Source organism: Limnothrix sp. FACHB-881 (genome assembly GCF_014698135.1).
Lineage (GTDB): Bacteria > Cyanobacteriota > Cyanobacteriia > CACIAM-69d > CACIAM-69d > CACIAM-69d.
Genome location: NZ_JACJSN010000005.1, coordinates 113,853 through 229,195 on the forward strand (window position 1 = coordinate 113,853; position 115,343 = coordinate 229,195).

General features: G+C 55.0%; 81 protein-coding genes, 1 tRNA gene and 1 pseudogene (2 of these 83 cut by a window edge). 33 read left to right on the forward strand and 50 right to left on the reverse strand.

Features of this window, described 5'->3' with window-relative positions:
* Nucleotides 1-491, reverse strand: partial view of a hypothetical protein gene (locus H6G52_RS06895; protein WP_099535121.1) — the 5' portion only. Its footprint begins 172 nt before the window's first position; the window shows 491 of its 663 coding nt (coding positions 1-491); it begins with the start codon at nt 489-491; its stop codon lies off the left edge, out of view.
* A 343-nt stretch (nt 492-834) separates the two neighbouring features.
* On the opposite strand from H6G52_RS06895, the gene H6G52_RS06900 reads away from it, so the two are divergent.
* Nucleotides 835-2,133, forward strand: a complete 1,299-nt coding sequence (locus H6G52_RS06900; RefSeq protein ID WP_190527309.1) for an FAD-dependent oxidoreductase — start codon at nt 835-837, stop codon at nt 2,131-2,133.
* An 18-nt stretch (nt 2,134-2,151) separates the two neighbouring features.
* Here the strand turns inward: H6G52_RS06900 and gcvH are convergent, their stop codons facing one another.
* Together gcvH and H6G52_RS06910 are read right to left on the reverse strand one after the other, a co-directional pair.
* Nucleotides 2,152-2,544 carry a glycine cleavage system protein GcvH gene (gcvH, locus tag H6G52_RS06905; RefSeq protein ID WP_190527310.1) on the reverse strand — a complete coding sequence of 131 codons (393 nt, stop codon included), beginning with the start codon at nt 2,542-2,544 and terminating at the stop codon, nt 2,152-2,154.
* Between the two features lie 148 nt (nt 2,545-2,692).
* Entirely contained in the window at nt 2,693-3,136 is a 444-nt protein-coding gene (locus H6G52_RS06910) for a thioesterase family protein (protein ID WP_099535620.1), read from the reverse strand.
* 679 nt (nt 3,137-3,815) lie between these two features.
* On the opposite strand from H6G52_RS06910, the gene H6G52_RS06915 reads away from it, so the two are divergent.
* Entirely contained in the window at nt 3,816-4,658 is an 843-nt protein-coding gene (locus H6G52_RS06915; RefSeq protein WP_190527312.1) for a universal stress protein, read from the forward strand.
* A gap of 87 nt (nt 4,659-4,745) precedes the next feature.
* Here H6G52_RS06915 and H6G52_RS06920 read toward each other — a convergent pair whose 3' ends face one another.
* The 3 genes from H6G52_RS06920 to H6G52_RS06930 all read right to left on the reverse strand — a co-directional run bounded on the left by H6G52_RS06920 (nt 4,746) and on the right by H6G52_RS06930 (nt 8,227).
* On the reverse strand, nt 4,746-5,216 hold the full coding sequence (locus H6G52_RS06920; RefSeq protein WP_190527314.1) for an NADAR family protein: 471 nt from the start codon (nt 5,214-5,216) through the stop codon (nt 4,746-4,748).
* Between the two features lie 176 nt (nt 5,217-5,392).
* Nucleotides 5,393-6,244: a glutamate racemase gene (murI, locus tag H6G52_RS06925; protein ID WP_190527452.1), complete on the reverse strand. Its 852-nt coding sequence runs from the start codon at nt 6,242-6,244 to the stop codon at nt 5,393-5,395.
* A gap of 399 nt (nt 6,245-6,643) precedes the next feature.
* Nucleotides 6,644-8,227 carry an adenylate/guanylate cyclase domain-containing protein gene (locus H6G52_RS06930; protein ID WP_190527316.1) on the reverse strand — a complete coding sequence of 528 codons (1,584 nt, stop codon included), beginning with the start codon at nt 8,225-8,227 and terminating at the stop codon, nt 6,644-6,646.
* 616 nt (nt 8,228-8,843) lie between these two features.
* On the opposite strand from H6G52_RS06930, the gene H6G52_RS06935 reads away from it, so the two are divergent.
* Nucleotides 8,844-9,506, forward strand: a complete 663-nt coding sequence (locus H6G52_RS06935; RefSeq protein WP_190527318.1) for a hypothetical protein — start codon at nt 8,844-8,846, stop codon at nt 9,504-9,506.
* Between the two features lie 75 nt (nt 9,507-9,581).
* On the opposite strand, the gene H6G52_RS06940 is transcribed toward H6G52_RS06935, so the two are convergent.
* Together H6G52_RS06940 and H6G52_RS06945 are read right to left on the reverse strand one after the other, a co-directional pair.
* Complete coding sequence (locus tag H6G52_RS06940) at nt 9,582-11,108, reverse strand: anthranilate synthase component I family protein (protein WP_190355357.1); 1,527 nt, start codon at nt 11,106-11,108, stop codon at nt 9,582-9,584.
* Nucleotides 11,109-11,518: 410 nt separating this feature from the next.
* Nucleotides 11,519-11,968, reverse strand: a complete 450-nt coding sequence (locus H6G52_RS06945) for a photosystem I reaction center subunit II PsaD (protein ID WP_099535524.1) — start codon at nt 11,966-11,968, stop codon at nt 11,519-11,521.
* Nucleotides 11,969-12,379: 411 nt separating this feature from the next.
* Between H6G52_RS06945 and H6G52_RS06950 the strand changes: the two genes are divergently transcribed.
* On the forward strand, nt 12,380-13,105 hold the full coding sequence (locus H6G52_RS06950) for a response regulator transcription factor (RefSeq protein ID WP_099535626.1): 726 nt from the start codon (nt 12,380-12,382) through the stop codon (nt 13,103-13,105).
* 375 nt (nt 13,106-13,480) lie between these two features.
* Here the strand turns inward: H6G52_RS06950 and H6G52_RS06955 are convergent.
* Nucleotides 13,481-13,554, reverse strand: a tRNA-Asp gene (locus tag H6G52_RS06955).
* Between the two features lie 330 nt (nt 13,555-13,884).
* Here H6G52_RS06955 and carB point away from each other — a divergent pair.
* Nucleotides 13,885-17,184 (forward strand): carbamoyl-phosphate synthase large subunit, encoded by a 3,300-nt coding sequence (gene carB, locus H6G52_RS06960; protein WP_190527320.1) that lies wholly within the window; start codon nt 13,885-13,887, stop codon nt 17,182-17,184.
* Between the two features lie 158 nt (nt 17,185-17,342).
* Here the strand turns inward: carB and H6G52_RS06965 are convergent, their stop codons facing one another.
* From H6G52_RS06965 to H6G52_RS06975, 3 genes are all read right to left on the reverse strand, one after another.
* Nucleotides 17,343-18,440, reverse strand: a complete 1,098-nt coding sequence (locus H6G52_RS06965) for an alkene reductase (RefSeq protein ID WP_190527322.1) — start codon at nt 18,438-18,440, stop codon at nt 17,343-17,345.
* A 299-nt stretch (nt 18,441-18,739) separates the two neighbouring features.
* Nucleotides 18,740-20,155, reverse strand: a complete 1,416-nt coding sequence (locus tag H6G52_RS06970) for a mechanosensitive ion channel domain-containing protein (protein WP_190527324.1) — start codon at nt 20,153-20,155, stop codon at nt 18,740-18,742.
* 125 nt (nt 20,156-20,280) lie between these two features.
* On the reverse strand, nt 20,281-22,023 hold the full coding sequence (locus H6G52_RS06975) for an ABC transporter ATP-binding protein (protein ID WP_190527325.1): 1,743 nt from the start codon (nt 22,021-22,023) through the stop codon (nt 20,281-20,283).
* A 437-nt stretch (nt 22,024-22,460) separates the two neighbouring features.
* Between H6G52_RS06975 and H6G52_RS06980 the strand changes: the two genes are divergently transcribed.
* From H6G52_RS06980 to H6G52_RS06990, 3 genes are all read left to right on the forward strand, one after another.
* Nucleotides 22,461-24,494 (forward strand): serine/threonine-protein kinase, encoded by a 2,034-nt coding sequence (locus H6G52_RS06980; protein WP_190527327.1) that lies wholly within the window; start codon nt 22,461-22,463, stop codon nt 24,492-24,494.
* Nucleotides 24,495-24,788: 294 nt separating this feature from the next.
* On the forward strand, nt 24,789-26,825 hold the full coding sequence (locus H6G52_RS06985; protein WP_190527329.1) for a serine/threonine-protein kinase: 2,037 nt from the start codon (nt 24,789-24,791) through the stop codon (nt 26,823-26,825).
* A gap of 40 nt (nt 26,826-26,865) precedes the next feature.
* Nucleotides 26,866-27,525: a DUF3124 domain-containing protein gene (locus H6G52_RS06990; RefSeq protein ID WP_199312230.1), complete on the forward strand. Its 660-nt coding sequence runs from the start codon at nt 26,866-26,868 to the stop codon at nt 27,523-27,525.
* Between the two features lie 97 nt (nt 27,526-27,622).
* Here H6G52_RS06990 and H6G52_RS06995 read toward each other — a convergent pair whose 3' ends face one another.
* From H6G52_RS06995 to H6G52_RS07010, 4 genes and pseudogenes are all read right to left on the reverse strand, one after another.
* Nucleotides 27,623-28,669 (reverse strand): hypothetical protein, encoded by a 1,047-nt coding sequence (locus H6G52_RS06995; RefSeq protein WP_190527331.1) that lies wholly within the window; start codon nt 28,667-28,669, stop codon nt 27,623-27,625.
* A 140-nt stretch (nt 28,670-28,809) separates the two neighbouring features.
* A pseudogene (locus H6G52_RS07000) lies at nt 28,810-29,205 on the reverse strand (IS1 family transposase); the annotation flags it as partial.
* A 361-nt stretch (nt 29,206-29,566) separates the two neighbouring features.
* Complete coding sequence (locus H6G52_RS07005; RefSeq protein WP_099533614.1) at nt 29,567-31,249, reverse strand: NAD(P)H-quinone oxidoreductase subunit 4; 1,683 nt, start codon at nt 31,247-31,249, stop codon at nt 29,567-29,569.
* A gap of 467 nt (nt 31,250-31,716) precedes the next feature.
* Nucleotides 31,717-34,689 carry a cation-translocating P-type ATPase gene (locus H6G52_RS07010; protein WP_190527333.1) on the reverse strand — a complete coding sequence of 991 codons (2,973 nt, stop codon included), beginning with the start codon at nt 34,687-34,689 and terminating at the stop codon, nt 31,717-31,719.
* A 233-nt stretch (nt 34,690-34,922) separates the two neighbouring features.
* Here H6G52_RS07010 and H6G52_RS07015 point away from each other — a divergent pair, with 233 nt between their 5' ends.
* The 4 genes from H6G52_RS07015 (at nt 34,923) to H6G52_RS07030 (ending at nt 41,146) form a co-directional block, all read left to right on the forward strand.
* Nucleotides 34,923-36,062 carry an ATP-binding protein gene (locus H6G52_RS07015; RefSeq protein WP_190527457.1) on the forward strand — a complete coding sequence of 380 codons (1,140 nt, stop codon included), beginning with the start codon at nt 34,923-34,925 and terminating at the stop codon, nt 36,060-36,062.
* A gap of 144 nt (nt 36,063-36,206) precedes the next feature.
* Nucleotides 36,207-37,313 (forward strand): CIA30 family protein, encoded by a 1,107-nt coding sequence (locus tag H6G52_RS18500; RefSeq protein WP_190527335.1) that lies wholly within the window; start codon nt 36,207-36,209, stop codon nt 37,311-37,313.
* A gap of 79 nt (nt 37,314-37,392) precedes the next feature.
* A complete protein-coding gene (locus H6G52_RS07025) occupies nt 37,393-40,395 on the forward strand; it encodes an ATP-dependent Clp protease ATP-binding subunit (RefSeq protein WP_190527337.1) in 3,003 nt (1,000 codons plus the stop codon).
* Between the two features lie 142 nt (nt 40,396-40,537).
* Entirely contained in the window at nt 40,538-41,146 is a 609-nt protein-coding gene (locus H6G52_RS07030; RefSeq protein ID WP_190527339.1) for a Sua5/YciO/YrdC/YwlC family protein, read from the forward strand.
* 90 nt (nt 41,147-41,236) lie between these two features.
* Here the strand turns inward: H6G52_RS07030 and H6G52_RS07035 are convergent, their stop codons facing one another.
* The 3 genes from H6G52_RS07035 to H6G52_RS07045 form a co-directional block, all read right to left on the reverse strand.
* Nucleotides 41,237-46,672: an ATP-binding sensor histidine kinase gene (locus H6G52_RS07035; RefSeq protein ID WP_190527341.1), complete on the reverse strand. Its 5,436-nt coding sequence runs from the start codon at nt 46,670-46,672 to the stop codon at nt 41,237-41,239.
* A gap of 674 nt (nt 46,673-47,346) precedes the next feature.
* Complete coding sequence (locus H6G52_RS07040) at nt 47,347-47,487, reverse strand: hypothetical protein (protein WP_190527343.1); 141 nt, start codon at nt 47,485-47,487, stop codon at nt 47,347-47,349.
* Between the two features lie 7 nt (nt 47,488-47,494).
* Nucleotides 47,495-48,592: a Fe(3+) ABC transporter substrate-binding protein gene (locus H6G52_RS07045; RefSeq protein ID WP_190527345.1), complete on the reverse strand. Its 1,098-nt coding sequence runs from the start codon at nt 48,590-48,592 to the stop codon at nt 47,495-47,497.
* 361 nt (nt 48,593-48,953) lie between these two features.
* On the opposite strand from H6G52_RS07045, the gene H6G52_RS07050 reads away from it, so the two are divergent.
* Nucleotides 48,954-50,042: an LD-carboxypeptidase gene (locus H6G52_RS07050; protein ID WP_190527347.1), complete on the forward strand. Its 1,089-nt coding sequence runs from the start codon at nt 48,954-48,956 to the stop codon at nt 50,040-50,042.
* Nucleotides 50,043-50,053: 11 nt separating this feature from the next.
* Here H6G52_RS07050 and H6G52_RS07055 read toward each other — a convergent pair whose 3' ends face one another.
* Complete coding sequence (locus H6G52_RS07055) at nt 50,054-51,019, reverse strand: sensor histidine kinase KdpD (protein WP_190527349.1); 966 nt, start codon at nt 51,017-51,019, stop codon at nt 50,054-50,056.
* 456 nt (nt 51,020-51,475) lie between these two features.
* Nucleotides 51,476-51,796 (reverse strand): STAS domain-containing protein, encoded by a 321-nt coding sequence (locus H6G52_RS07060; RefSeq protein WP_099535598.1) that lies wholly within the window; start codon nt 51,794-51,796, stop codon nt 51,476-51,478.
* A 537-nt stretch (nt 51,797-52,333) separates the two neighbouring features.
* On the opposite strand from H6G52_RS07060, the gene H6G52_RS07065 reads away from it, so the two are divergent.
* Nucleotides 52,334-54,970: a U32 family peptidase gene (locus H6G52_RS07065; RefSeq protein ID WP_190527351.1), complete on the forward strand. Its 2,637-nt coding sequence runs from the start codon at nt 52,334-52,336 to the stop codon at nt 54,968-54,970.
* A gap of 68 nt (nt 54,971-55,038) precedes the next feature.
* On the forward strand, nt 55,039-55,629 hold the full coding sequence (locus H6G52_RS07070) for a hypothetical protein (protein ID WP_190527353.1): 591 nt from the start codon (nt 55,039-55,041) through the stop codon (nt 55,627-55,629).
* Nucleotides 55,630-55,825: 196 nt separating this feature from the next.
* Here the strand turns inward: H6G52_RS07070 and H6G52_RS07075 are convergent, their stop codons facing one another.
* Both H6G52_RS07075 and H6G52_RS07080 read right to left on the reverse strand, forming a co-directional pair.
* The gene (locus H6G52_RS07075; RefSeq protein WP_190527458.1) at nt 55,826-56,584 is read right to left on the reverse strand and encodes a WecB/TagA/CpsF family glycosyltransferase; all 759 of its coding nucleotides are present in this window, start codon (nt 56,582-56,584) and stop codon (nt 55,826-55,828) included.
* Between the two features lie 306 nt (nt 56,585-56,890).
* The gene (locus tag H6G52_RS07080) at nt 56,891-57,166 is read right to left on the reverse strand and encodes an HU family DNA-binding protein (protein WP_099535592.1); all 276 of its coding nucleotides are present in this window, start codon (nt 57,164-57,166) and stop codon (nt 56,891-56,893) included.
* Nucleotides 57,167-57,913: 747 nt separating this feature from the next.
* On the opposite strand from H6G52_RS07080, the gene H6G52_RS07085 reads away from it, so the two are divergent.
* The 3 genes from H6G52_RS07085 (at nt 57,914) to H6G52_RS07095 (ending at nt 60,769) form a co-directional block, all read left to right on the forward strand.
* Nucleotides 57,914-58,708 (forward strand): pentapeptide repeat-containing protein, encoded by a 795-nt coding sequence (locus H6G52_RS07085; RefSeq protein WP_190527355.1) that lies wholly within the window; start codon nt 57,914-57,916, stop codon nt 58,706-58,708.
* Nucleotides 58,709-58,798: 90 nt separating this feature from the next.
* Nucleotides 58,799-59,620 (forward strand): SirB1 family protein, encoded by an 822-nt coding sequence (locus tag H6G52_RS07090; RefSeq protein WP_190527356.1) that lies wholly within the window; start codon nt 58,799-58,801, stop codon nt 59,618-59,620.
* Between the two features lie 204 nt (nt 59,621-59,824).
* On the forward strand, nt 59,825-60,769 hold the full coding sequence (locus H6G52_RS07095; protein ID WP_190527358.1) for a TIGR04168 family protein: 945 nt from the start codon (nt 59,825-59,827) through the stop codon (nt 60,767-60,769).
* A gap of 51 nt (nt 60,770-60,820) precedes the next feature.
* Here H6G52_RS07095 and H6G52_RS07100 read toward each other — a convergent pair whose 3' ends face one another.
* From H6G52_RS07100 to H6G52_RS07145, 10 genes are all read right to left on the reverse strand, one after another.
* Nucleotides 60,821-61,384, reverse strand: coding sequence for a glyoxalase-like domain protein (locus H6G52_RS07100; RefSeq protein ID WP_199291570.1), 564 nt, complete (start codon nt 61,382-61,384; stop codon nt 60,821-60,823).
* Nucleotides 61,385-61,552: 168 nt separating this feature from the next.
* Nucleotides 61,553-61,876: a Grx4 family monothiol glutaredoxin gene (grxD, locus tag H6G52_RS07105; RefSeq protein ID WP_099535584.1), complete on the reverse strand. Its 324-nt coding sequence runs from the start codon at nt 61,874-61,876 to the stop codon at nt 61,553-61,555.
* 245 nt (nt 61,877-62,121) lie between these two features.
* Entirely contained in the window at nt 62,122-62,373 is a 252-nt protein-coding gene (locus H6G52_RS07110) for a BolA family protein (RefSeq protein ID WP_099535582.1), read from the reverse strand.
* Between the two features lie 162 nt (nt 62,374-62,535).
* Nucleotides 62,536-63,789, reverse strand: a complete 1,254-nt coding sequence (locus H6G52_RS07115) for a class I SAM-dependent methyltransferase (protein WP_242026243.1) — start codon at nt 63,787-63,789, stop codon at nt 62,536-62,538.
* Nucleotides 63,783-64,490, reverse strand: coding sequence for a Crp/Fnr family transcriptional regulator (locus tag H6G52_RS07120; protein ID WP_099535580.1), 708 nt, complete (start codon nt 64,488-64,490; stop codon nt 63,783-63,785). Before H6G52_RS07120 ends, H6G52_RS07115 begins: the two co-directional genes overlap by 7 nt.
* Before the next feature lie 331 nt (nt 64,491-64,821).
* On the reverse strand, nt 64,822-67,374 hold the full coding sequence (locus H6G52_RS07125; RefSeq protein ID WP_190355339.1) for a mannose-1-phosphate guanyltransferase: 2,553 nt from the start codon (nt 67,372-67,374) through the stop codon (nt 64,822-64,824).
* Nucleotides 67,375-67,707: 333 nt separating this feature from the next.
* On the reverse strand, nt 67,708-68,910 hold the full coding sequence (gene corA, locus H6G52_RS07130) for a magnesium/cobalt transporter CorA (protein ID WP_190527360.1): 1,203 nt from the start codon (nt 68,908-68,910) through the stop codon (nt 67,708-67,710).
* Between the two features lie 230 nt (nt 68,911-69,140).
* Nucleotides 69,141-71,918: an S-layer homology domain-containing protein gene (locus H6G52_RS07135; protein ID WP_190527362.1), complete on the reverse strand. Its 2,778-nt coding sequence runs from the start codon at nt 71,916-71,918 to the stop codon at nt 69,141-69,143.
* Nucleotides 71,919-72,149: 231 nt separating this feature from the next.
* The gene (locus H6G52_RS07140; RefSeq protein WP_190527364.1) at nt 72,150-74,279 is read right to left on the reverse strand and encodes an S-layer homology domain-containing protein; all 2,130 of its coding nucleotides are present in this window, start codon (nt 74,277-74,279) and stop codon (nt 72,150-72,152) included.
* A gap of 274 nt (nt 74,280-74,553) precedes the next feature.
* The gene (locus tag H6G52_RS07145) at nt 74,554-75,021 is read right to left on the reverse strand and encodes a DUF4079 domain-containing protein (protein WP_190355342.1); all 468 of its coding nucleotides are present in this window, start codon (nt 75,019-75,021) and stop codon (nt 74,554-74,556) included.
* Nucleotides 75,022-75,221: 200 nt separating this feature from the next.
* Here H6G52_RS07145 and H6G52_RS07150 point away from each other — a divergent pair, with 200 nt between their 5' ends.
* Nucleotides 75,222-75,833, forward strand: a complete 612-nt coding sequence (locus tag H6G52_RS07150; RefSeq protein ID WP_190527366.1) for a nitroreductase family protein — start codon at nt 75,222-75,224, stop codon at nt 75,831-75,833.
* A gap of 125 nt (nt 75,834-75,958) precedes the next feature.
* Here the strand turns inward: H6G52_RS07150 and H6G52_RS07155 are convergent, their stop codons facing one another.
* The 5 genes from H6G52_RS07155 to aroB form a co-directional block, all read right to left on the reverse strand.
* Nucleotides 75,959-76,696, reverse strand: coding sequence for a proteasome-type protease (locus H6G52_RS07155; RefSeq protein WP_099535562.1), 738 nt, complete (start codon nt 76,694-76,696; stop codon nt 75,959-75,961).
* 305 nt (nt 76,697-77,001) lie between these two features.
* Nucleotides 77,002-78,372: a cation:proton antiporter gene (locus tag H6G52_RS07160; RefSeq protein WP_199312248.1), complete on the reverse strand. Its 1,371-nt coding sequence runs from the start codon at nt 78,370-78,372 to the stop codon at nt 77,002-77,004.
* 669 nt (nt 78,373-79,041) lie between these two features.
* The gene (locus H6G52_RS07165; RefSeq protein ID WP_190527370.1) at nt 79,042-79,791 is read right to left on the reverse strand and encodes a GUN4 domain-containing protein; all 750 of its coding nucleotides are present in this window, start codon (nt 79,789-79,791) and stop codon (nt 79,042-79,044) included.
* A 10-nt stretch (nt 79,792-79,801) separates the two neighbouring features.
* A complete protein-coding gene (locus tag H6G52_RS07170) occupies nt 79,802-80,851 on the reverse strand; it encodes an MraY family glycosyltransferase (protein WP_099535556.1) in 1,050 nt (349 codons plus the stop codon).
* Between the two features lie 129 nt (nt 80,852-80,980).
* A complete protein-coding gene (aroB, locus tag H6G52_RS07175) occupies nt 80,981-82,081 on the reverse strand; it encodes a 3-dehydroquinate synthase (protein ID WP_099535554.1) in 1,101 nt (366 codons plus the stop codon).
* Nucleotides 82,082-82,212: 131 nt separating this feature from the next.
* Here aroB and H6G52_RS07180 point away from each other — a divergent pair, with 131 nt between their 5' ends.
* The gene (locus H6G52_RS07180) at nt 82,213-82,308 is read left to right on the forward strand and encodes a cytochrome b6-f complex subunit PetL (protein ID WP_099535552.1); all 96 of its coding nucleotides are present in this window, start codon (nt 82,213-82,215) and stop codon (nt 82,306-82,308) included.
* 317 nt (nt 82,309-82,625) lie between these two features.
* Here the strand turns inward: H6G52_RS07180 and H6G52_RS07185 are convergent, their stop codons facing one another.
* The 3 genes from H6G52_RS07185 to sufR all read right to left on the reverse strand — a co-directional run bounded on the left by H6G52_RS07185 (nt 82,626) and on the right by sufR (nt 84,453).
* Nucleotides 82,626-83,063, reverse strand: a complete 438-nt coding sequence (locus H6G52_RS07185) for a hypothetical protein (protein WP_199291569.1) — start codon at nt 83,061-83,063, stop codon at nt 82,626-82,628.
* A 175-nt stretch (nt 83,064-83,238) separates the two neighbouring features.
* A complete protein-coding gene (locus H6G52_RS07190) occupies nt 83,239-83,511 on the reverse strand; it encodes a hypothetical protein (RefSeq protein WP_242026244.1) in 273 nt (90 codons plus the stop codon).
* 261 nt (nt 83,512-83,772) lie between these two features.
* Entirely contained in the window at nt 83,773-84,453 is a 681-nt protein-coding gene (sufR, locus tag H6G52_RS07195) for an iron-sulfur cluster biosynthesis transcriptional regulator SufR (RefSeq protein WP_099535550.1), read from the reverse strand.
* A gap of 18 nt (nt 84,454-84,471) precedes the next feature.
* Between sufR and H6G52_RS07200 the strand changes: the two genes are divergently transcribed.
* The 6 genes from H6G52_RS07200 to H6G52_RS07225 all read left to right on the forward strand — a co-directional run bounded on the left by H6G52_RS07200 (nt 84,472) and on the right by H6G52_RS07225 (nt 90,496).
* Nucleotides 84,472-84,651 (forward strand): hypothetical protein, encoded by a 180-nt coding sequence (locus H6G52_RS07200; RefSeq protein ID WP_099535548.1) that lies wholly within the window; start codon nt 84,472-84,474, stop codon nt 84,649-84,651.
* Nucleotides 84,652-84,703: 52 nt separating this feature from the next.
* Nucleotides 84,704-85,051: a ferredoxin-thioredoxin reductase catalytic domain-containing protein gene (locus tag H6G52_RS07205; RefSeq protein WP_099535546.1), complete on the forward strand. Its 348-nt coding sequence runs from the start codon at nt 84,704-84,706 to the stop codon at nt 85,049-85,051.
* 135 nt (nt 85,052-85,186) lie between these two features.
* Complete coding sequence (gene sufB, locus H6G52_RS07210; protein WP_099535630.1) at nt 85,187-86,623, forward strand: Fe-S cluster assembly protein SufB; 1,437 nt, start codon at nt 85,187-85,189, stop codon at nt 86,621-86,623.
* Nucleotides 86,624-86,943: 320 nt separating this feature from the next.
* The gene (sufC, locus tag H6G52_RS07215; RefSeq protein WP_099535544.1) at nt 86,944-87,726 is read left to right on the forward strand and encodes a Fe-S cluster assembly ATPase SufC; all 783 of its coding nucleotides are present in this window, start codon (nt 86,944-86,946) and stop codon (nt 87,724-87,726) included.
* 2 nt (nt 87,727-87,728) lie between these two features.
* Nucleotides 87,729-89,126, forward strand: a complete 1,398-nt coding sequence (gene sufD, locus H6G52_RS07220; protein WP_190527372.1) for a Fe-S cluster assembly protein SufD — start codon at nt 87,729-87,731, stop codon at nt 89,124-89,126.
* A 110-nt stretch (nt 89,127-89,236) separates the two neighbouring features.
* Entirely contained in the window at nt 89,237-90,496 is a 1,260-nt protein-coding gene (locus tag H6G52_RS07225) for a SufS family cysteine desulfurase (RefSeq protein ID WP_099535540.1), read from the forward strand.
* A gap of 207 nt (nt 90,497-90,703) precedes the next feature.
* On the opposite strand, the gene H6G52_RS07230 is transcribed toward H6G52_RS07225, so the two are convergent.
* The 3 genes from H6G52_RS07230 to H6G52_RS07240 all read right to left on the reverse strand — a co-directional run bounded on the left by H6G52_RS07230 (nt 90,704) and on the right by H6G52_RS07240 (nt 96,198).
* Nucleotides 90,704-92,962: an ATP-binding protein gene (locus tag H6G52_RS07230; RefSeq protein ID WP_190527373.1), complete on the reverse strand. Its 2,259-nt coding sequence runs from the start codon at nt 92,960-92,962 to the stop codon at nt 90,704-90,706.
* Between the two features lie 611 nt (nt 92,963-93,573).
* Nucleotides 93,574-94,578, reverse strand: coding sequence for a BMP family ABC transporter substrate-binding protein (locus H6G52_RS07235; protein WP_190527375.1), 1,005 nt, complete (start codon nt 94,576-94,578; stop codon nt 93,574-93,576).
* A 126-nt stretch (nt 94,579-94,704) separates the two neighbouring features.
* Nucleotides 94,705-96,198 carry an FAD-containing oxidoreductase gene (locus H6G52_RS07240; RefSeq protein ID WP_190527377.1) on the reverse strand — a complete coding sequence of 498 codons (1,494 nt, stop codon included), beginning with the start codon at nt 96,196-96,198 and terminating at the stop codon, nt 94,705-94,707.
* 153 nt (nt 96,199-96,351) lie between these two features.
* Between H6G52_RS07240 and H6G52_RS07245 the strand changes: the two genes are divergently transcribed.
* From H6G52_RS07245 to H6G52_RS07255, 3 genes are all read left to right on the forward strand, one after another.
* Nucleotides 96,352-96,969 (forward strand): methyltransferase domain-containing protein, encoded by a 618-nt coding sequence (locus H6G52_RS07245; protein ID WP_190527379.1) that lies wholly within the window; start codon nt 96,352-96,354, stop codon nt 96,967-96,969.
* Between the two features lie 88 nt (nt 96,970-97,057).
* Nucleotides 97,058-97,765 (forward strand): HEAT repeat domain-containing protein, encoded by a 708-nt coding sequence (locus H6G52_RS07250; RefSeq protein WP_190527381.1) that lies wholly within the window; start codon nt 97,058-97,060, stop codon nt 97,763-97,765.
* Between the two features lie 188 nt (nt 97,766-97,953).
* Nucleotides 97,954-98,481, forward strand: a complete 528-nt coding sequence (locus H6G52_RS07255; RefSeq protein WP_190527383.1) for a phycobiliprotein lyase — start codon at nt 97,954-97,956, stop codon at nt 98,479-98,481.
* On the opposite strand, the gene H6G52_RS07260 is transcribed toward H6G52_RS07255, so the two are convergent.
* On the reverse strand, nt 98,478-99,959 hold the full coding sequence (locus H6G52_RS07260; protein ID WP_190527386.1) for an adenylate/guanylate cyclase domain-containing protein: 1,482 nt from the start codon (nt 99,957-99,959) through the stop codon (nt 98,478-98,480). The genes H6G52_RS07255 and H6G52_RS07260 overlap by 4 nt on opposite strands.
* Nucleotides 99,960-100,049: 90 nt before the next feature.
* Between H6G52_RS07260 and H6G52_RS07265 the strand changes: the two genes are divergently transcribed.
* A complete protein-coding gene (locus H6G52_RS07265; RefSeq protein WP_190527388.1) occupies nt 100,050-100,190 on the forward strand; it encodes a hypothetical protein in 141 nt (46 codons plus the stop codon).
* A 636-nt stretch (nt 100,191-100,826) separates the two neighbouring features.
* Nucleotides 100,827-104,636 carry a PAS domain S-box protein gene (locus H6G52_RS07270; RefSeq protein WP_190527389.1) on the forward strand — a complete coding sequence of 1,270 codons (3,810 nt, stop codon included), beginning with the start codon at nt 100,827-100,829 and terminating at the stop codon, nt 104,634-104,636.
* A 133-nt stretch (nt 104,637-104,769) separates the two neighbouring features.
* Here H6G52_RS07270 and H6G52_RS07275 read toward each other — a convergent pair whose 3' ends face one another.
* Nucleotides 104,770-105,135, reverse strand: coding sequence for a phage holin family protein (locus H6G52_RS07275; RefSeq protein WP_190354988.1), 366 nt, complete (start codon nt 105,133-105,135; stop codon nt 104,770-104,772).
* A gap of 205 nt (nt 105,136-105,340) precedes the next feature.
* A complete protein-coding gene (gene rimO / locus H6G52_RS07280; protein ID WP_190527391.1) occupies nt 105,341-106,663 on the reverse strand; it encodes a 30S ribosomal protein S12 methylthiotransferase RimO in 1,323 nt (440 codons plus the stop codon).
* Between the two features lie 743 nt (nt 106,664-107,406).
* On the opposite strand from rimO, the gene H6G52_RS07285 reads away from it, so the two are divergent.
* Nucleotides 107,407-107,823 carry a hypothetical protein gene (locus H6G52_RS07285; RefSeq protein WP_143473013.1) on the forward strand — a complete coding sequence of 139 codons (417 nt, stop codon included), beginning with the start codon at nt 107,407-107,409 and terminating at the stop codon, nt 107,821-107,823.
* A 239-nt stretch (nt 107,824-108,062) separates the two neighbouring features.
* On the opposite strand, the gene H6G52_RS07290 is transcribed toward H6G52_RS07285, so the two are convergent.
* Together H6G52_RS07290 and bchH are read right to left on the reverse strand one after the other, a co-directional pair.
* Nucleotides 108,063-108,788: a calcium-binding protein gene (locus H6G52_RS07290; RefSeq protein WP_190527392.1), complete on the reverse strand. Its 726-nt coding sequence runs from the start codon at nt 108,786-108,788 to the stop codon at nt 108,063-108,065.
* A 438-nt stretch (nt 108,789-109,226) separates the two neighbouring features.
* Nucleotides 109,227-113,114 carry a magnesium chelatase subunit H gene (gene bchH, locus H6G52_RS07295; protein ID WP_190527394.1) on the reverse strand — a complete coding sequence of 1,296 codons (3,888 nt, stop codon included), beginning with the start codon at nt 113,112-113,114 and terminating at the stop codon, nt 109,227-109,229.
* Between the two features lie 438 nt (nt 113,115-113,552).
* On the opposite strand from bchH, the gene H6G52_RS07300 reads away from it, so the two are divergent.
* Nucleotides 113,553-114,527: a hypothetical protein gene (locus tag H6G52_RS07300; protein WP_190354981.1), complete on the forward strand. Its 975-nt coding sequence runs from the start codon at nt 113,553-113,555 to the stop codon at nt 114,525-114,527.
* Nucleotides 114,528-114,577: 50 nt separating this feature from the next.
* Here the strand turns inward: H6G52_RS07300 and H6G52_RS07305 are convergent, their stop codons facing one another.
* Nucleotides 114,578-115,343: the 3' portion of a response regulator gene (locus H6G52_RS07305; RefSeq protein WP_190527396.1), read on the reverse strand. The gene runs 551 nt beyond the window's last position; only the last 766 of its 1,317 coding nucleotides appear in the window; the start codon falls outside the window, past its right edge — the gene reads right to left on this strand; it ends in the stop codon at nt 114,578-114,580.

Consider the following 115,343-nt stretch of genomic DNA (forward strand, 5'->3'; position numbering starts at 1 on the left):
GCCGCCAATTCTGAACAGAAGAACCGTGAAAAATCTTCCGCATTACGGGTTAATTTCCCAGGAATCGGTAAATTGCTGGGCAAATCAAAGGCGGAGCGAATTGCCTGGGCAATGTCATAGGAACGGTGCTCATGATGGAGCAGAAAATTATAAAAAGCTCGCAAATCCATTCGATCGCGCACGTCCTGTCTGAGGGGCAACCACCACATATCTCCTGGATAAAACTTCACCCGATCGCTCAACCGATTGGCAATTACTCCGGCCCTCGTGCCGCTGGCCACGGTGGACTCCATCACCTGATTAAAGAATCCCTCTTGGGCCTCTCCATAGATAAAGAGTTTGGTTTGAAAAACAATGCCAATGTGGGTGATGTTCGATCGCGTGGCCATCTTAATCAGCGATGAAAATCCCACATTGCTCGAAAACGCAACAATATCGCCGGGATTCATGGCTTTCCGAACGGATTCATAGGGGGCAGATTTCCAGGGCATGAAACCTCTCCAAAGTCTTTGCTGAGATTGAATGGAAATAGGTAGATGGGAAAATTAGACAGTCGGGAGCCGCCAAAAAAAGGCTAAGGATGTGTTCTCATATAGCCTATGATGCGCATCCCATTGTTGGCGAATCCCTGAGCAAATCATCGGTAGCTTAGTCAGTCGCTCAATTGGTAGCGTAGTCAGTAGCCCGAATAAAAGCCCAGACAAAAGCCCAGATAAAAGCCCAGACAAAAGCTCAAACAAGTTTTGAATGCATCATCCTGGGCGATCGCATCCTTTTGCATCCTTGACATCATCATCGGCCCACGTCCTTGGCACAGTCGTTCCTTAACCCCCTATGGCAGCCTGCTACGAACAACACGATTGGATCATTTTGGGCGGAACCGCGGCCGGACGGCTGGCGGCCCAACAGGCGACCCGATCGGGGTTGCGGGTGGCGCTGATTGAGCCGTTGGAGCCGGAAACGCGCCCTTGGGCTGAGTTGCTGGTGAGTCAAGGGGCGGCCCTGGCGGCCGGGACGATCGATTGGCGATCGCTGCAACGCCAGGCCCAATGGCACGATCGCCTCTGGGGCGATCAACGGGCTGCCTTGGCGGCGGGTGGGGTGGACTGCCTGGTGGGCGATGGGTTGCTGATGCGACACCGGAACCAGTGGCGGGTGCAATTGGGCGATCGCCTGTTGGCGGGGCGGCGTTGTCTGTTGGCGTTGCCGGGCCGATCGACCGTGCCCCTGTGGACAGAGCAGGCCCCCGTGACGGCCTACACTCCGGACACGATCGCCCAATTGGCCCATCGGGGGGTGCGGCCCGGCGAGCGCTGGTTGGTCACCGCCGACAGTCCCATGGCGATCGAACTGGCCCAGGTGCTCCGGGGATTGGGGGCCCAAGTGACCTTGGCGGCGGCGGGCGATCGGGTCTTGGGAGGGTTACCGGCGGCCGCGGCCGAATGGTTGCAAGCGGAACTGGAAGCCCAGGCGATCGAGGTGATTTTGCGGGCTGCTCCCCAACAGTGCAAAGTGTTGGAGGGACAAACCTGGATTCAAGTTGGCGATCGGGCCCGGGAAGTGGATTGCTTGCTCACGGACGGTAACTATCAAGCTCTCTTGCCCAAGGGGTTTGAGCAGCTTTGTCCCCGGGCGATCGGGATTGGCGATTGGCCCGCCAATGACCGGTTGCAATTGCCCCTCGCGCCAGAACTATATGGCTGCGGGGCCCTGCTGGGAGGCCACCCGATCGGGGCGATCGCCGCCACCGAAGCCCAACTGATCATCCGCAACAGCCTGCAAACCCCAATCCAACGCCCCCATTGCATCCGCTATGAACAGCAGCCTTGGGCCGTGCGGGGGCCGCTGCCCTTGGCGGTGGTGGGCGGTGGCGAAAGGCCAGAACTACGCAGCGCGGCCTTGGCCCTAGCGGCCGGTCGTTGCCAAATCCAGCACGATCGCCAGGGCCAATTGCAAGGGGCGCTGTTACTCGCGGCGGGGGCGATCGAAGCGATCAGCACCGTCGCCGCCCTGATTGCCCGATCGGGAACCATTGCCGACCTGGCCCACCTGCCCGCCACCGAGTCCTCGGCGATCGACCTGCTGCGGCGCACCGCTCAACAGGCCCTGATCGCCGCTCGCTCCCGCCAGTAACGAGTCCTCGTACAGGCCCTACTCTTGCCCAGATACCAATCTGGAGTAGGTATCCGCCGTCATTGCTCGATCCAGTTCCTGCGGATTGCTCATCCGAATTTTCACCAGCCATCCATCCCCATAGGGATCCTCATTCACCAACTCTGGAGAACTATCCATCTCGTTATTGGTTGCCACCACTTGCCCGGACACCATGGCATATAGCTCGCTGACGGCCTTCACGGACTCGATCGACCCCACCGAGTCACCGGCCTCGACCCTTTGTCCTACGGATGGCAGTTCCACAAACACCACATCGCCCAGTTGGTCGGCTGCAAAATCCGTGATCCCCATCGTGGCCTCGTCGCCTTCAACCCGAACATACTCATGGGAGTCGCTATATCTCAAATCATGGGGAAAGTGGTTAGCCATTGCTCTGCCATTCCTTGGGATTGTTGGAACTAAAAACTAAAAACTGTGAATTGCGACCTTGATGGGCCATGCATGAGCCACCGGTTACGAACTGAGTGATGAATGACTGAATCGAGTCGCGCGTGAATGATCGTGAATCGCCCTTGGCCTACTGCACGGGCCCGGCGATCGACTGCAACACAGACACCAACTCCGGTGGCCAGCGGCGCATCACTCGCCCCGTTGCTCGATCGACCGGTACTAGGGTGACACAGGCCGTGGCATAACATTCCCCCGTCGCCGCCGATTCCACTTGGTAGTCAAACATCAGGCGTACTCCCTCGATCGGCTCCAGGGCCACCTTCACCACCACCTCTTCGCCCATCCGCGCTGGGCGGTGATATTGGATCCCCAGGTCAACCACGGGCAACTCACAGCCCATCTCCACCAGTTGCTCATAGGCCAACCCGCGCGATCGTAAATATTCCACCCGCGCCGACTCCATCCAAGAAAGATAAGTGCCATGCCACACCACCCCGGCATAGTCCGTGTGGTGGGGCTGAACCCGCGCCGGGTAAGCAAAACCCTGAAAATCCGTTGAATCTTGAGCCATCGGAGCTGAGGAGGCAGTTACAGAGGCATTCATAGCGCACATTGCAAAGCACATTGCAAAAATTGCAGAAGGATTTAATCGGCCAAGGTTCAGGCCGGGCCAATCCCCTTTGGTCGAGCCAGCGATCGCATGGGGCGATCGAACCGGCGATCGCATTGATTAAACCAGGATGAAACCGGCGATCATCAGGCGATCATCATGGGGGCCCGAGGTCATTCAGAACACAATCCTCTTGTTAGCAAATGAAGCAGACAGCCTTCGGGCCCACCATCCCCATTTAACACCTCCAGACCCGATTCCGTTGTAATTCTTTAAGGTTTTAATTTTTCCAGCAATTCTTGAAAAATGTAACTATTACAAGGGGTTCTGGCGGCAACTCAGGAATTCGGTGGTAGGCTTTAAATGAACTGTTGAAGCCTGTGGAATCAACTCGTCGATGGTCAGCAAGTGGTGTGCCTACTGGGTTTGTGTCACCCCTGACCCGGTTGATTCACACAGCAAAGAGACATCCTTAAATAACACCAACTCTCAGCAATACCCATTTCAGGATATTTACTTGATATCCAGTTGGTTAGTCTTAGGTTGGCGTTAGCGTTTTATTGATTTTCTCTGGATCAAATTTCAACATTGTTCTTGAGTAGTTCTTGATCGGTCTAGCAACGCGACTCCTTCAGAAGCCATGATTAAAAAAATCTTGTTCGCTGACTCGGGCACGGGACAGTCAGAAGAAATGCTGAAATTTCTGATGGAGATCCCCGCGATCAAAGATGCCCATGTCACCATTTTGCACGTGGTTCCTGGTCGGATTGGGTCTGACCAGATGACCGAAAAGCTGGAAGCAGGCGGCAAGATGCTGGCCAAGGCGATCGAGTTTTTGGGCCTGCCGCCGGAGCAAGTGTCGCCCATGTTGCAGCAGGGTGAACCCAAAGATTTGGTGCTGCGGGTGGCGGACAGTGTGGACGCGGACTTGATCGTGATGGGATCGCGGGGTCTGAAGCGGCTGCAATCAATTTTGGAAAACTCGGTGAGTCAGTATGTTTTCCAACTGTCGGGGCGGCCGATGTTGTTGGTGAAGGATGATATCTACGTCAAGCGGATTAACCGCGTGATGGTGGCGATCGATAAGTCCGAGGCATCCCAGCAAGCGCTGCAATTGGGACTGTTTTTGACGCGGGATATCAAGGGCAGCCAATTGATTTTGACCCACGTAGATGCCAAGCGGAAGCCGGATGAGGTGATCAGCGGCGAGAGCGATGAGGTGCTGGCTGGGGCGATCGCGGAGGCGAAAAAGTTTGGGGTTGGTTACAAGGCCATTTCTGCCGGGGGGCGGGCTGGGGAAACCATCTGTCGCTTGGCGGATGATAACAATGCGGATCTGTTGCTGTTGGGGTCACCCGATCGCCGGCCGTCGGTGGCGAAGGGACTGCCGGATCTCGATCGCCTGCTGGGATCGTCTCTGTCAGACTATGTGCGGGTTTATGCCAACTGTCCGGTGTTGTTGACGCGGATTCCGAGTGCGTAAGGTTTTCAGCTTGGGCGTTTGAGCTTAGGGCTTTGAGCGCTAACCAAGTTTTCGGGGGCAAGGGGTTTAAACCCCTTGTCTGTTTGTCTAGAGAAAACTGCGACTCAAGGCTAGGTTTTCCCGCAGTCGATCGCGCGTTTCCATGAGCACCTTGCCTAGTTCGTTTTTTCCGGTGCGATCGGCTCCACATCCCCAGTAATAATCTGTGGGTGAATCTTCAATGAGTTCTTCGCTGCCCGTGCTGAGCAACACTTGCGCCAATTCAGGATGGCTAGAAAACTTGACCCACACCCCTTGGGCCATGATCGATCGCTTCACCCGATTCCAGTCCGATCGCAACTGATGGGCCGGGTTGCGCCCCAAGGCGGCCGCTTCTGATGCAGTCAGCGCCGATCGAATTTGATCGATCATGACCGTCGATTCCGTGCCCACAAACTTCTGTGCCTGATAGAAATGTTCCACCGTTGGCCAGTCAACGCCATCAACAACAATCCAATGGGGTGAGAAGTTGGAAAAACACCCATAGGGTTCGCCAACTTTGTAGAAGTAAATGGTCATGGGAAATCGATCGGGCAACGGCGGACAGCCCATCACACCCGGCGAGCATTCCAGCCTGGGATCAATGGGCAGAGATGGATGAGGCGATCGCTGTGTTCTCAAGATTTTTGGGAGCGCGCCTATTGCTGATCATCGCATGGCAATGATCCCTGAGAGCAATTTCCCGATCGCCCGGCCTAAGCTGACAACGGCGACTCGATCGGCAAGTAATCGCCTAGGGTTTCCGCCTCCAGCAGTTGCACCTGCTCCACCAACGGCGCACAGCCTAACCAGCGGGTTGCCAAACTGGCAAAGCGATCGGCCTCGCCCGTGACACAAAAGCGAGTGGGTTGCGGTTGATCCAAATGCTTCAGGTTAAGCAACTCCAGCTCTTGGGTTGCGGCGGCCACCACATGGGCGGCCGGGTCGATCGTGACCACTCCCGGCGGCAGCAGCGGTTCAATCACCCCTGCCAGGTGTGGATAGTGGGTGCAACCATAAACCAACGTGTCGATCGACTGTTCCAGCAGCGGTTCCAGGTACTGTTGCGCGATCGCTCGGGTATCGGGTTCGTGCAACCGCCCTTGCTCCACGATCGGCACAAATTCCGGACAGCCCACTTGCCAAACCTGCACCGTGGGATCAATCTCCACCATGGCCCGGCGATAGGCATCGCTGGCGGCCGTGATTGGCGTGGCAATCACCCCCACCCGGGATCCGCGATCGACCGCCACCCGAGCCGCCGGCAAAATCAAGCCCACAATGGGCAAATCAAACTCTGCTCGCACCACATCCAGCGCTAACGCCGAAGAGGTATTGCAGGCCATCACAACCATCTTCACGCCCTGGCGCTCCATCCAGGAGAGGATTTCGCGTGAAAATTGGACAATTTCGGCGGGCGATCGCATCCCGTAGGGCAAACGGGCCGTATCCGCCAAATACAGCAGCGACTCGTTGGGCAGTTGGCGATATAACTCCCGCAAAACCGTTAGGCCACCCACGCCACTGTCAAACACACCGATCGGCCGTCTGCGGGCATCCCTCGCGATCGCTCCTGAAATTAGCCCCTTCAAACTCCAGACCTCCAATCCTCAAGGACAAGCAACTGCCTCACCAATCACAACCGCACCATTGAACCGCGCCATTGAGCCGCGCCATTTTGCAACTCCACATCTGGAACGGCATCCGAGATCCTGTTCAGGAAACCCTAGCTTCGGGAAATCCTAGCCTTCAGGAAACTCCGGCGATCTCGCATTCATCGCAGTACCGACGGCAATGGATGGCGGGGAATGGATGAAGGCTGCAACAGCGATCGGGGCAAGTTCCCATCAATTACGCTACAGCTTGGCGGGGATGTCAACTCTGGAGCTGATCGGGAGTCAATGGTGGGTCAAGTGCCGGTTCCGGTGAGGGCCCGCAGGCTTTGGCTCAAGACATCAGCACGATCATCAGCGCGATCGGGCCCGTCGCCGTCCTCGGTAGCGTTTGCGCTTATGAATCACCTTGCCCTTAATTAATTGCCAGGTATGTTCAGAAGGTGGAAAACCCGCCAAAACCGATCGCTGCAAATAGATATGAGTTGCGCGATCGGTCGGATTCATGCTGAGGCATTCCTCAAACAAAGAAGCGGCTTCCCGATATTGCCGACGATGGAATCGCAGGACTCCTTCCTCAAATAAACTACTGGATGCACGCTTGAGGGTTTGCAATTCAATCGGATCGGCATTCAGGACTTCATAAACCGCCACAGGTTGAGTTCTGCCACGCACATACAGCCGATCGATAAACCGAATGCTGTATTTAGAGGGGTTATGCAGCGCTGCCAATAGACGATGGGAAACCAAAATCGAAACACTATATTGCTTCGTTAATTCCTCTAGGCGAGAAGCCAAATTCACCGCATCCCCGATCGCGGTGGTTTCCATGCGGTGAACGCCCCCGATTGTGCCCAAAATCAGCGGCCCCGTATCCAAGCCAATGCCAATGCGAATGGCCGATCGCCCTGCCTGCAAGCGCTCCTGGTTATATTCACTCAGCGCCTTGAGCATCGAAATGGCCGCATCAACTGCCAGGTCAGCATCCCCTTCAAACAGGGCCATAATGGCATCGCCAATGTACTTGTCGATGAACCCATTATGTTGGGCGATCGCTCGCTCCATTCGACCCAAATAGGCATTCAAAAAACGCAAATTTTCTTGAGGGGACATGGTTTCCGAAAGGGTCGTAAAACCCCGAATATCGGCAAACATGACCGCCATGGTTCGTTCCGTATAGTCTCCCAGGCTCACTTCCGCCAAGGTTGACCGCTGCAACAATTGCAGAAATTGGGTGGGCACAAATCGCCCATCTAAACCATCCCAATCGGCCGAATCTTCCGGAATTTCTGCCAAATCTGTAATGTCAATCTCTGCCAAATCCGTTGCTTCAGGATTGGCCTCGTCATTCATTTCCTCAACTTCTTGATCATCAGTTTCTTGATCATCAGCTTCTTGATCATTTTGATCATTCACTTGCCCATGAACCAGTTCGTTAACCGGTTCATTCAACCCTTGATGACGGTTACTGGGGCTATCTTCTCCTTGATGATCATTAACAAATGCAGAACCATCAGCTTCAAATTCAGAACTAATCTTGAAATTGGAATGAGGATGTTGATTGATATCGAAAGAATAATGAAAATGAGAATGAGAATGACGATCGAAACGATTGACCAACAGCAAACGGGAATGGGAATCAGAATCCTGAGGAGAACAAGAATGGGCGATCGCCTGGGCGCAGGTTTGGCGGGCAATCCAAAACCCAATCACACTGGCTGCTGAGGTACTCAAAAAAGCCACCATTGCCACAGTGCTGACTGGGGGAACCATCTGGCTCAGCTCTGGGGCGGTCTCCGAAAAAATCAGAAGTTGCCACCGCCAGGTGATGGCTCCACTGATGAGGGCCGCCAGGGCCGGCAAGGCAATGAGTAACCATTCCCACGACCAATTGCGAAGTCGCCCACTCAGGGCTTGATAGAACTGAAGTGTTGACATGACTCCCTGAGTGACGGCTTTGGCTCAGATGCTATTTGCATGATGCACACCTTAAAGGAAAAAAATCGGGAAGATGCAGGTAAAAAATGTAGACGCTGGGCGCAAATAGCGCCGTGTTTACCGTAGCCTGATTCGATGCCCTCTGTCAGGAATAGTTGTGGATTGTTAGGCGATAGCAACTTATCCAGGAGCTCGCCTCACAAGGTTGGTGAATGGCAGACGGGGAATCATGTGATTCGAGAGGGCTGAATTGCAAATCGGGTTGTAATTCCTGATTGCAAATCTTTACTTAACTGCTGCTTTGAATTCTGATCAATTTCTATCCCGTCTGTTGATGATTAGTGGTGGAAATAGCAATGGGGTGGTGGACTGGGGGAGGCAAAACCGAGCAGGTTCAACTCTCAGCTCCGCCGATCGCTTAGCCCTACTGGCCCCTGACCTCTACTGATTTATACCGATAGTTGTCCTGATTTGCTGTTTTTAAGCTACCGAATTGCCAAATTACTGAAGGGATGAGCGGTTCAGCAAGGGAGCAACTAAATGCCTGAACGTCTGCTGGACTTCTGCTGAATTGCTGTTGAACTTCGCGAATGCTGAATTGCTGGGAGACAAAATCGTGATGCGTGCAGTCTTGACCTTGCTTTTGTTGGGTGCTTGTTCAATGGGAGGGCCCGTGACCGGAGCCGATCGCCCGCCGGTTGTGCCGATCGCTCCCCAATCAATCGCGCCGGTTGCCCAAGCCACGCCCACACCGCCCGCCCGCATCACCGAAACGATCATGGTTGAAGGGGAGCCGGAGTCGATCGAGCTGGAGCGGTTTGCGCCCGATCGATTTCCAGTGGTGACCTATTTGGCTCGGGAAGATTTTGCCCCGATCCTGAATCGCCAAGGGGGCCGCGCAATCGCCCGGTTTGTGGCTCAGGGGGGAGCAGTCCGCAACGAAGCAGCCTATGTCAGTGTGATTGTTCCGGAAACGCCCACCACGCCGGAACAGTTGTGGCAAGGCTATACGGGCCCCAATGGCTGGTTGGCCACGAATCGGGCCAGCATTGTTCGATCGAGCGACGACCCCAAATTCAAGCGGTTTGGTTGGGTGAAACGGGCGATCGCCTTCATGCGCACCGACAAAGGCGAGCCGATCGCCGGAGAGCTTTATCTAGGGGAAATGGCGGGTCGCCCCTTTGTGGTGCTCGTGCATTTGCCCATGGAATACCTGGAAGGCTATGGCCCTCGGGTGAGCTTGCTGCTGAAACATTTGGCAGTGCAGCCAGCGCCCTAATTCCAGTTTGCATCAAGGCGCTCAGGCGTTTTGAGTGGCGGTTCTTCCAAGTTGCTAGGGTCAACCCTTGCTGAATTAACCTTGCAAGCAACGCAAGGCCTCCAGCACGCCGCGCGCCTTATTTAAGGTTTCCTGGTATTCCTTTTCGGGATCCGAGTCCGCCACCAGGCCCGCGCCCGCTTGCACCGACACTTCGTGAGTGCCATCAGCGCGGTTGCGCACCAAGGCCGTGCGCAGGGTGATAGCGGTGTTGAGTTGCCCCTCAAAGTCGTAGTAGCCATAGGCTCCGGAATAGGGGCCGCGCCGACAGCCTTCCAGGGCGTGAATGATCTCCATGGCACGAATTTTGGGCGCACCGCTGACGGTTCCGGCGGGGAAGGTGGCAGCCAACACATCCCAAGCCGTGCGATCGCCCGCCACTTGCCCGATCGCGTTGCTCACGATGTGCATCACGTGGCTGTAGCGCTCGATCGTCATGAGTTGATTGACCGTGACCGTGCCGCTGTTGCAAACGCGCCCCAAATCATTGCGGCCTAAGTCCACCAACATCACGTGTTCGGCCACTTCTTTGGGATCTGCCAACAGATCCGCCGCCAGGGCTTCATCTTCGGCGTGGTTGGCTCCTCGGGGGCGTGTACCGGCGATCGGGCGAACGGTGGCTTGAATGGTTCCATCAACTTGGCGATCGGTCTTGACCATGATTTCCGGGCTGGAACCAATTAATTGCCAATCACCGAATTGGAAATAGGCCATGTAGGGCGAAGGGTTCACCAACCGGAGCGATCGATAGATATCGAAAGGATCCCCTTCAAAATCCGTGCTCAACCGTTGGGAAATCACCACCTGAAAAATATCGCCGGCCTTGATGTGTTCCTTGGCCTTGAGCACGTTGGCATGGAAGGCTTCGCGAGTGGTGTTGCTGCGAGGGTTCAAGGGCGGGCGATCGCTCTGGGTGGCCGGAGTCCAACGCAGCAGTGATTCTTGGCGATCGATACTGCCTTGGAGGCGATCGATCAATTCATCCACCCGCCCACAGGCCACCTCATAGGCCTGGCGCAGCTCCACCGCCGGATCCCGCAAATCCGCATAGGCAATCACAAACACCTTGCGCTTCACCTGATCAAAAATCATCAGGCGATCGACCTGCATCCACAGCCCATCGGGCAAATCCGCCTCCGTGGGCCCATAGGCCGGCACACGCGGCTCAATCCATTGGATCAGCTCATAGCCCCAAAAGCCAAACAGCCCGCCAATTCCCGGGGGCAACTGTGGCAGCTTCACCGGCCGCACCGACTCCAAACAACTGCTCAGAATTTCAAACGGATTACCCCGGTGCTCCACCACCGTCCCATCCCGGAACGTTTGCACCGCCAAATCTCCACGCGCTTCCAGCACCCACAGGGGGTCATAACCCAAAAGGCTATAGCGGCCAATGTTTTCGCCCCCTTCCACCGACTCCAGCAAGAAGCTGTAGCGTTGGCCCTGGCAAGTGCGCAACCAGGCCGAAACCGGCGTGTCCAAATCCGCAACCCACTCGCGATAAACCGGGACGAAGTTTCCTTGGCGGGCGAGTTCCGAAAATTGGCTAAAGTCGGGCAACATGGGTCAGCAGCAGATGAGCAAGTCTCAAAATACTAGCAACCGTCTGGATTCCTTGCACCAAAACTTCTCCGATCGGGCGATCGCCCCATGGTGTCGATGTCCCAGCGTAGGAATGCAATGGCACAGCACCGGTAATCAGCCAGCCCAAAACAGGCAAGCCCAAAACAGACAAGCCCAAAACAAAAACGAGCCGCCCCAAAGCAGGGAAGCGGCCCGTTTATTGAGTCGATTTGGCAGTCTTGGAATCGGGGAAAATTCCCCAGCCCATGGACAAACACAGGGATCAAGCGGAGCGGTCAAGCAGAATTCTGAGCAAATTAGCGGTTTAAGTGCAGGAGTCAAAAACCGCCTTGCAATTCAAGCTCAACCCCTCGCCCATCCAAGCGCCCACCATGGGCAACCCCAAAAACCTACACTTCGTAGGTTTGCTTGCCGCTGAACTTGACCGTTGCGGGCTGAGGGTTTTCGCCAATGCGGCGATCCTTCTTACCGTTGAAGTCGCGACCAGCATTCACCTTTTCGGGGAAGGTGCCATCGGCGGGGTGGATGAACTCCTGTTCGCCGTTGGGATAAATACGATAGACCTTATAGTCTTCGATTTTGGGCTTGAACTTGGTGCGCAGTTGCTTACCAAGGGCGATGCACTGCTCCTTGCGGGCCAAGAACAGCAGGTTTTCGCCTGCGTTCATGACGGCAGCGCCACCGGTGGGCATTTCAAAAACTTGTTCTTTGGTACTGGTCCAGGTAATGGCGTATTTCTCTTCGACGTTAGCCTTCGAGAGCAAGCCACCCGTGCTACCGCCAAATTTCGGCGTTTGGCCCGTGAGGCCGCTGGTTTCAGGTGTAGGATTTTCGGACATCGCTTTTTGTCTCGCTAGTCTCTAAAAAGTCTTGCGAATTTACGGGAAATCCTAGCACTGGCTTTGTGTTGAGCCATACCCCCCCGGCCAGAACTGTTACAGTTCTTTATTTGAGCCGATCGAGCTGAGAATGGCTGCTGCAAAGGATCTGCGGCGCGATCGCCCCAGTTTCCGAGCGCTATGCTGAGGACGAAAGACCCGCTTCACCCTGGAGCTAACCCGATCGCCCATCAGCACCCAGAAAGGGAAAGTGCGATCGGCCCATGGCCGGGATGGGGGTGTGATCCTGGGACAGGATGGGCTGAAGATTGGCTCAAAATGCTCAAAGCTTCGGTGTGATTTCGACCTGTTTTTCGACCTGTTTTTTGATGTGTTTGGTGTGATCGCGACACGGATGAGGCCCTGCAAATCATGCAAATTCTGATTGTGGAAGATGACACGGAGATTGCGGAGTTGTTGCGCGGCACGCTCGATCGCGAAGGGTTCACCTGTGGGGTTTGTCACGATGGCCAAGCGGCGATCGAGCAGTTTTATCGATCGCAGCCCGATTTAGTCATTTTGGATTGGATGATTCCGGGCATTGATGGCCTCGAAGTCTGTGCCCGCATCCGCCAAAAACCCGGCGACAAGGATCCTTATATTTTGATGTTGACGGCGCGGGGCGAAGAGTTCGATCGCGTTGTGGGCCTGTCAACCGGTGCGGATGACTACTTAGTTAAGCCTTTTAGCCCCCGCGAGATGGTGGCTCGGGTGCGGGCGCTGTTGCGTCGCAGTTTGCGCCAGGCCGGAACCGGGGGCGATCGGGACTTGACCCCCACCTACGCCACCCACCACTTCAGCCTCGACAGCGATCGGCGCGTGGCCCGTCGCCACCTGCCCGATCACGATTCCGAAGATCTTGACCTCACCACCTTGGAGTTCAATCTGTTGGCCACCTTCCTCAGCTATCCGGGCCGGGTCTGGAGCCGCAGCCAACTGATCGACAAACTTTGGGGCGATGACTTTTTTGGCGATGAGCGAGTGGTGGACACCCATGTGGCCCGCCTGCGCAAGAAAATTGAACCGGATCCCGGAAATCCCCAATTTCTGAAAACGGTGATTGGGGCCGGCTATAAGTTTGAAGACCCCGGAAACTAATCTCGAACTCGCCTGATTTTCCATGCCCCAATCGTTATAACAAGGGGCTTAGGGCCTGTCGTCAAATTGCCTGAAATCCTGATGGCCTCGTTCTTTAAACCAATCAGTCGTAGGGGCGGGGTTTCCCCGCCCAGTTCCCGTGATCCTTGGGTATTCCCAGGGGTGGACAGGGTTGTGGCGATCGCCCGGGTTAGGGTTGGGAGACCCAACCCCTACGGCGATGGAAATGACGACAGGCCCTAAGGATCGATCGCACAGGATCGACCTGCCTGGTTGAGACTGAAGCAATAGAAGCAACATCAGTGACGATGTAGGTTCAATTCGGGTTCGGAGCTGACGCTCTTCGCTCTTTAGTCTTGAACTTTACCTTTTGAACGGGTCTGACGGGGCTCGAACCCGCAACTTCCGCCGTGACAGGGCGGTGCTCTAACCAATTGAACTACAGACCCAAATTGCTTTTTGGCTTTTGGAGCGCTTTCGTTTCGCGTCCCGCGCCTTCAGCGATATACATATTTGCGGATAAACCCGAATTTGTCAAACGTTTTTCTGAAATTTTCTAAAAAAATTTTCTGGGCGGTCTTCCAGAAGATTTTCTAAAAAACTTTTTCGCCCCTTTGGCCGCCGATCGCGGGCCTGGGGTAGGAACCCAAAGCGAAACCGGGCCGGAGAACAGTGCGCCCTAAACATTGACGGGACGATCGCACCTCGTACAATAGGCAGGATCTCGGGCCGGGCGGCCCGTGGTCGATCGAAATCGCTAGTCCCCTGGGATTGCCCTTATGCCCCGCCGCGACGACATTCGCAAGATTCTGCTCCTTGGTTCCGGCCCGATCGTGATTGGTCAGGCCTGCGAATTTGACTACTCCGGTACTCAGGCTTGTAAAGCGCTCCGGGCCGAAGGGTACGAGGTCGTGCTGGTGAACTCCAACCCAGCCACGATCATGACCGACCCAGAAATGGCCGATCGCACCTACATTGAGCCGCTCACCCCGGAAGTGGTTGAGAAAATCATCATTAAAGAGCGGCCCGATGCCTTGCTGCCCACCATGGGCGGCCAAACGGCCCTGAACATTGCCGTGGCCTTGGCCAAGAGCGGCGTGCTGGCTCGCTATGGTGTGGAGCTGATTGGGGCCAAGCTGGCGGCGATCGAAATGGCCGAAGACCGCAAGCTCTTTAAGGAAGCCATGGAGCGAATTGGCGTGGGCGTTTGCCCCTCGGGGTTGGCCAACTCCCTGGAAGAAGCCCGTGATGTGGCACGCCAAATTGGTTCCTACCCGCTGATTATTCGCCCGGCCTTCACCATGGGCGGCTCCGGCGGCGGCATTGCCTACAACCAAGAGGAATTTGAAGAAATTGCCCAGTCGGGTTTGGATGCCAGCCCCGTTTCACAAATTCTGATTGAGCAATCCTTGTTGGGTTGGAAGGAATACGAGCTGGAGGTGATGCGCGATCTGGCCGATAACGTGGTGATTATCTGCTCGATCGAGAACTTTGACCCGATGGGGGTGCATACGGGCGATTCGATCACCGTGGCTCCGGCCCAAACCCTCACCGATAAGGAATATCAGCGGCTGCGGGATGCTTCGATCAAGATCATCCGGGAAATTGGGGTGGAAACCGGCGGCTCCAATATTCAGTTTTCGGTAAACCCGGAAAACGGCGATGTGATCGTCATTGAAATGAATCCTCGGGTGTCGCGCAGCTCGGCTTTGGCTTCCAAGGCCACGGGCTTCCCGATCGCCAAGTTCGCCGCCAAGCTGGCCGTGGGCTACACCCTGGATGAAATTTCCAACGACATCACCCAAAAAACCCCGGCTTCCTTTGAACCGACGATCGATTACGTCGTCACCAAAATTCCCCGGTTTGCCTTCGAGAAATTCCCCGGCACTCCGGCCGTGCTGACCACCCAAATGAAATCCGTGGGTGAGGCAATGGCGATCGGGCGGACGTTCCAGGAATCCTTCCAAAAGGCCCTGCGATCGCTCGAAACGGGTCGGGCCGGTTGGGGCTGCGATCGGGATGAAAAAATTCCCAGCCTGGAACAGGTTCGATCGAGCCTGCGCACCCCCAGCCCGGAGCGCGTCTTTACCCTGCGCTATGCCATGCAGCTAGGCATGAGCGTGGAGGACATTTACGAACTGACCGGCGTTGATCCTTGGTTCCTGGATAAGCTGCAAGAAATTCTGGAAACCGAAAAGCTGCTGAAGCGCACGCCCTTAAAGGACATGAGCGCTGCAATTCTGCTGGCGGCCAAGCAACAGGGCTTCAGCGATCGACAAATTGCCTACGCCACCAAAACCAGCGAAGACGAAGTGCGGGCCTATCGCAAAGGCTTGGGCATTGTGCCGGTTTACAAAACCGTGGACACCTGCGCCGCCGAATTTGAAGCCTATACGCCCTACTACTACTCCGCCTATGAAACCAGCAGCCTGGTGTTGACCGGTGACGAAGCGGAAACCGTGGCGGCGGAAACGGAAACCCTGCCGAGCGATCGACAAAAGGTGATGATCCTGGGTGGCGGCCCCAACCGAATTGGCCAGGGGATTGAGTTTGACTATTGCTGTTGCCATGCTTCCTTTGCGCTGCAAGCGGATGGCTACGAAACAATCATGGTTAACTCCAACCCGGAAACGGTTTCCACGGACTACGACACCAGCGATCGGCTCTACTTTGAACCGCTGACCAAGGAAGATGTGCTGAACATCATCGAAGCGGAACGGCCCAAGGGTGTGATTGTGCAGTTTGGTGGTCAAACACCCCTGAAACTGTCGGTTCCGTTGTTGACGGCTTTGCAAAGCAACCCCGACCTGCCAACGGAAATTTGGGGAACTTCGCCCGACTCGATCGACATGGCCGAAGACCGGGAACGGTTTGAGCATGTGTTGCGGGAACTGAACATCATGCAGCCCCCCAACGGCATTGCTCGCAGCTATGGTGAAGCCCTGGATATTGCCCGGCGGATTGGCTATCCGGTGGTGGTGCGGCCCAGCTATGTGTTGGGCGGTCGAGCCATGGAGATTGTCTATTCCGATGCGGATCTGGAACGCTACATGACCGTGGCGGTGCAGGTGGAACCGGATCACCCAATCTTGATTGATAAGTATCTGGAAAACGCGATCGAGGTGGATGTGGATGCGATCGCCGACCACGGCGGCAACGTGACGATCGGCGGGATCATGGAACACATCGAGCAGGCCGGGATTCACTCCGGTGACTCCGCCTGCGCCATTCCCAGTTTCTCGCTGCCGGCCAGCGCCCTGGACACCATCCGTGGCTGGACGATCGACCTAGCCAAGTCCCTGAAGGTGGTGGGGCTGATGAATATTCAGTTCGCGGTGGTCACGGGCGACAATGGCCAACCCCAGGTGTATATCCTGGAAGCGAATCCCCGGGCCTCGCGGACGGTTCCCTTTGTCTCCAAGGCGATCGGGGTGCCCTTGGCCAAAATGGCCGTGCGGGTAATGTCTGGCAAAACCTTGGCCGAGCTGGACTTTGAACAGGAAGTGATCCCCGATCGCTTTGCCCTCAAGGAAGCGGTGTTGCCCTTTGAAAAATTCCCGGGCACCGATACGATTCTGGGGCCGGAAATGCGATCGACCGGGGAAGTGATGGGCGTGGATCCAGACTTTGGCACGGCCTTCGCCAAGGCAGCCCTGGGGGCGGGTCAACGGTTGCCCCTAGCCGGCACGGTGTTTGTGTCGGTCAACAGTCGCGACAAGGCGGCGATCGTGCCGGTGGTGAAGGAACTGCTGGACTTGGGTTTTGAAGTGCTGGCCACCGAAGGCACGCGCAAAGTGCTCCATGAGCATGGCCTCAAAGCCGTGCAATTGACCCTGAAGATCCATGAGGGCCGGCCCAACATTCGCGATGCGATCGTCAACGGTCAGGTGCAGTTGGTGATTAACACGCCCGCCGGGGAGCAAGCCCAGTTCGACGATCGAGCCATTCGGCGCACGGCCCTGGTCTACAAAGTGCCCATCATCACCACGATCGCCGGGGCCAAGGCCACAGCCGCCGCCATTCGATCGCTCCAATCCCAACCCCTAACCGTGAAATCCCTCCAGGAATATTTGGTTTAGGTCAAGTAAAGGCGGGGAGGATATCCAGCATTAAGAGGATATCGAGCATCAAACAGACAAGGGGCTTAAGCCCCTTGTTTTTTAGCGGAATTCCTTGATTTCCTCAGCTTTTTCAAGGAATTCCTAGCCTATTTCAGCGCTATGCAAGTCGAAGCGGCCTACGATGCTTGATAGGCGGGAAAATCCGCGTAGCCCTTTTCGTCAAAAGCGTACCAAACCTCCAACGGAGCTTCCGGAGCCAGGGGCCAATCATGGGCAAACCGCTCAACCAAGTCCGGGTTGCTGATGAAAGGTCGCCCAAAAGCAATCAAGTCTGCATTCCCCGACGCGATCGCCGCTTCTGCCGTTTCTTGGGTGTAGCCACAATTGCCCATCAAGGGGCCTGAAAATACCGATCGAAACTCGCTCAGGGTCATCGGTTCACCCAAGTTATGGAACCCAATTGCTAGGCCATCCATAACGTGCAAATAGCCCAAATTCAGTGCATTGAGCTGTTGCGCCGCGTAGGTAAAGGTTTCCCGATAATCCGGCGAACCCATATCGTTATAAATCCCATTGGGCGCAAGCCGAACCCCCACCCGATCGGACGGGAAAACTGTGATTACGGCTGCCACAATTTCGCTCAGAAACCGATAGCGATTTTCCAGGCTGCCACCGTAGCGATCGGTGCGTTGATTGGTTTTGGATTGCAGGAATTGATCAATCAAATAGCCATTGGCCGCGTGAATTTCCACCCCATCAAAACCCGCCGCCTTGGCTCGTTCGGCGGCCCGGCGATAGTCTTCCACCACTGCCGCCACCTCGTCGGTTTCCAGGGCGCGCGGGGTTTCGTAGGGGTGTTTGCCCGTGGGGGTGTGGATGTGGTCGTTGCTGATGGCGATCGCGGAGGCCGAAACCGGCAGCGACTCATCGGCGCGGAAACTGCTGTGGGAAGCGCGGCCACAGTGCCACAGTTGCAGGAAAATTTTGCTGTCCCGATCGTGTACTGCTTGGGTGACCTGTTTCCAGGCTTCCGTTTGAGCATCGTTGTAAATGCCGGGAGAGTTTTGCCAACCAATGCCCTGCTCAGAAACGACGGCGGCTTCGCTAATCAAAAGGCCAGCACTCGATCGCTGGGCATAATATTCCGCCATCAAGGCATTGGGCAGGCGCTCCACCCCTGCACGGGCGCGGGTTAGGGGAGCCAAAACCACGCGATTTTTGAGGGTTAAGTCACCAAACGTGAAAGGACTTAGAAGCTGAGGAGATGAACTCACAGAACGATTCCCAATGAATGGCAGAGTTAATAGTCGTGACTTTCAATCTAGCAAATTCATTAGGACTTGGGACTCCACTGGCAGATTAAATTGCGTTTAAGTATTTGGGTCTGAGCAAGGGCCCCTACGAACTCTTTGACCATAATTTAGCCCAAGAGACATTACTCACTGATCACATGAGCGTGAAAAACAATTTAAGATGCTTCCGTTGAAATCAAGACGGGAATTTAGTGAAAGATTTCGGTCAAAAATTTCAGTCAAAAATTTAAAAATATTCTGGATCAAATTTCAGGAAGCAATTAAGCAGACCAATGACTAACCCATTGGCGAAGTTGGTTTTGAAATCTAGCCATTAGGCTTTTCGGTTCGGAATCTTCCAAGAGGCCCGCTGTTTCTAGATGGTGGCGATAGCTTTCCAACACATCTTGACGATCGCCCATGGCCTGCGAAATCACCTCCAGCAAATGGGGATGGTTATTCAGAAGTAGTTGAAACCCATCACGGTGAATCAAAAAAAGTTCGGTCGGTTCCGCCGCTCGCATGGTGGTGGGATAAGGCACATTCAACATCAGCGGCAATTCACCAAAAAATTCACCCTCTGTGAAGGAAAACAACCGGCGGCTAATGCGTTGATTTTCAAAAATGGCTTCGATCGCCCCTTTCAAAACAATGCAAAATTCATGGGCCCCATCCCCTTGCTGATAAAGAATCTCGGCCGTTGTTAATTGCCGCCGGTAGCCTAATTGGATCAGAAACTCAATTTCCAGGGGGGTGAAACTTTGAAAGTAGTCGATCGATTGCAGTAGGTCTTTGAGGGGTTCGTTGGGAACAGTTGCCGGAGCGATCGCCCCGGCCTCGGCCGCTGAGGGTTCCGACTCGGCCGCAACCCAATGAGGAAGGGTTGGTGCAAGCTGAATCTGATGTTGTCGCAAACCATGGGCGATCGCAAAGTGGAGAGCACTGCGAATGCCAGCACGTTGATCAACGCGATCGACCCAGGCCCAAAGTTCCAAACTGATGCTGCCTTCTTGAAAGCCTTGAAACATCACCTTGGGTGGGGGCGATCGCAAAATCTGTGAGTGAGTAAAAGCCGCCGCCAGCAAAATTTCTGTCACGACTGAAAGATCGCTAGTCGGAACCACTTTTAAGGGAATTTCAATCCGGCTTCGGCAATCTTGATAACTCCAATTTTCAACCATTCGATTTGTTAATTCGCTGTTGGGCACAATTAATTCCGATCCACGAAACGTGCGAATCACAGTTGAACGAATCGAAATATCTTGGATATAGCCCAGCTTATTATTAAATTCAATCAAGTCCCCGACTTTGAGTTTTCGCTCACCCAACAGGGTCAAACCACTGGCCCAGTTTTTGGTTAATTCCTTCAGTCCCAAACCAATGCCAACACCTAGACCACTGACCACCAAAGCAAAGGACTCCAATTGTAATCCCATGGCTTGGAGTACCAGCACATAACCCAGAGCGCCCATGCTCCAGCTAAACAAAATAGCGACCGCTCCACGGGTTCCTTCGCTCATGCCCAAGCGTTTCAGGATGATGTTTTTCAGCAGTTGGCGCAGGCCTTTGGTGAATAGACTCACCAGCATCAGCAGCAACGCCACTTGAATCATCCACCCGATCGTGATCGGGGTGGTTCCCAACCTGAAAAGGGGAGCTTGTGTAATTTGCGACCAAGCAACTTGTAAAGCAGCCATGAAGACGTTCCCGATCGGGATTGGGTTGGGAAAGTGGCCAAATTCAGTATTCAGGAAGCATCGTTCAGGAAAGATTTTTCAAACCAAATTCTTCACCAGAACCCTTTCCCAAAAACTGCAACTCTTTATTCACGAAACTGGCGAGCATAGTAGGCGGCATAACGACCGTTTTGGGCCAGTAGCTGATCATGGCTGCCCGATTCGACAATTTGCCCTTTTTCAACCACCAAAATCCGATCGGCTCCACGCACGGTGGCCAGGCGGTGCGCAATAGTCAGGGTGGTGCGATCGCGCCGCAGTCGATCGAGCGCTTCCTGCACCAGGCTTTCGGATTCCGAATCGAGGGCGCTGGTGGCCTCATCCAAAATCAGAATTTTGGGATCTCGCAACACGGCCCGGGCGATCGCAATTCGCTGGCGCTGGCCGCCGGACAAGTTGGCTCCCCGTTCGCCCACCCAGGTGTTGTAGCCCTCGGAGAGTTGACTGATGAAATCGTGGGCGTTGGCAATTTGGGCGGCTCGTTCGATGGCGCTACGGCTGGCTTTGGGGTTTCCCAGGGCGATGTTGTGGGCGATCGAACCGGAAAAGAGGATCGTTTCTTGGGGCACGATCGCAATCTGTTGGCGCAGGCTGTTGAGGGTCACCTCTCGTAAATCGATGCCATCAATGCAAACCTGGCCCCCTTGGGGATCATAAAACCGCAGCAACAGATTGACGATCGTGCTTTTGCCCGCGCCGGAAGCCCCCACCAGGGCGATCGCCTCACCGGGCCGCACGGTCAGATCCAACCCTTGCAGCACCGGTTCCGCCGCGCTCGGGTAGGCAAACTCGATCGCGCGGAATTCCACCCGGCCGGTGATGGTGGGCAGGGGTTGCGCCCCGGGGCGATCGCGCACCGTCGGCGGCACGGCCAGCAGCTCAAACAGCCGATCGACCGAGGCCTCACTTTCCTTGAATTCGTTGTAATTGCTGGTGGTGATTGAAATGGGGTCAATCAACAGGGCCACAGCGGTCACGTAGCTAATGAACCCCGCGCCGGTTAAGTTGCCTTGGCCAATTTGCCAGCTTCCCAACCAAAACAACACCAACACGCTCATGGCTTCCAAAAAGCCCACAATCACAAACTGAGCCGCCTTCGCTTGGGCCGCTTGCAGTTTGGCGTGTCGGGCCGCTTCGGCCTCTTGCCGGAAGCGATCGAGTTCCGTGCGTTCGGCCCCAAAGGCTTGCACCAACCGAATTCCCGCCAAAATTTCCGCGATCGTGGCCGCCAATCCCGCAATTCGATCCTGGCTGCGGCGAGCAAAGCTCAACAGGCGATCCCCAAACCAAGCAATCAAAACCGCAATCAAGGGCGCGATCGCAAAGGTAGCCAAGGTTAACTGCCAGTTGAGATAGATCATGTATCCCAGCACCACCACCAGTTGCAGCACACAGGGCACAAATTGGTGAAACACCTTGCCCACCGCGTCTCCCACCCGATCGACATCGCCCGTGAGTCGATAGGCCAGGTCACCCGTTTGCGATCGCTCAAAATAGTCCAGGCTCAGGGTTTGTAAATGTCCATACAGCCGCACCCGTAGGGTCATGGCCACCCGCAAAGCCGCCTTGGCCATCAAGGTATCTTGGCCATACTGAAACGCGCCGCGCACCAGAAAAATCAGGGCTGCTAAGCCCGCCAATTGCAAAATTTTGTCTGGCTGACCCGTGCCGATCGGCTCGGCCAACTGCCCCGGCAACCAGGCCAACACCGGCCAAAAAGCCGTGAACCCCACCGTGCAGGCCAACGCCAGGGCGATCGTCTTGGACTCCGCGCGCACGAAGGGCCACAGTTGCCAATAGTGCGATCGCCCTTTGCCGGTTCGGGACATGGTTTACACCTGCTTTGTGGATAGAGCCAAAATGCTACCTGTTAATCAACCCCGAATCCCGATCGGGATCCAATCTCCTCCTGGGCCGATCCTCGCAATTGCCAGAATCGAAAGCAGGTTGGAAGGGGATTGGAAACGATCGATCTAGTCAACTTAAATGAATGCCCTAAGCATGGTCTAAAAAAGAATGGTCTAAAAATGGCTGATTCAAACGCTCCTTTGCAGTGAATCCCCCCATGGATCGTTAAAAAACATACCCATTCCTCCGAAGGATCCCCAAAGAGTTATGGTGTTAGCCGTCGTAGCCCTCGGGTGGGTGGTTTAAACTTGAAGCGTGCGACCATCCCGCGCGATCGCCCAATTTTGCCCCCGGATGCCGCTCGCTCCCTACAAACCCACTGCTTTGAACGCTGACACAGTAAACGCAGCCTGGCCCTATGGTGACGCTCTCAGTCGGTCAACTTCTCGACCGACGCTATCGGATCGTAGAAATCCTGTCGTCCGGAGCGTTCGGGCAAACTTACCTGGCTGCGGACTTGCGCCGACCGGGCTTGCCCCACTGCATCGTGCGGCAATTCCAATTCCCCAGTAAAAATTCCAAAGCGCTGCAAGTGGTGCAGTTGCTGTTTAAGAAAAAAGCAGAAACCCTCGAAAAGCTGGGCACTCACGATCGAATCCCGCAGCTTTTGGCCTGCTTTGAGCAGGAGGGACAACTTTTTTTCATTGAGGAACTGATCCAGGGGCAAACCATCGCCGAGGAGCTGAAGGCCAATCAGCCCCAACCGGAAGAGTATGTGGTGCGTTTCCTGCAAGATACGCTGGAAGTGCTGGATTTTGTCCACAAAAACGGGGTCATTCACCGTAATTTGCGGCCCGAAACCCTGATTCGCCGCACGATCGATGGGCGAATTGTCCCGATCGAGTTTGGCTTGATTCAAGAAATTGCCAATCCCTCAGCCCGGGCTGATGCGATCACGCCGCCCCCTTCGCCGGATTCGGTGGTTTACATGTCGCCGGAACAGTTGCAGGGAAACCCGCTCTACAACAGCGATCTCTACGCGGTGGGGATGATTTGCGTCCAAGCCCTGACTGGGTTGTCGCCCAATGCCCTGCCCAAACCCAAAGACAACAATGGCGATCGCCCGCCCCATTTGGATTGGCCCAACCACGGGCAAATTAACCCCGGACTGATTTCCCTAATTGAGCGGCTGATTTCTCCCTACTTCGATCGCCGCTATCAGTCGGCCGCCGATGCCCTGCGGGATTTGCAGGAACTCTATGGCCTGTCCATGGGCAGCGGGGTGAATCTCAGCGGCGCGGGCATGAGCGGCCTGCGGGCCCGGCTGGCCAGCAGCAGCCAAAACTCCCCCGCCCACAGCGAGGCCCAGGAAGCGGCCAAACGCCGTTGGCCCGATCGCCGGTTGTGGTTGGGGGTGGCGATCGCGGTGGTGGGTTTGGGGTTTGGGGCCTTGTTGTTGGCGGGGCCCCTGCGATCGCGCTATTGGGTCGATCGCGGCAGTGACCAACTGAAGGCCGAAAACTTGGAAGAGGCGATCGCCAACTACAGCCAAGCCCTCCAGGTGGATGCCAACAATGCGGAAGCGCTCTACCGACGGGGAGCCGCCTATGAGGAAATTGGGGAATATCAAAAGGCGATCGCGGATTTAGATCGGGCCATTCGCCTGCGGCCCAAACATGCCCCCAGCTATTTCCAACGGGCCAACGCCCGCTACCGTCTCAGCGATGCCCGCGCCGCGATCGAGGACTACGATCGGGCCCTGACCTACGACCCCAACTTGGTGCAGGCTTATCTGAACCGGGGCAACGTTCGGGGCGACATTGGCGACGACAAAGGGGCGATCAAGGACTACAACCGTGTGATTGCGGCCAAGGGAGTGCCGGCCCGCCTCCTGGCCCCCGCCTATCTGAATCGGGGCCTATCGCGATCGAACCTGGATGACCAACAGGGGGCGATCGACGATGCCACCAAAGCAATTCAACTCAACCCCAGCTATGCCCTGGCCTACCAAAACCGCGGCCTAGCCCATCGGCGGGCCGGTAACCTCCAGGCCGCCCTTCAGGACTTCAACATTGCGATCCAACTACAACCAGACGACCCAGACCCCTACTACAATCGGGGGCTAACCCGTTGGGATTTGGGCGAAGTGGAAGGCACGATCGAAGACTTCAACAAGGCGATCGAGCTGCGGCCAGAACATGCCCTGGTTTATTACGATCGGGGCGTGGCTCGGCTCAAGCAGGGCGACCAAACCGGCGCACTCACCGACTTCCAACAATCGGCCAAGCTGTGCATCGACGAAGGCCGTTTGGGTTGTTACCGTGATGCCCAGTACCAAATCCAACAGATCCAAGCGGGCAAACTGCCCACCGATCTCAAATTGTCCGATGAGGAAGAACCCGAAGCCCCACCACCCGAACCCAGCCCCGCCGCCAGCCCGCCGCCCTCCTAGTCACGCGGCCGGCTTGTTTTCATCGGCCAAGCTATAGGTCAAGCCATCGGTCAAGCCATAGATTGAGTTAATTAAGTTAAATGACTGTTCCCGTTACCCGATCGTTAGGCAGCAAAGGGCTTCAGCCCCCCGGGATTGCGACTAACTCCGCAATCTGCGCCCAACGAATTAGACCTATCGCGCGACTAGGCGCGGCCATCCATTCACCTGCTGGGGTCTGTCTCACCCTCTAATTCCCCAGACCTCGTTTCTGGATCATTTAACCCGTTGTTTTTGCCCCATCCCTAACTGAACTTGGCCCCCAACACCCCACCTTCTCCTCCACCTCCGGGCGATCGACCTCCCAAATCATCCCTAGGCAAGGATCCTATTACCATCGGCCAACTGCTGGATAAGCGCTATCGCATCTTGCAAGTGCTTGGCTCCGGAGCCTTTGGCAAAACCTACCTGGCTGCGGATCTTCGCCGGCCGGGCTATCCCCAATGTGTGGTGAAGCAACTGCGCCTGTTGCGTCCCAACCCCACCGCCGCCAAAAACGCCCACCGTCTCTTTCAGCGGGAGGCGGAAATGTTGCAACGGTTAGGAACCCATCCCCAAATTCCCCGCCTGTTGGCTTTTTTTGAAGAAAACGAGCAGTTTTATCTCGTCAAGGAATTTGCACCGGGCCACCCCCTCTCGCGGGAATTGGTGGTGGGGGAACCGCTCCCGGAGCAACGGGTGATTTCCATGGTGGCGGAAATTCTGGAAATTTTGTCCTTTGTCCATGGCAACCGGGTGATTCACCGGGACATCAAACCTGCCAACTTAATCCGCCGCAGCGCTGACGGCCGGTTGGTGTTGATTGACTTTGGTTCCGTGAAGGAAATTTTGCAAACCGATGGGGAATCGGCCGCCGCCCGCACGATCGCGGCGGGTACTCCGGCCTACATGCCGATCGAGCAGTTTTATGGCAATCCCCAGTTCAACAGCGATATCTATGCCGTCGGGGCGATCGCGATTCAGGCCTTAGGGGGCTTTTCTTCGGAGGAATTGCAGGCCCTGCGCGGATCCCAGGAGCCGGTGAGCGGCCGTTTGAATTGGCGGGCCAGCATTTCCGTCAGCACGGCGTTTGGAACCGTCCTCGATAAGATGGTGCATCCTTCCTATCAACAGCGCTACGCCAGCGCCGAGGAAGTGTTGATGGATCTGTTGCCGTTGATGGGCGGGAATGTTGGCGAGTCCATCACCACCGCCGCCGAGGAAGAACTGGGCAACTCCATTCCTTGGGCTGAATGGTGGCGACGTTGGTGGCCTTGGGGGTTGGGGTTGTTGGGCACGGTGGTGGGGCTGGCGACCCTGTGGCAGTCGGGGTTGCCCCAGTTGGCCATTGCCCAGATGATTTTGTCGCGCTGGTCTCAAGTGCCTACGGGATTGGTGATGAACCAAAATGCGTCCCCCTCGGATTTGGTGGGGATTGCGCGGATGTTGGAGGGAAAAACTCCGGCTCCCGATCGCACCTGGGACTACAGCAAGGCCATCCACGACGCAACCCAAGCGCTGGTTTGGTCCGCCAGCAGTTCCGCCTATTTTTTGCGCGGCGTGGCCTACTACAACAGCGGCAACTGGAATGCGGCGTTGGCCGACTTAAACCAAGCCTTGCAGCTCGAAGCCAGTGACGCGATCGCCCGTACCTATCTGGCGGCCACGCAAGATCGCCTGGGCGATTTGCAAAGTGCTCTGGCCAGCTACGATCGAGCCATTCAAGACAATGGCAAGTTGAGTGCGGCCCACTTGGGTCGGGGGTTTGTGCGGTTGCAACTGAGCGATGCAAAAGGGGCGATCGCGGACTTTGATAAAGTGCTGTCTCAGCAGTCCAGTTGGTCGGCGGCTTACCGTGGTCGGGCCTTGGCCAAAATGCTGGCGGGCGACTCCGAAGGGGCGATCACCGACAGTTCCCAAGCCATTCGGCTCGATCCCAACAACGCCAGGGCCTATCAGGTGCGGGGACGTACTCACTTTGCCAGCGGCAATCTGCCCTCAGCCCTGGCCGATTTGACGGTGGCCATTCGTTTAGACAGCAAAGATCCGGAAAGCTACTACTACCGCGCCCTCACTCGCCAGTCCCTGGGGGAACCCCAAGGCACACTCAGCGATCTGAACCAGGCGATCGCCCTGGACGATCGCTATGCCATGGCCTATCAACAGCGGGGATTGGTGCAGGTGGGCTTGGGGAACCGGGCCCCGGCGGCGGCGGATTTTCGGCAGGCGGCCAAGCTCTGTCTTGATCGGGGGCAACTGGATTGTTATGACGCAGCCCGCCGTGAGCTAGAGAAATTGCAGGCCATGCCTTAAGGGCTGTTCTCTAGGTTATTCTCCAACCCCCCATACCCTCATGCTGTCGATCGGGAAAATCATCGGGAACCCATGGCTCGGGCAAGCCGCCAGCCGCATCCGGCCAACCGGACTGATGGGCGCGGTGGCGGGCCTGTTGGTGGGTTGCCAAGCGCCCCCATCGCCTTCTCTGTCTTCGTCGTCCGTGCCGGCCGGTTCGCCCCCGGTACAACCCTTGACGCGTATCACCCAATCCGGCGGCGGCATTGCGATCGCGCCCGATCGCCTGGCCGTCAGCACCGGTCAGGTCATCTTGGTGCCAGCCTACTCTCATGTGTATTACGGCGATCGGCAGGATGAATTCCTGCTGAGTGTCACCCTCAGTATTCGCAACACCAGCCTCACGGAGTCGATTGTGGTGCGATCGGTGCGGTATTACGACTCCCAAGGCAAGCTGATCAAGCAATATGCCAGCAGTGCCTTGAAGTTGCCGCCCTTAGCAAGCACAGAATTTTTCATTCCCCAAACCGATCGCAGCGGTGGTTCCAGCGCCAGTTTTGTGGTGGAGTGGGTCGCGGAGCAAAAACAGGTTACGGCCCCGATCGTGGAAGCGATTATGCTCAGCACCAGTTTTCAGCAGGGCGTTTCATTCACCAGTTCTGGCCGCGTAGTTCAAGAGCTTTCGGCCCCACCAGCCGCCCGATCGCCCAATTCGCAGTGATGACAAGGGGGCACATCTGGTTGCACCGTGGGGCGGTTCAGCGAGCAAAATCCTGCTTTAGGAACCATGTTGCGGCCGCCGGAGCCAGGGCTGAGAACTACGGGGATCCTAAAGATTGCAGGGAAATGAACGCGATCGCCATGCCTAAATCCTCGTCATCGGTGGCCAACAACAGGCGAGTGGCGTTCGGCTCCGAAGCCAGGGCGATCGCTTCAATTTTGTGGTTGCCCGCTTGGATTAGATTTTGCGGGCGATCGACCGGCTGCCAAACCCATTGACCCTCAACCCAAGTCAGCGACCCCACCCAATATAGGGCCGACTGAAAAGGGCCCCGATCACCGCCATCAATGGTGGCCAGACCCAACAGGCGACCATCGGCCAAATACACCAAATCCGAGAGCGATCGCTGGGTGGCCAAATCCAAGGGGCCGGTCACGGGGGTGCTGCCTTGTAGCGCGATCGCGTTGCTGGCCGGGTCAAACCAACCCCAATGGAGGGTGGCGGGGCGGCCCTGGCCACCGCGATCGGCAAACAGGATCACCAGGCGATCGCCCCAGCGCACAATCCGCAGAGTTTCAATGTCGCGATCGGGTTCCGGGGTTGGGGGCAAGTTAAAAACCGCCCGAACGGTCAGTTCACCGGCCAGTGATCGGGGGTCTGGCTTCAGGAAAACATCGGCGATCGAGGAACCATTCTCCAACGCCGACAACCGATAGGCTCGTCCGCGACTGGTCACGGCCAGATAGTCCCCGGTTCCGGGAATGGCGCTGATGGCTTCGAGGTCGATCGGCAGTTCGGCATCGGGGGGCCAAGCGAGGGACGATCGGCCCCGGGGCGGTCGATCGCCCCATTGCACCTGACTGAGCCGATAAAGCGCCGTGCGGGCCCGATCTCCCTTGGTGTCGTGAACCGCCAAAAAGAACTCTTGATCGCCATCGGATCCCTGCCAGGCCAGGCCACTGATGCCCGAGGAGCGAGCAACATCGAGTTCTGTCCAGCGCAGGAGCAGAGGACTACGGGCCCACAGGGGGGCGTTGACCAGGCCGATCGCCCCGATGGTCACCAGCAACAGCAGCGCCCATCGGCGAATTCGGCGCACAAGGGTTGAGAGTCGAGAACGGAGCGGCGTGAGATCTGGCAGCATTCGGAGCAAAATCGACAGCGATCGATCGACTGGGGAGCAGCTTCCCTAGTTTGACCGATGGACTGAAGCGGTTGCCAGTTTATACTAATTTCCCAAAATTTTGAGACAGAATAGAGGCCACACTCTTATTCCCGAGAGCTTCAAGTTGGTAATGCTAAGCGCCAGTTACGTAGCAAATCAATCGTTCCATTTACCCTAAACTTGGCAAACAAAGCTATGGTCAAATCGACCATATGCACTGACTTAGAGACCACTTTGGTTCTCCGATGAAATCGAGCAAACCAATGACGATTATCTGAGTTGTTTCTCTCAAGGGCTATTGTTTCCTGTTTGCTGATTACATGGAAAGCCTCAGGGTGTTTGTCCAAGAGTTGTTGATACGGCTTCCAATCATCGGTGCAATATACCGTCACCTGCCACTTTGATAATCGCTTCAGCAAACGACTTAGAGTTTGACGATCACGATTTCCCAATTCCCCGTCGATGAGTCGCCCAGTATTACGGTCATATGCTTTCCAGATCCATACTTTGTTTTTTGTGCATCTGCTCAGTGGGCTGATTGCCTACTGTCATCAGCCCAAGAAACCGTCCCTCGATTTGGCGGCGCTGGGAATTGAGCTGCCTGCTTAACCCGAACTGACGTTAATCCAGGCTTATGAGTCTGGATGCGGCTTGAAAAGATAGCTTGCCAGGGAGTCGATCGGCTCCCTTTTTTGATCTGTATTTTTTCGATCTGTAATTTTTTTGGGGCTGTATTTTTGCGGATCTGGTAACTGAATCGGGGGCGATCGACCATCCTCTTGAGATAGCGATCGCCCCCGATCGAAGTCTATTCAGTTAACCAAATGAATTGACCGAGCGGCGAAACCGGGCATTTTCCAACCCGGTTCCACTGCCCTATTCCGCCAGCGTCGGAGCCTGAGCCACCTTCTGGGCGATCGACCGTTGGAACAGACCCTGGGCAAAGAACTCAGGATTGGCCTTCGCGATCGTGTAAGACTCCCGCACCTGCGAGTTCACGGCCACCGTCTTCACGTCATAGACCTTCGTGGCCAGTTGCGGATACACCCCGATCGCCACGATCGGAATCAGGAACGCCATCGAAATGGCCACCTCACGCTTCCGGGCATCCCGGAACACGGCCTGATCCGGCAACACGCAATCGGTACCGAAACAAACTGCGCCTTCCACATCCTGGTTTTGCAAGCCCGCATTGCCCACCTCGCAAGCCAGATCCGCACTCGTGCCGTAAAACACCTGACGCAGCATCGACAGCAGATAAATCGGCGTGAGAATCACACCCACCGCGGCCAAGAACACCGTCACCGTGCAGAACGTGGAGCTATAGATATCGCTGCTGGTGAACCCAACAAACACCGCCAGCTCACTGGCAAAACCGCTCATCCCCGGCAGCGCCAAGGAAGCCAGCGCCCCCGCCGTGAACAGCGCAAACACCTTCGGCATCAGTTGACCCATGCCGCGCATTTGATCCATCGCCAGGGTGTGGGTGCGGTCATAGGTCACACCCGCCAAGAAGAACAGCAGTGCTGCAATCAGACCATGGGACAGCATTTGCAGCATTGCACCGCTGACTCCCAAGTCGGTGAACGAAGCGATGCCCAGCAACACAAAGCCCATGTGCGACACGGACGAATAGGCCAAGCGGCGCTTCATATTCGTTTGGGCAAAGGAAGCAAAAGCACCATAAATGATGTTCACCACCCCCAGAATGGCTAGTACCGGTGCAAAGTAGATGTGGGCATCGGACAGCAATTCCAGATTCAGGCGAATCAACCCATAGCCGCCCATTTTCAACAGCACACCCGCCAGAATCATGGACACGGGTGCAGAAGCTTCCCCGTGGGCATCCGGCAACCAAGTGTGCATGGGGAAAATGGCTAGCTTGACCCCGAATGCAATCAACAAACCCGCATAGAGCAACAGTTCCAAGCCCAAGGAATAGTTCTTGAGGGCCAAGTCTGCGATGTCAAAGGTGACGGGGCCGTCGCCGGACAGGGCCAAGGCCAAACCAGCAACCAAGATAAAGATCGAAGCGGCAGCGGTGTAAATCAGAAACTTGGTGGCGGCGTAGCGGCGCTTTTGACCGCCCCAAATGGAAACCAGTAGATACACCGGAACCAGTTCCAATTCCCACTGAATGAAGAGCAGCAGCAGGTCTTGGGCCACGAACACCCCGATTTGGGCTGCATAGAGCACCAACATCAGGAAATAGAACAGCCGGGGCTTGCGATCAACCTGCCAGGAGGCCCACATGGCCAACGTGGTGACGAATCCAGCCAACAGAACAAGGGGCATCGAGATGCCGTCAACGGAGACGGCCCAGCTAAAGCCGATTTGCGGTAGCCAGGGATATTTTTCAACCAGTTGGAAGCTGGAGTTGCTGGAGTCGTAGTGCGTCCAGAACGTATAGACCATCAATAGAAAGTCCAATACGCCGACGCTGAGTGCGAACCAGCGGACGGTTTTGCCGTTGCGATCGGGGAGGAGGGGAATCAGGAAGGCCGCGATCAGCGGAAACAGAATGATCGCGGTCAGCCAGGGAAAATGATCCGCCATGATGGTGGTGAGCAAGAATACTTACTGCCTTATGGATGTTGCTATTCTACTGACTTCGTAAAGCGTTATTCATAAATCTTTTTTGCTGTAAGTAAAGAATTAAAAATGGGAATTTTGGGCAATTGTTGCCAAAAATCCTGCTATGGAGCCATTTGGGTGTTCAAGATTGCTGACGAGATGATGATCAGGAATGTCAGTGATTGGCCATGAATTGATAAAGAAATCTAAACTTTCAGTTCAGCAGACCTGAAGACTGGCTCGATCGCGTTACATTTAGCAATCTTTTGATCACCGGCCGCTGTCTTCAGGGAGGTGATTCTGTTCGCGGCGATCGCGCTTTGGGCCTCGATCGCCACCAGCCATCAAAAAGCCATTAAAAACAAGCCATAAAAAAGGGGAGCGATCGCCCCCCATCATGCTCATGCCAGTGATTTCAGTAATTTCACTGCTTGCGGCTGAATGCCGATCGCCTAGCGCTTGTTCCAGAACCAACGGAGGAACAGCTTTTCGCCCTCAATCCAAACCACAATCAGGGCGCTGAAGCCAAGACAAACCAGCAGTTCCGTGAAATCTAACGCCGAAGTGCCAAAGAAAGATTGCAGCGGCGGCAGGTAAACCAACGCCAGTTGCAACAGCGTGGTGAGCGTCACCGACCAGAGCACATAGGGATTGGAGAACATATTCATTTCCACAATCAGCTTCGTGTCCGATCGCACGGCCAAAGCGTGGCCCATCTGGGCAATGCAAAGGCTCGTGAAGACCATGGTTTTCCAGCTTTCGGGGTGGTCAGTTCCTTGGGCATAGTTATAGGACCAAACCATGAGAACGATGGTGACCACCGCAAACACAATCCCGATCCGCACCATGTAGGCCCCCAATCCACGCGCGAAGATGCCTTCGTGGGGGGCATGGGGTGGCCGCTGCATCACGTCCGGGGAAGCGGGTTCCATTGCCAGAGCCAAGGCCGGCAACCCATCGGTGACCAAGTTCATCCACAGAATTTGCAGGGGCGTGAGGGGCACCAAATCGCCACCCACCTGGGAAATGGGGATGATCAGAGGAGCGCTGGCGATCGTTAGCACTTCACCGATGTTGGAGCCGAGGATGTATTTCACGAAGCGGCGAATGTTGTCATAAACAACGCGGCCTTCTTCAGTGGCGGCAACGATCGTGGCGAAGTTGTCATCCAGCAGCACCATGTCACTGGCTTCTTTGCTGGCATCAGTGCCGGTGATACCCATGGCGATGCCGATGTTGGCCTGTTTGAGGGCGGGCGCGTCGTTCACGCCGTCGCCGGTCATGGCGGCGATTTTGCCTTGGTGTTGCAGGGCTTTCACAATCCGCAGCTTGTGTTCTGGGGAAACGCGGGCATAGACAGAAACGCGGCCCACGGCTTCTTCCAGTTCCCCTTGGGTCATCCTTTCCAGTTCCGTGCCGGTCAAGACCCGATCGCCCTCGGCGGAAATGCCCAACTCCTGGGCGATCGCTTTGGCGGTCAGTTGGTGGTCACCGGTAATCATCATTGGGCGAATGCCAGCCATGCGACAGCGGGCCACGGCTTCATTCACTTCCGGGCGCGGCGCGTCCATCATGCCCACCAATCCGAGCCAAATTAGGTTCTGTTCAGGGTCGGTGGCGGAGCCGTTCGGTTCCGGTGAATGATTGTTGGCTTCGGGGGGCAGTTGATCCAAGGGTTTGTAGGCCAAGCCCAAGACCCGTAGTCCTTTGCTGGCCAGTTGGTTATTGCGCTCCAAAATGTCGGCTCGATCGGCTGGGGTCAGGGGACGGGCCTCAACACCGCTTTGGACGCGATCGCACCGTTCCAGCAACAATTCTGGCGATCCCTTGCTGGCCATCAAAACCTTGGCGGGGCCGGTGATGGCTGTCAACGACAGGGGCCCGGCCTGATCGGTGCGCACAAACACGCTCATCCGTTTGCGATCGGACGAAAACGGAATTTCAGCGGCGCGGGGATAGCGCTTCGTCCACTCTTCTTGGCTCAGGTTGCCTTTGCCGGCCAGGGCCAACAGCCCTCCTTCGGTGGGGTCACCAATGATCATCCAAGGCGACTTGCCCCGATCGGTCACGGTTTTGTCGCACTGCAAGATGGCATCGTTACAGAGCACGCAGGCCGACAGCAGCAAATATACGTCCGGCGCTTCCTGGGCCAAGGTTTCGGCGGCGATCGGCTCACCCACTGGGCCCGTCCCATCCACCGGTTGCAGAGAGCCGAAGGGTTCGTATCCTTGGCCCGTGACCCGCACGGAGCGATCGCACAGTTCCAGGGCCTGCACAATCATCTTGTTTTGGGTCAGCGTCCCGGTTTTGTCGGAACAAATGGTGGTGACTGAGCCAAGGGTTTCCACGGCCGGTAGCTTGCGAATCAAGGCATGGCGGCGCACCATCCGCTGCGTTCCCAAGGCCAGCGTCACGGTAATCACGGCGGGCAATCCTTCCGGAACCACGGCCACCGCCATACTGAGGGACACTTCCAACAGCTTGCGGAAGTTTTCCCAGCCCAGGGCAAAGGTTCCACCCACCACCACCAGCACCACCAACACCATGGAGCCGGTGACCAGGGCCTTGCCCAACTGCTCCATCCGCTGTTGCAGGGGGGTTTCTTCCGCTTCCACGGACTGGATCATGGTGGCAATTTTGCCCAGCTCCGTCCGCATCCCGGTTTCCGTAACCAGCACCTTGCCGCGGCCCTGAAGCACTTCCGTGCCTTGAAACACCAGGTTGAGACGATCGCCCAGGGACGTTTCCGGATCCAGGGTCAAATTCACCTGCTTATCCACCGCATGGGCTTCCCCGGTCAAGGCGGCTTCTTGAATTTGCAGATTGGCCAGTTCCAGAATTCGGCCATCGGCGGCCACCTGGTTTCCGGCTTCAATCAACATCACATCGCCGGGAACCAGTTCCTTGGCATCCACTTCCAAGATTTGCTGATCTCGCTGCACCCGAACTCGGGGGGATGACAATTTTTTGAGGGCGGATAGGGCTTTTTCGGCCCGACTCTCCTGCAAATAGCCCAACGTGCCGTTCAAAATCACGATCACAAAGATGGCCAAGGCATCCTTGGGAAAGGGAAATTTGCCCTGTTGGAAGCCTTCCGCCAAGCTGAGGTTGGCCTGTTGGGTGCTTTGCCAACCTTCAAACAAATCCAGGCCGGCGGACACGAAGGCAACCCCGATCAGCATCAGCAACATGATGTCGCCAAACTGACCCAACAGAATTTCCCAAACGCTGCGGCCACCGCCGTCATCAAGTTCGTTGGGCCCGTATTGGGCCAGCCGATCGCGCACTTCGGCGGAACTGAGGCCGGTTTCGGGTCGGGCTTGCAACTGCTCGATCGCGGCTTGTGGATCCAGGGAATGCCAGGCCACGGGCTTGGCTGCCGCCGCGTTGGGGGTGGCCGTGCGGGCAGGAGAGTCAATAGTCATAGATCTGGAGGGGGTGGGTGACCAAACCCGATCGCTCTAGTGGGATGGTGGGCGATCGCGGGGTTTGGGATCAGAAAATTTGCAAATGGGCTTTGGTCGCGTTGGTCGCTAAAAATTGCGATCCCCTAAGGCGAGATGAGTCAGCGGGATCGGCTGGCACTATTATATAGTGCTATCAGGATCGCAATCGATCTTGATTGAAGTCCGTCACTGGTTTGGCTGAGGTTGTGAAAATGGTCATCCTTTCGCCCGTGGCGGCTGCGAATGCATTTCCCGATCGCCCCCCGCTGAATCCCTTTATTCCGCCCTATTTGGTGGGCCGCGTGAGCGATCGGGAGCAGTTGTGTCAAATTCTGCAAGCGGATGGCGACGTGCTGTTGGCCGGAGTGCCGGGCATTGGTCGGCGCACCCTTTTGACCTATGCGGCCGCCAGCTTGGGGGCCCAAGTCATGGAAATTGATTGCTTGCGGGCCGTGAGTCCGGAGCGATTGGTGGACTGCTTGGCCACGGGTATTTTGCAAGCCTGCCGCCAAGAACGGGAGCGCCAAACCCTGCAACGGTGGGCCGAAACCATGGGGGCCGCCATCCGCTGGGGTCATCGGCCGGAACTGCGGTTGCCGCCCACGGCCGATCGATGGGCGAGTTTTCAATCTTTGCTGGCCTTGCCCCAACAGTTAGCCGATGGGCTGAACTATCGGGTGGTGATGGTTTTGGCAAACTTACCCCACCTTAGGTCATGGGATCGTGACGGGCGCTGGGAGCAATATTTGCGGGCCGAAATTCAGCGACAAACCCGAGTGAGCTATGCCCTGATTGCGACAACGGCCGATGAGTGGGTCACCGATCACAATTTGGCAATTTTGTTGCTGCCTCCCCTGTCGGCGGCGGAGTTGGAACCCTGGTTGCGGGAACGGAGCGATCGGCTGGGGTTGCATTGGACTCCAGAGGCGATTCGACGGTTTGCCCTGAATGCGGGGGGACATTTTGGCGAGTCGATCGCCCTGGCCCGGCGAATTTGGCTTGATGTGTTGGCGGGGCAACGGGGCCGATCGATGGCGACCCCGGTGGCGATTACGGCGGAGCAGGTCGATCGCGCGGCGATCGGGTTAGTGGAGGACTTGTCGGCCACGTTTGAATCCTTGCTGTTGTTGCTGCCTGATTCCCAAGTGCGGCTGTTGGAAAGTTTGGCGTTGGATCCGACCGATCGCCCCCATGCGCGGGAATATGTCCAAAAGCACCGCCTTTCGCGGGGGGGCGGCCTGCAAGGGGCCCTGGCCAGCTTGCAACAAAAGGGCTTGGTTTACGGGCCCGATTTGGGATATCGGGTGGCTTTGCCGCTCATGGCCCTTTGGTTGCGCCATCGATTGGGCTAAATCACGGCCCATGGTTCCGCAAAGCATTGGGGAAAATCATTAGGATCAATACAGTTCACAGGATCAATCAGTCCACTGCATCGAGTCTTTTCCTAAATCGTTTCCAATTGTTTCCTAAATCGTTGATTCACCCCACGCAAACCAATGGCAACTTGGGCATTTGATCGATTCGTCAGCACCCTGCGCTATTTTGGGGTGTTTCCCGTGATTGGTGATTTTGGTTGGGTACAAAAACTGATGGGGACACAGGCCAAGGTGGATTGGATGGAACCGTCTTTAGCCCAGACTGCGCGCCCGATCGCCCTGGTGTGGGGGGCCTGTGGGGATGTGGGCCGGCGGGTGGTGCGCTTGCTCCTGCAACGGAACTATCAGGTTTGGGCCTTGGGAGTCGATCGGGCCCGGCTCCCGGCCGATCCCCAACTCCATTGGCTGACCCTTGAGCAATGGGCTGAAGCGCCGATCGAACAGGCGGCGGCAATTCTGATTTTTGGAGCGGCGGCCCCCGAAGCCTGGGTCGATCGCGCGGCTCAAGCGACCCGAGCGCCCCAACGATCGCCGCAAATGGTTTGTGACTTTCGGCAACCCAGCCCCGAACTGGCCCAAGTTTGGGGGGCGATCGACGATGTGGTGATGGGCGGAGTCAGCAGCAGCGATCTGCGTCTGTTTAATGGGTATGGCCTGTTTGCGGGCAATGTTTCCACCGACAATTCCGGGGGGTTCGCCTCCATTCGCACCCGCAATTTTCAGGAACCGATTAATCTGTTGGCCTTTGAGGGGTTGGAATTGCGCATTAAGGGTGATGGCCAACGCTACAAGCTGATTTTGCGCGCGGAATCCCGCTGGGACGGCATTGGCTACTGCGCCTCTTTTGATACGGTCTACAACATTTGGCAAACGGTGCGCATTCCTTTCCGAACCTTGCGGCCGGTGTTTCGGGCCCGTACCTTGACCGATGCTCCCGGGTTTGATGCCCGAGCCTTGCGGGCCGTGCAGTTGATGTTGAGCAAGTTTGAATATGACGGGGATTTGAACCCCAAATTCAAGGCCGGTGGGTTTTCCCTGGCGATCGAAACCATCACCGCCTATGGCCAAGCAACGCCCTCGCGCTGGATCCTCTGCGATGCTGCGCCGGAGTTTGTGGACTATTGGCAAGGGAGCGGTCTGAACGGCCAGGTCTTGGCAATGCCTGAGTCGATCGACCCGGCCCAAGCGGAGCAGCTCGCCCAAACTTGTCTTCAGGCTGTTGATTAACCCCTAAAATAGCCAACGTCCTCGTAGGCACTCCCGATCGACTACGATCGGGCCATGCTCACTTTTCCTAGCGCCATCCATGCAGCCCACCGACCCCAATCAATTCACCGAAAAAGCCTGGGAAGCGATCGTTAATTCCCAAGAAGTGGCCCGCCGGATGCGCCAGCAGAACCTGGAGGTGGAGCATGTGATCTTGGCTCTGCTGGAGATTAACGACACGGCGGCGGTGGTGTTGGAGCGGGCCCAACTGGATCCGGCCCAGGTGGCGCGGCAGTTGGAAAATTTTGGCCAGCGGCAACCCCGGGGCGGCGCGGGTGACCAGCTCTATCTGGGGCGGGGGTTAGATGCCCTGCTCGATCGGGCGGATGTGGCTCGGGAATCCTGGGGCGATCGGGAAATTGGCATTGATCACCTGCTGTTGGCCTTTGCCGATGACGATCGGGTGGGGCGCAAAATTCTGCGATCGCTACGGGTCGATCCCCAGGATGTGGAGGCGGCCATTCGGGAAATTCGCAGCGCCATCAAGGCCCAGGAGCGATCGGCCGAAGCCACTGGCCCCGCCCGCGACAGCGTGAGCAAAGAAGAAGATCCCCTGGAAGCCCTGGAGCGCTTTGGGCGCGACCTGACCGAACAAGCCCGGGCCGGCAAATTAGATCCGGTGATTGGACGCGATGAGGAAATTCGCCGCGTGATTCAGGTGCTCTCACGCCGCAGCAAAAACAACCCGGTGTTGATTGGGGAGCCGGGCGTGGGCAAAACCGCCGTGGTGGAAGGCCTGGCCCAACGGATTGTGAATGGGGATGTGCCAGAATCCCTCAAAAATCGGCGGTTAATTGTGCTGGATATGGGCAGCCTGATCGCCGGAGCCAAATTTCGGGGGGAATTTGAGGAACGACTGCGATCGGTCTTGCGGGCCGTGACCCACTCGGGCGGCTCCGTGGTGCTGTTCATCGATGAGCTGCACACCATCATCGGCACGGGATCGGGCCAAAGCAGCGCCATGGACGCGGGCAGCCTACTGAAACCCATGTTGGCGCGGGGGGAACTGCGGTGCATTGGAGCCACCACCCTCGATGAATATCGCACCCATGTGGAAAAGGATCCGGCCCTAGAACGGCGATTCCAACAGGTTTTGGTGGAAGAACCGACGATCGACGTGACGGTTTCGATCCTGCGTGGCCTGAAGGAACGCTACGAAGTTCACCATGGGGTGAAGATTTCCGATGCGGCGTTGGTGGCGGCCACCCAACTGTCTAATCGCTATATTCCCGATCGATTCTTGCCCGATAAGGCGATCGATGTGGTGGACGAAGCGGCCGCCAAATTAAAAATGGAAATCACCTCCAAGCCGGTGGAGCTGGAGACGATCGAACGGCGGCTGCGGCAATTGGAAATGGAGCGGTTATCCTTGCAGGGCGAAACAGCCTCGCGCGATCGACTGCTGCGCATTGAAGCTGAAATTAGCACCCTTCAGAGTCAACAAACGGAGCTGGATCAACAGTGGCGGGGCGAGAAAGAATTGCTCGATGAAATTGGCAATTTGAAAGAGCAAGAAAGCACCCTGCAAAAACAAGTTGAACAAGCGGAACGGGACTATGATCTCAATTTGGCAGCTCAGCTTAAGTATGGCGACCTAGAGCGTATTCAAGAGGAACGAGCCGCCAAAGAATCCCAATTGTTGGCCATCCAAACGCAAATGGCCGTGCCCATGTTGCGAGAGCAGGTCACGGAAGCGGATATTGCGGAAGTGGTGGCGAAATGGACCGGCATTCCGGTTAATCGGTTGATGGAATCGGAGCGCCAAAAACTGCTGCAACTGGAGCGCTATTTACACGATCGCGTGATTGGCCAACAGGAGGCGATCACCGCTGTGGCCGCCGCCATTCGCCGGGCCCGCGCTGGCATGAAAGACCCGGGCCGCCCGATCGGTTCCTTCCTGTTTTTGGGACCCACGGGGGTCGGCAAAACAGAATTGGCCCGCGCCTTGGCGGAGCTACTATTTGATAGCGAAGATGCCATGATTCGGATTGATATGTCCGAATATATGGAGAAGCAAAATGTGTTGCGGTTGGTGGGTGCGCCGCCGGGATATGTGGGCTATGAAGCGGGTGGCCAGCTCACCGATGCGGTGCGGCGGCATCCCTATTCCGTGATTTTGTTTGATGAAGTGGAAAAAGCGCACCCGGATATTTTTAATATCTTGCTGCAAGTGCTGGATGATGGGCGCTTAACGGATGGCCAAGGGCGTGTGGCGGATTTCCGGAACACCATTTTGATCATGACCAGTAATCTGGGCAGCGAGCATATTCTGAAATCTAGCCTGGAAGAGGAAGGCTATGACGAAATGCGCGATCGGGTGTTGAAGGCTTTGCGATCGCACTTCCGCCCCGAGTTTTTGAATCGGGTGGATGAAACGATTATTTTTGAAGCCCTCTCGAAGGGGAATTTGCGCCAAATCGTGTCCATTCAAATGAAGCGAATTGAGCGATTGTTGGCCGATCAAAAAATTGCGATCGCCCTGTCTGAATCAGCTAAAACCTACATTGCCGATGTGGGTTACGACCCGGTGTATGGGGCCCGCCCCCTGAAGCGAGCCATCCAAAAGGAATTGGAAAACCCGATCGCCGATCAAATCCTGGCCGGCGCATTCACCGAAGGCGACACGATCGAGGTGGAAGCGATCGAGGTGAATGGTCAAACCAACTTGGTGTTTCGACGGGCCAGCGATCGGCCCACGGCGCATCCCGACGAAGCGACGGATTCGGAGCCAAACCCACCGCAGCCGCCAACTCTCCCCGAGGTGCTCAATCCCCCGGCGATCGACCCGCTTGATCAAGAGCCGCTCGATCAAGATGAAGTGGGCGATCGGGATAACTTTGCCGTTACGGTAGCCGATCGGGACTTGGATGCCCTAGTGGATGTGGAAAAGGACGCGACCACCGACCCCCCGATCATTCCCACGGTGGTTGATTTGCCGGCCCTAGACTCCCTCGACGCAGAACAGCCGCCCCTGATTCCCACGAGCAAGATGTCTGAACCTGTTTTTTCCACCCGGTTCTATGACGAAGATGATGAGGTTTAGGGGTTGATGCAGCGGCTAGGTTGCCCCCGGTTGCGCCAAGCGCCCGCAGTTCTCGCACCCTAATTTTTCCTAATCTCTCCCAATTTCTTGTCATTTCTCGCCGATTTGGCCAACTGTTGCGATCGCACCAGGAGTTCTCAGCGTGCCCCAAGTCACCCTCTCAGCCCTAATCACCGGCTTGCGGACAGGAACCGCCCTCGCCAGTTTCCCTACGGATACGGTTCCGGCCCTGGCGGCTCGGCCCGATCGGGCCCCGGCGGTCTATGCCACCAAGCAGCGTGATTTCCAAAAGCCTCTGATTTTGATGGGGGCCCAGCCAGCGGATTTGTGGCCCTATGTGGACGATCGGGCTGGCGATCTGGGCCAATGGCAGGTGATCGCCCAAGACTATTGGCCAGGAGCCTTAACAATTGTGTTACCTGCCCAGAGCGATCGCCTGCCGCCAATGAACGATATCTTGGGCCCCACACGCTCGATCGGGCTGCGAGTTCCCGCCTGTGAAGTGGCCAAGGCGATTTTGGCCCAAACGGGGCCGCTGCTCACCACCAGTGTGAATCGATCGGGGCAACCTCCCCTGCGGACGATCGCGGACATTAACCGGGAATTTCCCGAACTGTTGACCCTCAGCCCCGATGAAGTGGCCGCCATGGGCGATTCGGAAGTGGGTTCCGGCGAACCATCCACCGTGGTGCGCTGGGGGCCGACGGGCTGGGAAGTATTGCGCCAAGGGGCCATCCAATTTCTTGGCTAAGATTCTGGATCGCATTAACTATCCATTGGGGCGAAACGATTCATGGGGGCGATCGATGAGCCATGCATTCGATGCGCAATTGATTACAGGTTAATTGGGACGCTCGATCGGCAAGCCAATCACAAATTCTGTCCCCTGACCGACCGTTGATTTCGCCTCCAAACTGCCCCCATGGATATCCACCACAATTTGGCGGGCGATCGCCAATCCTAGCCCCGTTCCGCGACCCACTGCCTTAGTCGTAAACGCCTGGTCAAAAATCTTGCCGATAATTTCCTCAGGAATTCCCACCCCGTTATCAGCGATCGTGACTTGAACAGTTGCTTGGTCGGACGTGACGCGAATGGAAATTGCCTGAGCAGCGGCGGTTAATGCTTCAAAACTATGCCCTTGACTGGCCTCATCCAACGCATCGATCGCATTGGCTAACAAATTCATAAACACCTGGTTCAGTTGCCCTGGAAAGCAATAAATTTCGGGCACTGGATCGTAATTGGTGGCCACATGAATCGCTGGTCGGTGATCATTGCCCTTCAGACGATGGCGCAAGATCAAAACCGTGCTGTCAATGCCTTCACGCACATCAAACAATTGCTTGCTTTCCGTATCCGCTCGGGAGAAGGTTCTCAAACTCTTGCTGATGGCACGGATTCGATCGCCACTTTCCTTCATGGCCCGAATCAGTTGCATGGCATCATCGCGCACATAGTCCAAATCCACCGCTTCCAATTCCGCTTGAATTTGGGCGCTGGGATTCGGCAACTCTTGAGCATAGAGATCTAGCAAGCTCAGAAGATCTTCAATATAGATTTGGGTTGCGTCAATGTTGCCAATAATGCAGCCGATCGGGTTATTAATTTCGTGGGCTACCCCTGCCACTAAACTTCCCAAAGCCGACATTTTTTCACTTTGAACTAGCTTTAATTGTGCTTGCTGTAAGTCCGTGAAAGACTGTTGTACCTGCTGATAAAGCTTGGCATTGTTGAGAGAAATGGCCGCTTGCGTGCAAAGGAAGTTGAGAATAATCACTCGATCATTGGTGAAAACTCCAGCAGTTAGCCGATTTTCCAAATATAAGCAACCCAATAATTGCCCCTGATTCAGGATAGGCAAACAGAGGACGCTCTTCGGTTGGTGTTGATTTAAATAACTTCCGATTACTGGTAAATCCGTAACCAAATCATCAATAACAATCAGTTCCTGGGTATTTTTTACATACCGAATGAGCTTGGCCGGCACTTGACTATGATCGGTTAAAGGATCATTTCCCAGTTGGGTTGATTTCAGTGTGGCCGTAGCACGCACTTGCCAGCTTCCACGATCATCAGCCAACACCAAAACGCAGCGTTCTGCTCCGGAATTTTGCAAAATAATTTGCGTGAGTTGACCCAACAATTCTTCTAATTGAATAGTGCTAGAAAGGGCCTGTGACGCTCGCAAAATGCTAGCAAAGTCCAAGGTTTGATTAAGCCGAGCGCTGCTAGCACTTTTGCGCGTACTGCTGTGGATGGTCGGGTTAACCGAAGTAAGGGTCATCAACGTGTTGAGAAAGTCAACCGAGGTGGAACTCGCCTGAAGAATTGGTCGCAACAATTTGGGATAGCGAATTTCCAGATCTCGAATTTTGGCTTTGGCTCCCCAGCGGGCATAGCAATAGTAGGCTTCCTGGAGGTAAACGGCGGCAATTTTCTCTTTACCCCAACTCATATAAAACTTCGCAGCCAGTTCATTGGCCAGGGCCTCTTCCTGGAGATAGCCCATGCCTTTGGCGTTGGCGATCGCCCAATCATAGGACTCGATCGCCTCAGGATATTGATTGGTGAGGCGATCGGTTTCCGCCTTCACCAAAAAGTAAAGGTGCAAGAAGTTTTCGGGACAATTATCGGCCCAAATTTTGAGCTGATCACGATAGCGAATGATGGTTGTCCAATCCCTGGCTTTTTGTTCTTCAGGGGTTTGCTCATATCGAGCAGCTAAGAGCAGCGCATAAACAAAGCAGTGATGAACGTAGGGCAATAGCCCCTGAGGAGCCACATTAATAATTTCTGATTCCGCCTGCTGACCGTAATAATAGGCTTCTTCCAGTTGATCAAAAATCAGAAGAACTTGGGTACGCAGGATATTGAAAATGCAAATAACTTGCCAATTTTTGTGAATCCGGCATTGCTCTAAGTAGGCTAGCTCTGACTGAATTTTGCCCCAGCCGATCGATAAATCCGTTGGGTCATACTCCGGGTCTAGGAGATTGGCAACCACCGACAGACCCCCTAACATCAGATCGATCGCCCACTGATTTTTATGCTTGCGACTGAAGTTTAAATACTCTGTAATTTCATCAAATAGTTGATCTAGGGGCAGGCTTTGATAAAACCGGCAATACATGTTGTGACCAAAAGCATAGGCCGCGTATTGCAAATTACTCGATTCCAGCCCCACTCGATAGGAAGATAGATAATCTTCCGTGGCGATTTTGAGGGGATCTGACCAATGGCGTAAGGAACTGCCAATCATCAAATAAGCCACACTTTCAGCGGACTTATTATTAAAGGCCTGAATTAGCTGAAGGGTAATATCCAGTAATTGATCAGTGCCTTGATAGTTATTCAAGGCATAGCCCCGCAGTCCACCAAAAGCCGGGTAGATGTAGCCAATTTCCGGTGTATTGCCATATTGCAAACAAAGATTCACTGCCTTGGCACAAATGACTGACCACAGCCGTTGATGGGAGCGATAGGTGGGCGGCCCCATGCTAATTAACAGCTTGATCGCCATTTTTTGCTCCGGCTCAGTCATGATCGGCAACTGAGTCAGCACCTCAAAGGAATTATGATTGGCTAATGTTTTTGCTTGGCCTAATTCCTGGGCTAGGGCCGCTTCCAAGTGATCAACAGGCAGATCAATATCCAGGAGGGCTAAGCCTTGGCGGCCCGCTTGAATCGCTTCGGGATATTTGGCTTGCAAGGTATATTGCAAGATCGACATGTTGTAAACATCGGCTTTTTCTAAGGAAGTTTTCGCCTTGCCCAAGGCTCTTTGAATCCAGATTTCTGCTGCTTCCAGGTTGCCATTCAAATATTCAATTTCTGCCCGTTCTTTATCGAGCCTAAAACTGAGGTCATAGTCCTTTTGGGCGATCGCCTCCGGTAACAACTCGATCGCCGTGCGAATATAGGTCAATGCGGCGGCATAGGCGGTGGCGGCTTTGGCCTTGCAACCGGCTAAGAAATTTAATTGGGCTAATTCTCGCTGTTGGTTGGGCGCTGCAATGAGCGCTTGACCCACGTTGAGGTGGTTAACAATTTCAAAGATCCGCTCTTCCCGATCGCGCTCTGAAAGTTGCTCCAACAGTAACCGACCCACACAAAGATGGGTTGCCTGTTTTTGGTCGTCATCAATCAAGGCATAGGCCGCCTGTTGAACACGATCGTGCAAAAAGCGATAAACAGCCCGATCGCTCACTGTGGTTTCTGTTTCTGTCGTTTCTGGTGTTTCTTGACCCAAATAGAATTTATAAACCTCGCTCTGGGGCAAAATTAATCCTTCTTGCAACGCTTTCCAGAGGGCTGCGGCGGTCTCCGTTTCTGACTGTTCAGAAACAATAGCCAAGGTGCTCAAATCAAACTGGTTGCCAATACAAGCGGCTAGCTTCAAAACCCCTTGGGTAACCGCAGGCAACTTCTGAAGCTGCAAGGCCATAAATTCCACCACATTGTCCGTTAAAGACAGGGTGCTGATGGGTGCTAAATCGCATTCCCAAACGCCTTGCTCTCGGTCAAACAAAATATAGCCATCTTCTTTGAGAGCCTTCAAAAATTGGGCCGTAAAGAAAGGATTACCTTGAGTACGCAGATAAATTAGCTCCGTCAGCAAGCGCGATCGATCCAAGCCGCAATGCAAAGTTTCCGCCACCAACTGGTTAGTATCGCGAAACCCTAGGGGAGCAAGGGTGATTGTTTGCAGCGTGACCTCTGCTTTTTTCAGTTCCTCAATGGTCAGCATTAACGGATGGGCAGACGAGACTTCATTGTCTCGATAGGTTCCCAATAGCAAAAGATAGGGATGACCATCCATCAAAATCTTAATCAGTTGCAAAGAGGCCGAATCAGCCCACTGCAAATCATCCAAAAATAAAACCAGGGGATGGGTCGCTTGGGTAAAGATTTGGAGGAAATTCTGAAAGAGCAAATTAAATCGATTTTGAGCCGCCGCGCCGGATAACTCCGGAGCCGGTGGTTGCGAACCAATAATCCGCTCTAGCTCAGGAATCACGTCAATCAGTACCTGCCCGTTGGTTCCCAGGGCCGTCAAAATTTTCGTGCGCCATTGGGCAAGTTGTTGGTCAGATTCTGAGAGAAGCTGCCCCATCAAATCTCGAAACGCTTGAACAAAAGCCGAAAAAGGAATATTGCGGTTAAATTGATCAAACTTTCCCTTAATGAAGTAGCCCCGTTGCCGCACGATCGGCTTATGGACTTCACTAACCACGGCGGTTTTGCCAATGCCGGAAAATCCCGCCACTAACATTAATTCCGAGGCTCCCTGGGCCACGCGATCGAACGCATCTAAAAGGGCTTGAACTTCTGTTTGGCGACCATAAAGTTTTTCAGGAATCAGGAATCGATCGTTCAAGTCCCGATCGCCCAAAGAAAAAACCGCTACCCGTCCTTGAAGGGCATATTGGTTGAGGCAATGCTCCAGGTCATGCTTCAACCCCAAGGCACTTTGGTAGCGATCCTCCGCATTTTTGGCCATCAACTTGTTGACAATTGCCGCCACCATGCCAGGAACCTGAGGGTTCAACACATCCACCGCTGACGGAATTTGCGTCATGTGGCAATGAATTAGCTCCAGCGGATCTTGACCCTTAAACGGTAATTCCCCCGTCAACATTTGATAGAGCGTGACTCCTAGGGCGTAAAAATCAGCTCGATAATCGATCGCCCGGTTCATGCGCCCCGTTTGTTCTGGAGCCAAATAGGCGAGGGTTCCCTCCAGACTTTTAGGACTTTGGAGGGATTGCGTTTCCTTCGGCAACAGAGAAGCAATTCCAAAGTCAATTAATTTGACTTGCTTGGAAGTGGGGTCAATGAGAATATTGGTTGGTTTAATATCTTTATGAATAACCCGATATTGATGCAATTCATGGAGAATTTCAACCAAACGAACTGCAATTCCTAGAATTTCAACAAAAGTGACTGTATTATCTTGAAGATATTGAGCAAGGGAAATTGCTCCAAAATCTTCCATAACCAACCCATATCCATTGCCGTAGGGAATGAGGCTAAGGGGGTGAACAATACCATCAATAGGTAAGTTTTTAGTGACCGTATATTGATTGCGAAACTGGACTAATTCTGCAAAACTTGGATATTCCTGAGACAGAACTTTAATGATGACCGATCGCTGGGTTGCCTTTTCCACTGCGCGATAGACCAGTGTTCTTGTGCCTTCATACATCAGCTCAAGAATCTGGTATGCCGGAAGATGGGCGATCGCTGGGTTGGTGGAACCGGGCGCACTCGTCATGGGTTCAGACTCAGGGGAAGTAGTGTTACGGGAATTTCATCAGAAGCCCGAAACTTGAGTTTAGGTCACTGTCCTAGTTACTGCTTTAGTATAAAGAAAAATTTTGATTTGCCATCCCTCACTCCTAACCAAACTGGCTTTTAAAATGAGCGTTGACTAAACCAATTCTCATTTAGCTTGATCAGGGTTTTTGCCATTTTGAGAGACCGAGACTGTAAACAAAAACCTTCATTGTCTCGTTTCAGATTTTGATCAAGAAAGTGAGATGACTGTCATTATTGAACGAAATGATTCTGAATGAATTTCAGATGCTTTCTCAGATAATTGTAATATTTCTTCAATATTTTCTAAAGATTTTGCCCTGACGAGATCAACAGATTCACTATTAATCGAGACAGGCTTGTAACTTTTTTTACATTGCAAATTTAAGTTTTGAATCAATTTTTAGGGATTATGAGTTTCCGCCTCAGCAACCTGGCTAAAAAAGCTACATTGCACCTGCGGAGATAGTATGAATTGGCTTGGCAAATGCAAGCTGCAACTGAGCGATCGACAATAGCTCACTAGTTAGCAAAATTCAGTGACTTACTGAAAGACTTACTGAAACGATTTCGTGGCAGTTTGCACAAGGCACGCTGGATTTTTGATCCGATGACTGGATCTCATGGATCAATTTAATAAGTTAAGTTAATTAGTAAATTTGATTGGGCGATCGAGCGGCAGTGGCCATGAACCCATGACCACCCCCGCAGGGTCTGAGGCTCGAAGGCGCTCAAAACCAGAGGAAGCGATCGGGGAGCGGGTTCCTGGCCCATGGCAACGTTACTTCCAACCGGCGCGATCGAGCAGTTTGAGCGCCACCTCGTTGTTGCGGCCAAAGGTAGTGGCGCTCACGGTGGATTCCTTGAAAGTGCCCAGCTTGGCCAGATCTGGATCCAGCGCCACACCCTTCAGCACGGGATATTCGTGGTTGCCCTTGGCAAAGAGTTCCTGGGCTTCGGGACTCAGCAAATATTCCATGAACTGAATCGCCCCTTCGGGGTTACGAGCATTTTTCACCAGGCCCACGCCGCTGATGTTGATGTGGGTTCCCCGATCGCCCTGGTTTGGGAAACAGACTCCAATTCGTTGGAAGGCGGTGCGCTCTTCCGGTTTGGTGGACTTGGCCAAACGCACCAAATAGTAAGTGTTGGAAATGGCGATCGAACCAATACCCGCCGCACAGGACATGATTTGCGCCGTGTCATTGCCTTCCGGTGGCCGCGCAAAATTCGCCACCATGCTGCGGGCCCATTGTTCCGTCTTGGCCTCGCCATGGACAGCAATCATTTCGCCCACCCAGGACAGGTTGTAGATGTTGCTGGAGGTGCGCACCAGAATTTGGCTGCGCCACCGGGCATCGGCCAGCGCTTCATAGGTGCTGAGTTCCGAGGGTTGCACCTTTTCCTTGTTGTACATAATCACGCGGGCCCGCTTCGACAGGGCAAACCACTGGCCTTCCGGGTGGCGCAAATTTTCTGGAACCGCGCTGTAAAGGTTGGGGGCCTGGGTGGGGGTCACCGGCTGAAACAACCCTTCTGCCGAAGCCCGCCATAATCGCCCCGCGTCCACTGTTAACAACAGATCTGCTGTGCTGTTGCTGCCCTCTGCTTGGATCCGCTCAATGAGCTTGTCGGCATCATCGGAGATGTATTCGATTTTGATGCCGGTTTTGCGTTCAAATCCTTCATAAACAGCCTTGTCGCTGTCGTAGTGACGGCCGGAATAGAGCCGCAACACTTTTTGGCTGGATCCATTGCTGGAACTGCCGTTGGCGTTGTTGGAAGTGGATGAAGATGGGGTGCAACCCTGGGCGATCGCAACGGCGGCGGTGGCCATTGAGCTGGTCGCCAAAAAGGCGCGGCGGGTCAAACGTCTCATGGAAGCTGGCAATGTCGGGTTGATGAAAATCCGGTTCGGGGTGGTTGTCAGTCTGCGCAGGGAGATCGGCTGTTGTCGTGACCCAATTCCAGGGTCTACCCCGAGGGCACTGAGCGCCTGGGATGGTGGGTCGATCGAGGATTGCTGATGACTGCTGGCGATCGCACCTCGGCCGGATAATCGGCGTTTTAATTGAAGTATGAGCCTAGCATTATTGCAATTAATTCTCAGTCTAGCTTAACAAAAGATTGTCTGGAGCCAGGACTGGGTAATGGATGATCATGGAATTATGAAATGAATTACTGAGCAGGCTGCGGAGCCGTTCTCATTTCTATTCATAACTTTTTTCAAAAAGCGATTAATGATGATCAACCATGGGCGATCGCGCCGGTTTTGGCTTAGGGGTTTGGGTGCTCTGGCCCTGGCTACGCAAATCGACGGCCGATCGCTGGCCAGGGCGGCAGATTCTCCCTTGTCGCCATTGCCAACGGCTAACCCGGTGCGGCCTCTGCTGCGGCCGCGATCGCTCCGACCCGGCGACACGATCGCGATTGTGGCTCCGGCGGGGCGCGTTTCGGCAGCCGACCTACAGCAGGGCTGGCAGTGGTTGACTCAGCAAGGATTTCGGCTGGTTCCGGGGCGACATTTATTCGATCGAGATGGTTACTTGGCCGGGCGCGATCGGGATCGGGCGGCGGATTTAAACCGGGCCTTTGCCGATCCGCAAGTGGCGGCAATTATTTGTGCGCGCGGTGGGTGGGGCTGTGCGCGGATTTTGCCCTTGCTGGATTGGGAGTTGGCGCGATCGCACCCCAAAATTCTCCTGGGCTTCAGCGACATCAGCGCCCTGTTGTTGGCCTATTACGAGCGATCGGGCTTGGTCACGTTCCATGGCCCCGTGATCGCTTCTCGCTGGAATGCGTTTTCCACGGCCGCTTGGCAACAGGTTTTGATGGCAGGGACAGCGGCCACCCTCCAAAATCCGCCCCAGCAAACCCACCGAGTGATTCACCCCGGCCAAGCCCAGGGCCCCTTGGTGGTGGCGAATCTGTCGGTGTTGGCGGCCATGGTGGGATCCACCTATCTTCCCCAGTGGGCGGGCAAAATTTTGGTGGTGGAAGAGGTGGGCGAGCCGGTCTATCGGGTCGATCGCCTGTTGTCGCAACTGAAGCTGGCGGGTTTGCTGGATCAGTTGGCGGGGTTCGTGTTTGCCCAATGCACGCGCTGCGAGAGTCCGGGCGATCGGGAGCCGGCCCTTTCCCTTAACCGCGTGCTGGATGATTGGATTCGCCCCTTGGGAATTCCCAGTTGGCAGGGGTTGGCCCTGGGCCATGTGCCCGACAAGCTCACCCTCCCGATCGGGATTCCGGTGGCGATCGATGCCGAGCGGGCCACGCTGCAATTACTGGAAGCCCCTGTGGAATTGCGGGAATCTCTCGATCGCCGTTAGCCCAAATTCCCCTAAGCCAAGGAAACCTTGCAGAGCAGTTCCATGCCGTTTTCGCTTGAAGTAGCCGTTAATTGCCCATCCATCGACTCGATCGCCAACTGAGCCACCCACAGGCCCATCATCGGTGATAGCTGACTGTGGGCCGCCATCGCCCGCAGATCGGCCACACTGTGGGCAACGGACATTCCCGGATCCATCAAGTCGATCGGGTCGCTCCAGGTTTCCAGCGCACAGGTGGTTTGGATTTGAATCTGAACCGTCTGCTCAATCACGGAGGTGCGCAGGGTAATTGGCCCCTTGTCGCCAATCTGGGCAAGCTGTGTGATCAAACCATCCACCACCAATGCCAAGGCCTGGCGCATTCGTTTGGAATCCACCCACACATCCACCTCGGGCGGTTCCTCAAAATCCAAGCCAATGTTGCGGTTTGCCGCCTGTAAATAGGTCAACCCTTCCACGTCATCCAAAATGAGGGACAGGGCAACAACCTGAAAATCTGGCTCAATGGCTCCGCTATTAAATTTGGACACTTCAATCAGGCGATCGAGCAAATTCACCATCCGTTGAGCCGCTTGGTTGGCATCGGCCACGCACTGGCGTTCCTCCTCCAAGTCATCACACAGATCGTTCAAAATCATTTGGTGCAGCCCGATCGCGCTGCTCATGGGCGATCGCAACTCATGGGCTGTCCGGGCCAAAAATCCCGCCTGAAACGCACCCCACTGTTTCGCCAAATGATAGGCAGCAGCTAAGGCTGAAGTGTCCGCATTTGGCGGGCTGGTGTTTTGGACTTGATCGATGTTGGATGGCTCGGTGTTGGATGGCTCAGCATCCTGAGCATCGGCATCGGCATCGGCATCGGCATCGGCACTGGCATCGGCACTTTCAACATCTTTTTCGGCATCCAGTGAGTTGGCTGCAACCTCAGCCATTTCCGCATGGATCCCAGGATTGGTTCCCGCCGCGATCGGCTGCATGGGCGCGACTGATAAGACTTGCGATGCGGTTGTTTTTGGTGATGATGCCGGACTGGTTGAGCGTCGCAGCGCCCCATAAAACCCAATGCCGATCCCTACGATCAAACTCGTCCAGTCTGGCCAACTCATGACTGCGCTTTCATTCCGCTAGTTGAACTAGGGCCGATGCAAATGCTCAAATCCAGTGTTTCGGCCTAGGGTTGCAAGTTGGTGTCCCAAATTCCAGGGTTCACCAAAGATTCACCGGCAGTTCACTAGAGATGCAAATCTATACCGGCCCTCGCTGGGGCTTTGTGGAGGGGCCACATGGGCGATCGCCCCATCCGCCCGCCTTGGTTTTGGAGACTCCGCCACAGCGTTGATGCCTAGCATTGCACAGGGATCTTGCAGATTCATAGGATTTTCGCCCATAACTCACTGCCAGTCCCCAGGGGCGATCGAGCCTTCAATCGAACTTTAAAGGGAATTGAAATGCTCCATGAACGACTCCTGGTCGGGATAGATTTCAAATACCCGATCCATACTTGTCAGGTCAAACAGCATCTTCACTTGGTCATTGATTGAGCAAAGATAAAGCTTGGCTCCGGCCGATCGAGCCGTTTTCAAGGCTAAAACCAGGGCCCCCAGTCCCGAACTATCCATGAAAGACACATCTTGAAAGTCAACCAGGATATGTTGCATTCCTGATTGAACCTGATCGCTCACTTCTTGACGGAAGGGGCCAGCTTGTTTGCCGTCCAAAATACCGAAAGGCTGCACGATGCTTAGGCGATCCATTGCTGCTATTTAGGAATTGACACGCTAGGGACTTCAAACGATCGATCTGGGCCAGGGGAGCAAACACCGGCTCGATCGAACCAGAACCTGCACCCGCTGCCAGAATTCTCAGAACAACCTGACTAAGACAGACTAACTGACCCGGACAGATTGATCAGTATGAACTGGTCGGCATGAACTAATCAGCACAGGCTAATTAGCACAGACTAATCCAAACAGATTGATCGAGGTGACTGATCAGGGCGGCTGATTGATCACGGTTGATCACTAACCCATCATGCCTAGCCCATTTCAGGCTTCCACGCAACTCTGCACACCATGCCACTCTGCACAACTTCCATGCAACTGAAAATAATTCAACGAAACTGAGGGCCGCGAAAGGTGATTGCAGCCCACGCAAGCCCACCGCGATCGCGCCCGCAGGACTTCAGCGGGAACTGCCCGCCCAACATCCCAACATACCGATTGCGGTACTTTTTCCTGATACTGGTTAGTGAACCTCTTGAACGAATCCATCAGCAGCTTTCAACCCCCATCATGCTTTCTTCGTTGCCCGACGCTCAGCAATCCGATGTTCCATGCTCCAAGCGCCCAGAGGATGTGGTGACAGCTTCGCAGCCCTTGGGGTGGCCGGAGTTGTTGGCTCCGGCGGGCAATTGGGACTGTGCGAAGGCGGCGGTGGAAAACGGGGCCGATGCGATTTATTTCGGCCTCGATCGCTTCAATGCGCGAATGCGGGCCGAAAACTTCACGGAAGCGGATTTGCCGGAGCTGATGGCCTGGCTGCATCGGCGCGGGGTGAAGGGCTATGTGACGATCAACACGCTGATTTTCACCGATGAGCTGGCGGAGGCGGAGCGCTACCTGAAGTCGGTGATTGCGGCGGGGGTGGATGCGGCGATTGTGCAGGATGTGGGGTTGGTGCGGTTGATTCGGCATCTGTCGCCGGATTTTCCGATCCATGCTTCAACGCAAATGACGATCACCAGTGCGGCGGGGGTGGCGTTTGCGCGGAATTTGGGTTGCCAGTTGGTGGTGTTGGCGCGGGAATGTTCGATTCGGGAAATTGAGAAAATTCAAACCCAGTTGGGCGATCGGGGCTTGTCTTTGCCGCTGGAGGTGTTTGTGCATGGGGCCCTTTGTGTGGCCTATTCGGGCCAATGCCTGACTAGTGAGGCGCTGGGTGGGCGATCGGCTAATCGGGGGGAATGCGCCCAGGCCTGTCGGATGCCCTATGAGTTGGTGGCCGATGGACAGGTGGTGGATTTGGGCGATCGGGACTATCTGCTCAGTCCCCAGGATTTGTCTGGGTTGCCGGTGCTGTCGGAGTTGGTGGCGGCGGGGGTCAGTTGCCTGAAAATTGAAGGCCGGTTGAAAGCGCCGGAATATGTGGCCAGCACCACAAGAATCTATCGCCAAGCGCTCGATCGGGCGGTGGCCGCCGTGGCCGGTCGGGTAGACCCGGCGATTCAGCCCCTTGCTCCATCGCGATCGCAGACACAAGCACCGCGATCGGCTGAGTCGGCCGATCGCTACGAATTGGAAATGTCCTTTTCTCGTGGTCTATTCACAGGCTGGTTTGAGGGCATCAACAATCAAGCGCTGGTGCATGGGGAATATGCCAAAAAGCGCGGGGCCTATTTGGGCGAAGTGGTGCGGGTGGAGGGCGATTGGTTGTGGGTGCGATCGACTGGTTTGCACCTCAGCCCTGGCGATGGCATTGGCCTGGACGGGCCCGGCGGCGAACAGGGCGGCCGCATCTGTGAGGTGCGGGAACCGGGACGATCGGGCGAGCTGTGGGGGTTGCGGGTCGATCGCTTCAGTAAGTTGGATTTGCGACGGGTGCGATCGGGCGATCGGCTGTGGAAAACTTCCGATCCGGAACTGGAAAAGCGGGTGCGCCAAACCTACGCGGGCGAGCAACCCAAATTTCAGCGCCCGATCGCCATTGAATTCCATGGGGTGCTGGGTCAGCCCGCCACCGCGATCGCCCGGGATGAGTTGGGCCACATTGCCCAAGTGGTGTCCACCATGCCCCTGGCGGCAGCAGAGCGCCAACCCCTCACGGCCGAGCGGCTGCAAGACCAGTTTGGCCGGCTGGGCAATACGGCTTTTCGGCTCGATCGCTTTGAGCAACAACTCAGTGGCGAGGTGATTTTGCCCGCCAGCGAGCTAAACCGAATGCGGCGAGACTTGGTGGCCCAACTGGAACAGCAGCGGGCCCAACCGCCCCGTTGGACATTGCACGCCACGGCGCGATCGCGAGACCTTTGGCCCGCCATGGGCGATCGACCGGCTCCAAAGCCGGCCCAACTGTCGGTTTTGGTGCGCAACCGGGCCCAACTGGCCAGCGCCATGGCCGCCGGGATCGATCGGCTCTATTGCGAATTAGAAGATCCGCGTCAATATCGATCGCTGGTGGAATGGTTTCGCACCCAAAAACAATCGGATCAACAAACCCTTTGGGTTGCGCCCCCTCGGATTTACAAAACCGGTGAAACCTGGATTTTGCAGCAAGTTCGCAACAGCAATGCGGATGGCTATTTGGTGCGAAATTATGACCATCTCAGCTTCTTTGCCCAGGATCGCTGCATGGGAGATTTTTCGCTGAATGTGGCTAACCCAATCGCTGCTAGCTATTTTCAGCAAGAATTTCAACTGGCCGGACTCACAGCCTCCTACGATTTAAATGCCGATCAATTGGTCGATTTGCTGAAAGCCTGTCCTCCCGACTGGTTGGAAATTACGATTCATCAACATATGCCCATGTTCCATATGGAGCATTGCGTTTTCTGTGCTTTTTTGTCCACCGGAACCGATCACACAAACTGCGGTCGTCCCTGCGAAAAACAAACGGTTACCCTGCGCGATCGAGCTGGGGTGGAGCATCGGTTACAGGCTGATGCGGGCTGTCGAAACACGGTGTTTAATGGGGTGGCACAGACGGGTGCAGAGGTGGTGCAACGGTTAATCGCATCCGGGGCCCGGCGATTCCGGTTGGAGTTTCTAAATGAATCGCCCGATCGGGTCAGTCACTCGATCGCCCGCTATCAACAACTCCTGCGGGGCGAAATTTCCGGCACTGAACTTTGGCAAGATTTGCAACTGTCCAGCCAACTAGGAGTCACGCGCGGCACGATCGGGAAACGAGAGCGATCGCAATCTGGCCGCTAGTATTTTGTGCCAATCAGCCAAAGATCTTCATCCTTCAACCCCTTTTTCCCCCTTTTTTAGTCACTGGTATGACCCATCTCAAGCAAGCTCGTTGGATTAATTTTTGGCAATCGATCGCCCTTGCGGCCGCCGGTCTTTGCATCGCCATGGCGATCGCCCATTTGCAGCCAGCCAATGCCACAGAGCCGATCACCCCTCAAAACACCGTGAATTTGATCAGCGAAAATCCTGGCGATCGGCTTGCGCAAACCACGCCGGCCTTGCCTGAACAGCCCATGACAAAACGGCAACTAATCACCGCTGTTTTGCAAGAATTGGGAGTTGCTGAACGCTACGATCAATATTTGGGAAATGCTGTAGATTTAGCCGTTTCGCCCAACCAGTCCCTGAAATTCATTAACTGGTTGAATGATGTGCTCAAGGAGCGGGCCGGCTGGAAAACCGTCGCCCTCACTTACAGCCGTCGTCTCGATAGCCAGTTTTCTGAAACCGAGCTTCAGGAACTGCTGAGTCTGGCGCAAAATCCCACACTTCGCAAACTGTTTCGATCGGAACTAGAAAATTATGGCAACACTGCCCGCGATCGGCGAATGTTCCTGTTCCGAGTTTGGGAAGACTACAACAACGGCAACATTCCCGTTCCTGAAGGCATGTTTTAGAGGGAATTGATTGATCAGGAATATTACTAATTGCTCAGAGTTTGATCAATCAGCCCGTAGGGTGGGCACTGCCCACCAAACCATTGCTTCATGGCATCCGTGATATGGCGTGCCAATTATTTTTAGGTAAAGGCTGTATCGATCAGGAACCAATTGATCAAAATCTCATTTGATCAAAGTTTCATTGATCAACGCCTTAACGAGAACTGGAGCGCTGGGGGCGTAGCGTTTCCAGCAGCGCCCGCCAAGCAAACTTCGGCAAAGCCAGCATTCGCCGCCAACGCCAAGGTTCTTGATAGAGGCGATAGAGCCATTCCAGATTGTTTTCGCAAAACCAAGCGGGTGCGCGCTCCTTTGTGCCCGACCAAATATCAAAACTGCCCCCAACACCAATCCAAATGGCATTGGGACAAAGGTAGCGGTGTTCCGCAATCCAATATTCCTGGCGAGGAACACCCAGCGCCACCAAAATCAGACCTGGTTGAGCTTCTCGCATGGCCTGCACCATGGTTGATCGCTCGTCTTCGCTCAAAAAGCCGTGATAAATCCCTGAAAATTGAATGCCGGGGGCCCGTTTTTCCCAGGCTTGGGCCGCCGCCTGAGCAACACCCGGTTGACCGCCATAGCACCAAACGGTTCCGTAGGCATTGGGCGATCGACCAAAGGCCGTCAGCACCGATTCTGCTAACTCAATGCCCGGAACCCGGCGCACTTGGCGATAGCCCCGCAGCTTCAGGTATAGGGCCACGCCAGCCCCATCGGGAATGCACAAATCGGCTTGGCGAATCGTTTCCCCCAATCGGGCGTTTCGTTCCCCCTCGATCGCCATTTCCGCATTGAGGGTCACCACCTGCGCGCCTCCCTCCTGTCGCCGATCCAACAACCACTGGGTGTAGTCATCCAGCAGATGAACCGGCAACTGAAGCACCGTAGCCTTCAACGGGCGCGGGGCGATCGGGGAAGCATCCATGGAAGCGTGCATGGCAAATTTGCAAAATGATGGGTCGGGCAGTCGGGATTTAGTCTACAACCGATGCTTTTCCGTTGATTCATCCCGCCAGGGCGATTAATCCCAAACCGTCACTAATTCACTTGCAACTCACGGGCCTGGTTCGATCGGCCCATTCGATCGGCCCAAGGGCAGCTCGCTGCTTTGCCATGCAGATTGTTGGGCGCTGGTAAAACAAATTCCATGACCGACCCTCAAACACCAGTCGGCCATGGCAACCACAGAGACCTAAAAGGACGCTTAGGGGACTGCCTAAGGCGCAACCTTTTCCTTGAACAACTTACCGGCAGAAAAGGCGGGAACACAGGTGGCCGGAATTTCCATCTTTTGGCCAGTTTTGGGGTTGCGGCCTTCGCGGGACTTCCGCTCACGGCGCTCAAACGAGCCAAACCCCACCAGAGTCACCTTTTCGCCTGACGAAACCGCTTCCACGATCGAGTCGAGCGCTGCGGTCAGCACTTGATCGGCCTGCTTTTTGGTGACATTCGCCTTTTCGGCCACCTTATCAATCAGCTCGCCTTTATTCATAATTCGAAATCTCCTGAATGCAAAGGGGAGCCAACCCAGTTTCCGGGTCGGCAATCAGTAGAATGAGTGGCTGAAACCCCTACCGAATAGCGGTTTCAATCGCATATTCTATCCATAAACTCTCGGGATGTGACCATAGGAACTGACAATTTGTAGCTATCTGAAGTTTTTTTTCAGTTTCTAACAGCTTGTCATCGAGCAAAAACCGGCTTTGATCTCGGGTCAATGCTGAGATCAATCTCCTCAATTTCTGCCCTGTTGCAATGGTTCTGAGTCCGAGGGGCACGGGCTGAAATGAAGACGGCGCGGCAAAATCCTGGAAATTCAGTCTGAGCAATTCAACCCAATCAGCACCACTGATTCAGGTTCGCCAACTGCGATGAGCTGCCTCAACTGAGCTGAACTTGAGCTGACTAGGGGGGAGATCAGATCTTTGCTAGTTTTTGGGGCCCGGGCAAGGGCAGGTGCTTCAAACTAACGGTGAGCCTGTGCAAAATCAACCCAATCAACGTTGATTGAAACCCGTTAACCCTGTAGGGGCGTACGGCCGTACGCCCCTACCCGGATTTTCTCGGTCTTCAGTTGAAGCCAATAGGGCAAGGGTTCATCGACCGAACCGACCAATCTGGCTGATGGGCTGGACTGATCGGCTGATCGATCAGCTTGAACGATCAATGACGATCAATTCGGACGTTTGAAACATCTTCTAAGATAGGGTGTCGGCACAAGAACCGGGAGGAAGCCGTTATGGAAGCTGGGCGTGGGCTGGTTGGGCTGGGCTGGGCGTTGGGACTGACGGTGCTGGCCAGTCCTGCGAGCTATGGGGCCAATCCAGAGCATGTCCAAACGCTGTTGCTCACGCGGCAATGTGTGCAATGCGATTTGACGGGGGCCAGCCTGGTTTATGCCAACTTGAGCGGCGCAAACCTGATGGGGTCTGACCTGCGGGGCGCAAATCTGAGCCGTGCCAACCTCAGCCAGGCCAACTTGAGCGGCGCAAATTTGCAGAGCGCCACCCTGTTTGGAGCCACGCTGACCAATGCCCAGTTGACCAATGCCAATTTGGTGAGCACGGATTTGCGGGAGGCGGTTTTCTTTGGGGCCGATCTCAGCGGGGCTACCATGACCCAAGCCCTGGTGATTGGGGCTGTGGGGTTGCCGATCGAGGTGGCCACGCCGCGCGATCGTTTCAACTGGGGCGTGTATGAGGCTGATCGACGCAACTTCGCCGGGGCCATTAATCACTACAATCAGGCGATCGCCCAGGATCCGCAATTTGCCGAGGCTTACCTAAACCGAGCCGTGGCGCGATCGCACTTGGCGGACTATGGCGGAGCAATCGGGGATGGGCGAGTGGCGGCCCAGCTCTTTGCCCAGGCCAACAATCCCGAGCAGCAGGCATTGGCGGAAAAGTTTTCCGATGAATTGGAGCGCTATGTCAAGAAAGCCGGCCGTGAGCAGTCGGAAGGCAACGGGCTGGGAATTTCGGTGCTGAACTTTGTGCGCGGTGTTGGTTCTTTTCTGATTCCGTTATTATTTTGATTTCTGGGTTTTGCCTGTTTCGGGTTTGGCTGGCCTTAGATTTTCGATTTTGCAAGTTCTCAATTCTGCCTTTTAGCGACGATCGCCACGATGGAATTTTCCCAAGCTCGACAGGCTTTTTTGCAAGAGGTTCGACGACCGATCGAACAAATTGACCTAGCCCGAGCAGCCCTCTATCTTGCCCAGGAAGACTATCCGGGGCTGGTGGTGGAATCCTACTTAAACCAATTAGATCAGATGGCGGCGGTGGTGGGCGATCGGCTGGCGGGCGATCGGGTTCCCATGCGGGTGATTCGGGCGATTAATCAATACCTCTTCACGGAATTAGAATTTAGCGGCAATCAATCGGATTATTACGATCCTCGAAATAGCTTTTTTAATGAAGTGTTGGATCGCCGTTTGGGCATTCCCATCACCCTTTCATTAGTCTATTTAGAAATTGCTAAGCGACTGAATTTTCCCATGGTTGGCATTGGAATGCCAGGCCACTTTATCATCCGCCCCGACTTTGAAGAGGCGGGAATTTTTGTCGATGCCTTTGCCCAGGGAGAAATTCTGTTTCCACAAGATTGTGCCGATCGCCTCAGTAGCATCTATGGGCAACCGGTCGCCCTCAAGCCGCAATTTTTGGAACCGGTGGATCCGCATCGTTTCCTGGTGAGAATGCTGACCAACCTCAAGGCAATCTACATCAGTCGGCAGGATCCGATCCGTGCAGCCCGAGTGATTGAGCAAATTCTGTTGATTTTTCCCGATGCGATTCAGGAGCGGCGCGATCGGGGACTGTTGTATTACCAATTGGAGCGATTTACCGAGGCCCGAGCTGATTTGCAAGCCTATTTGGAAGCAAAACCACAAGCGTTCGATCGGGCCCCGATCGCTGCCTTATTGGATCGTCTTTCGGACTTTTAATTCAATTTTGCCTTTAATTGGCTTCAATTGGTTTCGATAATTGGTTTTAATTAGTTTTCAAAGGTATCTCTAGAATTTCATTTTTTAACTTCATCGCTCAATTGCATCTGGAACCAATCGCATTTTGAATGCTTGAACTTCCTGAACGCCTTAACTACGCTTTAACGAAATCGCATCTCTAAAATCGCATCTCTAAAAATCACCATGATCGCCGTTGCCCCTCGCCCAATCCATCTCGCCATCATTGGCGATGTCCATGACCAGTGGACGGTTGACGATGCCCATGCCCTTGAAGGGCTAGGCATTGATGCGGCGTTGTTTGTGGGTGACTTTGGCAACGAAGCGGTGGAAATTACCCGGGCGATCGCGGCGTTGCCTTTGCCCAAAGCGGTGATTCTGGGCAACCATGATTCCTGGTATAGCGCCACTCCTTGGGGCCGCAAAAAATGTCCCTACGATCGCAGCCGCGAAGATCGGGTGCAAGAGCAACTGGATCTGTTGGGGGCGGCCCATGTGGGCTACGGTTGCCTGGATTGGCCGGAGTTGGGGTTGAGTGTGATTGGGGGGCGGCCCTTTAGCTGGGGCGGCCCGAACTGGAGCTATGGGGAGTTTTACCGCGATCGCTTTGCCGTGACGGGCATGATGGATTCGGCCGATCGAATTGCCCAAGCGGCGGCTCGCGCCACTCAACCCACCCTCATTTTTCTGGGACATAACGGCCCCTATGGGCTGGGGGATCAACCAGAGTCGATTTGCGGGCGCGACTGGCAACCGCTTGGCGGTGATTTTGGCGATCCTGACCTGCGCCAAGCGATCCGCATTGCCCAACAGCGCCATCAACAGGTGGCTTTGGTCACCTTTGGCCACATGCACCACCACTTGCGCCACCGCAAAGATCGCTTGCGGCAGGCCACGGCCAGCGATGCCCAAGGAACGGTGTATGTGAATGCGGCGGTGGTTCCCCGAATTCGAGAACACGATCGGGGACGGCTCCACCATTTTGTGTGGGTGGAATTGCTGGGCGGGCAGGTGACCCGGGCCGCTTCCGTTTGGGTTGATCGCACCGGGGCGATCGATGCTGCTGAGGCTTGGCTGGGGCAGCCCCCCGCACTTCAGCATTCATCAACACCGCTCATTCCGGTTCCTTAAGGTTGATTGATCAATGTTGACTGATCAAGGTTGATTAATCGCCCTTGATGGCTACTGACCCGCTTCGGTTAATTCCAAGGTGCGACCCGACCAATCCTTAACCAAGAAATTGAGCGGTAACTCCTGGCGAATTTTGTGCCGAATTCCCCGCACCTGAATTCGCAACAGAATTTGTTCTAGACAGTCGCGATCGAAACAAACGTGGCGTTGGTGGTTGCGATCGCCCAAACTGGCTCCAGCAATTACATGGAGCTGCACATTTTTCTTGAGTTGGTACCACAAACCATCGGGCACAGGAGCCGGATTGGCAACGCGCGCAAAGGTGCTGGGGGCCATATAAAGCGGGTCGATCGTGGTGGCCCCAAGGGTTTGTTCGTAGTTGTAGTAATACTGCAAGGGCACATCAGCCACCGCCAATTCCAAATCTCCCTCATAGAACTGTCGGGCAATTTCCAAATCCGACACCATGATGGTGTGAACTTTGGGCGCGCTGGACAGAAACATCCACATGGCTCCCCCATAGGCCATCAACAGCAGCACCATGATGCCTTGGGTAGAGAAAATCGTATCCAACGACAGGCCAAAAATGGCAAACATCAGGGGATGGAGGGTCATGGAGTTAGGAATGGAAATGGGTGAATTGCCTAATCAATTAACGAAGACAAGGGGCTTATAACAAAGACAAGGGGCTTATAACGAAGACAAGGGGCTTAAGCCCCTTGCCCCAAAATGACCAGAAGGCAATGGCTTCAAGGTGCTTTTTAGGCTGCATCTAAGAAGCAATTAAGAAGCAATCGCGACTTCCAACAGTTGTTGCAGCTCGCCGCTGTTGAACAGTTCAACGGCAATATCAGCACCGCCGATAAAGTTGCCATCGATGTAAAGTTGCGGGATAGTCTGCCAGTTGGAAAACTCCTTGATGCCTTCCCGAATGTCTGGCTCATCCAGAACATTCAAAGACTCGAAGGGCACACCCACCGCATTCAAAATTTGCACCACAGTGTTTGAAAAGCCGCACATGGGCATCAATTTTGTGCCCTTCATAAACAGCATCACTTTGTTGTTTTGCACCAAGCTTTCGATGCGTTGTTTCGTTTCAGGGGTCATGGTGGCTATCCGCGATCGTAATAGTGGACGTGGTTAGAACAAAGTTAGAACAAAACAAGGAACTGCGGCTCCTTGCCTTGGTGATTGGGGTGAAACAGCTAAGGATTCATCCTGGCCAATTTTGGCTAATTTTTGCCTTTTTTTGACGCTTTCTGCATCTTCACTTGGCCAGTTTCCAGAAACTTTGGGTTTCTAGAGGTTCCTCATTCTCAGGAACTGCTGATGTTTTGCCCCGGCTGAGGCCCCTAAACGGTGGCTTGTTGTGCGGCCCAGCTTTCGGGGGTAAAGGTCTTGAGGGCGAGGGCATGAAGCGCTCCGCTGCGGAGATCTTCATTCAGCGCGCCATAGACCAGTTGGTGTTGCTGGACACGGCTTTTGCCCGCGAAGGCCGCAGAGACAACGATCGCCTCGTAGTGGTCGCCGTCACCCGCAAGCTGAATTTCTGCGTCGGGCAGGTTGGCCTTGATGGCAGTTGTGATGCGATCGGGCGTGACCATGGTTGCTGTTCAAAGGGATAAAGATTGAATCCGTTTTTCGTTAGAAAATTACGGGATCTGATAACCCCGCCCCAAAAGGACGGCATTCTTGATTGTAGTCGGCCACTGGACAAGCGGTGCTGGAACCGGGCGATCGGGCTGGAGGTTCCCCCTACACAAACCCTACATAAAGCCCAGACCCATGGGTTCTTGCAGGCCTTTGAGGGGAGGATCGATCGCCCCCGGTGGGAGGTTCTTGCCCTGAATCAGAACTCCAAAGTTGCCGAGGCCCGTGGGATCGATGAGGCGGTGCAACACATCTCGACGGTGCAAGATTTGCTGAAAATCGATCGCTTGGGCGATCGCCCCACCCTGACTGAGGGCCATCAGTCGATCGCCCAATCCAAGGGCCATTAAAAACAAACTTTGGCGTGTGAATCCTAGGGTTTGCAGGCCCTGTTGTTCGCCCCAATGTTGCAGGGCGCTGAAGTCCACGTGGGCCGTCAAGTCCTGCTGGCCCGGCAACCAGTAGGGATCGTTGTGGTGGGCGTGGCGGGTGTAGCACTGTAGCGTGCCGCCCGATCGGCTGGGGTGGTAAAACCGCTGCGCATCGTAGCCATAGTCAATGGTGAGCAGGTAGCCCGATCGCAGTCGATCGGCCAAGGTTGCCAACCAGTCCAATGCGGCCAAGTTCACCTCTGTGCAATAGCCCTCGGGATAAGCACCCTGAGCAAAGTCAATGTTGAGGGTCTGGAAATAGGTGGCTAGCCGCTCCGTGGACAGGGGCCCCACGCGATCGCTCAGATGTCCTTCGGAGGCGGTGACGTAACATTCTTGGAGCTGCCCCCCTTGCCAAATCACCCGATGAACGGGGAAAGCATCCACCAATTCATTGGACACAAAACAGCCGGTGATCGAGTTGGGGGCGATCGCCTCCCAGGTGACCCAAACGACCCGATCGCCCGCCGCTGGACAGGCCGCCAAGCGCGATCGCTGCACAGCCCTCAAGACCGGCGAAATTTCCACAATCCGATAGGTGGTGGCGGCCCAACAGTCTGGATGGGCCGTTTGCAAATGGGTGAGCAAATCTGCCGCCATCACCCCTTGGCCGGCTCCCATTTCCACCAGGTCAAAGGCAGGCGGGCAACCCAGCCTTGCCCAACATTCGGCCACCTGATCCGCCAGCAGTTCCGCAAAATCGGGGCAGAGGTGGGGCGAGGTGACAAAATCGCCCTGGGGGCCAATGCCAACCCGATCGCCCGATCCTGCGTAGTAGCCCACCTGGGGGTCATACAGCACCAGGGCCATGTAGTCGGCAAAAGTGATTTGTCCCCCGGCGGCAGCCAGGCGATCGTGCAAGGCCTGGGTGATCGGGGGCGGATCTCCGGCCGCGGTTCCGGCTGGGCCTGGGGCCCCGTGGCGCGACCAACCTAGCAAATGGTTCGCTCCAAAGCGTTCAAACTGGGGATTCGCAGAACATCCCCATCCCGTTCAATCAAGCTCTTTTTTTCCAACTTGGTCAGCACCCGGGTCACGGTTTCGCGGGCCAGTCCACTAAGGCTGCTCAGTTCGCGATGGGGCAAGTTGGGGATCTCCACGCCCCGATCGCTGCTGCGACCCTGACCCTCCGCCAAAAACATCAAAATATCGGCCACCCGCGATACGCTGTCGGATTCCCGCAATCGCAACCGCCGGTTCACCTGGCGCAACCGCCGCCCCATCAGTTGGGCCAACTTGATGCCTGCCTGGGGTTCCGTTTCCACAAGGGTGATGAAGTCTTGGGCGGGAATGCTGCCAATGGTGGTGGGGGCCAAGGTAATGGCATCGGTCGATCGGGGCACTTCATCGAGGGCCGCCATTTCGCCAAAAATTTCACCGCGACCCAGAATATTCAGGGTCACTTCCTTGCCTTCCAGGTTGTAGGTGCGGATTTTGACCCAGCCTTCCAAGATGAAGTACACCGAACCGCCCCAGTCATTTTCCAGCAGAATGACTTGGTTCGATGGGTGGGTGCGGGTGACAACGTGGGCAGTGGCTAACTCAACGGCATCACGCGGCAGCGCCCGGAAAAACGGAGCCGATTCGATGAGCCGCTCAATGTCCGCATGGGTGTCACGGGAGGTGGGACGGTCTTCCATGGGGTGATCGCGAGAGTCATTCACAGAATACTCGATTGTGCCGAGTTTGGTGGCGACTGAATGCTACGGAATGCTACCGGTTTCTGGGTGGAATCCCAATTCCAGTGATTTGTTTGTATTAATTGTTACTTGGGTTGTGGCAGGGGTTGCGGAGGGCTGGCCGCAGCCAAGGTCTGAATCAAGATTTCAGCCAAGATCCAGCTATCAGGGTGAGTATTATTTACTACGACCTAATTCACGACCTAATTCACGACTCCCTAGCCAAGGCAACATCTAGCCTCAAAGCGATGATTACCCTTTCTTCAGATGAAATGCGCTAGGTCAAAATGCGTTAGGCCAAAACGCGGTTTTCAAACTCCACAATTTCTTCAATTCCCCGATCGCGCGCAATGAATTCCTGCACCAATTGGCGATAGTCCCGCAGGGTCAGCTCCACCCATTCTCGACTGGGGCTATCAGCAATTAAATGCACCAGGGGTTCACTGGCATCAGGCAGCACCAGGATCCAACTGTCCCGCGCGCGATCGTGGACTTTGATCCCATCAATCATTTCCAAGGTGCTGGGCGAGTGGGATTCAACCAAGTGGCGCATCAAGGCTCCCTTCACCGTCCAGGGACAGCGCACCGTGAAGTATTTGTGATAGATGCGGGGCAAACTGTCGGCTCGCAAATCCGCTAAGGTGCGCTCTTGAATTGCCAATAATTCGATGAGTTTGGCAACACAGAACATGGCATCAAAACCCGGGTGCAATTCTGGAAAAATGAAACCCATATCCCCACTGCCGCCCAGCACAACGTTGGGATAAGCACGACAGGTTTCCATCAGGGCAGTGGGATTACATTTTGTGCGAATGACGCGGCCATCGTGGCGGCGGGCAATTTGTTCGATCACGCCCGAAGCCCGCGCGGGAACCGCCACGGACGATCGGGGATGGGCCGCCAAAACGGCCTCCACCATCAATGCCGTCAGCGCCTCCCCACGAATGAGGCCACCGGCCTCATCGGCCAAAATTAACTGTTCCCCATTGGCCAAAATTTGGGCCCCAAAGGTGGCGGAAATCGCTTCCACCACGCGGCCGAGTTGCACCAACAGGGCTTCTCGGCCATCGGCATCGGCCACCATTTGGGTCAAGCTGGCATTTAGCACCACCGCTTCGCAACCAAACTTACTCAGCAGTTGGGGCAAAATAGCACCGGATACGGAATAGGCATAGTCCACCACCACCTTGGCGTTGCTGTAGCGAATGGCTTCTAGGTTGAGGTGTTTTTCAAAGCAACTGCGGTAGATTTCAAGGGTTTGGCTGGGGTAAAAAACATCGCCAATTTCGTCAATTTGCACCCGGCGCAAATCTTCTTTGAAATAGGCTCCTTCGATTTTTTTCTCTTTGCCTTTGGAGAGGTTAATGCCCTTGTCGTCAAAAAATTCAATGGCGGCGCGATCGGGGCGATCGGGATCAATGCGCACATGCACACCGCCCACCACTCCCAAGGTGGGCACAACACTCCGAGCCACGGGAATCGGCGTGGCCTCCAGGTTTTGGACATTGACCCCCACGGACATCAGGCCGGAAATGAACGATCGCGTCACCATCCGCGAGATGCTGCGTTGGTCACGCGAAACGGTCACCTGTGCGCCCGGTTGCAGGGTGGAACCATAGGCGGCTCCCAGTTTGACGGCAAATTCTGGCGTGATGTCAATGTTGGCTAAGCCAGCCACGCCGCGCTGACCAAACAGGTTGCGGTGGGCGGTTTGGCCCCAAATTAAATCCAAATTGAGGATGGCTCCCGACTCAATATGTTTGCTGGGCCAAACACGCACCAGGCTGTTGATTTGGGACTCTTCGCCCACCATGGACAGGGAGCCGATCGCCACGCCTTCAAACACCCGGGCCCGGCGATCGATTCGCACCCCTCGGGCGATCGTGCAGGCGTAGAGGTGGGCTTCTTCGCCAATGATCACCCCGTTCCAAATGATGGGGCGCTTGAGATCCGCTTCGGTGCCGATCGTGACGTTATCGCCAATGACCGTGCCGGACTCGATCGTGGCACGGGGGCCAATTCGGCAGTTGTGACCAATCAAAACGGGGGGCACAATTTTGGCGCGATCGTCGATCGCGGTATTTTCGCCCACCCACAAACCCGGCGAAATCATTTGATAGGCGAAATCCAGTTTGACCTTGCCGTGGAGGGCCGCATAGTGGGCTTCGCGATAGGTGTCCAAATGCCCCACATCGCACCAATAGCCCTCGGCAATATAGCCATAAATGGGTTCTCCTTCGGCCAGCAGCAGGGGAAATAAATCGGTAGAAAAGTCCGCTTCTTGATTACGTTCTAGATGGCGCAAAACTTCCGGCTCTAGAATATAAATTCCCGTGTTGATTGTGTCTGAAAAAATTTCGCTGGCCGATGGTTTTTCCAAAAAACGAACGATTCGCTGATCCGAGTCCACAATCACGGCCCCAAACTCAATTGGGTTGGGAACCCTTGTCAACACTAGGGTTGCTTTCGATTGCTTTTGGCGATGGAAGTCGATCGCTGCTTGTAAATTAAAATCCGTGATGCTGTCGCCACTAATGACCAAAAATGTACCGCTCAGCCACTCTTCCACGTTCTTCACTGAACCGGCCGTGCCGAGGGGTTGATCTTCCTCAACGGCATAGCTTAAACGCACACCAAAATCTGACCCATCTTGAAAATAGTCCCGAAAAATATCGGGTAAATAATGCAGGGTGGCGATAATTTCAAAAATGCCGTGGCGCTTGAGCAGGTTAATAATATGCTCAGCGATCGGGCGGTTCAAAATGGGAACCATTGGCTTGGGTAAGTCACAGGTCAATGGGCGCAGGCGCGTTCCAGAACCACCAGCCATTAACACTGCGCGCATAGCCACCTCCCGATCGGTGATTGCAAAATCCAGATCAATCGCGATTTATGCCGAAATAGGGGCCCGCAGCAAGAAGTTTTGGGCTTAATTGCACGAAGTGCGGCTACTGCCCGATCGGCTGAGACTTAAACCGGTTCAGTTTCATTATGGCCCGGTTCTTCGATCCCTGAGCCGCTCGATCGTGCTTCGCAATGGTGGGGTTAATCTTCGATCCAGATCGCTCTCGATCCAGATCATCCTTAACCCACTGAACCCCGATTTTCCCATTGCCCAACTGCCCATGGCCCGAGCAGCCACCATCAGCGGCCACAATCAACAGCACCCACCAGTTTCCTAAAAAGAATTCTTGAACCAGCCTCTTCGCCAAAAATACAGCACCAATCCACAGGCAGTGACAATCATCACCAACCAACAGACAAGATAGCCATAGCGCCAATTCAATTCTGGCATATTCCAAGGCGAAGTTTCGGTATTGAAATTCATGCCATAGATCCCCGCCAAAAAGGTGAGGGGAATAAAAATTGCCGAAACAATTGTTAACACCTTCATGATTTCATTCATGCGATTGCTGACAGCGGACATGTATAAATTCATCAGGTTCACAGTCAATTCTTGATAGAGCGTGACCACATCCAAAATATCCGTGGCATGTTCATAACACTCTTGCAAATAAGCCCGCACGTCTGGGCTGATTAGGGGATGTTGTTCGCGCATCAACAGGGCGATCGCGTGGGTTTGGGGAGCCATCCACCGCCGTAGGGTCAACAAATCGCGCTCAATCATATAAATTTCGCGCATTAATTTGCGATCGGGTTCAAACAAAATGGCGCATTCCAATCGTTCAATTTCCTGGGCGTAATAATCCATGGCGGGATAGCACCCATCCACGATCGCATCCAAAAGGGCACATAGCAAATAATCCGATCCCATCCGCCGAATAATGCCGCGATCGGTTCGGAGGCGTTCTCGCACGGGTTCTAGGGCATCGTGCTCCGATTCTTCTTGCACGGTTACAACATAATTGCTGCCCAACAAAAGGCTGACTTGTTCTGTGAAATAACCGCCACCTTTGCCCCTGGGTGACAACATATGCACCAACACCAAGATACGATCGTCCTCAAATTCCACCTTGGGCCGTTGGGGCACATTGGCAATATCTTCCAAGGTGAGGGCATGGAGGCGAAACACTTGCCCCAACTGGCGCAACACCTCCTCGGAACCCAGCCCTTGCACATCCAACCAAGTGACCGATCCGGAATCGAGCAGGGGTTCACAGTCCGCAGGGGCAGCCAAAAGTTGCCGCTCCCAGTGGGTGCGACTGTAATCAATGGCGATTAGCTCCGACGGGGCGGCATCAGGGTCAATCCGCAACGTTCCCGGGGTACTGCCGGGTTCTTCGGCAAAAAAGTCTTCGGATCCGTCCTGGGTCCAGGGAAAAACGGCGGGCGGCACGATTTGCGCAGGAATGCCAAACAGCTTGGAGCGCCGCTGGCCACGCCAGAGTTTGAGGCGACGAGGAATGGCTTGGAAAGGCATGGGGGATTTTGAGCAGGTTTGCACCCCCATGTTGCCAAAATCACCCCAATTGCCAAGGGGGGATTAATGGCAATCTTGGGGCGATCTTGGGGCAATCTTGGGGCGATCTTGGGTTGAAATCCTGAAGACAAGAGGCTAAATTTTCTTGCCTGCGATGGTTTGGACGAAATCATTAGCGATCGCCCTAAACAAGCGCTCTCGATCACCGTCTTCGATCGTCTGATGGGATCTCAAGTGGGCAGGGGAGCCGGTTGGCTGATCATGTCGGAGTTCAGGGGTTTGAGCCGGCCGCTGGCGACCAGAGCTTGGTAAAGCATGACGACAACTTCCGCCCGGGTTGCGGTGCGATCGGGATCGAGCCGCTGGGGATCGGGATAGTTCACCAACAACCGGCGACGCAGGGCGGTGGCCACCTTGGGTTGGGCCCAAGCGGGAATGGCCGCACGATCGCTCAAGCTATTGAGCACCGCCACGGCTTCATCGGCCCACCTTAACCCGCTTACCAAGGCCACGGCCACTTGCAGCCGCTTGAGGGGGCCATCTGGCTGAAATTGATCGGCTCCCATGCCCGAAAGAAACTCGGCCGCATAGGCTTGCTCAATGGCGCGATCGGCCCAGTGACCTCGGGGCACATCCCGAAACGCCTTGGCAGGTCGCCGGGCTAGGGGTTTGATGGCGGCAGTTACCAGCACGGCAAATTGGGCCCGCGTCATGGGGTCATTGGGGCGAAAAGTGCCGTCTTTGTAGCCGCTGATCCAACCCTCGATCGCGAAGGCTTCCACAAAATGCCGGGCCCAATGTCCCTCCAAATCGGCAAACAGGGGCAAGGTGCTGGGGTCGATCGGCTGCACAATATGCTCGGAATTTAGCGGCGGAACGGTTCCCCGCGCCGCCAGGGCCTGGTGAATCAGGGTAGCCAACTCTCCCCGAGTGAGGGGATCTTGGGCCCGAATCTGGCGTTTTTGGGGATAGTTCACCACCATGCGCCGCTCTGTGGCCGTGGCGATCGCCCCCGTTGCATAGGGAGGAATGGTGGCCCGGTCTTGGTACAGCCCCAGCAGTTTCAGATCGCCCGCCGGTAACCCCAAACCATTCACCAGGGCGGTCATCGCATCGCCGCGCCGAATTTCCGCATTGGGCAAGAAGCGATCGCCCTGATAGCCCGTTAAGAATCCCATTCGCCAGGCCTTTTGCACCGCCCCATGGGCCCAATGGTTGCTGGGCACATCCACAAACGATCGCTCCGCCCTCCGCAGGGGTAAATCAAACGCCCGACCCAATACCGCCGAAAACTCCGCCCGGCTGATGGTGTTGTTGGGGCGAAAAGAGCCGTCTTCATAGCCCCCCATGACTTTGCGATCGCGCAGGATCTGAATGAAGTCTTTCGCCCAGTGCTCGGACACATCATCGATCGGGTCGGGTCGCGGGATCGGCAACGGATTAGGAAACATGTCCTTTTCAAAGTCCGCAAACTTTTGGGAGAGGGCCTGCCCAATCCCGTAGATGGTTGGCAACTGACCCCGCGTTTTCAGAATTTGATTGACCTCCACGTTGGTCACATCGGCCAAGTTGCGCCCCCCTTGAATGGCGATCGCCGCCGCAATCCCCAAACCTTGGCCCACGCCCGCATTCAACTCCACAATCCGCCCGGCCGCCGGGGCAATGCCGAAATAACCAGAAGCCGGACTCACCACCGCCACATTGGGCACGGATTTAGAAATGGCGTGGCGAATGCCGTAGTTAAACACCGGCACTGGCTCCGCCAAAAATTGCAAACTCTTGTGATTTTTAGCCAGCGCTTTTTTGCCCAGGCCAGGAATGCCGCCCCGCACATCGAATTTGTAGCAGAACGTGCCCAGGGCCTCACGGGTGGGCAAACCGCCCGCCAGCATTTGGGCCCCAGAAAAGGGGTGAATGGGATCGACCATGCTGCCGGCATAGCGAATGTACAGCTCATGGGCCGGGGTCACGGCGATTTGTTGCCCAAAGCTCTTGAGCCACCGACTCACATGCTCCACTTCCTGCTGCATCCGGGCGGTGGGCAGTCCGGCATTTTGGGCCAAGGCCTCCGCTTCGTTGGCGGTCACAAAACAAAGCAGTGCGTTCCAGGACATGCGCCCGCCCGGCAGCACGGCAATGTTCGGTGAGTCGAGAATGAATTTGGTTTGCTCCAAATTCCAGGCGGTTCCGCGATAGGCGTGATAGAGCACCGAGAGGACATGGCAGCGCACATCGATGTAGTCGGGGCCAACCACCATGGTCATCGGTCGGCCGGCGCTATCTTGCATTCGGGAGATGAACCACTGCACGCGCTTGGGATCGCCGCCGGCCGCGATCGAGAGATATTTTTGGGCTTCGATATCCTTGGGATTACAGAATCGTTGGATCCAACCCGCCTCGGCCCGGCGCAGGAAGTCTACGGTGAGGCCCTGGGTCTCGAAAACCAGCGAAACGGGCAGGGCTGAATCGGGTAGCCCCAACGTGCCAAAGCCTCGGACGGTCAGGCCCTGGGCCCTTTGCAAGAGGCCCGCATTCACGGTGGAATCGATGAATTGCTTGGCTTGGAAGGTGTCGCCATCGTCGGTGGTGATGGACAGAAGCCGATCACCCGTTTTTTGAACGCGGCTAATTTTTGCCTGGTCAACAATATCCACGCCCGCTTCCAACAGCATTTCCCGCAGGGCCCGATCGCCCTTGCGCCAATCGAGACCCACTTCCACCACGCCCGATCGCTGCAAGAACTCCTGATATAGGCTGGCGGGATCGCCATAAAGACCCATGCCGTATTGTTCCCGGAGCTTAGGGGAGAGGTGGGTGCGGTCTAGGTAACACAGTTGTCCTCGGATTAGGTGGCCGCCCACGCCATAGCTGGTGTCGCCGGCCGTGAGCAGCAAGGTTTTGAGTGGTTGACCGCCCGATCGGGCCCGATATTCCCGGGCCGCCGCCACCAGGGCCAGAACCCCTGGCACTTCATCACCGTAACCAATCAGGTCATAGTCCCGAGTCATGGCAGGATTCACCGACGTTGCTTTGCTGGATTGCTGGACTGGATTGCTGGACTGGATTGCTGTTTCGCAGGGTGCTGCGGCGTGGCGGGGGAATCTGGGATGCTTGGTTGAGGGTGGGTTGCGGCCGATTACCCCTGCTGATCACGCCTCAGATCACGTTGGGCGATCGTGCACAACTCCCCATCAAGCCTCGATCGGCTCCCGATCGATCCCCGATTCCCCCCGATCGGCCTAAGCCGAAAGAACGTAGGGAGAATTAATGGCCGTTAAAGATCCATCCCGATCGCGCAGGGCCTGGTACAACATGGCCGCCACCTCCGCCCGCGTTGCAAACCGCTCGGGAGCAAAGGTGTTGGCACTGGGGTAACTGACCAACGCCTTGCGCTTCAAAACAGCCGCCACCTTGGGCCGGGCCCACTTGGCCACCGCTTCTCGATCGCTCAAGGCCGCCAAATCCGCCTCCGTGCCGTCCGGCCAATCCAAGCCACTGGCCAGGGCCACGGCGATTTGCACCTTTTGCAACGTGGCATCGGGGCTGAAGGTAGTTTCCGACGTGCCAGACATAAAGCCCGCCCGGTAGGCCTGCTGGATCGCCGCATTGCCCCAGAAGCTGGAATTCACGTCCGTAAAAGTTTTGCCCGGTCGCTCGGCCGGTGGATTAAAGACCTTGGCGATCGCGCTGGCAAACTGGGCGCGGGTCATGGTGGCATCGGGACGGAAGGATCCATCGGGGAAGCCCCCGATTAGTCCCCGATTCGCCAAGGCCTCGATGAACGGCTCTGCCCAGTGGTTGCGCGTGTCCGTAAAGGCCGGCAGCTTGGTATCGGGCTGTACGATGTAGGGCGATGTGAGGGCCGACGCTTGGTTCAGCAACACCCGTGCTTGATAAATCAAAGCGGCCACTTCGGCGCGGGTGATGTCTTCTAGGGGACGCAGGGCGTTCAGTTGGGGATAATTCACCACCAGGCGATTGGCCGTGGCCGTCGCGATCGGGTTGGTGGCGTAGCTGGGGATTTGCGCGCGATCGGCAAAATTGCCCAACAGATTCAGCGATCCACCCGACAGACCCAAACCATTGGTAATGGACAACAGGGCTTGGGTGCGGGTCAAGTTCTGGCCCGGGCGGAAGCTGTTATCTGGGAAACCGGAAATGAAGCCCATTTGGCTGGCCTTAGCAATCGCCCCGATCGCCCAAAAACCCGCTGGCACATCACTAAAACCAATGGGAGGTTTGACCAGCGGGCGATCGAACGCCTTCACCACTAGCGCCGCATATTCCGCCCGCGTCAACTTGTTATTGGGCCGGAAAGAGCCATCCTCAAACCCCTTCACCACCCCCTGGCTGATCAAAGCCCGAATGAAGGCCTCTGCCCAATGGCCCTTCAGATCGTCGATCGGGGTGGGCACAGGAACCGGCGTGGGTACGGGAACCGGCGTGGGAGTTGGGGTCGGTGAGGGGCCCGGCGACGGAATCGGCACAGGCGTAGGCGAAGGCGACACCGAACCGGACGAGGACACGGATCCCAACACCGTGCCAATTTGGTTGCCAACGGCCACGATCGTGTTCGTGGTGGCGTTTTGGATGTCGTACTTACCGTTAGCACGAAACACATTGTTGCCCGGTTGGCCAGTGCTGCCCAAGTCCGGCAGGGCCTGATTAATGACCGTCAGACCATCATCTCGGTTGTTCTCGATCGTATTGTTGCGCAAAATGGGGCGGGCCGTTTGGGAAGCCACCACACCGCTACGGTTCCCCGTAATCACATTGCCGCTGATCGTGGGGCTGGCGTTGCCCCCCACCGCAATCCCAAATCCCGTATTTCGGAAGGTGTTGCCGCGAATTGTGCCGCTAGAGTTCCGGTCGATCGACAAGCCATTACCGGAGTTGGTTTCAAACAAGTTCCCTTCCACCAGGGGCACACTGGAACCGCTGACGAACACCCCTTCCCGGTTGGAGTTCACAAAAGTATTGTTGGCGATCGTGGGGCGAGCCGACTCTACCCAAGCCGCCGTTCCCCGAGTTTCCGGATTGGTGGCCGTCACCCCCCGCAGGTGGGCATCATCCGTCAATAGAAAAAGGACATTTTGACCCGCAAAGGTGGGGCTAACATAGCGACCACTGCCCCGCACCAAAATGCCGCTGCCCTTCGTTCCTTCGTTGCCCACCACGGTCACCCCCGAAGGAACCGTCAGCGGGAATTCTTCGCCGCTGGTGCTGCTGTAAGTTCCCGCAGCCAGTTGCACCCGATCGCCCGCTTGGGTTTTGCGCAGGGCCGCCGCAATGGTCTTCAGCGGCGCACCCTGGGATCCATCAGCGCTGTCATTACCGCTGGTCGGGTTCACATAAAACGTCTGTGGCATGGTTGATATCGATGCTGTATTAACAACGGATGAAGGTGCTGCGGCCCCGGGCGAGGCGATCGCCCTTAAACGCCCTTAAACGCAGGTGGCGCAAGTTTGGGCCCAATTTGGCCATGGTAACGTTGCGATCGCCCGGACGGGCAGGGGGGAGCCGGCCTCCAAATTGGTGGCCACCCGGTCTCGATCGGCCCCACAGCAGGGGCCCAAAAAAACCGGCGCGATCGCACCGGCCGCCTACACAGGATCCATCAGGCTTTGGGTCAGCAACCTGCGCCTAGAAATTCTGCAAAATGCGCTGGAAAATATCCATTCCCGAAACCGCCTGCCAGCCAAACAGTCCCACAATTGCCACATTCAAACCAATGTGGGCATAGCGGGCCCAATCCTGACCCTTTTGCATCAACGGTGAAAGGGCCGCCGACACAGCAATCAGCCCCGTCATCCCCAAGCCTGCCAACAGGTGCGGCCCCACAAACAGCTTGTTGTTATTGATATAGGTCGCTGCCATCCCCCCGATCGTCCCCAACACCATCAGCGCCAAAATCAACGAACCGATTTGGTAGTGGCGATTGGCAAACTTCCCTTTAATCAACTCCTTGCGCACCTCCGCTTCCGCTGTCCGAGTCCGACGGGCCTGGACTCCCAAATACAGTGCATAAACCGTCAGACCCAGCAACACCCACATCAAAATCGGGTGAAACAAATTCAAATAGGGCTTAATGTCTTCGGGAATCAGATTCACGGTGTTTCTCCTAGTCGTCGCAGTTGCGGGCAATGTTACTAAACTTAACGCAGGGTGAGGAGAAATTTTCGTCGGTTTCGTTCCCCGGTTTGATTTCCCCACCCTGAGCTTGGACCAAAGTCGCTAGGAGGCGGCCCATGGCCTTGGCGACCCGCAAATTTCCCTTAAATTGAGTCGATTCACCCTATTCAGGACAGCTCATGGATACCCTGACCGCTATTCAGCAACGTCGCGCCGTCAAGCATTACGACCCCAATCATCAAATGTCTGAATCGGAAATTCAGACCCTAATGGAACATGTGTTGCTGTCGCCCACATCGTTCAATATTCAAAATTGGCGATTTGTGATTGTGGACGATCCCGAATTGCGCCAACAAATTCGGGCCGCCTCTTGGAATCAAGCCCAAGTGACCGATGCGTCCCTGTTGGTGTTGTTGTGTGGAAATTTGAACGCTTGGCAACAGCAACCGGAACGCTATTGGCAAAATGCCCCCGAAGCGGTTCGCCAACAACTGGTGCCGATGATTATTCAGTTCTATGAGGGAAGCGAGGCCCTGCAACGGGATGAAGCCATGCGTTCCTGTGGGATTGCGGCCCAAACCTTGATGTTGGCTGCCAAAGCCATGGGCTACGATACCTGTCCGATGATTGGTTTTGATCCCCAGGCGGTTGCTGACATTATTCAGCTACCGGCCGACCACCTAATTGGCATGATGATTACGGTAGGCAAGGCCGTGCAACCGGCGCGGGAACGGGGTGGCCAATTGCCCCTTTCAGAGGTGGTGATTCGCAACCAATTTCCCAGTGCTTAACTTTACCTAGTAGCGCGACAGGCTTAATACATTGGGTCAAAGTTGCGGAGCCAGTCGTTGTAACAAGGGGCTTAAGCCCCTTGTCTTCGATGAGTTGCGATGAGAATGAGTTGTAATGAGTTGGATTAGTTGGTATATTCCCACTCCAAATCGGGCATTTGATCAAAGGCCTTGCGCAAAGAAGCAGCCCATTCTTGCCCCACTTTGGCTAGGTAAGGATCGCCCGCCGGTAGCCGCAGCCGATGGCGAATTTCAAAGGAGTCTTTGCGATACATCACCATGTTGATCGGGGGGCCAACGGAAATATTGGACTTCATGGTGGAGTCTAGGGACAGCAACGCACACTTTGCTGCTGAGTTGAGGGGTGTGTTGAAGCTAACGGTGCGATCGAGGATGGGCTTTCCATACTTAGTTTCCCCAATTTGCAGAAATGGGGTTTCCACCGTGGCATGGATAAAATTGCCTTGGTTATAAATCAAAAATAGCTGGGGGCTTTCATCGCGAATTTGCCCCCCCAAGAGCAGGTTTCCCGAAAAATCCACATTGTCTTTGCGGAGCCACTCGGCATGTTCTTGGTGAATTTTTCGGAGGGTTTGACCCACATAATGGGCCAGATCATACATGCTGGCGAGGGAGTGGAGTGTGATGCTGGCTTGATTTTTTAAATCCTGTTCAAGATGGCTAATAACAGATTGGGTGAGAGATAAATTCCCGGAGGTGCAAACAACAACGACTCGATCGCCCGGTAAGGAAAAGTCAAATAACTTTTTATAAGTGGAAACATTATCAACACCGGCATTGGTGCGCGAATCGGCGGCCATCACCAATCCTTCCTGGGTAACAATGCCAAGGCAATAGGTCATAACGGCTTAGGACTCATTGTTCGACTGCCTGAATCTACCAGATTTTGGGAAAAGTGAGGGGTTCCTCAGTTCCCGATCGCCCCAATCATCGGCCCAAAAAGCCAACCAAAAAGCCAAGACCAAGCAAAAAAAATCGGGAGCCAAGGCCCCCGACGGTGATCCAGTTTGAGGATGAGCAATCAATTGCAATCGATCGGGATCAGCGGTGTGATCCGTGGTCTGGTCGGTGGCCTGATCCTTGTTGCAATCAGGGGCAATTGTTGCCTAGAGAATTTCGAGAACTGGACGAATCGCTGAACAAATCCCTAGGGGGTTGATTCGCTGGTACTCGATTCCTGCTGCCCAAAGGCCACTCGCAAGAACGGCGGAGCCAGGAAGGTGGTCAAGATCACCATGATGATGATCGACACTTCCAGGGGCTTGCTCAGCACACCGCTGGCGGAACCGATGCCCGCAAACACCAGACCCACTTCGCCCCGGGGAATCATGCCCACCCCGATCGCCAAGCGGTTAATGCCCGGTTGCCCAAACACGGCCCAGCCGGTCACCAACTTGCCCACGATCGCCACGGCCACCAAGAACACGGCAATCAGCAGGCCGGCCCGGTTTTCGGGAACTGCCGGATTCAGCACACTCAAATCGGCGCGGGCCCCAACCGTCACAAAGAAAATGGGCACCAGCAAATCCGCGATCGGCTTCACCAACTCATCCAGCTCATTGCGGGCATCGCTTTCATCCAACACCAACCCGGCCGCAAAGGCTCCCAAGATGGCTTCCAAATGAATTGCGTTGCCTAAAAATGCCATGAAGAAGGCAAAAATAAAGGCCGGAATTACGATGTTGCCACGTGTTTTCAGCGCTTCGACGGTCTTCACAAAAAACTTGTTGAATACACCGCCCAGGAAGATGGAGCCAAACAGAAACACCGTGGAGCTAACGATCAGATAGATCACGTTGCCGGTATCAATTTCGCCGGTCTTGGCCAGGCTGGCCACCACGGCCAACACCACAATCCCCAGCACATCATCAATCACCGCCGCGCCGACGATGATTTGTCCTTCCTTGGACTTGAGTTGGTTCAACTCCGACAGGACTTTGGAGGTAATCCCGATGCTGGTGGCGGTCAGGGCCGCGCCCGCAAAGATGGCGGGAATGGCGGGCACACCAAAAATGGTCATCAGCCCCGCAGTGCCCGCAACAAAGGGAACGACAACTCCCACGCAAGCCACTAGGGTCGCCTGAATGCCCACTTCTTTGAGTTGCCGCAGGTCGGACTCCAAGCCGATTTCAAACAGCAACACAATCACGCCCAGTTCCGCCAGCACGGAAATGACTTCGCTTTGGGAGCTAAAGATATCCGTGACGGCTTCGGGCGTGAGGGTGTTAATCAGGCTGAGGGCCTGCATCACGATCGAGTCATTGGCCGTCAAGCCCCCTTCTGGGAACACAATCAGGTGCAGTGCCGACACCCCAACGATCACCCCGGCAACTAATTCGCCCAAAACGGGGGGAAAGTCTAGCCGCTTGGCCAGTTCTGAGCCAAGTTTGCTGGACAAATAAATGATCACCAGAGATAAAAGCACGCCAGCCAAAACGATCGGGGCGTTTTCGGCTTCGGCGGTGGCCAGCAGGGGCGCAAACAGGGGAACAAAATTACTTGGAGCGATGCCATCCATCCGTGTGATGAAAGCCGCCAGGGTTTCCTGTAAGAACATGGATTTGGTTGCGAAGTTTAAGAACAATCACTCCAACTGGGAGCTAAGGGTGGGAAGGGAGTGGGCCTGCCCACGGATCGCTTTTTTAATCTACGACAAAGGAATCACTCGTGATCGTTGAAAAATTAGCTTGGGGTGAATATTTTTTCTGCAAGATTTTTAACGATCGATTGCCCCGGTTGATGAGAGCAAAGTAAGCATGATTTGGCTCCTAATGGCTATTCGTTTCTTAATTAGTGATTTTTATAGATTTGCTAAAGCAGCATTGATAGTTGGGAATAGCAATGCGCGATCGCAATTCTTGAGCTGATTGGGAAGCTGACTTAGAAAATTTAGGCCCCGATCGGCCCCTGGAGGAGTAATTGAGTGCGCCGTGAGGAGGTTGATATTTTTTTGAATTTTTCCCATGAATAAGTCATGGATAAGTTTTGATAATCAATAGTTTTACTACGGAAATTTATATACAAAAATCCTGAGTAATACTGGTTATCTACCGTTTTTTCTGGGGATTCCAATCAAATTTTAGATGGTGTTGATGAGCTGGTTGATAGGTTGGTTTATGGGTTGGTTGATGGGTGAATTGCTCGTAGTCCTTCGCTTTTGGGGAATTAACCGTGGCCCAGATGGGCTTCAGCGATCGGCCTGAGCCAGGCGATCGAGCAGGGCAGCTAACAGGCTCGACACGGGAACGGCTCCTAGGCCATAGCAGGCGCGTTTTGTCCAAACAATGGTGGGCAAATGGCCGATGGGTGCATTGTCGCGGAAGGAAAGTTCGTCAGCGTAGCACCAGGATTCGCCTTTGCGCCAACCAACCCGATCGCAAAATTGCCCATAGTCGCCTTGGGCCGCTTGCCAGGCGGCCTGTTGAGCTGTCCAACCAAACCGACCACCGCTCCAGTAGGCCCAAAGCTGGTTGATGGTGGCTAAGTCCGTGAGTGGCAGGTGCTGGAGATCGTCGGGGGTGAGGGAATCCTGGGTTGATTTGCCCAAGGCCGCTAGCAAATAGTCTCGGGTGGCGGTGTCGGCGGCTTGCCATTGTCCATTGCCGAGCAGGTCGTTGAGGGGCAGGTAATCGAACCCGATCTCTGAGGCTAGGGGGGTGGGTTCGGGGTCGATCGAGACAGCGGGCAAGGTGTTGAGCTGTTGCTCGATCGCCCCTAACCGATCGCCCAAGGCTTGCAAGTGCTGTTCTAGGGTTGTCTGTCGATCAAGTGACAGATCTAAGGATTGGGCGTGGCGATCGTGCCACTGCCACAGGTAATGCTGAAGCTGATCCAAGGAGGGCGATGAATCGGGTTTGGGCGATCGCCAAGCAGCACGCCCCCACCAGCCGATCGCTCCGCCCAGCCCCAGGCCGATCAGTAGGGCGATCGGATCCATCCGGTCAGCCCTAGGAGGGGTTTTTGGCCTGTCGCCAAACTTGCCAGCCCATGTAGCTCAAAACGGCGGTGGCCGCGAGGGCATAGCCAAGACCGCTGGGCATTCCGGAAAAAGCCAGAGCCAGGGTCCCCACCCACAGGGTCAGGGCATAAATAAACAAAACGGCCGCCCGATGGGACAGGCCGGCATCCAAAAGGCGGTGGTGTAAGTGTCGCTTGTCGGCAATCCAAGGCAGCTTACCGTTGCGCAGGCGATCGAGAATGACCGCCGACATATCCAGCAACGGAACCGCCAGAATCAGGTAAGGCAGCAACACAGAAGTTACGGCGGTCACCTTCACCAGGCCGATCGCCCCTACCCCCGCCAGCACAAAGCCCATAAAATAGGCTCCCCCATCTCCCATAAAGATTTGGGCAGGGTTGAAGTTGTAGCGCAAAAATCCGAGGGCCGCACCCGCCAAGGCTGCGGCAATCAGGCCCACGGCCGGCTGGTTCATAAACAGAGCCACAAACATCATGACGGTGGCGGAAATGCCGGAAACGCCGGCCGCCAAACCATCCAGACCGTCAATCCAGTTGATGGCGTTCACCATGCCCACTAACCAGAGGACGGTGATGGGCAAGCTCAGCCAGCCCAATTGCACCAGGCCCAAGCCGGGAATTGTGAGGAAGTCGATGCTAACGCCCACATGCCAACAAACGGTGGCGACGGCGGTTTGGATGGCCAGGCGCGTGAAGGGAGAAAGACCATAGAGGTCATCCGCAAGCCCGATCGCAAAAAAGGCGATCCCGCCCCCTAAAACACCAATAATTTCATTGATTTTGTGGGAGCTGGCGGTTTCAAAGCCGCCCAGCCACCAGACCAGACCGAGGGCTGCGATCGCGCCGCAAAAGATCGAAATTCCCCCCAGTCGAACCATGGGGCGATCGTGCATTTTACGCTCGTTGGGGAGATCAAAGCGCCCAGTTTTGAGGCCCGCAGCCCGGACGATCGGCGTTGTCCACATCACAATGGCCGCCGCCGCCAGAAACGCAATGAAATGAAACAAATACGGGAACATGGGGCTACCAACGTTTCAGAATGCAACGAGAACCCGCGTCAGGCAGAGTCTACTACATTTGGCCGAACACTGACCGAACCCGGGAAAAGCCAGCATCCAGCCAGAGACCGGTGCTCAGGGGCCCCGCTGTTAACCCTGTAAGGCTCGCAGCACTGGGTACAACACATCAGCGGGAACTTGATCAACCATTTCAACGGCTCCGATCCGAGTGGGCAAGATGAAGCGAACTTTGCCGTCTTTGACTTTTTTATCTAACAGCAAGGAGTCAGCGATCGCTTCCGGATCTAGGCTGGCCGGCACGCGATCGGGCAGGGCCGTTTTTTGAATCACCGCCAGTTGTCGGGCACAGTTGCCCCCATCCCACAGGCCCATCTTGGCCGCCAACTCGGCCGCCGCCACCATCCCGATCGCCACGGCTTCCCCGTGGTTCACCAAGCGGTAGTTGGTCAATGACTCGATCGCATGGCCGATCGTGTGGCCATAGTTGAGGATGGCCCGCAGGCCCCCTTCTTTTTCGTCTTGGGCCACCACATCGGCCTTGGCTTGGCAGGATCGCTGCAAAATTTCGCCCAACAGGGGTTGAATGGCGGCAAATCGATCGAGGCGTGGGGCCGCTTCCAGCCGATCGAACAGGTCTGGATCCCAGATAATGCCGTATTTAATCACCTCCGCCATGCCCGCCCGCAATTCCCGCACCGGCAGGGTGGCCAACACCTCGGGATCAATCAACACCAGCCTCGGTTGGTGAAACGCCCCAATCAGGTTTTTGCCTCGGGGATGGTTAATGCCGGTTTTGCCCCCGATCGCGGCATCCACCATGGCCAACAGCGAGGTGGGCACTTGAACAAAGGCGATGCCCCGTAACCAAGTGGCGGCCGCAAACCCGGTCATATCGCCAATCACTCCGCCGCCCAGCGCCAACATGACGCTCGATCGCTCCAAACGGAAATCGAGCGCCGCATCGTAAATTTTTTGGAGAGAGCTGGGGGTTTTGTAGCGCTCACCAGCGGGCAAAATGCAGCTTTGGACTTGGTAACCCGCGGCCCGCAGAGACGCGATCACCCGATCGCCATAGCGCTTGAAGATTTGCGGGTTTGAGACCAGCAAAACCTTGGGATTGGTTTGGGTCGATCGCTCGCGCATCCAATCGCCCACATGATCGAGCAAGCCCGCCCCGATCGCGATGTCGTAGGCATTTTGGGGTAAATTTACGCGAATCGTAGCGGCCATAACCCAAAGCGCAATTGCGCCAGCAACAGTGAACGAACGGCAAAAAACCAGAGCGGGCCGTATTTTAGCGCGGGATGGTTCAATGGTTAGGGACTAACCCATTTTTCAGAATCCATTGGGAGGCTTGGCCCATGTCTGGCGCAATTACTTATTTCATCTTCTTTGGCGGCATGTTGGGCGTGGCAGCGGGCATGATGTTCACCCTGCGGGCCATCAAGCTGATCTAGGTTTGATCTAGGTCAAGCTGATTTGGGTTCATTCAGGTTCATTCAATTGATGACAGCCCTGATTCTTCCACAGCAAGATTGTGGGCTGACAAGATGATGGGGGCAAGGGGCTTAAGCCCCTTGTCTGCTTTTTGGGCTGACCTTTGGAGCTTTTTTGGGTTGATCTTTTAAAGATGGTGATCGGTTTGAACTTGTGCCTATGCAAAAGGCATCTCTTTTGGCCTTTATCGATGGGTATCGATTGGTGCAGTTTGATTGGTGCAGTCCTATTGGTGCAGTCCTATTGGTGCAGTCCTCGCAGTCTTAATGGTGCAGTTCTAGAGAGCTGGGGCCGAAGCGGCGACGGAGCTGCTCAAGTTGGATCTCGATCGAACTGCTTTTCCAATGATTGCTCCATTCATCACCAAACAAACCACCGCCAACGACAGCAACACATAGGTCGGAGCCATCACCACGCCCACCGCAAACCAGGTTGCCACATGCAACACCATCAAGGTGGCGTAAACACTACCGACCAAACCAATTACCAATCGATCGCGCAGAGGGCGATCAATCACCATCATCACCAATGCTTGAATCGTCGCCAACAAATTGGCCGGAACCAGAAAGGCACAGATTTGGACACAATAGCCCCGCGAAAATTCACTGGCAGGGCTGGTTTGCAAGGCAGAAAACCCAAACTGCCAACTTGCTTGGATCGATTGGGACAGGGCGTGATGATCGTGACCCAGAAGGGTGTGGAGCCAGTCAAGCATGGTGGTGTTGTAAATCGGGAATTAGAGTTGGGATTAGAGTGGGAATTGAACTTAAATTGAACGTGAGATTGAACGTGAAATTGAAGCTAAAAGGGAAATTGAAAGGCAATTCAAAAGGAAATTAGACCCAAAATCTATCAAAAACAGACCCACCAGAACAGGTCTGTAAACCGATCTAAACATCCCACTTCAGCACTGTCGCATCAATTCCCTGCTCGCGCTTACGCTTTGCATCGCGCTCAAACCAAGCAATCACCTGATCATGGGTTAACGCTTCGATCGCCACGCCCTCGTCCTCGGCAATGTAGCGCAGCAGTTTCAAAGACGAGAGGGTCAACCGCGTTAAAAACTTTTCGGGCTGAGACAACAGAGCCGCATCGACCTTTGCAGACTCTTCGGGGGTCAAAAACTCCAAACCCTGAGGATTCATAGGATTGTTCAGCGGCATAGGCATCGAGGCGGATGGTTTCCATCGCGATCGCTCGGCTCGGTTCACCCAGATTGGGGAGACAGCACCCGAGAGGCAATGGGCGGGCTGGAATGGGTGGGATTAACAGGCGGAGTTGAACAGGCGCGCTGCAATCGGCAACCCCCCGCTAGTTAACCTTAGCCCGATTTCTGACCCGATCGCTTGCACCTTGATCGCACCTCTCTTTATCGCGCCCTTCCTTATCGCGCCCCTCTGGTTGTGGGGCCGGGTGGAGCGAGCCTAGTTGGCGCGGGTTGCGGGGGTGGGGGTGGTTTCCGACTCTTGGATGGAGTAGCCACAACGGTGCTCGCCGCCCACAATCCAGTGGGTGCGTTCCACCTTGCAGCCCTGGAGGGCGATCGCGAACATTTCTAACTCATGGGCACAAACGCCGGGATAGGACTCGGCCACGGTGGAAATAGCGCAGTTGTGTTCCACCAGCAAGTAGCGTGGGTGGCCGTCGGCTTCCGGCTCGATCGCTTCCCACTCGGCCATGTAGCCCTCGGCGCGGCGCAAGTCCACCAACCGAGCCACCCGATCGCGCAAATTTCCCGCGCCCAGATGTCGGCGGTAGTCCAAGGCCTTGCGCACCCACTGTTGCCGCAGCAGGGACTGCACTTGGTCATTCCCGATCGTTTCGGTCAGGGTGTGGAGCAAATCCACGGCAAATTCATCGTAGTTGTCGGGAAATTGCGATCGCCCCGCCGGACTCAACCGATAAAGGTGCTGGGGACGACCCGTGCCGCCCCTGGCTGCCTCGTGCAAAATCAGCCCCTCGCTTTCGAGATCCTTCAGGTGGCGACGGGTGGCCTGTGGACTGATGCCCAGCGCCTCCGCCAGCCGTTGGGCCGTGGCTTCTCCCTGCTGGAGGAGGTATTTCAAAATGTCATGCTTCGTGGACGCTTGCTGAAGAGCACTCATTCGCTCAGACCGTGGATCGTGGATTGGGCAGCATTCGGCAGCGGCAGCCAGTCGATCGACCGTGAATCGGCCCGTTCAAAACAACCGGTTAAGAAAACAGCCTATTGTTATATTCTGGCCTCGATCGCTCAGGCTTTGACAACTTTTGCGTTGCTAAAGTACGCTAAAGACGATTACGCAACAATCAAGTTGTTTTAGCAATCAAGGTCATTATACAAACCCCACCGTTAATTTCTAGAGACCCGCCGACATGGACAATGCAACGACCCACGCCAGCGAAAAGAGCCTTGATGCAGTTCGGAAGTTCGCTGAAAGCTACGCCAAACGTACCGGCACTTACTTTTGCGCTGATCCGGGCGTGACCGCTGTCGTGATCGAAGGTCTCGCCCGCCACAAGGACGAACTCGGCTCGCCCCTTTGCCCCTGTCGGCACTACGAAGACAAGGAAGCCGAAGTGGCCGCTGCCTATTGGAACTGTCCTTGTGTGCCCATGCGCGAGCGCTATGAATGTCACTGCATGTTGTTTCTAACCCCTGACAATGATTTCCGGGGCGAGCAGCAGGAAATCGGCCTCGACGAAATCCTAAACATGCGCTAGCGCTGCCAACTCCCGCGATTTTCCGCGCGGTGAGTGGTTACAATCCGTTCGATCGCCCCGGTAGCCAAAGGTGCGATCGTCCATTCCGCCGATGGCCCCCGCCCCCTCCGAGAAGAACGCCAGTCCCCACGAGCCATGAGCGCATCCGTCAGCACCCTCGTTAACCAACCCTATAAGTACGGCTTCGTCACCGACATCGAGTCAGATACCCTGCCTCGGGGTCTGAGTGAAGAGACAATCTACGCCATTTCGGCCAAGAAAAACGAGCCAGAGTTCATGCTGGAATTTCGGCTGCGGGCCTACCGCCAGTGGCTGAAGATGACGGAGCCGACCTGGCCCGATGTGAACTATCCCTCGATCAACTATCAAGACATCATTTACTACTCCGCTCCGAAGCAAACGCAAAAGAAGCAGAGCTTAGATGAAGTTGATCCGACCCTGCTCGAAACCTTCGAGAAATTGGGAATTCCCCTTTCGGAGCAAAAGCGGCTGGCTAATGTGGCGGTGGATGCCATCTTTGACAGCGTTTCCGTGGCCACCACTTTCCGCGAAAAGCTCGCAGAACATGGGGTAATTTTCTGCCCCATTTCTGAGGCCCTCAAGGAGCATCCGGAGCTGGTTAAAAAATATTTGGGCAGCGTTGTCCCGATCGCGGATAACTACTTTGCGGCCCTCAACTCCGCTGTGTTTAGCGATGGCTCCTTTGTCTATATTCCCAAGGGCGTTGAATGCCCCATGGAATTGTCCACCTACTTCCGCATCAACAACGGGGATTCCGGTCAGTTTGAGCGGACGTTGATTGTGGCTGAAGAAGGCAGCTCCGTCAGCTATTTGGAAGGTTGCACGGCTCCTATGTATGACAGCAACCAACTCCATGCGGCGGTGGTGGAATTGGTGGCCCTGGACAATGCCAGCATCAAATATTCCACGGTGCAAAACTGGTATGCCGGGGATGCGAACGGGAAGGGCGGAATTTATAACTTCGTGACCAAGCGCGGCCTCTGCAAAGGCAGGAATTCCAAGATTTCTTGGACACAGGTGGAAACGGGATCAGCCATTACTTGGAAATATCCCAGTTGTGTGCTGGTGGGTGATAACTCGATCGGGGAGTTCTATTCCGTTGCCCTCACCAATAACTGTCAACAGGCCGACACCGGTACGAAGATGGTGCATATTGGCAAAAACACCCGCAGCACGATCGTCTCGAAGGGCATTTCGGCGGGCAAGTCCAAAAACAGCTACCGCGGCCTGGTGAAAGTGGGGCCCAATGCCGATGGGGCGCGCAACTATTCCCAATGCGATTCGATGTTGATTGGCAGCAATGCCCAAGCCAACACCTATCCCTACATCCAGGTGCAGAACGAGTTGGCCAGGGTGGAGCACGAAGCCACCACGTCCAAGATTGGCGAAGACCAATTGTTCTATTTGGCGCAACGGGGCATTTCCGCCGAAGATGCCGTTTCAATGATGATTTCGGGCTTCTGTAAAGATGTGTTTAACCAGTTGCCCATGGAATTTGCGGTGGAAGCCGACAAACTCCTCAGCCTGAAGTTGGAAGGCTCGGTGGGCTAACGGCACTGGGTCGATCGGGATTGGAAACAAGGGGCTTAAGGTGTGTCGTCAAATCGCCTGAAACCCTGATAACCTCGTTCTCCCAACCGAGCAGTCGTAGGGGCGGGGTCTCCCCACTCAGTTCCCGTGATCCTTAGATGTTCCCAGGGGTGGACAAGGTTAGAGCGATCGCCCGGGTTAGGGTTGGGAGACCCAACCCCTACGGCGAGGGAAATGACGACAGGCTCTAAGTCCCTTGTTTGTTGAGCCTGTTTGTTGAGCTTATTTGTTGAGCTTACTTGTTGAATTGGAAGCCTGTTTTTGAGGGTTGAAGGGCCACGATGATTGTTGATAATGCACCGACCGTCCTTTCGGTCAAAAACCTCACCGCCAATGTGAATGACACGCCAATTTTGAAGGGCCTGAACCTGGAAATTAAGGCCGGCGAAATTCACGCGATTATGGGTCGCAATGGCTCTGGAAAAAGTACATTTTCCAAAATTTTGGCAGGACATCCGGCCTACGAGGTGACCGGTGGCGAGGTGGTCTTTGAAGGACAAAACCTCTTGGAATTGGAAGCGGAAGAACGGGCCCGATCGGGGGTGTTCTTGGCCTTCCAATACCCGGTAGAAATTCCCGGGGTTTCCAACCTGGATTTTCTGCGCGCGTCCTACAATGCCCGCCGTAAACACCAGGGATTGGAGGAAGTGGATCCCTTTGATTTTGAGGATGTGGTGCGCGATCGCCTGCAAGTGGTGCAAATGGACGCGTCCTTCCTCGATCGCAGCGTGAATCAAGGTTTCTCGGGTGGTGAGAAAAAGCGCAACGAAATCCTGCAAATGGCGCTGCTCGAACCCACCTTGGCCGTGCTGGATGAAACGGATTCCGGCTTAGATATTGATGCCCTGCGGATTGTGGCCGAGGGAGTGAATCAACTGGCAAACGAAAAGAATGCGATGCTGGTGATCACCCACTACCAACGGTTGCTGGATTACATCGTGCCGGATTATGTCCATGTCATGTACGACGGCAAAATCGTGATGACGGGCGATAAGGAATTGGCGCTGGAATTGGAAGCCAAAGGCTACGACTGGGTGGACGAGTTGCAGCCGGTGGGGGTGTAACGATGGGCGTGGATTTGAGTGGTTTAACGGACTTGAACAAGGCAGATTTGGACGCACTGACGGCGAACTCAACGCCGGGCGATCGAGCACCGAGCAAGGCAGCCCAGCGATCGACCTATTACGCAGGCTTGCTGGCCACGGTGACGGCGGCCACTCCGGCAACCGATTGGGAATTGGTGCAGCGGCTGCGATCACAGGCCCAGGCCGTGGCGCAGGAAATGGCGTTGCCTTCGACGCGAGATGAGGATTGGCGGTTTACGGATCTATCGCCCATGTTGGCGATCGCGTTGCGGGCCCCGGAGCTGACCACCCTTGAACCGGAGGCGATCGCGGCGTTTGCCATTCCCGAAGCATCGGTGCGGGTGGTGGTGGTGAACGGTCGGTTTGCGCCGGAACTGTCGAATCTGGTCGGGTTGCCCGATGGTGTCACGATCGGCTCGCTGGCGGCCGTGACCGATCGGGAGCGCTTGGCGAGTCACCTGGGCCAACAAGGCAGTCAGGATGCCTTCTCTGTGCTGAATACGGCCGGCCTGAACGATGGTGTGGTGATTGAGCTGGAACGCCGCGTGCAGGTGGCCAAACCCATTCACCTGCTACATGTGGCCACGGCGGATCAACCGGCAATCAGTCAGCCCCGTTGCTTGGTGTTGGCCAAGGCCGGCGACAGCCATTGCACCCTGATTGAAGACTATGTGGCGATCGGGCAAGGCGGCTATTGCACCAACAGCGTGATGGAAGTGGTGCTGGGAAATTGCGCCACCCTGCACCATGTGCGGCTGCAACGGGAAGGCGAACAGGCGATCCACATCGGCAAAACCGCCATTTCCCAAGACTGGAACAGTCACTACACCCTAACCACCATCAGCCAGGGTGCGTCGATCGCCCGTCACTCGATCGACATTGCCCAAACGGGCCCCGGCACTGAAACCATCCTGAACGGGTTGTCGGTGGCCACCGGTGAGCAGTTAACGGACACCCATAGCTCCCTGGTGTTGAGCCATCCCCACGGAACCGCCGATCAGTTGCACAAGTGTATTGCGGACGATCGGGGCCACACGGTCTTCAATGGACGGGTTTTTGTGGATCACGATGCGCAACAAACCAACGCCGCCCAGCTCAACCGCAATTTGTTGCTGTCGCCCAAGGCGCGGGTGGACACCAAGCCGCAACTGGAAATCATTGCGGATGATGTGAAGTGTTCTCACGGTTCCACGGTCAGCCAACTGGAGGAAACGGAGCTGTTTTACTGTCGTAGTCGTGGCTTGGATTTGGCCACGGCTCGATCGCTCCTGTTGGATGGGTTTGCGGGGGAAATTTTGGATCGCCTCCCGATCGCCTCATTGCGATCGACCTTGGCTCGCCAAATTGCCCAACGGATTAATCCAGGCAGCGCAAGCTAGAGCCTCATTAATCGCCATTCACCAATCGCCTCGGTTGATCGCGAGCCAATCACCCCTGCTCCCGGTTGGTCATTAGGTCTACTTCATCCTCTTGTTCTGTTCCCTGTGCCATGACCCTCACCTTGCCCCGCTCGATCGCCCAACAGGTGCGCCCCGATTTCCCGATCCTGGATCAGCGGGTGCATGATCAGCCGCTGGTGTATTTGGACAATGCGGCGACTTCCCAAAAGCCCCGACAGGTGATTGATGCCTTGCGGCACTATTACGAGTGGGACAACGCCAATGTGCATCGCGGGGTTCACACCCTGAGTATGCGGGCCACGGATGCCTATGAAGCGGCGCGGGAAAAAGTGGCTAAGTTTGTGAATGCCCGATCGTTTCAGGAAATTGTGTTCACACGCAATGCCAGCGAAGCGATCAACGTGGTGGCCTACAGTTGGGGCATGAGCCAACTGCAAGCGGGCGATGAAATTATCCTGTCCGTGGCAGAGCACCACAGCAACTTAGTGCCCTGGCAATTGGTGGCCCAACGCACGGGGGCAGTGCTGAAATTCGTGGGCTTGGATGCCACGGAATCTTTGGATTTGGAGCAGTTGCGATCGCTGATTTCCGATCGCACCAAACTGGTCTCCCTGGTGCATGTGTCCAACACCTTGGGCTGTGTTTTGCCCGTGGCCGAGGTGGTGGCCGCCGCTCGATCGGTGGGAGCCAAAGTCTTGCTGGATGCTTGCCAAAGTGCGCCCCACTTGGCCCTGGATGTGCAAGCGCTGGATTGTGATTGGCTGGTGGCTTCTGGCCACAAAATGTGCGCCCCAACGGGCATTGGCTTCCTTTACGGCAAGCTGGAATTGCTGCGATCGATGCCGCCCTTTTTGGGGGGTGGGGAAATGATTGCCGAGGTAGATTTGGAGCGATCGACCTATGCGGACTTGCCCCACAAACTGGAAGCAGGCACACCGGCCATTGGCGAGGCGATCGCCCTGGGCGCGGCGATCGATTACCTAAGCGCGATCGGGATGGATGCCATTCATCACTACGAAGCGGAATTAACCCGCCACCTGTTCGATCGCCTCGGGGCCATTCCCGAAGTGCGCATCTATGGCCCCCGTCCCCAGGCGGATGGGTCCGGCCGGGCGGCTCTGGCGGCCTTCACCGTGGATGGGATTCACGCCCACGATCTCTCCTCATTTTTGGATCAAGAGGGAATCGCCATTCGATCGGGTCACCACTGCACCCAACCCCTGCACAAGTCCCTGAACATTGCTTCCACCGCCCGCGCCAGCCTGTATTTTTACAACACGATCGAAGAAATTGATCGGTTTGCCCAAGCCCTGCACGCCACGATCAACTTCTTCCAGTCCGTCACCTAAGAGGATGTCTGAAAAACCAAAATTGCTACTCTGTACGCCCCAGTGATCGACTTAGACAAGGGGCTTAAGCCCCTTGTCTCCACAACTATTGGTGCTTGCCCGCGCGGTAGTCCTAAGAATGTAAGGATAAGGCAGATCAATCAGCTCAACCGCCCTATGTCACCAACTGCACTGAATCGTTTTCAAAGAAGTTGGAGAACCATGGCGCTAAATTAGCGGAATGCCCACCGTCGCCGCCGGACTGGTGGTGATCGTATTGCTATTGCTATTGACCCGATTCGCAGAAGCTTGGGCAATTCCTTCCCTGGGATCAATGGCCAGATCATGATCAGCATCCGCGTCATGGGGAACGGTGCGGCGTGCCAACTGTGTCAGCCGATCGAGCGGTAACGTAATGGTAAATTCCGCCCCCCCTTGGTGATGGTTCTTGGCTTCCAAGGAACCGCCATGGGTTTCCACAACAATTTGATAGCTAATTGATAGGCCCAATCCTGTGCCTTGACCCACCGGCTTGGTGGTGAAAAAGGGATCAAAAATTTTGTTGGCGGCGGATTCATCCAAACCGGGGCCATTGTCTCGAATCGAAATCACAATTGCTTCATCGAGGCAACCGGTTGTGATCCACAATTGCGGCTGTTCATCATTGGGCAACAAATCCATCGCGTCGATCGCATTGCTCAAAATTTGCAGAAACACCTGATTGAGCTGGCCCGCATAGCAAGTGACGGCGGGCAATTCTCCAAGCGATCGATGCAAGGTAATGCAAGAGCGAGTTGGCATGGGCCCCAGTCGATTTTGCAAGATCGTCAGGGTACTTTCAAGACTGGCATTGAGGTCAACAATTTTGACTTCGGCCTCATCCAGGCGCGCAAATTCTCGCAAGTTGCGAATCAAATCCCGAATGCGAACTGCTCCATATTCCATGGATTGCAGCAATTTTGGATAGTCTTGGAGAATAAAATCATATTCAATTTCTTCCCATTTCTCGCGTATTCTCTCTGGCAACTTGGCCAGGGCTTGTTCCATGGGTTCATCGGACTGATAGCCCAATTCTTGAATACAAATTTGATGTAGTTCAACAATATCTTCAAAATAGGAACGAGCATGGGCAAGGTTGCCAAAAATAAAGCTCACGGGATTATTAATTTCGTGGGCTAATCCGGCCACCAATTGACCCACACTGGACATTTTCTCGGTTTTGATTAGTTGCAATTGGGTATGGCGCAGATCATCCAAGGCCCGTTGCAGTTCGATCGTCCGTTCCAAAACTCGCTGTTCCAATTCTTCATTGGCCTTGCCCAAGGCCACAAAAGATTCCCCCAGCCGGTGGGCCATGTCCTTGAAAGCCCGCGCCAAAATACCCAGCTCATGGCGATCGTGGGTGGCCGCGAGCTGGTCAATGTGGCTGTGTTGATGGAGTTGCAGAAAGGAAGCCCGATCGAGCTTAATCACCTCATAGGTCAGCAATTGCAAGGGATGGATCGCCCGGTGGGCCAAGCGCCAACTGAGCCAGCCGGCCGCCGCTCCCGCCGCGATCGCCCCAAGGGTCATCTGTAAAATCAGGTCACGCAGCGGCGCATAGGCATCGGCCAAGGGCAACTCCGTCACCACTCGCCAGCCGCTGGAGTTGCTGGAGGGGATGGGCGCAACGGTTCCAATCACCTGCGCCTGTTTTAAGCCTTGATATTGGGTCACCTCCCCCGCGATCGCCTGATCCAAATGTTCCGCTAGGTGTTGCCCCTCTAGCTCTAAATTAATAGGAGCGAAGGTGGTGGGATCAGCATCGCTGACCGTTAGCACCACATTGCGCCGATCGAGCAAATAGGTATAGCCCGCCTCCTCACTCCAGGCCTCGCTGAGCACAGAATCCAGGAAATCTAAATTCACCCGGGCCAGCAGTACCCCCGAAATTTGCTCCGAGCGATCGCGAATGGGCACGCTCATCATGATCCAGCGCACCCGCCGATCGTGGAGCTGCTCTGACTCCACCCAACCCACATAGTCTTCGGCCCAGCGGTAGGCCCGCGAGAAGGCTACAGTGTGGTTTTGGTTTTGGGGACGAAAGAGAGGATCTGTGGCCACAAAGGTGACGGGCTGTCCCGATCGATCCAAAATTGCCACCATCTCATAGGCCGAATCGTGGCGAATCAACGCCTCCAGGAGCGATCGCTGCACCGGCACGGGCAACTCCGACAACCCCGTCACCCGCGACAAATAGCCCAATTTGCGCTGGAAATCCTCGAGATAGGTGCTAATGCGCTCAGCCACCGCCCGCGATTGGGCCGCCTGCAACTGATGCAGCGTTTTCAGTTGCACCTGAGTGCTGTTGTAGGCCAACAGGGCCCCAGTGGCCAGCGTTCCCAGGGAGACCATCAAAGTCAGCCCCAAACGGATTTGCAGCGCCAGGGACATGGGCCACCAGCGGCGATAGTTCACCAATTGCTGAAACCGTTGTTTGAGCCTCATTCGTGGCTAATCCATAACGCCTCGCCGGCAGCAGAGGGTTGACGATTGTTCAGCACTTTCCCCTGCACCTTAACCTTCGGCATCATTTGGCGAGCAACTGTTGCTGTTAAACCCATAGCCCAACCATACATCAGCCAGCACATCAGCCAGCACATGGATTAATCGGTTAATCGACCCATCAATCAACCGGCCAATTGACTCATAGCCCAATTGATGAATTCACCCATTCATCAGCCGACTCATCAGCTTGTCCATTGGCTGATCAGCTTGCACCTCAATCAAGGGATCAACCAAGAGATCAATAAGTTGATCGATAGGTTGATCGATGAACCCGTCCATTGGTCGGTTGATTCGGTCTATCAAGCTGTACATCTATTTTCTTGCTGTTCAGCTTGTTCCTTGCGATACCTCAACTCCTTGGCTATTCAGCTTGCAGTCTAGGAGGAATTTTCCGAGCGGATTGATCCCCACTGAACTAAATTCAACCAAAACCCCAAATTCAATCATGGCCAATACCAAAGCCAATACCTAAATCAATACCTGTTTTAAGTGCGCTGGTAATTGCCACGAGAGATTGAGAGTACTTGATCCAATCCCAAAACCCTGATGGCTTAACGCTCCTCTAAAACCTCCAAGCGGCCGCTACGAATTTGGTCATGAAGATCCGCAATTTCCTTTTGACTCTCAGGGTTCAGGTTACCAGTGGTGGGAATAAATTCCAGCACCCGTTCTGATAGCCCAAAGAGGTATTGGCGACCTTCCCAACGTCCCCGTTGGGCCAGCCGGGCCCCATGCAAAATTAGCTCTGGCACGTGGATGAGGCCACTGGCCAAAATTAAGTTGGGGGCCAATTTGCGAGAATCGGGGCCCAACACCACCATGGGCAATTGGCGATCGACCGCTACGTTAACAATGGCAGGATTATTCGTCCAACAGTTCATGGCCAAGCCATCAATTCCCGCGCCGATCAGCTTTTGGGTGAGGGCGATCGCCTTGGGTTCATCATCAAAACTCCCCACCCATTCGATCGAAAGCTTGCGATCGGGGGCAAAGCGGCGCAGGGCATTTTGAAAGGCTAAGTTGAATTGCTTAATGGGCGGGGTGGGCAGGCTGGTGACGAGGCCAATATGTTGCAATTTGGGCTGCAAGGCCAAGGTTGCCCCCAATAGATAGCCCAATTCAGCATTGCGATAGCCCAAGGCTCCGAAATTCCGGTTGTTGCCACTGTCGCTAGCCACTATGGCAAAACGGGTACGGGGGTAGCGCACCGCCGCCTTGACCATATCGTCGCGGAAGGTTCCGCTGTGGCCAATGATGAAGCCGAAACCTTCTTTGGCGTAGCGATCGAGCGCTTGCGGCAAGCTGGCAGGTAACCCCTTATTGATGTCATCGGTGTAGGCAATTTCTGCGTTTAATTCCCGCTCAATGCGCCCGAGGCCGGTCATCCCTTCTCGGCACCAATCGTCACTGTCTGCGCCCCGAGGCAACAGCATCGCCACCTTGAACAACGCAGCTCGGCGGCTGCGCTGGGGCGTGCTGGGCGCGAAGGTGCAATTGTTGAGGACGATCGCGCTACCGGCAGCGCCGAGGCCATACAGCAAATCCCGTCGTTTCATAGCAGTCGTTCAGTGGAGAGGGAAGAAGAGGGAAGGGTCAGAAGCGGTGTCTGGGGTAGGCAGGTGGCTAAGCCAACCAAACCAGGCGGCTTGCTTGGGGCCCGCCGTCTGCGATCGAGAGGCGACCTAGCTCCAACGATGCAACCAGCCCAGTAACTGGCGGGTGCGATCGGACAGTTGAGTTTTGCGATAGGCATCCGCCGCTTTTTTGATGCATTCAGCCTGGGTGGGGTAGGGATGCACCACTTTGGCGAGCCGGCCCAGCCCCCAACCGGCGGCCATGGCCAAGGTAATTTCGCCAATGGTTTCGCCCGCGTGGGGAGCAATGAGCGTGGCCCCCAAAATTTGGTCTCGATCAGGGGCTAGCCACACTTGCAAGCACCCTTCGGCAACCCGATCGGTCTGGGCCCGATCAACTTGGCTTAAGGGTACTTCAATCAACCGAGGGGCCGGCCCCGGGACAATTGGGCTAATTCCCTCTCCGGGATCAATCCAGCCCACGCTGGCCACTTCCGGATCGGTGTAGGTGACTCGGGGCATGGTGACCTTGCCCCAGCGGCCCTTGCCCAGGCCAAAGGGCGTGAATAGCGCATTTTGCAAAACAAGACGGGCCGCCGCATCGGCCGCGTGGGTGAATCGATCGCCCTGGCACACGTCGCCCGCCGCAAAGATGCGAGGATTGCTGGTTTGCAGAAAATCATTGACGGCGATTCCTTGGGGGCCAAGGGCCACTTGGGCCGCTTCCAGGTTCAGGGTTTCAACATTGGGCGATCGACCAGCAGCCACCAGAATTTCATCCACAGCAATCGCAGGATGTTGGGCCATCTGAATTTCACAACCCAAGGGCGATCGATCCACTTGGGTCACCGTTTGCCCCGTCAACACCGTGATTCCCTCCCGCTCCAAGGCCCGTTGCACAATGGCAGCGGCGGCAGCACTTTCGCGCGGCAACAGGCGCGATCGCCGTTGAATCAGGGTCACGTGGGTTCCCAGTCGGGCAAAGGCCTGGGCCAGTTCGCAGCCGATCGGGCCGCCACCCAAAATGGCCAGGCGATCGGGCCGCTGCACCCAGTTAAAAAGAGTCTCGTTGGTGACAAAGCCGGCTGCGGCCAAGCCCGGAATTGGCGGCACATGTGGGCGGGTTCCGGTGGCAATCACGGCTTTTTTGAACCGCAGCGTTTGGGAACCCACTGCGATCGTCCGAGGATCTTGAAAGCGCCCTTCGCCCAAAAACACATCGACCCCCAGCCCCTGAAACCGCTGGGCTGAGTCATGCACCGCCAAGCGAGATCGCACGGCCCGCAGTTGGGCCATGGCCGCCGCAAAGGTTTCCGGTTCCACGGGCGATCGGGCCGCTTTGGCCGCCGCAATCAAGCTCTTGGAAGGAACACAGCCCACATTCAAGCAGTCCCCACCCAACCAGCGGCGCTCAATGAGGGCCACCTTTAGCCCCAAGCCCAAGCCCGCTGCACCGGCCGCCGCCACCAAACCCGCCGGCCCGCCGCCCACCACCACCAAGTCATAGCAATCTGCCGGTTGCGGATTCACCCAATCTTCCGGGGCGATCGCTGCTAGCCACTGTTGATTGAACGAATCCTGAGGAAGGGCGATCGATTGCATAATTCAGAGGTCGTGAAATGGGGGTGTGAAATGGGGCGAGATGGAAATCTTGGACAGGAAAAAGCACCGTCAGACCGTACCTAAATAATGACCAAAGAATAATGGTCAAAGAACTGATTCACCAATTCATCAACTAACGGCAAACACCTCAACATGGTTCTGAACGAGGAACAATCAACGATCGATTTTTGGGAAACGGCCTACCAAACGGGCAAAACCGGTTGGGACTTGGGACAACCATCACCTGTTTTGGTGGCCTGGGCCGATCGCCCCGATGTGACACCGGGAGGACGCATGGCCGTGGTGGGCTGCGGCCGCGGCCATGACGCGGTGTTTTTGGCCGATCGGGGCTTTCAGGTCGTGGGGTTTGATTTGGCCCCTTCTGCCATCGCCGAAGCTGACCGGGCTGCCCGCGATCGGGGTGTGGCGGCGGAATTTGTGCAGGCGGATATTTTCAATTTGGCGGCCAATTGGGCTGGGCAATTTGATTGGGTGATTGAGCACACCTGCTTTTGTGCGATCGATCCCAGTCTGCGGCCGACCTATGTGCAGGCCGTGCGATCGCTCCTGAAGGATCAAGGCTCCTTGGTGGCGGTGTTTTTCGCCCACGATCGCCCCGGTGGCCCGCCCTTTGGCACCAGCATTGCCGAAATTCAGCAACTTTTTGAGCCACAGTTCGTGATCCAAGAACTGCAACAATCGGCTCACTCCATCGATCGACGACGCAATGAGGAATATTTGGGTTGGTTGCGGCCGCGGCTGGCCCCGTGATCCCCGGTCATGTCTGGGGAGAGTTGGCCCTTGGTATGATGGTGAAATGCTCGGCCAATTCGTCGATCCGTTTTGGTAGCCTCACCCCATGTCCGACCCCAATCTTGATCGCATTGCCGACCAACTCGAAAGCCCCAATTCGCGCGATCGGCTCCTGGGCCTCACGGCTCTGCGGGATGTGTCGCCGGTTGATGCCGTACCGCTGATTAAAAAAGTTCTCAACGACGACCATTTGCAAGTGCGCACCATGGCCGTTTTTGCCCTAGGACTGAAGCCCACAGAGGAATGTTTTGATCTGCTGATGGGCCTGTTGGCGGACAAAGACTACAGCATCCGCGCCAATGCAGCCGGAGCGCTGGGCTATTTGCACGACACCCGCGCCGTTGAACCCCTGATCCGCCTGTTCTATGAGGATACGGATTGGTTGGTGCGCTTCAGTGCGGCCGTTTCGTTAGGGAACTTGGGCGATCCACGCGCCCGCAAAACCCTGATTGATGCGCTGGATAGTGCGGAGGTGATTGTGCAGCAGGCGGCGATCGCGGCGCTGGGCGAGGTGGGAGCCGTGGAAGCCGTTGAGCGGATGTTGACCTTTGTGCAGTCGGATGATTGGCTGGTGCGGCAACGCTTGGCGGAATCGTTGGGTAAGTTGCCCAGTGAGAAGAGCCGATCGGCCCTGAAATATCTTGCTAAAGATAGCCATCCCCAGGTGGCCGAAGCGGCACACTATGGATTGCAACAGCTTGATCAGCTCGATCAACCGTCGAATCCTGCGGCCGATCAGCCCCTGGATTCATAACCTGGATTCATAACCTGGATTCATGGGGAGTTTGAGTTGCTTGGCCTGGCTCAGATCCAGACTGTGACCCGGCCAGGCGATCGCAACAAATTTTCGGCTTCCCAGGGCCAAATCCATTTCAGCCCTGACCTTTTTTGAGTATTTTTTTACGGCAAAACCCTAATCAACCATCAATTCTTTGTTTCATCATGAGCACGATCGCTGAGTTTTTAGAAAAATGTGTGGGTAAGTGGTTTTCCCAACGGACGGGCCACAATTTGACCGATCGCAAATCCGTTTTGGGCAAAGGGGATCTTTGGATGGAGACCCTAACGGCCGACGCACCGGAGGCGATCGCCCTTTGTCAGAAATATGGGGCCGATCCGCAGGCGATCGCGGCGGGGCTGAAAATGCGTTGGGAAGCGATCACGGCTTCTCCGAATAAGGAATTGGGATCCTCGGTGCTGTTGGCTTTGGCTCCGGATCCGTCGGGCGCGGGGCCGCTGTTGGCCACGCCGGGCAGCAACGGCCAACCCCAACCCGGTCGCTACAGTTTCGGCAGCGATGGGGCCCTGTGGATTACCCTGCCGGTGGAGGGTGGCTGGATTGAGGAGCGAATTTGGTTTGCTAGCGATAATCTCCGGTTTCGATCGAGCACCACAACCCGATCGGACGGCCCCACCTTTGCCTCCTTCTGCTCCGAAATTCGGATGGGCGTAACGCCACCCAAGGCCTAGGAGGGCTGGCGATTTCCCGACAATCCTGAGGCGATCGGGGGGTGGGCCGCCGGGTTCGCGGCTGCGCCATTCATGGGGCCGTTGGTTGCCAATCGATCGAGCAACCAATAGGTGGTCATTGTGCCTTTGCCCTTGATGGCAATTTCGCCCCGCCGCTCAAATTGGAAGCGGTCGCGCAGGGTTTGGTAAACCGCTTCGGTCACCTGGATTTGGCCCGGCATTCCATGGGACTCCATTCGGCTGGCCGTGTTCACCGTGTCGCCCCACAGGTCGTAAATAAACTTGCGGATGCCAATCACACCGCCCACCACCGGCCCCGTGTGGATCCCGATCCGGATCGAAAAGGGGTGCTGGGTGGAGTCGGCGGCGGGCTGGTAGGCCACGATCGCCCGTTGCATGGCCAGCGCCATTTCCGCCACCGCCGTCACACAGTCCGGGTGCGGATCCGGAACACCCCCCACGACCATGTAGGCATCCCCGATCGTCTTGATTTTTTCGAGGCCATAGGTATCGGCCAGCGCGTCAAAGGTGGAAAAAATGTGATTGAGCTGTTGCACCAACTCGCCCGGGGTGATGTGGGCTGCTAGTCCGGTGAAATCCACCAAATCCGCAAACAGCACCGTTGCCTGTTCAAACCGTTCTGCGATCGGGTGTTCGCCCCGTTTCAATCGTTCCGCGATCGCGGGGGGCAAAATATTCAGCAGCAAGCTTTCCGATTCCCGCTCTGCCCGTCGCCGCTCCAAAATTTCCTGGTGAATCCGGTTATACATATGCCGGAAGGCCGTAATTACCTCCCCCAACTCATCGGGGCGATCGACCTGGCAGGCATACAACATCTCCCCAGAGGTATCCTCACGACTGATTAAGTCCGCCGCTCGCCGCAGGTCATCGCGCATTTGCAAAATCGGCACGATCGCCACCCGCGACAACACCACCATCGTCACCCCCGTTGCAAACACCGAAATCAGCACCACCAATCCCAGAATGCGGAAAATAAAAGCCCGCAATTCCGCATAAACCGGGTTCATGTCGTGGCGAACCACCAGGGTGTAGTTACGTCTGGCATCGGGCGGCCAAGCCAAATCGAGCCGTTGTTGATCGCGGCTCAGTTGTTCACGGCGACCCGCGGCCACCGCCGTGATGGTCAACTCAGGCTGTTCGCCCACCGTGGCCACCAAACGCCCCGATCGGTCATAGAATGCCAGCCCCTTCCACAGGGAAATCGGGTCATCTGTCTGATTGGCCAACCGCTGGGCCAACCGCACGGGATCCTGAAACTCCGGTGCAGCCTGCGACCAACGCGCCAGGGTCACCACCTTGGCGGTGGAAATCCGTTGCATGTAGTCAATTAGCTCACGTTCCCTTCGCCAATAGGAGGGAATGAGAATCACCGCCTCAATGGTCACAATACTAAACAACACCCCCAAGGCCACCGTTCGCGACAAACGAGCCTGAAAAGGTTGCAGCAAACGTTTCATGGGGATGAGCGGGGCGAAATTAGAATGGCAGTCCCATAGCTTGCTTGGGTGGGGCTGTCCTCAGTGTAGTCGGCGGAACCAGCACAGTGCATGGGGGAATCGGGGCAGGCAATCGATCGCCCTCGGTCACCGCCGGATCGCCCCCAAGGGCAGGGCAACCCTGACAGCCCTTACGGCTCGATCGCGCCCAAAACCGGACAAGCGACCCGATCGGGTTTTGAGTGGCGCTGACCATCACACCGCGATCAAGAACAGTTTTGTCTCTTTGCAATTCATCCCCCCAAAGCCCGATTCGGAAAGCGGTCTGTTGACCCATCCCCCGGTTTTTGAAAACCCGTAGCATTGCTTGAAATCTGTGACCAAGCTCACTTACTAATCATCCGGTTTAAGGGTGATCAACCCCGCAAAGATTAACGATGTCGGCCCAAACTCGATCGCCCTCGCAGAAAATGTTTAAACGGTCAAAATTGATACTCTGCTTACCCCATTGATCGACGAAGACAAGGGACTTAAGCTCCTTGCCTCCATGACCACTAGCGCTTTGCCAGCACCCCAAGTTATTTCTCAGATATCTTCTCAGTTCTGAATTCCCAAAGCTTCATTCCCAATCTTTAATTTCTAAGGCTTCATTTTCAAAATTTGATCTCTAGCGCTTTATTTTCAAGACTTGTTTTGAGCGCAATTAAAGCACAACAGGATTGATTTCCCATCACCGATCGGTCACCCTTGCCCAAGTTAATGATCCCAGCAACACAGTCAAATGCGGCCAATCATAAAAATGAATAAGGAGATGAATCCAGAGAATTGGCCCCGATCGCAAGGTATAACCATGATTCACCACTTGTTTCTACGTCTGCCCCGCTAGCTATGACTGACTTCCTCCAGCCTGATCCTGAAGTTCAGCATCTACGACAACAGCTTGCACAATCCCAAACTGCCTTGGCCGAAGCCCAAGCGCAGCTAAAAGCCCTGCAAGCCAAACTGGAGGAGTCCAAGCCTCGTCAGCCCATCCCGGCCCAAAAATCCCCATCAATATTTTTGAATAATCCCTTGAAGTGGCAGCAGATTATGGATCTCCTGCCCGTTTGTATTGCCTATTGCGATCGGGATTTATATTATCGCTACGTTAACCAAAGTTATGAGGATTGGTTTGGTCTCTGTCCTCAAGAGATTTGCGGAAAGCGAGTCGCTGAGGTAATCGGTCAACAGGCTTATCAATTCGTGAAACCCCACATCGATCGGGTCTTAAAAGGGGAAATTGTGACCTATGAAAGTGTTATTCCCTATGCCCAAGGAGGCCAGCGCTATATTCGAGCTACCCTGATTCCCGACCAAGCGATCGATCAAAGCGTTCATGGTTATTACGCCATGATTATTGACTTCACAGAGCACTTTCAACTAGAACATGCTCTCCAGGAAAGTCAGCAAAAATATCGAACGCTCTTTGAAATTTTGCCCGTTGGGGTTTCCATCGCCAACGCCAGCGGTCAGATTTTGGAAGCCAATCCAGAATCCAAACGAATTTTAGGCGTTTCCAAAGAAGAACATACTCAGCGCACCTGCGATTCCCCAGTGTGGGAAATTTTGCGATCGGACGGTAGCCCCATGCCCGCCGAAGAATATCCCTCAATTCGGGCCTTACGTGAAGGTTGTCCGATTCAAAATATCGAGCAAGGCATTGTGCGGCCCGATGGCACTTTGCGCTGGATTATGACCAGTGCAGCCCCCATTCCATTAGACCCCTATGGTGTCGCCATTGCTTACATTGACATCACCGATCGCAAAGCCACAGAAGAAGCCCTACGCCGCAGCAACGCCCACTATCAATCCTTAGCCAATGTATTACCACAATCCCTTTTTCGTGAAGACTGTCAGGGGCGTTGCACCTTTGCCAATCAGGCATTTTTAAACTTGCTGAATTTGTCAGATTCAGAAATTTTTGGCAAAACGGTTTATGACCTCTATCCCAATGATTTAGCAGCTCGCTACAACCAAGAAACACGCTGGGTTTTGGAAACTGGTCATATTTTAGATGTCATTGAACCCCATCCAACACTGAGCGGCTCTCAAGAGGGTTCTGAATTAAGTCTTGTGCAGGTGGTGAAGACTCCTGTTCGGGATAGCGATGGCCAGATTATTGGCATTCAAGGCATTTTTTGGGATGTGACAGAACGAGTCCATTTAGAACGAGCACTACGTGAATCGGAAATTAAACTCAATGCCGTTTTAAGCAACACGGCTGCGGCCATTATGAGCGCCTATGTTTTTTCCGATGACAGCCATCGCTATGATTACTGCTCGGCTGGATGTGAAGATTTATTTGGCTATCATCCTTCGGAATTTTTAGCCAATCATCAATTGTGGTTATCGATTGTTCATCCTGAAGATCTTCAAAAGATTGTTCTGCCCAATTTCGAAAGTATTTTGGCAGAAGAAACATTTCAGTTCAGTTACCGATTTCGTCATCGAAGTGGAGAATGGCGCTGGGCGATGGTAACCGGCACATCACAATGGGATTCTGAAATCAATGGTTGGCGCGTCACGAAATTTCACATCAACATTACCAATCAAAAACGCTTGGCTGATGATCTGAAAATCATTAACGATTTATATAATCTCGCCATTCAGAGTATTGGTGAAGGCGTTTGGGATTGGAATATTTTGGATGATTCCATTTTGGTATCGGAACGCTATTTAGAGCTGTTGGGCGAAGAGCGACGAGGAATTCAATCACCACAACTCTTTGCTGAAGCTGCTTTTTCCCAAAAAATCCATCCTGAGGATCAAGAGCGGTGGGAAAAAGCTTTAATGGCCCATCTTCAGAGCTATGAACGCTATGACATTGAAGTACGATTTCAACATGCCCAAGGGCATTACATTTGGGTGCGAATTCGTGGGCAAGCGGTTTGGAATGGGCAAGGGGAACCAGTCCGGATGGTAGGGACGATCGAGGATATCAGCGATCGCAAATTTGCAGAGGCGGCCCTCAATCAACGGGAGCAGGAATTTCGCAACTTGGCAGAAAATTCACCGGATTGCATTATGCGGTGCGATCGGGAAGGGCGCTTTCTCTATGTCAACCGCACGGTTTTGCAACTTTGCAGAATTGCTGAACAGGATTTTATTGGTAAAACTAGCAGAGAGTTAGGATTTCCAGAAGACCTAGTTCAAATGTGGCATGAGGGGATGGCAACGGTTTTGGAAACCGGTCAGAAGGCTTTTTTAGAATATGAAATGCTGTTGCCGGACGGTGGCCATATTTTTCAGTCTTGGGTGGTTCCGGAGGTGATGCAAACGCCCATTTTTGATCGAGAGCACCCCAGCGCATCGATGACCGCACCCCGTTGGACGAGTTTGGAACATCTGCAAAACTTCATGGCCAGTTCGGCGCTGAACACAGCCCCATTGGGCAATTCTGCAACAGCGGAATCTCAGTCATCGAATGTGATGGTTAGTTCAACGGTAATCGAATCGTTGCTAGTTGTGGCGCGGGATATTACCCATCTCAAGCGAGCGCAAATTGCCCTTCGCCAACAGGCCGATCGGGAACGAACCTTGCGTTCCATTACCCAACATATTCAAAGCAGTCTTGATTTGAGCGAAATTTTGGATATTGCGGTGACGGAAGTGCATCGAACCCTGCAAGCCGATCGCACCTTTATCCTGCGTTTCCATGGGGATTATTCAGGATCAATTATTCAAGAGGTCGTGAAAACAGACTATCCTTCCGTGCGCGATCGACAGTGGCCCAAAACCAACGCCCTCTGGTCACGGTCTAGGGCAGAATCTGCGCCTCGGACACAAATTATTCAAGAAATTCCGATCGATCGCCCTCAAATACACTTGGCACGGTTGATGGAAGCCACGGGAGCACAATCTCAAGTGATGGCTGCCATTGTGGGCACTTTGCCCCATGGTGAATCGCATGTTTGGGGACTTTTGATTGTGCAGGCCTGTGCTAATGCCCGTTCTTGGCAAGGAGATGAAGCCGAATTGTTGCAACAGGTGGCGGATCAGTTGGCGATCGCCATTCAACATTCTGAACTATTGGAACAGTTTCGATCGCAAGCGGAGCAACTCCAACAGGCTAACCATTTTTTGGAAGAAATTAACATTAAGCTCAATGATTTGAGTAACCGCGATGGACTCACGCAAATTGCCAACCGCCGCTGTTTTGATGTGGTTTTGCAACAGGAATGGCAACGGTGTCAGCGAATTCAAGAACCGCTATCACTGATTTTATTTGATGTGGATTTCTTCAAAAAATATAACGATTTGCATGGACACCCAGCCGGTGATCAGTGCCTAATTAGCATTGCGCGATCGATTGATGGATTACTTCAGCGCAACACAGACTTGGTGGCTCGGTATGGCGGTGAGGAATTTGTGGTGGTGTTGCCCCACACCGATTCTGGTGGTGCAACCCAAATTGCAGAATTGATTCGCAAAACTGTTTTGAATCTGCAAATTTTCCATTCAGAGCACCAAGGAATTACCCATCATGTAACTGTGAGTTTGGGAATTGCCAGCCAAGTGCCTCAGCTTGATCGCCCCTGCCAAGATTTGGTGCAAGCGGCCGATCGGGCCCTTTACCAAGCCAAGTCCCTTGGTCGTAATACTTGGGTGTTGGCTAGCGATGACTTACCCAATCAATATCCCAGCTCCGATCAGGATTGAAACGAAAAATTAACGGCAGAAAACCAGCACAGACAAGGGGCTTAAGCCCCTTGCCCTCCATGGCTTTGCAGCAAAAGAATCAGAAGTTTAGTACTTGAGAAATTGCTGCCATTGACCGATCGCTTTAGCTATCTTATTGGTTGAGAACGGGCAGGAAATTTCCCAGAACTCCCAGCACCAATGATTGGAAAATGCTAATAAAAACTGCCCCTAGCAAGGCGCTCCAAATGCCATTTTTGAGGCGGAAACCTTCCACCAACCAAGCAGCTAACCCAAATAGCAAGGTGCTAACAATTAAAGAAAACAAGCCCAGCGTGAGCAACTTGGGTAAGAAGGTGAGCCAGCCGGGAACGGCCCGCGCCAACCCCTGTAAAACGCCCAAAACAATACCGGCGATCAAGGCCTTCCAAGGGCTATCGACTTCCACGCCAAACGGCAAATAGGTTAGCAGAATCAGGCCGACGGCAATGACGACGGCCACGATCAGAAAAGAAACCACAATTCCTCATCCTTGGGGACACACCCCGGTTGATCCACCCACGATTCGATCGGGCAGTCGCGGCAGGAGTCCGATCAGCGGTGGATGGGCTGAAGCGGCGAGAGCTGGCCCCTTCGGAAATGGCTCCTTGGGAAAGCCAGCCCGCGCGCTTTTCAATTCTGAGCGATCGCCCTCGGATTTGAGTAGAGCTGGTGGGGCAAATTCTTTAGGCGGAGACGGCAACCTCGCCAAATAGATCGTAGGGTTCGGCGGCGGTGATCGTGACCGGGACGATCGCCCCCAGGCGAGCCGGCCCAGTGACATAGACCAAACCATCCACATCGGGAGAATACCGAGCCGATCGACCCAAGAATTGTCCCGTTTTCGGGTTCACCTGCTCAATCAGCACATCCACCGTTTGGCCCACGTAGGCCTGATTTCGCTTCAGGGAAATGGGCTGTTGCAGGGCCATCAGTCGATCGCGCCGACCATCCATCACTTCCTGCGGGAGTTGGTTGGGCAAATTAAACGCGGCGGTTCCCTCCTCGGGCGAGAAGGTGAACACCCCCACATGGTCAAATTCGTGGCGCTGCACAAAGTCGCACAAATGCTCAAAGTGCTCCTCCGTTTCGCCGGGAAAGCCCACGATGAACGTGGTGCGCATGACGGCATTGGGCAATTGCTCGCGAATTTGGGCCAAGAGCCGATCGTTCACATTGGCCTGCCAAGGGCGATTCATCGATCGCAGCACTTCCGGATGGGAATGCTGGAGCGGCAAATCAATATAGGGCAAGATATTCGGCGTTTCCCGAATGGCCGCAATCACCGATTCTGTCAGCCCCGTGGGATAGGCATAGTGGATTCGCACCCAAGGAATGTCCACCTCACCGAGGGCCCGCAACAGCTCCGCCAGCTTGGGCTTGCCATAGCGGTCTAGGCCGTAGTTGGTGGTGATTTGGGAAATCAAGATTAGCTCTTGCACCCCTTCATCGGCCAGCTTGTGGGCTTCGGCCACAATCGACTCGATCGAGCGCGATCGCTGGTCGCCCCGCAAGTGGGGAATGATGCAGAACGCACAGCGGTAGTCACACCCCTCCGCCACCCGCAGGTAGGCCGTGCCTTCGGCCGTGGTGCGATAGCGAGGGACGGTCTCATCGGCAATGTAGGTTGGTTCTTCCGAAATTTCCTGAACGCGCTCGCCCGCTTCCGTTCGCTGCACCACATCCACAATCTTGTGATAGTCGCCCGTGCCCACCACGGCCACGGCTTCCGGAATTTCATCCAAAAGGGTGTCCCGAAAGTGTTGAGCCATGCAGCCCGTGATCACAATTCGTTTGCCCGCTTCCGCCAGGGAAACCAAGGTGCGCACCGATTCTTCCCGCGCCTCTTGAATGAAGCTACAGGTGTTGACGATCGCGTAGTCTGCCGCATCGTCGTTGGCACTCACGTCATAGCCTGCCTGGGCTAGCAGGCCCATCATATGCTCGGTGTCAATGCGATTTTTTTCGCAACCGAGGTGAGTAACGGCGATCGTGGGTTTTCCAGCCATAGCTTGCAGTTGCAGTGCCGTTGAAGCGAGGGGTTAAGGGGTTAGCAGAGTCGAATCCACAATTATTCACCATATCAGCCCAAATTGCGCGTCCAATCGATCCCAGGGATTTTGATCAGATTTCTGGCGGGTGGGGAATGGTATGACTGGGGTGATGCGCGGGGTGATGTATGGGGTGATACATGGGAGACGGATGAGGCAATGCCTGGGGCTTGAGGGGGCTTGGGCTGGCGAAATTGGAGTTGAGCAACGGGGCCGATCGCCCGGAGCCGCCAATCCGCCATCGCCCCTTGTGCGGAATTCTCCTTCTGGCTGATCTGCACGGAATTTTCCCGATCGGCACTGTACCTTAGAGGAAGAGATAGGCAGTCTCTGTATCGACGATCGCCTCAATTTGTCCCAACTATACGGACAAGACTGGTGCAACTCCCGGTAGCCTGCCATTGCCAGCTCAAGGCTGCTTTGTTTGGGATCACCAACCCGCTGCTCCATTCCTGGCAGCATACGGGGCAACCGTAAGGGTTAAGTAGCCGATCGTGGGGTTGATCGCTAATGGGTCTCTAACCGATCGCTCACCGATCGTTCCCGATCGTGCTCGATCGCCCGTGATCGGTTTTGAGCGCAAACGCAAGGTGGCGTTAACCGCGTTTCGAGGGTGCATCAGCCGGCGATTCATGAGGAATTTTTGAAAATCGCATGAAAATCGCATGAAACTTGACAGCTCCGCTATTGCCCACAAAGCTATGCAACATTTACCCGAAAGCATTAGCGACGCAATTAACACCAGCGAACTCGGCGCGTTGATTGCTGAACACCGCAACACCCTGTTGTGCGAATTGTTACGCCCCATGCTGGATACCCTCGATCGGGAAGGCATCCAATTTTCTGCCGTGTTGCGTGCCCTGGCCACCGTGGCCAACGAACGCAGCAGCCAGCTTGAGGCCCTGAATGGATCGAACCCTTGGGAGCGCTGCAATAAGCTCTTACACCAAGCCCGTGCCAGCGCTGAAGAGGCCGAACGCGCACTGCGCCCCAAAAGCCGCACCAGCCCCCGATCGATCGCAACTCCCGCCGCGATCGAACTGCGGGAAACCCGGCCCTCCTTGGACGAGCTGCCCGAAGAAGAAGCCTGGGCCCGAGAGCTACTGAGTGAATCCTGAAGACAAGGGGCTTCAGCCCCTTGCCCGCAATTTACCCTTTACCCGCCATTGGCCACTGATGCCACCGGTTTGGTGTTGATCCCATTAGGTGTTAGTGCCATCAGGTATTGATCCCATTGGGTGTTAACTCCCTCAGGTATTGATCCCATCAGGTGTTAATCCCGTCAGCGGAACCCTTAGCCTAAACAACCGGCTGAAAGGTTAGTTAGACAGTCGGCCGCAAGGTCGGCCTAGTCGGCTTAAAAGTCCGTATTCACGAACTTACCGGCCAGCTCGGTGGGCGTTTTGCCCAACACCAGACCCAAGGTTTTGAAAACCCCATTGTCGTTGAACGTAATCGCCGTGCTGGGTGTGGAGCCGCCGCCGGAGTCCGTCAAAGTGATCGCCAGCAGTTGCAATTGACTTTCCTGCAAGCCGCCGGTTAGGCCGATGCGATCGTTTCCAGTGCCAAAATCCACGATGAAATCTGCGGCGATCGCCCCGCTGGCATCGGCCACCGCCGCCGTGTCCCGCCGCAATACCAACAGATCATCGCCAGCCCCGCCGGCCAGGGTATCTTGGCCCAGATCGCCCACCAGGGTGTCATTGCCCTCTTCGCCATTCAGGAAATCGTTATCCTGACCACCCCGCAGGATGTCGTTACCCACGCCACCCAAAATCAGGTCATTGCCCTTGTTGCCGCTGAGTACGTCATCCCCGGTGGAATTGAGGCCATCACCCACCAACAGATCGTCACCCTGACCACCATAGAAGGTGTCATTGCCCCCCAAACCATAGAGGCTGTCGTTGCCCAGGTTGCCGTAGATGATGTCCGCTTGGGCACTGCCGGTGATTTGGTCATCGCCCCCCAAACCCCGCACGCCTGCCGGGGTGGTGCGGAGCACTTCCGCCGACAGCGAGCTAGTGGAGAAAAAGTTATTGGTATCGTCGAGATCGTAAAACGGGGGGTTAGGGCCAATAGCCATGATTACAAACTCCTAATCGATGAATAGTTCCGGAACTGGTTAGCCTAGAGACCGTTTAGCCGTTGAGCCTTGAATTAGACCGCTGTGGGGGCTAGTTCGTTCATGGTGTGCAACCAGTTCCTCCAGAAACTTGAGCACGATTTGTGCTCCCGCTGAACTCAGCCTTGAATTCCGGCCTTGAATTTCAGATTCCAACCTGTAAAGTCCAGTCTTGAATAATGACTGGCATTGGCGGGCAAATCAGCACGATCGCCCTGAGAAGTTTCCCCCCCAGAGATCGTGCCATTAGTGGCGGTCTTTTCGGATCCGGGTTAGGGCTGGGGACGCTGACGGCGGCGTTGTCGTTCCCGATCGCGCGATCGCGGCCCTGGTTGAAAGGGGGTTCCGGCTGGGGGCATTTAAATTGAGTGGCCAATTGAGTGGCTGATATTGAGCGGCTTACGGATTGGTCACCCCCTCCAAGGCCGCGTCGGTTTCGTCGTAGAGGGCTTGTAGTTGGCCGACCACAGACTCATCGGCGGCCCAAAATCCACGGCCATTGGCTTCCAGCAAACGACCAACAATGTTGCGGAAGGCTTCCGGATTGGCGCGGCGCAGGCGATCGGCCATGGCTCGATCGAGGGCGTAGGTTTCGGCGGCTCCGTCATAGACCCAGCGATCGGCAAAATCCGTGGTGCCGCTCCAACCCAACAGGGCCGTCATCCGTTGGGAAATTTCAAAGGCCCCGCCGGAACCCTGGGCAGCCATGGCTTCGGCCCACTTGGGATTCAGCAATTTGGTGCGATATTCCAACCGCAAGAGGCTGTTTAAGTCGCGGGGTTGGGTGTTTTTGCCGAAACTTTCCACAAAACTCGCGGTGACGGGGCGCTGTTGCTGTTGTTCGGCGGCACGCTTCAAGGCTCCGGTGTTGGCGTAGTACTCCTGGATATCCGTCAAGCCATATTCCACGGAGTCGATTTCCTGGACAATGCGCCCAGTGGTGGCCAAGAGCCGATCGAGCACTTCTGGGCGGGCTTGCCCCCGATCGCGCCGACCGTAGCTAAAGGCATTGCGCGATCGCCAAGTTTGGGCCAGCTCATCACCAGACTCCCAATTCCCATCATTAACGCGATCGTTCACCAAGGAGCCAAAATCCCCCGCCGGGTTTGAGAAGAGCCGAGCACTGGGATTTTCAACCCCTTGGGCCTGAAGCTCCAGAGCATGTTTACGAATGAAGTTTTGTTCGATCGGCTCGTCGGCCGCCGCCGCCCGCGCAAACAGATCATCCAAAAGTTCCAAAATATTGGCGAAACTGTCTCGAAAAATGCCCGATAAATTAGCCAACACATCAATTCGAGGACGACCCAATTGAGCCAGCGGAATTAATTCATAGCGAACAATTCGGCCCGTACCTTCCTTAATTGGCTCTGCACCCACTAATTCCAACAAGATGCCCAAGGATTCGCCCTTGGTTTTAATGGCATCCAAACCCCAAAGCATCACGGCAATGGTTTCGGGATAGCTGTCCGGTTCCTGATCATGTTCCTGTTGGTGTTGGGCAATCAATTGCTGGGCGATCGCTCGGCCCCGTTCGTAGGCTCCTGGGGAGGGCATTCGGTAAGGATCAAGGGCGTGAATATTGCGGCCCGTGGGCAATGCGCCGGGCCCGTCCCGCAACAGGTCTCCCCCCGGTGCGGGCGGAATATATTCCCCATTCAAACCCCGCAATAAATTCGTTAGCTCATCAGTATTTTGGTTGAGCAAATCCCGCAAACGAATGGCTTCTTGAATCCGTTCTGAGACCTTGGGATCCAACTCAAACGATCGATTGGGATATTCCTGCTGGAACCAGTATCGATAGGCATTCAGGGGGCGATCGAGGTCGGATCCTTGGGCGATTGCTTCCAAGACCGATCGGGGTAAATCCGCCTCAAAATAGGCTTCCAAATAGGACAATAGCTGCTCGGAATTGGGTGCAGCTCCCAACACATGCAACCCACTGGAAAAGAGGCGCTGTTCTAGTTCTTGCAGGTATTGATAAACCCTTGCAAAGTAGCGATCGAGCACATCGGGGCCAAACAGCTTCAGGGTTTCCGCACTCAGCTCCACCCCCAATTGTTGGGCTTCCGGCAGCGGACAATCCCGATCGAGTCCCGTGTCAATTAACCGTTGGGCGATCGCATCCCGCAGGGCCGTATTCGCCTGCGGATCCTCGCGATATTCCGCAATTAAATCACGCAGACTCACCAATTCCTTATACAACCCTGCTCGCCCATAGGGAGGCACATTGTGGGAAATCAATACCCCATAGCCCCGGCGTTTTGCCAAGATCGACTCCGAAGGATTATTGGCCGCATAGATATACAAATGGGGCAGATTTCCCAACAAAATATCTGACCAAGAATAGCCCGTGTTACCCAAGGGAGATCCCGGCAACCATTCCACCGTTCCATGCATTCCAAAATGGACGATCGCATGGGGTTGCCAAACCCGCTGCAACCATTGATAGAATGCGGCATATTGGGGATGGGGGGTCAAGTCTCGCTCAAACATCAAGCGCATGGGATCGCCTTGCAAACCCAAAGGCGGCTGCACCCCAATCCAAACGTTTCCAAAGTAAACGCCCCCAATGTGCAACTCATCCCCAAAGGTTTTAATACCCGATTCCGTGAGACCACCCCACTGTTTTTGAATCCGAGAACTGCCGAGATATCCTAACCATTGATCAAGAATTTGAGCCGGAACCCAGCCATCATTCAAGGGAGCCTGGTGTGGGTGCGATCGGGAAGGATGGCCCAAAGACCAACGATCATCGGCAGCTTTCACCTGTTGAATAATCGCCTCGCCGTCGGTGGGCAATTCACCCACGTCATAGCCTTGAGCTTGCAAAGACTCCAGCAGTTTCAAGAGCGATCGGGGAACATTCAACAGGGCCGCTGTTCCCGTTGCGCCATACCCCGGTGGAAAGCCATATAAAATAATCGCCAACTTGCGATCGCGTGGTGGGGTCTTGCGGAGTTGAATCCAGTTTTTGACGCGACTGGTTAACCGTTGAACACGCTCCGGAATCAGGTAAATATCATCTCCAACCAAGCCACCCAAGGGCACAGTATCAATTGCCCCGTCCAACTCCGGCAGGGCATACAGCACCACACTTTGGAGACCGCCAATTCCCTGCCTTGTCCAGGATTTTAGGTCTTGAATGAGCAAAGGAGCGGCGACTAAATAGGGCACATTTTTAGCCGCTAAAATCCGCTGGGCTACCGCCACCTGTCGCCCAGCTTCCATGGAGCCAGCGGGGCCACCCACCAACGGAAACCCAATCGTGGAAACAATTGCATCCACCAACACCGCATCAGCCGCCAGGGATTTTAATTCCCGATCGCCCTGGGCCCGTTGTTGCTGTTCATGGCTGGTGGTCAGCCAATCTCGGACAATCACATGGGCTTCCACGCCATTAATAAAAATGGGCAGGGGTAGCAAACCAGCCGCTTCAAAATGGCGAATCAGTTGAGGAATATAAGCCTGTTGCGTCACCACATGTTTTCGGTAGAGCAAAATAGCTACTACCGGGCGATCATGAGCAATTTTGGAGCCTTCCATTGTCGATCGCCCCGAATGATCAAGATGATCAGGCTGATTAATTGGAGGCTCCGACAACTGGGGCGATCGCTGTTGACAATACCAGTTCAAATAATCTTGAGGATTCAAAAAATAGCCCGCATATTCAGGGTGCAATAACCCCATATTGGGCGTTTCAATGGGTGGGGCAATTTCCCCGATCGAGAGATCCAAATATTTTTCAGCCAAAATCCAGAGCATGGCGGCCACATTTTCCAAGCCACCAGCATTCCAATAGCCATAGATAATTAGCCAATTGCGCAGATCTTGTACCTTTTGAATCGGCACAAATTTCAGCAGTTTGGGCCCGGTTTTTAAAAAGCTGAGATAACCAGCCAGTCGATCTTCTTCTCGGCCGCTGGAAAATTTACTGAGAATAAACTTCACAGGCTTGGGCATTCCCGAAGGCTTGTCGCCAATTTTGAACGCCCCAATCTGAGTGAGGGAAATTAATTCCAAAGCCGACTCAAAGACCAAACGAATAGGGATATGTTGCACCCGATCGCGCAACCAAAGCACCTGCTCATAGTCAAAAATTAGGCTGGCAAAAAATACATCGGCTTCTGCTAAAGCTGCAGCCACCCGATCGGGTTGTTCCGTAATGTCACGATCGGTGAAGGTGATCACTTGCAATTGAGAACAACGCTCGATCGCCCGGTGGGCAGCTTTTCGGTACAAATCGGCGTTAAAAGTCTCGAACCCAGCAATAAGAACAATGCGCTTCATGGTGATGGAGGGTAGTGCGAGCGGAATTTAACGCAGGAGATCAGCAATCGATCAGTAATTAATCGGCAATCGATCGGTAATTGGTCAGCAATCGATCGGCAATCGATCGAAAACCAACCAAAAGTTCATCGAAAACCAACCAGACATTGATCGGAACCCGATCGAAGCCTGATCAAAACTGAACCGGCCCTTGACCGGAACTTGACCAGAACTTGACCAGAACTGAGGTCGATCGCCCCTTGGGAGCCAGGCGGAGCCACTTGTTAAGCTAGCATCACCTGACTTTTCGCTGGGCTGTTTCCCTGGGGCCCTGTCGTTCAATCGAAACGCAATTGCCATCGCCCAAAGACTCCGATCCCCGGCCGGCAGCGGTGACCAATTGCGCCCCAGCCTATCTATTTTGACGAAATTTTTACGAAACCTGGACTGGAGAAACCCATGATCCCCAACTTTTTCCCCACATCCCAAAGTCCTGAGAGTGATGCTGCCGGTGCTGCTTGGCAAAAGGTGGCGATCGCCGTGGTTCATGGCATTGGAGCCGGTGATCCTGACTACAACAGCGGCAAAGCTGACCAACCGGAATTTATTCGCAGCTTGCAAAATAATCTAATCGATCGCTTCAGTAAACTAGGCATTTCTGACAAGGAATATCATCAGCGGTTCGTGATGGCTCCAGTGTATTGGGCAACGGTTTTGGAAGGAAACCAACAGGATTTGTGGGCCCGATTCCAGCGCCAAAGTGCCATGAATTGGGATCGAATCCGAGAATTTATGGTGTCCTTTGTTTCCGATGCCATTGCCTATCAGGTTAGTCCGCGCGGTCGCCATTCCTATCACGCCATTCATCGATTTTGTGCCCAAACTTTGCACACCCTGGCCCAAAAAGCTGGCCCCAAAGCACCCCTCTGCGTGATTGGCCATAGCCTTGGCTCGATCGTTTCCTATAACTATCTTCTGGATTTGCAAGCGGAATTTGGGAATAACACCGAAGCAGAATCACTCTTTCGAGAATCGGTGTTGCGCCAAGTGGGCAATAGCCCCTTGGAGCGGGGTGAAACCCTCAGTTTGTATTACACCTTGGGCAGTCCCTTGGCCCTTTGGACACTGCGCGATCGCGATGGGGGCTTGCCGATTCAGTTTCCGGCCCCCCGCCTGACAGAACATTATCCTCAACTGAACTCAGCCACCGAATGGGTGAATGTTTACGATTCTGATGATGTGATTGCCTATCCATTACGACCCATTAATTCAGCTTTTCAACGGGCAGTGAAGGAAGATTTGAACGTAAACGCGGGAGAAGTCTGGGAAAGCTGGAATCCGCTTTCTCACAATGGCTATTGGAAAGATCCAGAAACGGGCGATCGCATCGCCCGATCGCTCCTGAACCTATCTCGGTTGATCAATGGCCGCTGATCAATGGCCGCTGATTAGGTTTCTGGTGAAGTTTCTGATGAGGGTTTTGGTTAGGGCTGAGTAACAGGAATTTCGAGAATGAACTTAGCGCCGTGACCCATCTGAGATTCACAATCGAGCCGACCACCGTGGCGATCGACCACAATTGAACGGGCGATCGCCAGCCCTAGTCCTGTGCCAATACCCGTGGGTTTCGTGGTGAAAAATGCTTCAAACAACTTCTGCTGCACCTCCGGTTCAATCCCTGGCCCATTATCAGAAACGATAATTTGCACCCATTTTTGATTCAGGGATCGGGTTTGAATTTTAATTTCCGGTTCCAAACCGCTCATGTGCTCCCAGTCCAAGTCATCCAAGGCATCGATCGCGTTAGCAATCAAGTTCATAAAAACCTGGCTCATTTCCCCGATCGAACATTCCACGAGAGGCAACTCCCCATAATCTCGAATGATTTTAAATTCCGATCGGCTGCCCTTGGACTTTAATCGATGGCGCAAAATGATGAGGGTATTTTCCAACCCTTCATGCAAGTCCGCTGGGGCGAGCTGTTGATTGCCCATTCGCGAAAAATTGCGCAAACTTGCGACCAAATCGCGAATTCGATCGGTTCCCAAACGCATGGATTCCAAAATTTTTGGAAAATCCTCCATCATAAAAGGCAAGTCCAAATCTTGCGTTTGGGTTGCCAAATCCGCTGGCGGCTCTGGATAGAATATTTGATAGAGCTGCAAGACATTCATCAAGTCTTCTGCATAATTACAGGCATGAACCAGATTGCCATGAATAAAATTCACAGGATTGTTAATTTCATGGGCC

Coding starts and splice junctions, on each gene's coding strand:
- H6G52_RS06900 (WP_190527309.1), top strand. CDS start 835: ATGGCAGCCTGCTACGAACAACACGATTGGATCATTTTGGGCGGAACC.
- gcvH (WP_190527310.1), bottom strand. CDS start 2,544: ATGGCTAACCACTTTCCCCATGATTTGAGATATAGCGACTCCCATGAG.
- H6G52_RS06910 (WP_099535620.1), bottom strand. CDS start 3,136: ATGGCTCAAGATTCAACGGATTTTCAGGGTTTTGCTTACCCGGCGCGG.
- H6G52_RS06915 (WP_190527312.1), top strand. CDS start 3,816: ATGATTAAAAAAATCTTGTTCGCTGACTCGGGCACGGGACAGTCAGAA.
- H6G52_RS06920 (WP_190527314.1), bottom strand. CDS start 5,216: ATGACCATTTACTTCTACAAAGTTGGCGAACCCTATGGGTGTTTTTCC.
- H6G52_RS06930 (WP_190527316.1), bottom strand. CDS start 8,227: ATGTCAACACTTCAGTTCTATCAAGCCCTGAGTGGGCGACTTCGCAAT.
- H6G52_RS06940 (WP_190355357.1), bottom strand. CDS start 11,108: ATGTTGCCCGACTTTAGCCAATTTTCGGAACTCGCCCGCCAAGGAAAC.
- H6G52_RS06945 (WP_099535524.1), bottom strand. CDS start 11,968: ATGTCCGAAAATCCTACACCTGAAACCAGCGGCCTCACGGGCCAAACG.
- H6G52_RS06950 (WP_099535626.1), top strand. CDS start 12,380: ATGCAAATTCTGATTGTGGAAGATGACACGGAGATTGCGGAGTTGTTG.
- carB (WP_190527320.1), top strand. CDS start 13,885: ATGCCCCGCCGCGACGACATTCGCAAGATTCTGCTCCTTGGTTCCGGC.
- H6G52_RS06970 (WP_190527324.1), bottom strand. CDS start 20,155: ATGGCTGCTTTACAAGTTGCTTGGTCGCAAATTACACAAGCTCCCCTT.
- H6G52_RS06975 (WP_190527325.1), bottom strand. CDS start 22,023: ATGTCCCGAACCGGCAAAGGGCGATCGCACTATTGGCAACTGTGGCCC.
- H6G52_RS06980 (WP_190527327.1), top strand. CDS start 22,461: ATGGTGACGCTCTCAGTCGGTCAACTTCTCGACCGACGCTATCGGATC.
- H6G52_RS06990 (WP_199312230.1), top strand. CDS start 26,866: ATGCTGTCGATCGGGAAAATCATCGGGAACCCATGGCTCGGGCAAGCC.
- H6G52_RS06995 (WP_190527331.1), bottom strand. CDS start 28,669: ATGCTGCCAGATCTCACGCCGCTCCGTTCTCGACTCTCAACCCTTGTG.
- H6G52_RS07010 (WP_190527333.1), bottom strand. CDS start 34,689: ATGACTATTGACTCTCCTGCCCGCACGGCCACCCCCAACGCGGCGGCA.
- H6G52_RS07015 (WP_190527457.1), top strand. CDS start 34,923: ATGGTCATCCTTTCGCCCGTGGCGGCTGCGAATGCATTTCCCGATCGC.
- H6G52_RS18500 (WP_190527335.1), top strand. CDS start 36,207: ATGGCAACTTGGGCATTTGATCGATTCGTCAGCACCCTGCGCTATTTT.
- H6G52_RS07025 (WP_190527337.1), top strand. CDS start 37,393: ATGCAGCCCACCGACCCCAATCAATTCACCGAAAAAGCCTGGGAAGCG.
- H6G52_RS07035 (WP_190527341.1), bottom strand. CDS start 46,672: ATGACGAGTGCGCCCGGTTCCACCAACCCAGCGATCGCCCATCTTCCG.
- H6G52_RS07040 (WP_190527343.1), bottom strand. CDS start 47,487: ATGGGCCAGGAACCCGCTCCCCGATCGCTTCCTCTGGTTTTGAGCGCC.
- H6G52_RS07045 (WP_190527345.1), bottom strand. CDS start 48,592: ATGAGACGTTTGACCCGCCGCGCCTTTTTGGCGACCAGCTCAATGGCC.
- H6G52_RS07050 (WP_190527347.1), top strand. CDS start 48,954: ATGATGATCAACCATGGGCGATCGCGCCGGTTTTGGCTTAGGGGTTTG.
- H6G52_RS07055 (WP_190527349.1), bottom strand. CDS start 51,019: ATGCAGCCGATCGCGGCGGGAACCAATCCTGGGATCCATGCGGAAATG.
- H6G52_RS07060 (WP_099535598.1), bottom strand. CDS start 51,796: ATGGATCGCCTAAGCATCGTGCAGCCTTTCGGTATTTTGGACGGCAAA.
- H6G52_RS07065 (WP_190527351.1), top strand. CDS start 52,334: ATGCTTTCTTCGTTGCCCGACGCTCAGCAATCCGATGTTCCATGCTCC.
- H6G52_RS07070 (WP_190527353.1), top strand. CDS start 55,039: ATGACCCATCTCAAGCAAGCTCGTTGGATTAATTTTTGGCAATCGATC.
- H6G52_RS07080 (WP_099535592.1), bottom strand. CDS start 57,166: ATGAATAAAGGCGAGCTGATTGATAAGGTGGCCGAAAAGGCGAATGTC.
- H6G52_RS07085 (WP_190527355.1), top strand. CDS start 57,914: ATGGAAGCTGGGCGTGGGCTGGTTGGGCTGGGCTGGGCGTTGGGACTG.
- H6G52_RS07090 (WP_190527356.1), top strand. CDS start 58,799: ATGGAATTTTCCCAAGCTCGACAGGCTTTTTTGCAAGAGGTTCGACGA.
- H6G52_RS07095 (WP_190527358.1), top strand. CDS start 59,825: ATGATCGCCGTTGCCCCTCGCCCAATCCATCTCGCCATCATTGGCGAT.
- H6G52_RS07100 (WP_199291570.1), bottom strand. CDS start 61,384: ATGACCCTCCATCCCCTGATGTTTGCCATTTTTGGCCTGTCGTTGGAT.
- grxD (WP_099535584.1), bottom strand. CDS start 61,876: ATGACCCCTGAAACGAAACAACGCATCGAAAGCTTGGTGCAAAACAAC.
- H6G52_RS07110 (WP_099535582.1), bottom strand. CDS start 62,373: ATGGTCACGCCCGATCGCATCACAACTGCCATCAAGGCCAACCTGCCC.
- H6G52_RS07120 (WP_099535580.1), bottom strand. CDS start 64,490: ATGGAAGACCGTCCCACCTCCCGTGACACCCATGCGGACATTGAGCGG.
- H6G52_RS07125 (WP_190355339.1), bottom strand. CDS start 67,374: ATGCGCGCAGTGTTAATGGCTGGTGGTTCTGGAACGCGCCTGCGCCCA.
- corA (WP_190527360.1), bottom strand. CDS start 68,910: ATGCCTTTCCAAGCCATTCCTCGTCGCCTCAAACTCTGGCGTGGCCAG.
- H6G52_RS07135 (WP_190527362.1), bottom strand. CDS start 71,918: ATGACTCGGGACTATGACCTGATTGGTTACGGTGATGAAGTGCCAGGG.
- H6G52_RS07140 (WP_190527364.1), bottom strand. CDS start 74,279: ATGCCACAGACGTTTTATGTGAACCCGACCAGCGGTAATGACAGCGCT.
- H6G52_RS07150 (WP_190527366.1), top strand. CDS start 75,222: ATGGATACCCTGACCGCTATTCAGCAACGTCGCGCCGTCAAGCATTAC.
- H6G52_RS07155 (WP_099535562.1), bottom strand. CDS start 76,696: ATGACCTATTGCCTTGGCATTGTTACCCAGGAAGGATTGGTGATGGCC.
- H6G52_RS07160 (WP_199312248.1), bottom strand. CDS start 78,372: ATGGATGGCATCGCTCCAAGTAATTTTGTTCCCCTGTTTGCGCCCCTG.
- H6G52_RS07165 (WP_190527370.1), bottom strand. CDS start 79,791: ATGGATCCGATCGCCCTACTGATCGGCCTGGGGCTGGGCGGAGCGATC.
- H6G52_RS07170 (WP_099535556.1), bottom strand. CDS start 80,851: ATGTTCCCGTATTTGTTTCATTTCATTGCGTTTCTGGCGGCGGCGGCC.
- aroB (WP_099535554.1), bottom strand. CDS start 82,081: ATGGCCGCTACGATTCGCGTAAATTTACCCCAAAATGCCTACGACATC.
- H6G52_RS07180 (WP_099535552.1), top strand. CDS start 82,213: ATGTCTGGCGCAATTACTTATTTCATCTTCTTTGGCGGCATGTTGGGC.
- H6G52_RS07185 (WP_199291569.1), bottom strand. CDS start 83,063: ATGCTTGACTGGCTCCACACCCTTCTGGGTCACGATCATCACGCCCTG.
- H6G52_RS07190 (WP_242026244.1), bottom strand. CDS start 83,511: ATGCCGCTGAACAATCCTATGAATCCTCAGGGTTTGGAGTTTTTGACC.
- sufR (WP_099535550.1), bottom strand. CDS start 84,453: ATGAGTGCTCTTCAGCAAGCGTCCACGAAGCATGACATTTTGAAATAC.
- H6G52_RS07205 (WP_099535546.1), top strand. CDS start 84,704: ATGGACAATGCAACGACCCACGCCAGCGAAAAGAGCCTTGATGCAGTT.
- sufB (WP_099535630.1), top strand. CDS start 85,187: ATGAGCGCATCCGTCAGCACCCTCGTTAACCAACCCTATAAGTACGGC.
- sufC (WP_099535544.1), top strand. CDS start 86,944: ATGATTGTTGATAATGCACCGACCGTCCTTTCGGTCAAAAACCTCACC.
- sufD (WP_190527372.1), top strand. CDS start 87,729: ATGGGCGTGGATTTGAGTGGTTTAACGGACTTGAACAAGGCAGATTTG.
- H6G52_RS07225 (WP_099535540.1), top strand. CDS start 89,237: ATGACCCTCACCTTGCCCCGCTCGATCGCCCAACAGGTGCGCCCCGAT.
- H6G52_RS07230 (WP_190527373.1), bottom strand. CDS start 92,962: ATGAGGCTCAAACAACGGTTTCAGCAATTGGTGAACTATCGCCGCTGG.
- H6G52_RS07235 (WP_190527375.1), bottom strand. CDS start 94,578: ATGAAACGACGGGATTTGCTGTATGGCCTCGGCGCTGCCGGTAGCGCG.
- H6G52_RS07240 (WP_190527377.1), bottom strand. CDS start 96,198: ATGCAATCGATCGCCCTTCCTCAGGATTCGTTCAATCAACAGTGGCTA.
- H6G52_RS07245 (WP_190527379.1), top strand. CDS start 96,352: ATGGTTCTGAACGAGGAACAATCAACGATCGATTTTTGGGAAACGGCC.
- H6G52_RS07250 (WP_190527381.1), top strand. CDS start 97,058: ATGTCCGACCCCAATCTTGATCGCATTGCCGACCAACTCGAAAGCCCC.
- H6G52_RS07255 (WP_190527383.1), top strand. CDS start 97,954: ATGAGCACGATCGCTGAGTTTTTAGAAAAATGTGTGGGTAAGTGGTTT.
- H6G52_RS07260 (WP_190527386.1), bottom strand. CDS start 99,959: ATGAAACGTTTGCTGCAACCTTTTCAGGCTCGTTTGTCGCGAACGGTG.
- H6G52_RS07265 (WP_190527388.1), top strand. CDS start 100,050: ATGGGGGAATCGGGGCAGGCAATCGATCGCCCTCGGTCACCGCCGGAT.
- H6G52_RS07270 (WP_190527389.1), top strand. CDS start 100,827: ATGACTGACTTCCTCCAGCCTGATCCTGAAGTTCAGCATCTACGACAA.
- rimO (WP_190527391.1), bottom strand. CDS start 106,663: ATGGCTGGAAAACCCACGATCGCCGTTACTCACCTCGGTTGCGAAAAA.
- H6G52_RS07285 (WP_143473013.1), top strand. CDS start 107,407: ATGCAACATTTACCCGAAAGCATTAGCGACGCAATTAACACCAGCGAA.
- H6G52_RS07290 (WP_190527392.1), bottom strand. CDS start 108,788: ATGGCTATTGGCCCTAACCCCCCGTTTTACGATCTCGACGATACCAAT.
- bchH (WP_190527394.1), bottom strand. CDS start 113,114: ATGAAGCGCATTGTTCTTATTGCTGGGTTCGAGACTTTTAACGCCGAT.
- H6G52_RS07300 (WP_190354981.1), top strand. CDS start 113,553: ATGATCCCCAACTTTTTCCCCACATCCCAAAGTCCTGAGAGTGATGCT.